The following is a 91,538-nucleotide window of genomic DNA, read 5'->3' on the forward strand; positions in this document are numbered from 1 at the left end:
GGGCACGATCGTCTGCGCCGCCATGGGACGCGCCACGACGACGCCGCCGGCACGGCGGCGCGTGGCCCGCCGCACGGCGGGGAACTCGCGCAGCCGCTCGGCGCGCGCCGGGAGTCCGCCGTCGCCGCCGCGCGCGCCGCGGCCCCGACGCAGTCCCCACGCCAGGCCCGCGCCGATCGCCACCACGGCCGCCACGGCGATGGCGATGAGGGGCCAGATGCTCGTCAGTGCCATGCGTTCACCACCTCGCGGGCCGCGGCTGCGCCGGCGTGCGGATCGATGACGGGACCGCGGGCGAACAGGCTCGGGTAGTAGTGGCGCTTGACCGCGTCGACGAGCGCGGGGTGCACGCCGTGGGCCTCGAGCTCGTCGAGCGACATGACCGGCGCGGCGATGCCGGTGTACTCGTTCACGAACGCGCGGGTCAGACCGCTCAGCTCGTGGTTGGCCCGGCGGGGGGTGAGCGCGCCGTCGGCGTACGCGCGCTCGACCTCGTCGATCCGGCGCAGGTAGTCGCCGCGCAGGGCATCGAGTGCCTGCGCGGTGGGGCGGCCGTCGTCGGCCGGCGGCGCCTTCACGGGGCGCTCGCGCGTGAGGAACAGGATGAGCCACACGGCCAGCACGATGACGACGAGGATCGCGGCGGCCAGCAGCAGCCAGCCGCCGCCGTACTGCACGGGCGGGTAGAGCTCGTCGGCGGGCGCGGCCAGTCGCGCCGCCGCCTCAGCGCGCGCCGACATGGGCGGCCCTCCTGTGCAGCAGCGCGATGAGCCGCGGCACGACGTCGTCGTGCGTCGACACGTCGGCGTGGCTGATCTCGAGCGCGTTCAGCGTCTCGGCGCGGCGGGCGTCCTCGGCCTCGCGCTCGGCCGCGAGCTCGCGCCGCACCTCCTCGTCGCCGTGCAGGAACTCCGGCACCCGCCACCCGCTGTCGACGTCGCGCCGGGCGTCGCGCGAGGCCCGCTCGAGCACCGGATCGGCGTCGCGCACCGTGATCCACAGCACGTCGTGCTGCACGCGCAGGCGCCGCAGCGCCGCCTCGTGCTCGTCGGTGAGCGGCGCCTCGTCCGTGACGACGGCGATGATCATGCGGCGCTGCACGGTGCGGGCGATCGTGCGCAGCAGCGCCGCGCGGTCGCTCGGGGCCGAGGCCGGGGTGCACGCCGCGTCGATCGTGCGCAGCGCGTGCTCGAGCGCGCCCTCGGACCGGCGCGGCGGCGTGCGGCGCACGTCGGCGGCGTCGCCGTAGAGCACGCTGACGTCGTCGCCGTGGCGCACGCTCAGCAGCCCCAGCGCGCCGACGGTCATGATCGCCAGCTCCTTCTTCGAGGTCTCGTCCGGCGCCACCGCCGCCATCCGCCGTCCCGTGTCGACGGCGAACAGGATCGTGTGCATGCGCGTGGCGCGCGAGCGCTTCACGAGCAGCGTCGACAGCCGCGCCGTGGCGCGCCAGTCGATGTCGCGGATGTCGTCGCCGTGCTCGTAGCGCCGCAGGTCCTCGAAGTCCAGGCTGCGCCCGTGCAGCAGCGAGGCGTACGCACCGTCGAGCGCGTGCACCGACTTGCGCCGCGAGTGGATGAAGAGCCGGCCCTTCACCCGGGTGAGCAGGGTGGCCATGGGCTTACGGGGTCGGCACCGACTGGAAGATCGCGTCGATGAGGTCCTCGCTGCGGATGCCGTCGGCCTCGCCCTCGAAGGTGAGCAGCACGCGGTGGCGCAGCACGAGGTGGCGCAGCGCGCGCACGTCCTCCGGCAGCACGTGCGTGCGGCCGTTGATGAGCGCGAGCGCGCGCGAGCACTGCAGGAACGCGATGCTCGCGCGCGGGCTCGCGCCGTACTTGATGTAGCGCGCCCGCTCCTCGCCGATGTACGGGGCGGGGTTCCGCGTGACGTAGCCGAGGCCCACGATGTAGTTGCGGATCGCGTCGGAGACGTGGATGCGGCGCGCGACATCCTGCATGAGCAGCACGTCCTCGAGCGTGGCGGTGCTGTCGAGGTGACGATCCGGATCGAGCACACCCGTGTCGATGCGGCGCAGCACCTCGAACTCCTCGGCGGGGCTCGGGTAGTCGACGATCTCCTTCATGAGGAAGCGGTCCAGCTGCGCCTCGGGCAGCTCGTAGGTGCCCTCCTGCTCGATGGGGTTCTGCGTCGCGATGACGAGGAACGGCTTGGGCAGGTGGTGCACCTCGCCGCCGATCGTCGTCTGGCGCTCCTGCATCGCCTCGAGCATGGCGCTCTGCGTCTTGGCGCTCGAGCGGTTGATCTCGTCCAGCAGCACGAAGTTGGCGTGCACCGGGCCCAGCACCGTGCGGAACGTGCCCGTCGAGGCGTCGTACACCTGGTTGCCCGTGATGTCGCTCGGCAGCAGGTCGGGCGTGCACTGGATGCGCTTGAACTCCGCCGCGACGGTGTCGGCGAGCGTGCTGGCCGCCGTCGTCTTGGCCAGGCCCGGCACCGACTCGAGCAGGATGTGGCCGTTGGCGATGAGCGCGACGAGCAGGCTCGTGCGCAGCCGCTCCTGACCGACCATGCGCAGCGAGTACGACGCGGCGATGTGGTCGAGGACCTCGCGGGCGCGGGCCAGTTCCTGCTCGGTCGGTGCGGCGCTCGTCGCGGGCATCGGCTCCCCTTACCTGTGTGCGGGACGCAAGTCGCGTGGTGCCGCGTCGAGGCGGCCCTCGGTCAGCCTACGTGCGCCGCGGCGACCCGGGCGTGGGGGAGTTCTGCCCGGTCAGCCGTCGACGGCCGCGCGGTCCGGGTCGCGCCGGCGCCTCAGCGCTCGAGCAGCGGGTCGCGCCGGCGCCCGAGCGCGACGACCGCCCACGCCACGAGGGCGAACGCCGCCGCGATCCCGACGATGTACAGCGCGACCCCGCCGTACCCGCCCTGCACGTGCGGGTTGAGGAACGGGTACGGGTACCACCACGGCTCGCCCGTGCCCGGGTTGGTGATGAGGCCCGCGCGGACGAGGGTGTAGACGGCCCACGCGATCGGGTACATCACGATGATCCCGACCGTGCCCCACGGCAGGCCGCGCCGGCGCGGGGCGAACAGCGCGTCGAGCAGCAGGAGCAGCGGCCCCACCACGTGAAGCACCTCGTTCGACCACGGCACGGTCTGGCCCTGGGGCAACTCGATGCCGCGCAGCAGGAGGTTGTAGACGAGGCCGGTGATGATCATGAACGTCGTGACGGCGGCCAGCGCGACCGCCAGCCAGGCCGGATCGCGCTCCTCGCGCGACGTCCAGCCGCGCACGGCGGCGACGACGAGCACGACGGCCGCGAGCACGTTCGATTCGATCGTGAAGAAGCTGAGGAAGTTCGCCGTCACCGTGGGCAGGTGGAAGTCGTTCGCCACGGCGTTCTGCAGGGTGCGGTCGAGCTGGGCGATCACCGCCGCCGCGATGAGGGCCGCGGCGGCGAGCCGCAGGATGCCCCACACGGCGGTCCGGACCCGGGTGCGCGCCGCCGGCGCGTGCGTCGTCATGCGAGTCACAGTAGCGGTGTGCGGGGCGAAGCCGGACCCGGAGGTGTCGGCGGCCGCACGTAAGCTCGATCCGTGATCACGGGTGAACTCAAGAGCAGGATCGATCGGGTCTGGGACGCGTTCTGGTCGGGCGGCATCTCGAACCCGCTCGAGGTGATCGAGCAGATCACCTATCTGCTGTTCCTCCGCCGCCTCGACGACCAGCAGACCGACGCCGAACACGAGTTGCGGCTGACCGGCTCGACGTCGCGCCCGATGCCGTTCGGTGAGGGCCAGGAGCATCTGCGCTGGTCGCGGCTGCGGGCGAATGGCGACAGCGCAGCGGTGTACGAAGTCATGTCGGAGGAGGTGTTTCCGTTCCTGCGCGGTCTCGGATCGGAGATCGCGGGGGTGGAGACCACCTACGGCGCTCACATGCGCGACGCGCGCTTCACGATCCCGAGCGCGGCGTTGCTCGGCAAGGTCATGGACCAGCTCGACGAGATCCCGATGAAGGATCGCGACACGAACGGCGACCTCTACGAATACCTGCTGTCGAAGATCGCCTCGGCCGGCGTCAACGGGCAATTCCGCACCCCGCGGCACATCATCCAGTTGATGGTCGACATGATGGCCCCGAAGCCCGGCATGGAGATCGTCGATCCCGCCTGCGGCACCGCCGGTTTCCTGATGGCCGCCGCGGAGTACATCCGCGCGGAGCACCCCGATGTGCTCGTCGACCAGGTGCAGTCGAAGCACTTCCACCACTCGGCGTTCCACGGCTTCGACTTCGACTCCACGATGCTGCGGATCGGCTCGATGAACATGCTGATGCACGGCGTGAACGCACCCGACATCCGCTACCGCGACTCGCTCGCGGAGGGATCGGCGGATGACGCGGAGTCGTACGACATGGTGCTCGCCAACCCCCCGTTCGCCGGTTCTCTGGACTACGAGGCGACGAGCAAGGAGCTGCAGCGCGTCGTCAAAACCAAAAAGACCGAGCTGCTGTTCCTCGCGCTCTTCCTGCGCCTGCTGAAGACGGGCGGTCGCGCCGCGGTGATCGTGCCCGACGGCGTGCTGTTCGGATCGAGCAAGGCCCACAAGGACATGCGCCGCATGCTCGTCGACGAGCACAAGCTCGACGCCGTCGTGAAGCTGCCGTCGGGCGTCTTCAGGCCGTACGCCGGGGTGTCGACGGCGATCCTGTTCTTCACGAAGACGGGGGCCGGCGGCACCGACGACGTCTGGTTCTACGACGTGCGCAGCGACGGCTTCTCGCTTGACGACAAGCGCACGAAGCTCGAGACGTCGGATCTGCCCGACGTGCTCACCCGCTGGCGGAACCGTGCGGGGGAGAAGGAGCGCGCCCGCACGGAGCAGTCGTTCCTCGTGCCCGCCGACGAGATCCGCGGGCAGGGTTACGACCTGTCCATCAACCGCTACAAGGAGGTCGAGTACGAGGAGGTCGAGCACCGCCCGGTGGCCGACATCCTCGCCGACGTCGAGCGCCTCAACGCGGAGATCGCGGACGGCGTGCAGGAACTGCGGGGGTTGCTGGCGTGACGTGGCAGCGCGTTCGGCTTCTGGAGGTCGCACCCCTCGTGAAGGACCGCGTGACCCCTTGGGTTGGGGTACGTAGATATATCGCGACTGGCGATGCCGATGATGAGGGGAATCTCGGCGGTGTCGCCATCACATACGAAGAGCGACCGTCACGCGCGGACTTGGTGGGTGCCCCCGGCGACATCGCGTTTGCGCGTATGGCTGCGACCGCAAAAGTCTTCGTGATGGATGAGCGTGCGTCGAGGGCCGTGTTCTCAACCGGATTCGCCATTCTTCGTCCGCGGCCTGAGCGCGCCAATGTGCACTTCCTGAAGCACTGGTTGCGCTCGTCGGAAACTCAATTGACGATGGACAGCTTGAGTGCGGGCGCGACACAACGGGCATTAACTAATGCAGGGCTCGGCGCGCTGGAGATGCCGCTCCCGCCCGTTTCTGAACAACAGCGGATCGCGGCGATCCTTGACGCGGCCGATGCGATCCGCGCGAAGCGCCGCGCCCAGCTCGCCCACCTCGACGCCCTCCCCCAGGCTCTCTTTCATGAGATGTTCGCCGGGCGGTCCGACGCGGTTGTCCCGTTGGGTGAGGTGGTTCCGTCCATCGACAGTGGTGTCAGCCCCGTCGCGGAACCTCGCGCAGCGGTAGGAGATGAGTGGGGCGTCCTCAAGCTAGGCGCGGTGACCTACGGGAAATTCCGACCGTGGGAGAACAAGGCTTTCCTCGGCGATGCAAGTTTCCTTCGCAGGCACGAGGTGAAGGACGGCGATGTCCTCATGACTCGCAAGAACACGCCCGAGTTGGTGGGTGCCGTTGTGTTTGTGAGGGACGTTCCGCCGCGGTTGGCGATCCCAGACCTCGTGTTCCGCCTCAACATAGATCATGAACGTCTCGACGGTGCGTACGTTCAGGCTCTCCTGATGTCCCGACGGATGCGGCGCCGAGTACGCGGGCTCGCCGGCGGATCGGCTGCATCGATGTCAAATATCTCGAAGTCCCGTTTGTCCGCGCTTTGGATCCCCGTCCCGCCCCTCGCCCTGCAGCAGGAGTTCGCCGCCAAGGTCGAGGCGATCCACGCCGAGCGCGCTCGCGTCGCTCGTGCGCTCGAGGCCGACGACGAGCTCTTTGCCGCCCTCCAGCACCGCGCCTTCCGCGGGGAGCTGTGATGGCTGATGTCTATGTCTATGCCGACGAGACCGGCAACCTGGACTACGCGCCGCAGGGCAAGTCGGGCGCGACGCCGTACTTCGGCTTCGGCACCGCCACGTATCGCGACGGTCATGGCGAGGCGCTTCAGGGCGGGCTCCAACTGCGCGTCGAGCTGGAGCACCGCATAGGAGCGAATGAGCGATCGCTTGCTGACGGATTCCATGCGATCAAGGACTCGAAGACGACCAAGGCGGAGGTGTTCGCGGAGATCCAGCGTCAGGCTCCACGCATCGACGCCACGCTGTTGCTGAAGGAGAACGCCTACCCGCGCATCCGCTCTGAGGGCGAGATGCGGCTGTACAAGTTGGCCTGGTTCATGCACCTGAAGTACCTCGTGCCGCAGGTGACGAAGCCGGGGGATCGTCTGATCGTGATCGTTGCGACACTCGGCACGGCCCGGCGGCTCACCGAAGCGAGGGCAGCGCTACGCGACGTCTGCTCCCAGGTGGCCGTGAACTACACGCTGTGCGTCTGGAACGCCGAGACGGCCTGGGGCCTTCAGGTGGCTGATTACGCACTCTGGGCGGTGCAACGTCGCGCGATGGCGAAGAGCGGTACCTGGTGGGATGACTACATCAGGCCGACGACGAACTCCGTGTTCTTCCCGTGGGGTCAGTTGTCCGAGACGCCGTCCATCTGGCGGTGAGAACGAGGGCGGCCAGCTATCCCGGAGGAAGACATCCCCTGGACGTCTTGTCGCTGGCCACCACTGACGTAAGCGTCTCACGATCCTCGGACATTCCCAAGAGCACCGATTGACGGGCTCGGGCCTGACATTCCGAGTGCCCGGCCAAACCGCCATCCGGGCACTCCAACTGGGCGCCGAGGCGCGCCAGGGGTTGGTCGATGGTACCGGCGGCCGTGTGATGTCGCACGGCGCCGATACGCTGATCCTGACTTCTGTGTGATCGGGGGATCGGTGAGCAACTTCGGGTTCATCCGCGACGAGTGGCCGGAGCTGTATGAGGCGTGTCAGCGGGCGGAGTCGTACGTTCTCTCCGACGCGCAGGCGGCGGGCAAGTACGCGCGCAGCGCGGTGGAGGCGCTCGTCGAGTACCTGTTCGTCGAGGTCTTCGGTCTGCTCGAGCCGTACCGGAGCGATCTCAACGCGCGGATGAACGACAACCAGTTCAAGCTGCGCACGTCCGTCGTGAACGCGAAGATGAACATCATCCGCCGAGTCGGCAATGACGCCGTCCACGAGAAGCGCAAGCTCTCGTCGCGGGAGGCGCTCGAGCTGCTGCGGCACCTCTTCGACGTCGTGGTCTGGACCGTCAAGCACTACTCGACGTTCCCCGAGGCGGCGCCGCTCGGATCGCAGTTCGATGTCGATATCGTGAAGCGGCGCGCACCCCTCACGGCCGAGCAGCAGATCGCGCTCGCGAAGCGGATCAAGGCGGATCAGGAGGCCGCGGAGCGGGCGCTCGCGGAGCGCGACGCGACTCTCGCGGAGCGCGACGCCGAGATCGCGCGGCTGCGGCAGCAGATCGCGGCGGCGCAGGCGGCGGACGCGACTGCGGACACTCACGACTACCGCGAGGACGACACTCGTCGTCAGCTCATCGACCTCCTCCTCCACGAGGCCGGATGGCCGCTCGATCAGCCCCGCGACCGCGAGTACAGGGTCGAGGGCATGCCGGTCATCCCCGGCGTCAACGAGTCGGGCGTCGGGTACGTCGACTACGTGCTGTGGGGCGCCGACGGGCTCCCGCTCGCGCTCGTCGAGGCGAAGCGCACGATCAAAGATCCGGCTGCCGGCGGCCCGCAGGCGAAGCTCTATGCGGACCGGCTGGAGGCGGTCACGGGGCGGCGACCCGTCATCTTCCTGTCCAACGGCGATCGGCACCAGATCTGGGACGACGCCGCCGGCTATCCGCCGCGCGCCGTCGCCGGTTTCTACACGCGCGACGAGCTGGAGCTGATGATCGAACGCCGCGCGCTCCGTCGGCCGCTCACGGCCGCGCCTGTCGACACGGCCATCGCTGGGCGTCCGTACCAGCTCCGCGCGATCGCGAAGGTCGGGGAGCATTTCGATGCGCTCCAGCGCAGGGCACTGCTGGTCATGGCGACCGGCACCGGGAAGACGCGCACCACTGTCGCGCTCGTCAAGCAGCTCATGGCGCAGGGCTGGGTCAAGCGCGTGCTGTTCCTCGCCGACCGGACCGCGCTCGTCAGTCAGGCCGGGCGGGCGTTCTCCGAGCACCTTCCCGACGTCGCCACCGTGAATCTCACGTCTGACAGGGTCACCAAGGGCCGCGTCTACCTCTCCACCTATCCGACGATGATGAATCTCGTCGACGGCGACCGGGGCCCGCGCGGCGAACGGCGGTTCGGGCCGGGGTTCTTCGATCTCATCGTCATCGACGAGGCGCATCGCTCGGTGTACCAGAAGTACGGCGCGCTGTTCGACTGGTTCGACGGGCTGCTGCTCGGTCTGACCGCCACGCCCGTGGACGACATCGCGCGGAGCACGTACCGGCTGTTCGGCCTCGAGCCCGGCGTGCCGACAGACTCGTACCCGCTCGATGAGGCGATCGCGGACGGTTACCTCGTCGGGCCGGAGGGCTACTCATATGACCTCGGCTTCCACCGCCGTGGCGTGCGCTACGACGACCTCTCCGAGGAGGAGCGGGAGGAGTGGGACACCCTGGATTGGGACGAGGAGAGCGACCACGACGACCCGCCGATCGAGGTTGAGGCGGCCCGGGTCTTCCGCACGCTCTTCAACGCCGACACGGTCGACAAGGCGCTTGCCGAGCTCATGACCCATGGCCACCGGGTGGCAGGAGGTGACCGACTCGGCAAGACGATCGTCTTCGCGAAGAATCAGCGCCACTCGGATTTCATCAAGGAGCGGTTCGATGCGCAGTACCCCCACCTCGGTGGGGACTTCGCGCAGGTGATCACACACGCGTCCTCGTACGCGCAGCGCCTCATCGACGACTTCTCACAGCCGGCAAAGGCCCCGCACATCGCGATCAGCGTCGACATGCTCGACACCGGCATCGACGTGCCCGAGGTGCTCAATCTCGTGCTGTTCAAGGAGGTGCACTCGAAGACCAAATTCTGGCAGATGATCGGGCGCGGAACGCGACTGGCACCGGGGGTGTTCGGCGACACGGGCGACCCATCGACCGACGACAAGTCGGGCTTCCGGGTCTTCGACTTCTGCGGCAACCTCGACTTCTTCCGGATGGAGCCCGCCGATCGCGCTGCTTCGGTGCCGGCATCACTGGGCAGCCGACTCTTCGCGACGCGCGCGGCGCTCGTCAGCAGGATCGCCCCGGGTACGGACGACGCGGAGGCCCGCGCCTCTGCCGCCGCGTGGCTGAGCGAGTTCGTCGCCGGGATTCCCGCGGAGTCGTTCGTTGCGCGCCCGCACCGGGAGCTCATCGAGCGATACCGGGACATCGCGGCGTGGCAGGCGCCGATCGGCGCGGTCGAGGCGGGAGACGTCGCCGCCGCGCTGGGCGGCATGCCGACGGCGGTGGCCGACGACGACGAGCAGGCGAAGAGGTTCGACCTGCTCCTGCTGCGCCGCGAGCTGGCGCAACTCGAGGGGGACGAGGCGACCGCGCGTCGCATGCGCGACAACGTGCAGCAGGTGGCGAGGCTGCTGCTCGAGAAGCTCGCGGTCCCGCAGGTCGCGGACCAGGCAGAACTTCTCGAGGCGCTCACGAGCGACGAGTGGTGGGAGGGCGTCACGCTGGCGATGCTCGAGCACGCGCGACGCGCGATCCGAGGCCTCGTCCAGTTCCTCGACAGGAAGAAGCGCAAGGTCGTGGTCGTGGACTGGGCAGACGATCTGGGCGAGCGGCGCGGCGTCGACCTCCCGATCGTCGCCGTCGGGGTCGACCAGGCTCGCTTCCGCGAGAAGGTCACGGCGTACATCCGCGCGCACCGCGATCACCTCGCCATCCAGAGACTGCGCCGCAATCTGCCGCTGACCGAGACGGATCTCGGCGAACTCGAGCGCATCCTCATCGAGCAGGGGGAGGGCACGCCGGAGGCTCTTGCCAGGGTGACGGGTGATCGAGGACTCGGCATCTTCGTCCGCTCGCTGGTCGGTCTCGACCGCTCGGCGGCCGAAGCCGCGTTCGCCGCCCGACTGGCATTCGGTGGCCTGACATCGGGCCAGATGGAGTTCCTGCGCATGGTGGTGGACGAGCTCACCAGCCGAGGCGAGATGGACCCGAGGCGCCTCTTCGACAGCCCCTACACGGATCGCGAGTCCACGCGCATCGACGTCGTCTTCCCCGACGAGGAACACCAGCGGATTGTCGTGGACGTTCTCCGCGAGATCGAGGCGTCCGCCACGCCCGCCGCCTGACGCGCGCGGGGGCGTCGCCGGGGCGCTCGGTAGGATCGACGGGTAGCGCACCCGATCAGAGGGGGAACCCGTGCCAGGCATCGTCATCGTGGGCGTCCAGTGGGGCGACGAAGGCAAGGGCAAGGCCACCGACCTGCTCGGCGACCGCACCGACTGGGTCGTGAAGTTCAACGGCGGCAACAACGCCGGCCACACGGTGGTGGTCGGCGACGAGAAGTACGCGCTGCACCTGCTGCCCTCCGGCATCCTGTCGCCCGGCGTCAACGCCGTCATCGGCAACGGCGTCGTGATCGACCCCGAGGTGCTCTTCGCCGAGCTCGACGCGCTCTCGGCGCGCGGCGTGGACGTGTCGAAGCTGCGCGTGAGCGCGAACGCGCACCTCATCACGCACTACCACCGCACGCTCGACAAGGTGACCGAGCGCTTCCTCGGCAAGAAGCAGATCGGCACGACGGGCCGCGGCATCGGTCCCGCGTACGCCGACAAGATCAGCCGCGTGGGCATCCGCGTGCAGGACCTGTTCGACGAGTCGATCCTGCGCCAGAAGGTGGAGGGCGCGCTCGACCAGAAGAACCACCTGCTCGTGAAGGTGTTCAACCGCCGCGCCATCACCGTCGACGAGATCGTCGACGACCTCCTCTCGTACGCCGATCGCCTCGCGCCCCTCGTGGCCGACACCGGCTACCTGCTCGACGAGGCCCTGAAGCGCGGCGAGGTCGTCGTGTTCGAGGGCGGCCAGGCCACCATGCTCGACGTCGACCACGGCACCTACCCGTACGTCACGTCGTCGTCGGCGACGGCGGGTGGCGCGTCCACGGGATCGGGCGTCGGCCCGAACCGCCTCGACCGGATCGTCGGCATCGTCAAGGCCTACACGACGCGCGTCGGCTCCGGGCCGTTCCCGACCGAGCTGTTCGACGAGCAGGGCGACTGGCTGCGGGCGAAGGGCTTCGAGTTCGGCACGACGACGGGCCGCCCGCGCCGCGTCGGCTGGTACGACGCGCCCATCACGCGCTACGCGACCCGGATCAACGGCATCACCGACCTCGTGCTCACCAAGCTCGACGTGCTCACGGGCCTCGAGCAGATCCCCGTCTGCGTGGCGTACGACGTGGAGGGGCGCCGGTTCGACGAGGTGCCGGTGAACCAGACCGACTTCCACCACGCCCAGCCGATCCTCGAGCACTTCCCCGGCTGGAGCGAGGACATCTCGGGCTGCCGCACGTTCGAGGACCTGCCGCAGACGGCGCAGGACTACGTGCTGGCGCTCGAGCGCATGAGCGGCACGCGTATCTCGGTCATCGGCGTCGGCCCCTCGCGCGACCAGGTGATCGTCCGCCACGACCTCGTCGACTGAGCCTCACTGGCCGCGGGCCTCATCGGTTGCTGAACGGAGCGGCCGCTGGCCGCGGAGATGAGGCGACCACCGCAAGCCCGCCGGCCGGGTTGCGCTGGTCGCGTCCTCTCCGGCGCGCTGCACGCCTGCGTTCAGCAACCGAGGGTTGTCGAGGTGTCGAAGGCGCGGCTGCGGCGGGGCAGGATGGGCGCATGAGGTTCTTCATCGGCGGGCGCGGATCGGACATGGGCGGCGACGGCGCCGGGATCGGCGTCGTGACGGCGGGCGACGCCGACGCGCCGCTGGCATCCGGGCCGCTGGCGCATCGCGGCGATGCGGTCGAGACGCCGTCGCCCACGTGGCTCGCGCCGCACCCGTCGGCGCCCGTGCTGTACGCCGCGCTCGAGGGCGCGCAGCAGGTCGCCGCGTTCCGGCGCACGGGCGAGGCGACGCTGATCCCGCTGGGCGAGCCCGCCGCGGCGGGCGAGGCCGTCTGTCACGTGGCCGCCGCGCCCGACGGCTCGCGCCTGATCGCCTCGTGCTGGGGCGACGGCCGCGTCGTGCACATCCCCCTCACCGCCGACGGCCGCCTGGGCGAGCCCGCCCTCGCCCCCGAGGCCCACGACCCGTACTCCGCCGAACCCGCGCCCGATCCGCGAGCCCGCATCGGATCGGGCGCGGGCTCGGCGAACGAGGGCGGGTTCGGCGACGACACGGCCCTGCCCGACTGGGCGGGGGCCGTTGATCTCGGGGCGCTCGTGGGCGGCGGGGCAGACCCGGGGCGGATCGCGGCGATGCTGGCCGGCACGGACGACGGATCGGATCCGGCCGCCGAACTGCGGGCGCTGCTCGGCGGGAAGGCCGACCCGTTCGACGATCCCGCCGTGCGCGATCTGCTGGACCGCGCGCGCCGATCCGGCGGCGCCGAAGGCGATGACGGCCAGGACGAAGCGCTCGCCGACGCCCTGCGCGGCGCGGCGCCCGCGCCGGCCGAGCCGCGGCCGTCGCGCGCGCACGCGGCGCTGTTCCTGCCCGACGGGCGCGTCGCGACGACCGATCTGGGCTTCGATCTCGTGCGGTTCTGGCGCGTGGGCGCGACCGGCCTCGTGCCGGATCACGAGGTCGTGCTGCCGTTCGGCACGGGGCCGCGGCACATGGTGCTGCACCCCAGCGGCTTCCTCTACGTGGTGACAGAGCTCTCGTGCGAGGTGTTCGTGCTCGCGCGCGGGGCCGACGGCCGGTGGGCGCTGCGCGCCGGCGCGCAGACCGGAGCCGCCGAGGGCGACACGGCCGCCGAGCTCGCGCCCTCGCGCGACGGGGCGTTCCTGTACGCGGGCCTGCGCGGCAGCGACACGATCTCGGTGCTGCGTGTGGCGGGGGACGGCGACCGCCTCGAGCCGGTCGCGCTCGCCGAGTCGGGCGTCGCCACGCCGCGCCACCACGCGATCGTGCGCGACACCCTGCTCGTCGCGGGCCAGGGGTCGAGCGAGATCGTCTCGCTGCCGCTCGACGAGCGCACCGGCTTCCCCGGGCGCGTGCGCCACCGCCTGGACTACCCGACGCCGACGCGGATCCTGCCTCTCGGGCGCTGATCCGCCCGCCGGCTGATCCGCCCGCGGGCCGATCCCGGCCCTACGACGGCCCCATGCGCAGGGCGCCGTCCATGCGGATCGTCTCGCCGTTGAGGTAGTCGTGCTCCACGATCGCCTGCACGAGCCGGGCGAACTCGTCCGGCCGCGCGAGCCGGCGGGGGAACGGGATCGCCTCGGCGAGCGAGGCGCCCACCTCGGGCCCGAGCGAGGCGAGCAGGGGCGTGTCGACGATGCCGGGCGCGATCGTGTTCACCCGGATGCCGTGCGCGGCCAGATCGCGGGCGGCCGGCAGCGTCAGCCCCACGACGCCGCCCTTCGACGCGGCGTACGCCGCCTGGCCGATCTGCCCCTCGAAGGCGGCGACCGAGGCCGTGTTGACGATGACGCCGCGCTGCCCGTCGCCGTCGGGCTCGGCGCGCGCGATCCGCTCGGCGCCCAGGCGCAGCACGTTGAACGTGCCCACGAGGTTGACCTCGACGGTGCGGCGGAACAGCTCGAGGTCGTGCGGCCCGCGCGAGGACAGGACCTTGCGGGCCGGCGCGATCCCCGCGCAGTTCACGACGACGCGCAGCGGCGGATCGCCCTCGCCCAGCGCGTCGAGCGCCGCCGACACCTGAGCCGGATCAGTCACGTCGCCGCCGACGTACCGGATCGCGTCGCCCCAGGTGCGGCCCTCGACCGCCTCGGGCAGGTCGAGCGCGACGACGAGCGCACCCGCGTCGGCGAGCCGCTCGGCGGTCGCGGCGCCGAGTCCCGAGGCGCCGCCCGTGACGAGGGCGGCGGTGTGGGTGAGCTCCATGGTTCCTCCTGCGTCGCTGCGGGGGTGGACGCGGGCACCGGCGTCCTGTGACCATTCGAAGGGATCGACGCGCCGATGTCGAGGGCGACGCGGGCGCAAGAAGGAGTGGACATGCAGAACGCGGTGATCGTGGACGCGGTACGGACCCCGTCGGCCAAGGGCAAGCCGGGCGGCGCGCTCGCCGAGGTGCATCCCGTGGACCTCGCGGCGCACGTGCTCGCCGTGCTTCTGGAACGCAGCGGCCTCGAGTCGGCGCAGGTCGACGACGTGATCATGGGCTGCGTCAGCCAGCTGCGCGACCAGGGCTCCAACATCGCGCGGCAGGCGGTGCTCGCCGCGGGGTTCGACGAGTCGGTGCCGGCGGTGACCATCGACCGGCAGTGCGGATCGAGCCAGCAGGCCGTCTCGTTCGCGGCGCAGGGCGTGATGGCCGGCGCGTACGACGTCGTCATCGCCGCCGGCGTCGAGTCGATGAGCCGGGTGCCGCTGGGGTCGTCGGCCGAGGGATCCGTGCGGGCGGAGGGGATCGCGCGGCGCTACCCGGACGGCCTGGTCGGCCAGGGGGTCTCGGCCGAGCTCGTCGCGCGCAGGTGGGACCTTTCTCGCGAGCGGCTCGATGCGTACGCCGCCGAATCGCACCGCCGCGCCGCGGCGGCGTGGGAGGCCGGGCTCTTCGACTCGCAGGTCGTGCCCGTGCCGGTCGGGGCCGGCGCGTTCGACCGCGACGAGACGATCCGCCCCTCGACCACGGCCGAGGCCCTCGCGGCGCTGCCGCCGGCGTTCCGCACGTCCGAGCTGGAGGCGCGCTTCCCCGAGGTGACGTGGGACGTCACGGCGGGCAACTCATCGCCGCTCACCGACGCCGCCTCCGCCGTGCTCATCATGAGCGAGGAGCGGGCCGAGCGGCTGGGGCTGCGGCCGCGCGCGCGGTTCCACGCCTTCAGTGCGGTCGGCGACGATCCGCTGCTCATGCTCACCGCGCCGATCCCGGCCACCCGGCGCGTGCTCGAGCGCGCGCGGCTGGCGCTCGACGACATCGACGTGTACGAGGTGAACGAGGCCTTCGCGTCCGTGCCGCTCGCGTGGGCCGCCGAGCTCGGCGCCGACCCGGAGCGACTCAACCCGTGGGGCGGCGCGATCGCGCTCGGGCACGCGGTGGGGGCGTCGGGCACGCGCCTGCTCGGCACGATGCTCGCGCACCTCGAGCATACGGGCGGCCGCTACGGGCTGCAGACGATGTGCGAGGGCGGCGGCATGGCGAACGCGACGATCATCGAGCGGCTCTGATCCGGCTCGGTAGGCTCGCGGTATGAGCACGCCCGAGGACCCGTACGCAGCGCTGCTGCGCCTGCGCGCCAGCATCGACAACATCGACGCGGCGCTGGTCTATCTGCTCGCGGAGCGCTTCCGCGCCACGCAGCAGGTGGGGCAGCTGAAGGCGCAGCACGACATGCCGGCCTCCGATCCGGATCGCGAGGCGCGGCAGGTGTCCCGCCTGCGCGAGCTGGCCGAGGCGGCGCACCTCGACCCCGAGTTCGCCGAGAAGTGGTTCAAGTTCGTCGTGGCCGAGGTGATCCGGCATCACGTCGCGGCGGGCGCCGAGGAGAACGAGCGGCCGTGACCGCGCCCGCCGATCCCGCCGCCGAGCAAGGAGCAGCATGACCGTCATCCATCCCGTCCGCACCTACCGCAGCGACGAGCCGCTGCCCCGCGAGCAGCAGCTCGCGTGGAAGATCGCCGAGGTCGCCGCCGATCCGGTCGAGGTCGACGACGACGTGGCGGAGATGATCGTCAACCGCATCATCGACAACGCCGCCGTCGCCGCGGCCTCGCTCACGCGCGGGCCCATCAACGCGGCGCGCGCGCAGGCGCTGGATCACCCCGTCTCGCGCGGCGGGGCGGGATCGACGCTGTTCGGCTGCGCGTTCGACCGGCTCACGAGCCCCGAGTGGGCGGCGTGGGCGAACGGCGTGGCGGTGCGCGAGCTCGACTACCACGACACGTTCCTCGCGGCCGAGTACTCGCACCCGGGCGACAACATCCCGCCGATCCTCGCCGTCGCCCAGCACGCCGGATCGGACGGCCGCGCGGTGCTGCGCGGCATCGCCACGGGCTACGAGATCCAGATGGACCTCGTGCGCGCCATCAGCCTGCACAAGCACAAGATCGACCACGTCGCGCACCTGGGCCCGTCGGCCGCCGCGGGCATCGGGACGATGCTCGGCCTCGACCCGGCCGTCGTCTTCCAGGCCGTGTCGCAGGCGCTGCACACCACCACCGCCACACGCCAGAGCCGCAAGGGCGAGATCAGCACGTGGAAGGCGCACGCTCCCGCCTTCGCCGGCAAGATGGCGGTCGAGGCCGTCGACCGGGCGATGCGCGGCCAGACGAGCCCCTCGCCGATCTACGAGGGCGAGGACGGCGTGATCGCGTGGCTCCTCGACGGTCCGGATGCCCGCTACGAGGTGCCGCTGCCCGCTCCCGGCGAGCCGAAGCGCGCGATCCTCGACTCCTACACGAAGGAGCACTCGGCCGAGTACCAGGCGCAGGCGTGGATCGACCTGGCCCGTCGCCTCGGCGCCGAGCGCCCCGAGATCCGCGACCCGCGCAACGTCGAGAGCATCGTGCTGCACACGAGCCACCACACGCACGTCGTCATCGGATCGGGATCGGGCGACCCGCAGAAGTACGACCCGACCGCGTCGCGCGAGACGCTGGACCACTCGATCCCGTACATCTTCACGGTGGCGCTGCAGGATGGCGGCTGGCACCACGTCGACTCGTACGCGCCCGTGCGCGCGGCGCGGCCCGACACCGTCGAGCTGTGGCGCAAGGTGACCACGGCGCTCGACGACGAGTGGACGCGCCGCTACCACTCGGAGGACCCGGACGAGAAGGCGTTCGGCGGGCGGGTGGAGATCCGCCTGGCCGACGGATCCACGGTCACGGACGAGATCGCCGTGGCCGACGCCCATCCGCTCGGCGCCCGGCCGTTCGCCCGTGCCGACTACATCCGCAAGTTCCGCCTGCTGGCCGAGCCCGCGCTCGAGCCGGACGAGATCGACCGCTTCCTCGACCTCGCCCAGCGCCTGCCCGAGCTCACGGCCGACGAGGTGCGGCGCCTCACGATCGTGGCGCGCCCCGGCCTGCTCGAGCAGGCGCCGAGCCCGAGGGGACTGTTCTGATGCTGTACGCCCAGACCCCGGCGCACGAGAAGCGGCGCCTGTTCCGCGAGCGGCTGGACTCGGGCGAGCTGCTGCGGTTCCCCGGCGCGTTCAACCCGCTGTCGGCCCGGCTGATCGAGCGCAAGGGCTTCGACGGCGTGTACATCTCGGGCGCGGTGCTGTCGGCCGACCTCGGGCTGCCCGACATCGGCCTCACCACGCTCACCGAGGTGGCCGGCCGCGCGCAGCAGATCGCGCGGATGACCGAGCTGCCCGCGATCGTCGATGCCGACACCGGCTTCGGCGAGCCGATGAACGTCGCCCGCACCGTGCAGACGCTCGAGGACGCGGGCCTGGCCGGCTGCCACATCGAGGACCAGGTCAACCCCAAGCGCTGCGGGCACCTCGACGGCAAGGAGGTCGTCGACGAGCACACGGCGCTGCAGCGCATCCGGGCCGCCGCAGACGCGCGGCGCGACCCGAACTTCCTGATCATGGCCCGCACCGACATCCGCGCGATCGAGGGCCTGGACGCCGCCGTGGAGCGCGCGAAGAAGCTCGTCGACGCGGGCGCGGACGCGATCTTCCCCGAGGCGATGGCCGACCTGGCCGAGTTCGAGGCCGTCGCCAAGGCCGTGGACGTGCCGATCCTGGCCAACATGACCGAGTTCGGCAAGAGCGACCTGTTCAGCGTCGACCAGCTGCGCGACGCGGGCGTGCGGATCGTGATCTGGCCCGTCTCGCTGCTGCGGATGGCGATGGGCGCGGCGGAGCGGGCGCTCGATACCCTGAACGACGAGGGCCGGCTCACGTCTCGCCTCGGCGAGATGCAGCACCGCGCCGACCTGTACGACCTGCTCGACTACGCGGGCTACAACACCTTCGATTCGGGCATCTTCGACTTCGAGATCACCAGGTGATCCGACGGATCTGCAAGGGAGCGAGATCGTGACGGACGAGATCAGGAAGGGCCTCGCCGGGGTCGTCGTCGACACCACCGCGGTGTCGAAGGTCAACCCGGAGACGAACAGCCTGCTGTACCGCGGCTATCCGGTGCAGCAGCTGGCCGCGACGCAGCCGTTCGAGGCGGTCGCGCACCTGCTGTGGCATGGCGAGCTGCCCACGGGCGAAGAGCTGGCCGCGCTGCGCGCCGAGGAGCGCAGGCATCGCGCGCTCGCCCCCGAGGTGCGGGCCGCGATCGACCTGCTGCCGCTCGAGGCGCACCCGATGGACGAGGCGCGCACGGCCGTGAGCGTGATCGGCGCGCGCGACACCGCGGGATCCGGGTCGGTGATGGACGCGCTCGGCACGCCCGAGGAGAACCTCGCGCGCAGCGTGCGGCTGTTCGCCGCGCTGCCGGCCATCGTCGCGTACGGCCAGCGCCGCCGCCGCGGGCAGGAGCTCATCGCGCCGCGCGACGACCTCGACTACGCCGCGAACTTCCTCTGGATGACGTTCGGCGAGGAGGCGCATCCGGTCGTCGTCGACGCCTTCAACCGCTCGATGATCCTGTACGCCGAGCACTCGTTCAACGCCTCGACCTTCACCGCCCGCGTCGTGACCTCGACGCTGAGCGACCTGTACTCGGCCGTCGTGGGGGCGATCGGGGCGCTGAAGGGCCCCCTGCACGGCGGCGCGAACGAGGCGGTGCTGCACATCTTCGACGAGATCGGATCGGCCGAGAACGTCGTGCCGTGGCTCGAGAAGGCGCTCGCCGAGAAGCGCAAGATCATGGGCTTCGGGCACCGGGTGTACAAGCGCGGCGACTCGCGCGTGCCCACGATGCAGGTGGCACTCGAGAGCCTGGCCGCGCACTACGACCGGCCCGACGTGCTCGAGCTCTACCGCACGCTCGAGCGCGAGTTCGTCGAGCGCAAGGGCATCTACCCGAACCTCGACTACCCGTCGGGCCCGGCCTACAGCCTCATGGGATTCGACACCCTCACCTTCACGCCGCTGTTCATCGCGGCGCGCGTGACGGGGTGGACGGCGCACATCATGGAGCAGCAGGCGTCCAACGCCCTCATCCGCCCGCTCTCGGAGTACAACGGCCCGGACGAGCGGCACGTGCAGGGCTACGAGCCGACCGAGGCCGAGCGCGAGGCGCTGCAGCGCGAGGCCGAGTCCGGCTGAGCCGCGCGCAATCGCACAGATCCCGCACCGCCTCCCAGGGTCCGGTCGAATCCCTGGGAGGAAGCGCGAGATCTGTGCGCGACGGCGCGGCCGCCGGAGGTGCCGGCTACACCGTCGCCTTGCGGAGCGTGGCGTAGGCGCCCACCGACAGCACCGCCGTGAGGAGCAGGCCCCACAGCGTCAGCACGAGCGGACCCGTCTGGGCGAACCACGTGATGACGGGCTCCCACGACTCGGTGCGCGTGATCACGAAGATCGCGACCACGAGGGCGAGGCCGAGCACGACGAGCACGCTCGTGAGCACGAGGGTTCCGAAGCGCTTCCAGATGGTGCCGATCCAGAAGCCCACGACGTACAGCAGCAGCGTGATGGTGAAGTAGATGAGCCAGGCGGACGCCCACCCGGGCTCGAAGAACCACTCCAGATAGGCGATGCGCCCGTTCAGGCCGTACCCGTTCGTCGCGGCCTCGATGGCCGCCAGGGCCAGGAAGATCGTGGCCATCATCGCCGCGCCGATCGCGCCGACGATGACCGTTCCGACGAAGAACTCCCGCCGGGTGATGCTCATCGCCTGGGAGAAGGGGAAGCTCAGGGTCATCGCCTGGATGCCGATGGCGAGGAAGTACCACAGAGGTGCGTTGGCGCCCCCGGCCACCTTGACCTCGCCGCCGGGCACCATGCCGAAGATGAGCAGCGAGATCGCGATGGCGGCGCCGAGGATCAGCAGCGGCACCCACACGAACGACTGGGCGTTGATCAGCTGCAGGCGCACGACGTTCAGGGTGCGGCCCGCGAGGCTGCGGCGGGCGGGGGCGGTGGCGGTGGTCATCGCAGTGCTCCTTCGGTGCTGGTGTGTTCGATGCCGGCCGTGGCGCTCGCAGCCTCATGCTGGGTGAGGCGCACGATCAGCTGCTGGAGCGGCACGGGCGCGAAGTCGAGGCCCGCCGCGGCGACCTCCCGGCGCTCGGCATCCGTGAGCTCCCCGAGGAAGGTGACCGAGGCGACGCGTCCCAGCGACTCGCGGTGCAGCACCTCGCGGCCGCGCACGAAGCGCTCCGTCTGCTCGGCGTCGCCCACGATGTTCGTGGCCTGCCTGCGGGCCTCGTCGACCGACTGGTCCATGAGGATCCGGCCGCGGTCGATCACCAGCACCCGCTCGATGAGGTTGGAGATCTCGTCGATGAGGTGGCTCGAGAGGATGATCGTGCGCGGGTGCTCCGCGTAGTCCTGCAGCAGGCGGTCGTAGAAGATCTGGCGCGCCACCGCGTCGAGGCCGAGGTACGGCTCGTCGAAGAACGTGATCTCGGCGCGCGAGGCGAGCCCGATGATCACGCCCACGGCCGAGAGCTGGCCGCGCGAGAGCTTCTTGGTGATGGTCTTCAGCGGCAGCTGGAAGTCGTCGATGAGCTCGTCGGCCAGCCCCTGATCCCAGTTCGGGAAGAACAGCCGCGCGGAGGCGAAGGCCGTCTTGGCGTTCGCCTCGTCCGGGTACTTCTGGCTCTCGCGCACGAAGCACATGCGGTTGAGCACGCGCGCGTTCTCGTAGGGGTTCTCGCCGAAGACCCTGACGGACCCGCTCGTGGCGAAGTTCTGCGCGGTCAGGATCGACATCGCCGTGGTCTTGCCGGCGCCGTTGCGGCCGAGGAAGCCGTAGATCGCATCGCGCTGGATGGTGAAGCTCACATCGTCGAGCGCGAGCTTGTCCTTGTAGCGCTTGGTGAGGTTCTGCACCTCGATGACGGGGTCCATCATGGTCCTTCCGTGTCAGGGGGTGGGCTGGTTCGCGTGCTCGCTGATGAGCGCGCGGACGTCGTCGGGGGCGAGGCCGATGCGGCGGGCCTCGTTGAGCAGCGGCAGCACGTAGGCGTCGGCGAAGGCGGCACGCCGCTCGGCGAGCAGCAGCTCGCGGGCGCCCTCGGCGACGAACATGCCGATGCCGCGGCGCTTGTACAGCACGCCCTTCTCGACGAGCATGTTCACTCCCTTCGCCGCCGTGGCCGGGTTGATGCGATGGAACGCGGCGAGCTCGTTCGTCGACGGCGCCTGCGTCTCCTCGGGCAGGGTGCCGTCCACGATCTCGTCCTCCACCCGCTCGGCGATCTGGAGGAAAAGGGGCTTGCCGTCGTCTGGCACCGCGTCTCCCGTCGGTTTGTCGGTTAGTTACTCGACTAATGAACCATGGAACCGAGGGGATGTCAACGGGTCCCGGAAGCGAGCCGCGGCGGGCGGAGTAGGGTGGCGAAGGTGGGCAGCAGAATCCCGTCGATCGCCGAGGTTGCGGGCGACGCCGGTCGATTCACGGACTACAGCGTCCCCGACGCCGGCATCCGCGCCCTCTACACGCAGGAGAGCATCTGGCAGGCGTGGCTCGACGTCGAGGCGGCGCTGGCCCAGGCGGAGGCCGAGCTGGGCGTCGTCCCGGCGGACGCGGCGGCGCGGATCACCGAGGTCGCGCGGCTCGAGAACCTCGATCTCGCCCGCGTCGTCGAGGGCATGCGCATCCAGGGGCATCCGCTCGTGCCGCTCATCGAGGAGCTCGTGCGCGTGGCCGGCGAGCCGGCGGGCGGCTGGGTGCACTGGGGCGCGACGAGCCAGAACATCACGCAGTCGGGCAACGCGATCCTCATCAAGCGCGCGCATCGGATCATCGATCAGCTGCTGCTGGACTGCCTGGAGGCGATGGCCGATCTCGCGGAGCGCTCGGCGACCATGATCATGCCGGGTCGCACGCACGGCCAGCACGCCGTGCCCATCACGTTCGGCCTCAAGGTGGCCACGTGGATCGACGACTTCCTGCGCGGCCACGACCGCATCCGCCGGGGCGTGCAGCCGTGCCTGCGGGTGATGATGGCCGGCGCCGTCGGCAGCTTCGGGTCGCTCGGGTCCATCGGCCCGAAGGTGCAGCAGCGCGTGGCCGAGAAGCTGCGGCTCGAGCCCATGCCCGTGCCCTCGCGGGCGCTGCTGTCGCCGCAGTCGGCGTACATCTCCGACCTCGCGCTCGTCGCGGCCTCGGCCGGCCGCGTCGCGATCGAGATCGAGACGGGCATGCAGACGGAGTTCGGCGAGGTGTCCGAGCCCGTGCCCGAGGGATCGGTGGGCAGCTCGACCATGCCGCACAAGCGCAACCCCAAGCTGTGCGCCGACGTGCTCGACCTGTCGGCGCAGCTGCGCGCGCTGGCCCCCGAGGCCGTGGGCGCGGTGATCCACCCGCACGAGGCCGACGGCGGGGCGACCGCCAAGCTCGAGACCACCATGGCGAACGCCCTCATCGCGATGGGCGACATGCTCATGCGCCTGAAGATCGTGCTGCGGGGCCTCGACCTGTTCCCCGACCGGATGCGCCGCAACCTGGAGCTCAGCGGCAACATGATCGGCTCCGAGGCGGTCATGCTCGCGCTGGGCGAGGAGATCGGACGGGACGAGGCGCACCGGATCGTGTACGAGATCGCGATGCAGGCGATTCGCACCGACGAGGACGACTTCGAGGAGCTGCTCATCGACGACGAGCGCGTGGCCGGCGCGCTCTCGGCCCCGCAGATCCGCGACCTGCTCGATCCGGCCAAGCACGTCGGCCTCTCGCCGCAGATAGCCCGCGACGCCGCCCACCGCGCCCGCGAGGCCGTCGCCGGACGCTGAGCTCAGGCGCCCTCGGCCAGCCGGCGGATGACGTCGCCGGCCGGGCCCTCGGGCGCCGCGCGGAAGCCCGTGCCCGCCCACAGGTGCACGAGGTCGGGGTCGCCGGCCCGGACGGCCGCCTGCCGCAGCTCGCGCGTGAGGCGGTGCACGGCGGGGTAGGCGACGGGGGCGAGCGCGCTGTAGGCGTCGGTGAACCGGTTGCGCAGGGATCGCGCCGGGCGCCCGGTGAACGCGCGAGTGACCACCGTCTCGGTGAAGCGGGGATCGGCCAGTGCCGCGCGGTGCACCTCGGTCGTCCCCGCCTCGTCGGTGCGCAGCAGCAGGGTGCCGACCGCGACCGCTTCGGCGCCGGCCTCGAGCAGCCGCCGCACGGTATCGGGGCCGTCGACGCCCCCGGCGGCGACGATCGGAAGGCTGACCGCGGTGCGCACGTGCGCGACGACTTCGGCCGTCGGGACGTGCCCCGGCATCCGCTCGGGCTGATGCGTGGCGCTGTGGCCGCCGGCGTCGGGCCCCTGCACCACCAACCCGTCGACCCCGGCGTCGCGTGCGGTCAGCGCCTCCTGCGTCGTCGTGACGCTCGCGAGCACGCGAGACCCGGCGCGCTGCAGCGCGGCGATGTCGTCGGCGGAGGGCAGGCCGAACGTCAGCGACACGACGGGCACCGGATCCTCGGTGAGCAGGGCGAGCTTCTCGGCCCAGGAATCGTCATCGGTCCTCGGCGCGGCATCGAGGGTGAGGTCGTACCGCTCGGCCTCGGGACGCAGTGCCTCGGCGTATGCGGCCAGGGCGGCCGGGTCGGGCTCCTGTGCGGACGGCACGAACAGGTTCACGCCGAACGGACCGCCGTGGGCGCGCAGGCGCGAGAGCTGCTCGCCGAGGTCGGCCGGCGACGTGTAGCCGCCCGCGAGGAACGGGAACCCGCCGGCATCGCTGACGGCCATCGCCAGTTCGACGGTCGTCGGGCCTCCGGCCATGGGCGCGGCTGCGACGGGCAGACGGGATTCGAGCAGGGTAGAGGGCATCCATCGCTCCTTCCGGTGATCACACGCCACGCTACGTTGCGCATGGTCGCCGGTACACAGGCCTGGGGCGTGGGAGGACCGCCGAGCCGCGCTGGCCGGCCCTACGCGGGATAGACGAGGCGGAACCGTTCGCACACGACGGGCATCCGCTCGTCGAAGCCGCGGTCGTGTCGGGCGTTCTCGGTGAAGAAGCGCCGGTGGATGGCCCGCCACGAGGCCAGGCTGCGGTCGTCCTCGCCCTCGGCGCGGGCGTGCTCGGCCGTGACCTCGTCGAACGGCACCGTCTCGACGCTGACGGTCTGGATGACGGCGCGCGGCACGCCGGAACCGTCGAGGATCACGTCGAGCTCGCTGACACGCGTCACGTCCTCGCCCGCCGCGTCGTAGTCCCACAGCGAACCGGATGTGCCGGTCTTCAGGCCCGCGAGCACGAGCGCGAGCAGCCCGTCGGCGTGCTCGGGCGTGGCGCCGAACCCCCACACCCGATCGGCGTTCGGCGGCTCCGCGGGCAGTTCGGGGACCGCGCTGCGCGCCTCACGCCAGAACCGCGCGACGGACTGCGGCGAGGGCATCGGGATCACCCGTGAAGTCTAGGCCGAGTCCGATGTCGGACGCCGTCCCGGCCGGCGCGGGCGCCGAGAGGTCGCCCGACAAGCGGCCGGCGACGATGGCTCGGGTGGCCGCGGCGGCGAGGACGGTGGGCGCGAGGGCAGCGCGCGGACGATACGCTCTTCGGGTGCGCCACCGTCGAGGTCGCGCCGTTCCCCGCCGCGATTCATCCGCGGCACGTGGCACCCGATGCTGATGGAGAGCCCCATGCCGCAGCTGCACCCTCACCTCGTGCCGATCTTCGACGAGATCGTTCGGCGCAATCCAGGCGAACCCGAGTTCCGCCAGGCGGCCCAGGAGGTGCTCGAGAGTCTCGGGCCCGTGGTCGAAAGGCACCCGAAATACGCCGATGCCGAGGTGATCCGGCGACTGTGCGAGCCGGAGCGGCAGATCATCTTCCGGGTGCCGTGGGTGGACGACGCCCGTCGCACCCAGGTCAACCGCGGGTTCCGCGTCGAGTTCAACTCGGCCCTTGGCCCCTATAAGGGCGGCCTGCGGTTCCACCCGTCCGTCAACCTCGGCATCGTGAAGTTCCTCGGCTTCGAGCAGATCTTCAAGAACTCGCTCACCGGCATGCCGATCGGGGGCGGCAAGGGCGGTAGTGACTTCGACCCCAAGGGGAAGTCCGACGACGAGGTGATGCGCTTCTGTCAGTCCTTCATGACCGAGTTGTACCGCCACATCGGTGAGCACACCGATGTCCCGGCGGGCGACATCGGTGTCGGCGGTCGCGAGATCGGCTACCTCTTCGGTCAGTACAAGCGGATCACCAATCGCTACGAGTCGGGCGTGCTCACCGGAAAGGGCATCACGTGGGGCGGCTCCCTCGTGCGCACTGAGTCGACCGGCTATGGAACGGTCTTCTTCGCCGAGGAGATCCTTCGCACCTCGGGCGATTCGTTCGAGGGCAAGCGCGTGGTCGTCTCCGGCGCGGGCAATGTCGCCACGTACGCGATCGAGAAGGTGCACCAGCTCGGCGGCACCGTCGTGGCGTGCTCCGACTCGAGCGGCTACGTCGTCGACGAGGCCGGGATCGACCTGGACGTGCTCAGGGAGGTCAAGGACATCCGCCGCGCTCGCATCGGCGAGTACGCGGACGCGCGCACGGGTGCGGTCTTCGTGGCGGACGGCTCCATCTGGGACGTCGCCGCCGATGTGGCGATCCCGTCGGCCACACAGAACGAGCTGGATGAGCGCGGCGCCGAAGCGCTCATCCGCGGCGGCGTCAAAGTGGTGGCCGAGGGTGCCAACATGCCCACGACGCCGCAGGCGATCCGCGTGCTGCGCGAGGCCGGGGTGACCTTCGCCCCGGGCAAGGCCGCCAACGCCGGCGGTGTGGCGACGAGCGCCCTGGAGATGCAGCAGAACGCCTCGCGCGACGCGTGGACTTTCGAGCACACCGAAGAGCGCCTGCAGGACACCATGCGGTTGATCCACGACCGCTGCCTCGAGACCGCCGACGAGTACGGCGCGCCCGGTGACTACGTGGTGGGAGCCAACATCGCGGGATTCACGAAGGTCGCCGACGCGATGCTCGCCCTCGGCGTGATCTGATCCCGCCGCGGTCGCGTCGGACGGGCGTGCGACCGGCCGCGTGCGGTCGGAGCGGCACCGCGCTGGGCGGGAACCGCCCCTCCGGCGCCGCGCTCAGTAGTCGCGACCGGCGCCCGCCGATGCGGTGACGGGGAAGATGCGCGGGGCGGGGAACCCGGCCGCCGCGAACGCGTCGGTCACGGCGCGCGCGACGCGCTCCTCCGATCCCGTCTCGACGAGCGCGATCGCCGCGCCGCCGAAGCCGCCGCCCGTCATCCGCGCGCCGATCGCGCCGGCGGAGACGGCCGTGTCGACGGCGGTGTCGAGCTCGGCGACCGAGATCTCGAAGTCGTCGCGCATCGAGGCGTGCGAGGCCAGCAGCAGCTCGCCGATCGCGCGGGGACCGCGCTCGCGCAGCGTGCGGACCGTGTCGATCACGCGCTGGTTCTCGGTGACGATGTGGCGCACGCGGCGGTAGGTGACCTCGTCGAGCACCTCGCGCGCGCGGGGCAGGTCGTCCACCGTCACGTCGCGCAGCGCCGGCACCCCGAGCAGCCGCGCGCCGCGCTCGCAGGCCTCGCGCCGGTCGCGGTAGCCGCCCGTGGAGTGGGCGTGCGCCACCTGCGTGTCGATGACGAGCAGCTTCAGCCCCTCGCCGGCGAAGCCCAGCTCGACCGTCTCGAACTCGAGCGAGCGGCAGTCCAGGAAGGTGGCGGCGTCGGGGCGGCCGAGCATCGACGAGACCTGATCCATGATCCCGGTCGGCGCTCCGACGGCCTCGTTCTCGGCCGTGCGCCCGATCTGCGCGAGCTGGATGCCCTCGAGGCCCAGCTGCCACAGCTCGTCCAGCGCGAACGCCGTCGCGCCCTCGATCGCGGCGGACGACGACAGCCCGGCGCCGACGGGCACGTCGCTGGCGAACGCGATGTCGAGGCCGACCGCCGTGTGCGGGGCGCGCGCCGCCGCGTCGAGCGCGGCCCACGCCACGCCGAGCGGGTACGCTGCCCATTCCGGCACGGCACCGCGATGGACGGCGGCGCCCGCCTCTCCCGCGAACACCGCGGCCAGCTCCGCGATCGGCACCTCGACGGGGTGGTCGGGATCGAACGTGGACGCGACGCGGATGATGCCGTCGGTGCGCGGCGCGACCGCCGCGTAGGTGCGGCGGTCGATCGCGAACGGCAGCACGAAGCCCTCGTTGTAGTCGGTGTGCTCGCCGATCAGGTTCACGCGTCCCGCGGACGACCAGACGCCGGCCGCGGGCGCGTCGCTCAGCGCGGCGAGGAGGGCGCGGGCCTCGTCGAGCGCGCTCACGCGATCTCCCCCACCTCGGCCACGGCCGCGCGCAGGCGCTCGGCGGACTGCTCGGGCGGGATGTCGCCGATCCACGCGCCCATCGCGGCCTCCGATCCGGCGAGGAACTTCAGCTTGTCGGCCGCGCGGCGCGGCGAGGTGAGCTGCAGGTGCAGGCGGGCGCTGTCGCGCGCGACCCGCACGGGCGCCTGGTGCCAGGCGGCGATGTAGGGGGTCCCACCCGCGAACGCGGCCGTCGGCGGGGTGCTGTACAGGCGGTCCACGCCGCGCAGCAGGCGCAGGTACACGCGGGCGAGCTCGTCGCGCTCGGCGCCCGTGAGCTCGGCGAAGTCGGCGGCGTGGCGACGCGGAGCGAGGTGCACCTCGACGGGCCAGCGCGCCGCGAAGGGCACGTACGCGAGCCAGTGCTCGGCCTCGAGCACGACGCGCGGGCCCGCCTGCTCGAAGTCCAGGATGCGCGCGAACAGGTCGCGGCCCTCCCGCTCGATCGACTGCAGCAGCAGCTGCGTGCGCGGCGTGATGTACGGGTAGGCGTAGATCTGGCCGTGCGGGTGATGCAGGGTGACGCCGATCGCCTCGCCGCGGTTCTCGAAAGGGAACACCTGCTGCACGCCCGGCAGCGCCGAGAGCGCCTCGGTGCGATCGGCCCACGCCTCGATCACGGTGCGGGCGCGCGTGACGGGCTGGGTGCCGAACGATCCCTCGCGCTCGGGGCTGAAGCACACGACCTCGCAGCGGCCGACCGAGGTGAACGTGCGGCCGAGACCGGGGGCGTCCAGATCGCCCGGCGGGTTCTCGCCGGCCGGGGCCTCGCCCACGGCCTCCGCGAGGGCGGGACCGAACGAGGGCGAGCGGTTCTCGAACACGACGACGTCGTACACGTCGGGCACCTCCGACGGGTTCGTCGGGGTCTGCGGGGCGAGCGGATCGAGGTCGGCGGGCGGCAGGTGCGCGCGGTTCTGGCGCGCCGCGGCCACCGAGATCCAGTCGCCCGTGAGCACGTCGCGCCGCATCGTCGCCGTGGCGGGGCGCGGATCGAGCGTGCGCTCGTCGACGCGACGCTCGGCGGGCAGCGTCGTGCCGGCGTCGTCGAAGTAGATGAGCTCGCGACCGTCGGGCATGCGCGTGGCGCGCTTGACGACGCCCGCACCGAGCGGGATGGGGGTGGGTGTCACGACGGTGGGAGTCACGACGCGATCCTATCGAGGCGCGGTGGCCCGCCCGCGCGGTCAGCCCTCGATCTCGGGCGCGACCTTCCGCTCCAGCACCTCGATCGCGTCGTCGGAGACGGCGATGAGCCCGTCGAGCTCCTCGCGCACGCGCTTGTATGCCACCTGGCGCTCGGCGGCGGTGGCGGATCGGTCGACCGCCGTCTGCAGCAACTGACGGGCGCGATCGAGGCGCCGCCGCTCGGCATCGGTGAAGCCCGTGTCGCGCACGCGGCGGGCGTGCTGCTCGGCGATGTCGAAGGCCACTTCGAAGTCGTGCACGGCGTCGCGGTACGCCGCGAACGTCTCGGCGTCGACACGCGCGTCGGCGGTGGTCGGCCGGAGCCCGTCGGCGACCTTCTTGGCGCGCAGGAAGGCGGCGGTCAGCTCCTCGCGGCCGTCGCTCATGGTGGGGAAGGCGATGAGCTTGGCCACGTCGAGCTCGTAGTCCAGCCAGCGCTTCGTCACCTCGTCGTGGGTGCTCATGAGGCGCTCGAGGCGCGCGGCGCGGCCCTCGGCGTCCGCGCGCTCGACGGCCTCGACGTCGTGCTCCTGGCCCGCCGGGATCGCCGGCAGCGCCGTGCCCTTCTCGATCGCCTTCGCGCGCGCCTTCGCCTCGATCAGCTCGAGCTTGCGGCGGTGATCCCGCTCCGCCTGCTTGTCGAACCAGCCGGTCGCCGATCCGAGCACGCCGACGGCCGCTCCCCCGACGGGGAAGACCAGCCACCAGTACCCCGCGACGAACTCCCAGAATCCCACGCCGCCACTCTAGGGCCACCGGGCCGGGGGACCTCGTTCCGCGAACCCGTGCTCGTCAGCCGAGCCCGCGCCGGATCGGGCGCGGGCTCGCGGATCGAGCGCGGGCTCGCGGTCTCCGCCGTCGACCGAGCTCAGCCGAACAGCAGGGCGAAGGCCGAGGCGCCGCCGCCGGTCACGAGCAGGGCGACGATCACGACCCAGGCGACCGTGCGCACGCGCCGGTTGCGGCGGTCGAGCGAGACCGACGGCTCGTCGTCGTCCGGCTCGAGCTCGGAGTGGTTGATGAGGGTCACACGGGCTCCGCGACGGTCTCGCCGAAGTAGCGGGGCAGCGTCGAGGTCGACAGCGCGCGCAGCTCGGCGACCGAGAGGGTGAAGTGGTCCTGGATCTCGAGATCCGGCACGGTGTCGGTCACGCCGATGCGCAGCACGGGATAGTCGCGGCCGGCGCACAGCCCGCGGAACTTCACGTCGTCCTCGCGCGGCACCGAGACGAGCACGCGGCCCGTGGACTCGGAGAACAGCGCGGCGGCGGCGTCGACGCCGTCGCGCTCCATGAGCTCCGTCAGCCAGACGCGGGCGCCCACGCCGAAGCGCATCACGCACTCGGCGAGGGCCTGCGCGAGGCCGCCCTCCGAGAGGTCGTGCGCGCTCGAGATGAGCCACTCGTCGTTCGCCGCGCTCAGCAGCCCGGCCAGGCGCTTCTCGGCGGCCAGGTCGACCGCCGGCGGGCGGCCGCCGAGGTGGCCGTGCACGACGTCGGCCCACGCCGATCCGCTCAGCTCGGTGGCGGTCACGCCCAGCAGGTAGATGTTCTGACCCGGGTCCTGCCAGCCGCTCGGCACGCGGCGCGAGACGTCGTCGATCACGCCGAGCACGCCGACCACGGGAGTGGGGTGGATCGGGGTGTCCCCGGTCTGGTTGTAGAACGACACGTTGCCGCCCGTCACGGGCACGCCCAGCTCGAGGCACGCGTCCGACAGGCCCTCGACGGCCTGCGAGAACTGCCACATGACCTCGGGGTTCTCGGGGGAGCCGAAGTTGAGGCAGTCCGTCACCGCGGCGGGCTTCGCGCCCGTGACGGCGACGTTGCGGTACGCCTCGGCCAGGGCCAGCTGCGCGCCCCGGTACGGGTCGAGCTGGCAGTAGCGGCCGTTCGCATCGGTCGCGATCGCGAAGCCCAGGCCCGACTCCTCGTCGACGCGGATCATGCCGGCGTCGTCGGGGAACGACAGCGCCGTGTTGCCGAGCACGTAGTAGTCGTACTGGTTCGTGATCCAGCTGGTGTCGGCGAGGTTCGGCGAGGCAACCAGCTTCGCGAACTGCTCCTTGAGCTCGGCCGGGTCGGTCGATCGCGGCAGCGCCGACGCACTGTCCTCGCGCAGGGCATCGATCCACGTCGGATATGCGACCGGACGCTCGTACACGGGGCCGTCGACGGCGACGGTCGAGGGGTCGACGTCGACGATGACCTCGCCGTTCCACGTGATGACGAGGCGGCCGTCGCCCGTCACCTCGCCGAGCACGCTCGTCTCGACGTCCCACTTGCGCACGACGGCGAGGAACGCGTCGAGCTTCTCGGGCGCGACGATCGCCATCATGCGCTCCTGCGACTCGCTCATGAGGATCTCCTCGGCGGTGAGCGAGGGATCGCGCAGCAGCACGTTGGTGAGCTCGACGTTCATGCCCGATCCGCCGTTGGCGGCCAGCTCGCTCGTGGCGCACGAGATGCCCGCGGCGCCGAGGTCCTGGATCGCCTCGACGAGGTCGTTCCGGTACAGCTCCAGGCAGCACTCGATGAGCACCTTCTCGGCGAACGGGTCGCCCACCTGCACCGCGGGGCGCTTGGTGGGGCCGCCGTCGCTGAACGAGTCGGAGGCGAGGATCGACGCGCCGCCGATCCCGTCGCCGCCCGTGCGGGCGCCGAACAGCACCACCTTGTTGCCGGCGCCGGTGGCGTTGGCGAGGCGGATGTCCTCGTGGCGCATCACGCCGACGGCGAGGGCGTTGACGAGCGGGTTGGCCTGGTAGACCGCGTCGAACACGGTCTCGCCGCCGATGTTGGGCAGGCCCAGGCAGTTGCCGTAGCTCGAGATGCCCGAGACCACGCCGTGCACCACGCGCGCGGTGTCGGGGTGGTCGATCGCGCCGAAGCGCAGCTGGTCCATGACGGCCACGGGGCGCGCGCCCATCGAGATGATGTCGCGCACGATGCCGCCCACGCCGGTCGCGGCGCCCTGGAACGGCTCGATGTAGCTGGGGTGGTTGTGGCTCTCGACCTTGAAGGTCACGGCCCAGCCCTCGCCCACGTCGACGACGCCGGCGTTCTGGCCCATGCCGACCATGAGCTTCTCGTTCATCTCCTCGGAGACCTTCTTGCCGAACTGGCGCAGGTAGATCTTGCTCGACTTGTAGGAGCAGTGCTCCGACCACATCACGGAGTACATCGCGAGCTCGCCGCTGGTGGGGCGGCGTCCGAGGATCTCGCGGATCTTCGCGTACTCGTCCGGCTTGAGTCCGAGAGCCTCGAACGGCTGCTCCTTCTCCGGGGTGGCTGCGGCGTTGGCCACGGTGTCGACGACGTGTTCGGTGCTCACGCGGAGGGGCTCCAGACTCGCGGATGGCGGGATCACCCTCGATTCTAGTTCGGCGAGCCGGGCGTCAAGGGCCGTCCGCTCCGCGTGCGGATGCGGTATCCAGGAGGGGTGAGCGAGCATGCGACCGCGATCGTGGTGATGGGGGTGTCGGGCGTCGGCAAGACGACCGTTGCCCGCGCGCTCGCCGCGCGCCTCGGCGGGGTGTTCGTCGAGGCGGACGATCTGCACGCCCCCGAGGCGCGGAAGCGCATGGCTGCGGGCGAGCCGCTGACAGACGAGGAGCGGATGCCCTGGCTGCGCCGGGTGGGCGATCGGGTCACGGAGGTGGTGGCCGGCGGCGGGCTGCCCGTCGTCGCCTGCTCGGCGCTGCGCCGCCGCTACCGCGAGGCGCTGGTCGAGACGGCGGGCGGCATCGCGTTCGTGCAGCTGTCGGCCGACGCCGATCGCGTCGCGGACCGCCTGGCCGAGCGCACCGGCCACTTCATGCCGCCGTCGCTGCTGGACACCCAGCTGGCGACGCTCGAGCCGCTGGAAAGCGACGAGCGCGGCGCCGTGGTCTCGGCCGCGGGCTCCGTCGACGAGGTCGTGGCGGCCGCCGAGGCGGCCGCACTCCAGCTCCTCGGCGGCCGCGGCCCTGATCCCGCCCCATATGACGAATAAGCACTGGTCCGGAGGCTGGATGGGTGCTTATTCGTCATACGAGCGGAGGGCGCGCCCGGCATAGGATCGGCGGGGCGACGGAAGGGATGCGCATGCGGATCGGGATGATCGGGCTCGGAGCGCTCGGCGGGATCTACCTGGACCGGATCGCGCGCGGGCTTCCCGAGGCGGACGTCTTCGTCGTCGCCGACGGCGAGCGAGCGGATCGCCTCGAGCGAGACGGCATCGTGATCAACGGCCGCGACGTGCGGTTCCCGGTGGTGCGGCCCGGGTCGCCCGCGGCGCCCGCCGACCTGCTCCTCATCGCGACGAAGGCGAACGGCCTGGAGCCCGCCATCGCGCTCGCCCGGCCCGTGGTGGCGGCCGGCACGGTGATCCTCAGCCTCATCAACGGCATCCACAGCGAGGACGCGCTGGCGTCGGCCTTCCCGCAGGCCGACGTGCTGCTGTCGATGACCGCCGGCAGCGACGTCGTGCGCCGCGGCAACGACATCACCTACGAGAACTTCGGGCGGATCGCGTTCGGGCGCGAGACGAACGCCCCGGCGGACGACGTCGTCGCCGCGCTCGACGCGCTGCTGACGCAGGCGGACCTGCCGCACGAGGTGCCGGCGGACATGCGCCGCTCGCTGTGGTGGAAGTTCATGGGCAACGTCGGCATCAACCCGGCCTCCGCCCTGCTCGATGCCGAGTACGGCGCCTTCAACCGCGAGGGATCGCACGCGCGCGAGGTCATGCTCGCCGCCCAGCGCGAGCTGATCCGGATCGCGGCGGCGAAGGGCGTCGACCTCGGCGATGGCGACCTCGACGAGTGGCTGCGGGTCGTGGCCACCCTCGCGCCGCACGGCGAGACGTCGATGCTCCAGGACATCCGCGCGGGACGCCGCACCGAGATCGACATCTTCAGCGGCGTGGTCGTCGGCCTCGGGCGCGAGCTCGGCATCCCCACGCCCGTCAACGAGGTGCTGCTGCACGGGGTGAAGGCGCGCGAGCAGATCGTCGGCGCCGCCTAGGCAAGCAGCCCCAGATCGCGTGCGAAGCGGCGCACGCGATCGGCCTGGCCTGCGGCGCCTCCGCGACGGCGAAGTGGCCGCCGTCCTCGAGACGTTCGAACACGCGCAGATCGCGGTAGAAGCGGCGCGCGAACGACTCCGGATAGTCGGCCTCGTGCCGCTGGATGAACACCGCGGCCGGCACCGTGGCGGGTGGCGTCGGGGCGGGCCCGCCCTCGACGTAGGGGCGGAACGACGTGCCGATCGTCTGCGTGACCCAGTAGATGGTGGCCTCGGTGAGGATCCGATCGCGAGACAGGAGCCGCTCGACCTCTCGCGGATCGTCCGGCTTCTGACCGGGGCGGCCGCCCGCGGGGACGTCGCTCCACTCGACGAGCTTCTCGGTGAGCCAGGCGAGCAGGCCCGCGGGGGAGTCGTTGAGGCCCGCGGCGAGCGTGTCGGGGCGTGTGCCCTGGATGTGCGCATAGCCGGACTCGGGTCCGAGGTCGGCGGCGAGGCGATCGAGGAAGGACCGCTCGTCGGGTGCCGTCAGCTGCGCACGCTCGGCGTCGTCGGGGAAATGCGCGTGCGTGGCGATCACCCCGGCGACCCGGTCGGGGTGGCGGGAGGCGATCAGGTCGTTGACGTTGGCCGACACGTCCTCGCCATAGGTGAGGTAGGAGTCGTACCCGAGCACCTCGGTCATGAGCGTGTGCATCGTGGCGGCGAGGCGGTCGTCGGTCACCGGGCCGTCCCGGTAGGGCGACGAGAACGCGAAGCCCGGCAGGCTCGGCACCACGACGTCGAGGTCGGGCAGGAGATCGGCGAAGTCGAGCTGCAGCGCGAAGGTGTGGGGCCAGCCGTGCATCACGAGCAGCGCAGCGGCTCCGGGCGTGCGGCTGCGGAGGTGAACGAAGTGGACGTCCGCATCGCCGACGGTCGCCACGAACTGCGGGTGGTCGTTCAGCCAGTCCTCGCGCTCGCGCCAGCCCCACGCGGCCCAGGAGTCGACGAGCTCCCGGAGGTAGTCCGACGTCATGCCGGACGCCGGCCGTCTCGGCGAGTCGGGCAGGAACCGCGTGGCCGCGAGCCGCGCCCGGAGGTCGTCGAGGACCGCGTCGGGCACGTCGATCCGGAACGGGCGTGCGGGGCTTGTCTCCATTCCTGCACGCTACGCCGGGCCGCCGACATCCGACGACCGCGTCCCGATCGACGTTCCGGTCCCGGGTCGACGGCTGACAACTCGGGCGCTCCGGCCTACACTGAGGGCACCCAGACGCTCCCTCGACGACGATCGGAGCTGCCATGGACTCACCGTGGGCGTCCGCCGCCGACGCGAGTGCGCGTCTGCTCGTCGAGCGCGCCCACGAGGAGCTCATCGCCGGCAACGCCGACGATCCACGGCTCGCTCATGTCCGGCCGCTCGTGCGGCAGTCGTGGCGGCGGTCGCTGCAGAACCTCGTCGGCCCGGAGGACCTGCCACCGCTGGACCTGCACGACGATGAGCTCGAGGAGTACCGGCGCGCACACCCGCTCGCGGGCGCGATGTCGATGATCCGCGGACTGCTGCTGCCCGGCGAGCATGCCGAGGCCGGGGTCGTCGTCGCCGTCGGGGACGCGGCGGGGCGGCTGCTGTGGGTCGAGGGCGATCGGCGCATTCGCGCGCTCACCGGCGAGATGGGATTCGTCGAGGGCGCCAACTGGTCGGAGGACCGCGTCGGGACGGCGGCGCCCGGAACCGCGCTCGCGCTCGGCGCCTCCGTGCAGGTGCGGGGAGCGGAGCACTTCAACCGGCTGGTGCAGCCGTGGTCGTGCACCGCGGCGCCCGTTCACGACCCCGAGACCCGAGCGCTGCTCGGCGTGATCGATGTCACCGGTCGCGACAGCGCCGCGCATCCGCAGGCGCAGCTGCTCGTCGACGCCACGGTGCGGGCGGTGGAGGCCGAGCTCCTCGTCGCTCGCATGCGCGCGCGGGCGGAGGCACCGCGCCGTATCATCAGCTCCGGTCCCCGCCGCGGCGCCTCACGCCCGGCGCGCCCGACGCTTGCGGTCCTTGGCCGGGACCGCGCCCTGCTCGAGGGCGCCGGCTCACCCAGCGAGCTCAGCGAGCGCCACGGTGAGATCCTGCTGATGCTCGCCACCCACCGCCAGGGGCTCGGGGCCGAGCGACTGGCCGAGCTCGTCTACGGCGACCCGAGTGCGGTCGGCACCCTGCGCCCCGAGATCGTGCGGCTGCGCAAGGTGCTCGCGCGGCACGACCTCCCCCTCGAATCGCGGCCGTATCGCCTGGGCGGCTCGCTCGAGACCGACGCGCAGCACGTGCTGTCCCTGCTGGGCCGGGGCGCCCACCGGGTCGCCCTCGCAGCCTGGCGGGGTGACGTGCTGCCGTCTTCGGAGGCTCCCGGGATCGAGGAGCTTCGCGAGACCGTCCGCGGCGCACTGCGCGAGGCGATGCTCGACGACGCCGGCCTGGACGCGCTGCTGGCCTACATCGATACGGACGCCGGACGCGACGACGTCGAGGCGCTGCGGCTGTGCCTCGGGATGCTCCCGCCCCGATCCCCGCGACGTGCGGCGATCGTCGCGCAACTGGAACTCGCCGGCTGAGCTCGCTGCGGGTCGCCGCGGGGGAGAAAGCCCGCCCCCGCAACCCGATGCAACGTGCCGCGGCGTAGCGTCCGAGGAAAGCGCGGCGAGCGGCCGCGCCCATCGACAGTCAAGGGAGACCAGCGATGACCATTGTGGAAGAGGGCGTCTCGAGCGTCTACGCGGCGCCGGGCACCAAGGGCTCGGTGGCCGAGTATCGCTCGCGCTACGGGCACTACATCGGCGGCGAGTGGGTGGAACCCGCGAAGGGCCAGTACTTCGAGAACATCACGCCCGTCACCGGCAAGCCGTTCTGCGAGGTGGGACGCGGCACGGCCGAGGACGTCGACCGCGCCGTCGACGCCGCGTGGAAGGCGTTCGCCACGTGGAAGAAGAGCACACCGGCGGCGCGCGCCCTCATGCTCAACCGGATCGCCGACCGCATGGAGCAGAACCTCGAGCGCCTGGCCGTCGCCGAGACGTGGGAGAACGGCAAGCCGGTGCGCGAGACGCTCGCCGCCGACATCCCGCTCGCGATCGATCACTTCCGCTACTTCGCGGGGGTGCTCCGGGCGCAGGAGGGCTCGCTCAGCCAGCTCGACGAGGACACCGTGGCGTACCACTTCCACGAGCCCCTCGGCGTGGTCGGCCAGATCATCCCGTGGAACTTCCCGATCCTCATGGCGGTGTGGAAGCTCGCCCCGGCGCTCGCCGCGGGCAACTGCGTCGTGCTCAAGCCGGCCGAGCAGACCCCGGCGTCGATCCTGCTGCTCATGGAGATCGTGGGCGACCTGATCCCCGCCGGCGTGGTCAACATCGTCAACGGGTTCGGAATCGAGGCCGGCGCTCCGCTCGCCTCGCACCCGAAGATCCGCAAGATCGCCTTCACGGGGGAGACGACCACGGGCCGCCTCATCATGCAGTACGCGTCGCAGAACCTCATCCCCGTCACGCTCGAGCTGGGCGGCAAGAGCCCCAACATCTTCTTCGAGGACATCGCCGATCGGGACGACGCGTTCTACGACAAGGCGAAGGAGGGCTTCACGATGTTCGCCCTCAATCAGGGAGAGGTGTGCACCTGCCCGTCGCGCTCGCTGATCCAGCGGTCCATCTACGACTCCTTCCTTGGCGACGCGCTCGAGCGCGTGAAGGCGATCAAGCAGGGCAACCCGCTCGACCCGGAGACGATGATCGGCGCACAGGCGTCCAACGACCAGTTCGAGAAGATCACCTCCTATCTCGACATCGGCCGTCAGGAGGGGGCCAAGGTGCTGGCGGGCGGCGAGCCGGTCGACCTCGGCGGCGAGCTGAGCGGCGGGTACTACATCGCACCGACCGTGTTCGAGGGTTCCAACTCGATGCGCATCTTCCAGGAGGAGATCTTCGGGCCGGTGGTCTCGGTGACGTCGTTCGACACCTATGACGACGCGATCTCGATCGCAAACGACACGCTCTACGGGCTGGGGGCCGGCGTCTGGAGCCGCAGCGCGGACATCTGCTACCGCGCCGGCCGTGCGATCGAGGCGGGCCGGGTGTGGACGAACACCTATCACCAGTACCCCGCGCACGCGGCGTTCGGCGGGTACAAGCAGTCGGGCATCGGTCGCGAGAACCACCTGAAGATGCTCGAGCACTACCAGCAGACGAAGAACCTCCTCGTCTCCTATGCCGAGGGTGCGCAGGGATTCTTCTGATGGAGCACGATGTGAGCCGGGTGGCGGTCTCGGGTGAGGCCGCCGCCCTGCTCCGCACCCTGACGGCGCAGCACGGCCCGCTGATGTTCCACCAGTCGGGTGGCTGTTGCGACGGATCCTCGCCGATGTGCTACCCGGTCGGGATGTTCCGCACCGGCCCCGGGGACGTCCTCCTCGGCACGATCGACGCGGGTCTCGACGATCCGATCGAGGTCTACATGTCGGCGCCGCAGTTCGAGTACTGGAAGCACACCCATCTCACGATCGACGTCGTCCCCGGCCGCGGCGCGGGATTCAGCGTCGAGGCGCCGACCGGAATGCGCTTTCTCATCCGCTCGCGGCTGCTCACCGAGGACGAGGCCCGCGCGCTCGGCATGGTGTGAGCTCACCCGGGGAACGTGACGCCCGTGAGCTCCTCGGTGAGCTGCCACAGACGCGCGGCGTCGTCGGCGGACCGCAAGGCACGGTACAGCGACTGCTCGGCGGGTGCGCCGCCGAGGTGGCCCGGTCCCTTCGGGCCGTACAGTCGCCCGGGCTCCGCGTCCGGTGACGCCGCCGCGTACAGCGCGGGCAACGCAGCGCTTTCCGGGGTTCCGAAGAACAGGCCCCGAGCCGACCCCCAGCGGATCACCCGCACACCGAGGGTGTCCCCGGAGCGGCCGATCTCGGGACGCGCGGCCAGCAGGCTGGTCGGCGCCACCCCGGGGTGCGACAGGGTGCTCGTGATCCCCCATCCGCGCGCGGCGCTGCGGCGCTGCAGCTCGAGCCCGAACAGCCCGACGGAGATCTTCGACTGGCGGTAGGCGCGCATGCCGTCGTATGACCGCTCCCCGTTCGGGTCGCCCCAGTCGATCCCGCCGCGTGCGGCGGCCACGCTCACCTGCGATGTCACCGCGCTCTGCCGGCGCGCAACAGCGGCATCAGATGGGCGACGAGGGCGGCGTGCCCGAGGTGGTTGGTGCCGAGCTGGAGCTCGAAGCCGTCGGATGTGGTCTGGCGCGTCGGCGGGGTCATGACCCCCGCGTTGGCGATGAGCAGGTGGATCGGCCGTCCGTCGCGGACGAGCGCGTCGCCGAGATCGGCGACGGACGCGAGCGACGAGAGGTCGAGTGGCGGCAGCTCGATGACGGCGCCGGGCGTCGCCGCCCGGATGCTCTCGGCCGCGGCCGCTCCCTTGGCGGGATTGCGCACCGGAAGCACGAGATCGGCGCCGGCACGGGCCAGTCGAGTGGCGATGCGCAGTCCGATGCCGTCGCTGCCGCCGGTCACGACGGCGCGTCGGCCGGCGAGGGACGGGAGAGGGAGGTCGATGGGCGTGCGAGGCATGGGTCTCCTTTGGTCGGCTCCCACTGTGGCGCGATGCCGAACGGCGGATCCAGGACCTGGCATGTCGTGGCTGGCCGGACCCGCGGGTGCCAGGATCGAGGCGTGGTGATCGACAGGGCGGGGCTGGGCGACTTCCTCCGGCGGCGCCGTGCGGCGCTGCAGCCGGAGGACGTGGGTCTTCCCCGGGGCCGACGTCGCCGCACGGAGGGCCTGCGCCGCGAGGAGGTTGCCGCGCTGTGCCACATGTCGGCCGACTACTATGCCCGCCTCGAGCGCGGTGACGGACCGCTGCCGTCGGAGCAGATGCTCGCGGCGATCGCGCAGGGCCTGCACCTGACGGTGGATGAGCGCGACCACGTGTTCCGCCTGGCCGGGCATCCGCTGCCGCCGCGCGGTGGCGGCAGCGAGCACATCGGACCCGGCCTGTTGCGGGTGCTGGACCGGCTCGAGGACACCCCGGCCGAGATCGTGACGGAGCTGGGGGAGACCCTGCGCCAGACGCCCCTGGGGATCGCGCTGACGGGCGACCTGACGCGCTTCGAGGGGCCGGAACGGAGCATCGGCTTCCGATGGTTCACCGATCCCGACATGCGTGAGCTCTACCCCCGCGAGGACCACGGTTTCCTCTCGCGGCTGTGGGCATCGGGACTGCGCGAAGTGCGGGGGCGCCGGGGTCCCAGGTCCCGTGCGGCGGCACTTGCCGACCTGCTGCTGGCCCGGAGCGAGGAGTTCCGTGAGGTGTGGCAGCTGCAGGAGGTGGGCTTGCGCCCGGCGGAGACGAAGCGCTTCCTTCACCCCGAGGTCGGCCTGCTCGACGTGACCTGTCAGAACCTGATCGACCCCGCCACGTCGCAGTCGCTGCTCGTCTACACGGCGGTGCCGGGCACCGAGAGTCACGAGAAGCTCGCGCTGCTCTCGACGCTCGCGCCCCGCTCCGCGCGCTGACCGGCCTCAGGCGGCGGCGCCCCGCGGGCTGTCAGGCGGGGGCGCTTGAGCCAGGTGGGGGCCGGGGGCTCGCGCAGTCCGGGGAGCGACGGCGACCAGATGCCCGCGAATCGCGTGCGCATGCAGACGGGGCGGCTCCATCGGAGCCGCCCCGTCTGTGCCGCGTCAGACGGTGATCGCGGGTGCGTCGCTGCCGTGCTGGATCTCGATCTTGCGGGGCTTGGCCTTCTCGCTGATCGGGATGAGCACGCTGAGCACGCCGTTCTCGTACCGGGCCGAGATCGCCTCGGTGTCGATGCCCTGGCCGAGATTCAGCTGACGCAGGAAGGTGCCCGAGGCACGCTCGCGGGTGATCCACGAGACGCCCTCGTCGCTGCGCACGGTCCGCTCGGCGCGGATCGTGAGCACCTGACCGTCGACGTCGATGTCCACGCTGCCGGGATCGATCCCCGGCAGGTCGGCGCTGAGAACGTAGTGATCGCCGTCGCGGTACAGGTCCATCGGCATCAGCCGCGGCCCCTGACGGTCGAGCATCTGCTGGGCGACGCGGTCCAGCTCGCGGAACGGATCGAAGAACATCGCCATGGTGATCGTCCTCCTTCTGTCTGGCGCTGTTCACCTCACAGAATCGAGTCGGATCGACTCACTTCGATTATTAGCACTCTCGGGGTGAGAGTGCCAACTTCACAGCGATCTCGAAGCTGCGCGGCTCAGCGGCCGAAGATGCCGATCACGTTGAGGGCGAACCACGCGATCGCGAGGAGCGCGACCACGACACTCGCCCACGACCATCCCTTCTTCAGGCGTCGCCCGGGCTCGGCCACGCCGGGTGCCGGCGCCGGCGGCGCGACGACGGCCTCGTCGCCGAAGGGCAGGGCCCCTCCGGGCGCGACGACGGCGGCCGGGGCGGCGCCCGCCGTGAGCCGCTCGTCCCGCCACCGACCCCACTGAGCGAGCTTGTCCATGAGGGCCGCGACCACCGAGAACAGCCATGCCCAGGTGCGCGGATCGAGCGTCGAGACGTTCCGTCGGGTGTAGAGGAAGAGCCAGTCGTCGACGATCTCGACGTCGAGCTGCCCGGCGTGGTCGATGAACCGCGCCATGATGTCGGGCGTGAACAGGTACAGCGCGTCGCGCTCGTAGCCCTGCGGGCAGTACAGCGCGAAGTGGCGGTCGAAGTCGCCCTCCAGGCTCAGGCGCTGATCGCGGTCGAAGGTCGTGGGCAGGTTGGAGCCGAACACGCTGTTGTTGCCGAGCGCGTCGAGCACGATGTGCGGCAGCGGGGCGTCGAGGTGGATCGCCACGTAGCCCCAGCGGTGCGTGGTGCGGTTCTTGCCCGATCCGGTCGTGTAACGGTAGTTGCCGAACTCGACGAAGCGCGGGTGCTCGCCGCGCACCCGGCCGGTGGCCTGGCGCGAGTTGCCGCGGTTGAAGATCATGCCGGGAAGGCGCGGATCCTCGGCTCGGGGCAGGTAGCGCATTCCGTTGGCGCGGGCGAAGTGGTCGAGCCGGTATGCGGCCTCGGGGGAGCCGATCGCGCCGCGCACGACGGCGACGATCATGATGATCGGCACGGCGAGGAACAGCAGCGGCACGAGCACGAACGCCGGCGACGGCCGGTCCCCGGAGAAGGCGCCCCCGATCAGCGGCAGCATCGCCAGCCCGACGACGAGGAAGACCGACGCGAACGCGATCATGCCGGCGACGAGGCAGCCCTGGCCCGTGCCGACGCCGTTCGCGCGCTGCTGCGCCCGCCACGCCTTCACGGCGGCGCGGTCCACGGGATCGACGAGCGGCCGCGCGTCGAAGCGATAGGCGGAGGGCGACGGCTGGCTCACCCTGCCACCGTACGACAGCCGGCCCGCGCGCCGCGGGCGGATCCGCGCCTTCTGCGTCGGCGCCCGGGGTGGCACGATCGGGGCATGCTGACGCTGAGCGGGCAGGAGGCGCGGCGCATCGCGGTGCGCGCGCAGTTCCTCGACGCGTACCGGCCGCAGTCGCTGCTCGAGGTCATGGATCAGCTCGCGGGCGTGCAGATCGATCCGACCACCGCGGTCGCGCGCAGCCAGGAGCTCGTGCTGTGGTCGCGCCTCGGCGACGCCTTCGCGCCGGCCGACCTCACCCACGCACTCGAGGTGGAGCGCACGGTGGCCGAGCACGTCACGCTGCTGCGCCCGATGGCCGACATGGGCGTCGTGCTCGCGGTCGCGGACGAGTGGGTGAATCCCGCGACGAGCGCCTGGGTCGAGGCGAACGCGGCGTTCCGCGACCGGATCGTGGCGCGGCTGCGTGCGGACGGCGCGCAGACCGCGGCCACGCTGCCGAACGACCCCGAGGTGCCGTACGCCTCCACCGGATGGGACGACGAGCGCAACACCGGGCGGATGCTCGAGGTGCTGTGCCTGCGCGGTGAGGTGGCGGTGTCGGGGCGCGAAGGCCGGCGGCGGCTGTGGGATCTCGCCGAGCGCGTGTACCCGGCCGACCTGCACGTGCAGTCGCCGGACGAGGCCCGCGCGATCCGCGACGAGCGCCGCCTGCTGTCGCTCGGCATCGCCCGCGAGAAGCCGCTGCGTTCCCCGGCGGAGCCCTCGCCGCTCGGCCCGATCGGGCTCGAGGCCGTGGTCGAGGGCGTCGAGGGCACGTGGCGCGTGCATCCGGACGTGCTCGGCGCCGAGTGGGCGGGGGATCGGGCGGCGCTGCTGTCGCCGTTCGATCGGATGGTCTACGACCGCGACCGGGCGCGCGACCTGTTCGGCTTCGAGTACGTGCTCGAGATGTACAAGCCCGCCGCCCAGCGGCGCTGGGGCTACTTCGCGCTGCCGATCCTCTTGGGCGACCGCCTCATCGGCAAGCTCGACGCGAAGGCCGACCGCAAGAAGGGCGTGCTCACGGTGAACGCGATCCACGAGGACGTGCCGTTGTCGCCGGCCGACGCCGACGCCGTCGACGCCGAGCTCGAGGCGCTCGCCGACTGGCTGGGTCTCGAGCTGCGGCGCTGACTCAGGCGCGATCGATCAGGGTGTCGGCGAGGCGGTCGATCTCGGCCGCGGTCATCCCGTGCGCGATCAGGTAGTCGGTGATCGAACCGTGGCGGGCGTCGATCCGCGCGAGCGTCGCCTCGAGCACGGCGGCGGGGCTCGCGGTGACGAGCCCCACGATCTCGGGGGTCGGATCGATGCCCCTGGCGCGGATGGCGGCGAGCATCTGGTCGGCCCACTCGCCGCGCAGGTTGGCCTCGGTCAGCGCGTAGTCGGCGACCACGTCCTCGCGGGCCACGCCCACCGCCGACAGCGCGAGCGCGATGACGAGCCCCGTGCGATCCTTCCCCGCCGTGCAGTGCACGAGCACCGCCTCGTGCGGTGCCGTGCCCGCGATCACGCGCACCGCGGCCGCCAGCGCCTCGCCCCGCTCGTCGACGATGTGCTCGTAGACCCGCGCGATGCCGGAGGCCGCGGCCGAGACGGGCGCCGCCCCCGCGAAGACGGGCAGATGATGCACGGTGATCGGCAGCTCGGCGAGGGCGCTGGGTGCGGCCTCCAGCTCCATCGCGCTGCGGAGGTCGACGACGTGGGCGATGCCGAGCCCCACCAGGTGCTGCCGCGTCACCTCGTCGATGCGGTGCAGGGCGTCCGAGCGGAACAGCTTGCCCCAGCGCACCGTGCCCGCGGCGGTGTCGTACCCGCCGGCATCTCGGAAGTTGTACAGCCCGGGCAGGCGGTGGTGGCGCTGCGGGGAGGGGGCGATCTCGTCCATGCTCTGCTGTCTATCACGCCGGAGCCCGCCGGGTCAGGCCGCGTCGGCCGCCCACGTGTCGGGGGTGCCGATGCGGGTGAGCGGGCGGAAGAGCGACAGGGCGATCGCGACGGCGACGAGCGTGAGCGCCAGCACGAGGAGCGCGGTGGCCAGGCCGACGCCCGCGAGCAGGCCGGAGCCGACCAGCGGTGCGAGGGGGAACGAGGCGGCGCCCGAGAGCGCGGCGACCGACGAGAAGCGGCCCTGCATCTGCTCGGGGGTGATGACGGCGGCGTACGAGAAGATCGACGCGTTCAGCGCCGGCGCGAGAAGGTAGGCGACGGTGTAGCAGGCGAGGATCGCGCCGTAGGTGGGGAAGATCGCCATGGCGAGGAACGACAGCGACATCACGGCCATGCACGCGGGCACGATCGTGCCCGTGCGCACCCGCTTCACGAGCACCGGCGCGAGGAACGATCCCGCCAGCAGCGAGGCGCCGATCATCGTGCTGAGCAGGCCGATGAGGAACGGATCGGTGCCGCGCTCGGCCAGGTCGAGCGTCACGGCGATCGTCGAGCCGTTGCTCGCGGTGTTCAGCACGATCGCGAGCGCGATCATGACCACGAACAGGGGCTGCGAGCCGACGTAGCGCAGGCCCTCGGCGAGCGCCTTGAGCGGGTGCGTGCTGCGCGCCTCGGCGAGGTCGCCGTTCAGCGGCCGGCGGATGAGGATGGCGCCGACCGCGGCGACGAGGTGAGCTCGCGCGCGACCGGCGCGACCGCGTGTGGAAGCCGCTCTCGACCGACGGGTACCGGCTGAGCAAGGACTCCCCGGAGGCGCGGCTCGTGACCGAACCCGTGCTGCGCTGGCTGCGCGCCGTGCTGGGAGGTGAGCCGGAGGCCTTCATCGGCGAGCCGGACGAGACGGTTCGCATCGGCAGCATCAGTCAGGCGCCGCTGACCAAAGCGGAGGCGGAGGAGCTGTCCGCCGAGCTGCAGGAGCTCGGCGCCCGCTGGGGGGAACGGCTCCGCAACGCCCGCGACGCCGATCCCGACACCCCGCGCCCGCTCTACCAGATGGTCTTCGCCCTCGGTCCGATGCTGCGCACCTCGCGCCCCGAGGCCGACCCCGCGGGTTCGCGGGAAAAGCCCTGATCGGATAGACTGCAAAGGTTGTGCGGCCTCACGCCGCGCGATGTGCAACACACCCTCCTGCCGTCGAGAGATGCTCGGCGGCCGATCTAGTCCGAAGGAGGTGGGTCAATGACGCACCAGTACGAACTCATGGTGATCCTTCAGCCGGAGATCGACGAGCGCCAGGTTCCCACGATTCTCGACAAGTTCCTGAAGGTCATCACGGATGCTGATGGCACGATCGACAAGGTCGATGTCTGGGGCAAGCGCCGCTTCGCCTACGAGATCCAGAAGAAGAACGAGGGCATCTACGCCGTCGTCAACTTCACCGCCACGAGCGAGGCCACCGTCGAGCTCGACCGCCAGCTCAAGCTGAACGAGCAGATCATGCGCACCAAGGTGCTGCGTGCCGAAGAGGCGATCGCCATGATCGCGTCCGAGGCCAAGCGCGCCGAGGCCAAGGCTGCTCGCAAGACGGCGGCGAAGGCCTAAGCACCATGGCCGGCGAAACCGTCATCACCGTGGTGGGGAACCTCACGGCGGACCCGGAGCTTCGTTACACGAACAACGGCGTCCCCGTGGCGAACTTCACGATCGCCTCGACGCCGCGCACGTTCGATCGCGCTTCGGGCGAGTGGAAGGACGGCGAAGCCCTCTTCCTCCGTGCGAGCGTGTGGCGTGACTTCGCCGAGCACGTGGCCGGATCGCTGACCAAGGGCATGCGCGTCATCGCGCAGGGCCGCCTGAGCCAGCGCTCCTACCAGGACCGCGAGGGCAACCAGCGCACCGCGATCGAGCTGGAGGTCGACGAGATCGGCCCCTCGCTCCGCTTCGCGACCGCGCAGGTCACCCGCGTGGCACGTGGATCCGGCGGCGGTCAGCAGTTCGGCGGCGGGCAGCAGCAGCCCCGCCAGCAGGTGTCGGAGGAGCCGTGGGCGACTCCGGGATCGGCCGGAGCCGACGCATGGAGCACCCCGGGATCCTTCGGCGACGACACCCCGTTCTGAGCCGGAACCCCATCCAGATCTCTCTTTCTCACTAAGGACCCAACATGGCTGGAAAGTCGAGCGGCGACCGCCGCAAGCCGCGGAAGGGCGCGAAGAACGCCGCTCCCGCGAAGTCGATCCGGGTCGGCGTCATCGATTACAAGGATGTCGCCACCCTTCGCAAGTTCATCTCGGAGCGCGGCAAGATCCGCGCCCGTCGCATCACCGGCGTCTCGGTGCAGGAGCAGCGTCTGATCGCCAAGGCGATCAAGAACGCTCGCGAGATGGCTCTCCTGCCCTACGCGGGCGCGGGCCGGTAAGGAGCACCCATGTCGAAGCTGATTCTCACGAACGAGGTCGACGGCCTGGGCAGCGCCGGAGACGTGGTCGAGGTCAAGGACGGGTACGCCCGCAACTACCTCATCCCGCAGGGATTCGCCGTGGCGTGGACGCGCGGTGGCGAGAAGCAGGTGGCGTCGATCCGCGCCGCCCGCGAGGCCCGCGCGATCGCGACCCACGAGGAGGCCGTCGCCCTCAAGGGCAAGCTGGCCGAGGGCAAGGTCAAGCTCGCCGTCAAGGCGGGCGCCGAGGGGCGCCTGTTCGGCTCGGTCAAGCCGGCGGACATCGCCGCCGCCGTGTCCGAGGCCGGCCTGGGCGACCTCGACAAGCGCAAGATCACCATCCCGTCGCCGATCAAGTCGGTCGGCGAGCACGAGGCTCTCGTCCGTCTGCACGACGACGTGACCGCCGTGATCAACATCCAGGTGGTCGCGCTCAAGAAGTGACGCCCTGAGCGCACGCCGAGACGGCGCGGGTCCTTCGGGATCCGCGCCGTCTCGCGCTGTATGTGGATGAAGATGCGACGAGCGACGACCTTCATGTGCAGGTTGAAGTGCAGTTCTCTCCACAGACTGTGGAATCGGAAAAGCTCTGATTACGCGCAGTTTCTGCGCACGATGATGCGGGCGTGTCCAAATCTGTCCACAGGCGGCGTCCACACCGTGCACGGCGTTTTGCCCAGGATCGTCCACAGAGTTATCCACAGGGTGAATTGCGGGCGGGGTGAACGACTCCTAGCGTGAACCGGCAGGCCCGACTCGACGTCCATCGCGATGTCGGAGGTCCGTGGTTCCATCCCGATGAACGATCAAGCCAGCAGAGGAAGTGGTGCGCGCGTGTCGATCGCTGACATCTCGGAGGAGCGACTCGGTAGCTCCCGGGATCAGGAGCGCACGCCGCCGAACGACCTGCTGGCGGAGCAGAGCACCCTGGGCGGGATGCTGCTGTCGAAGGACGCCGTCGCCGACGTCATCGAGACGCTGCGAGGGCCGGACTTCTACATCCCGAAGCACGAGCTGATCTTCGAGGCGATCCTCTCGCTGTACTCGCACGGCGAGCCCACCGACGTGGTCGCCGTCACCGACGAGCTGCTCAAGACGGGTGACCTGCAGCGAGCCGGCGGTGCCGACTACCTGCACACCCTCACCTCGATCGTGCCGACGGCGGCCAACGCCGGCTACTACGCCGAGATCGTCGCCGACAAGGCGCTGCTGCGCCGCCTCGTCGAGGCCGGCACTCGTATCGTGCAGATGGGGTACCAGGGCCAGGGTGACGCGACCGACCTCGTCAACGCGTCGCAGGCGGAGATCTACAGCGTCACGGGCACCGAGACCACCGAGGACTACGTGCCGCTCAACGTCGCGGTCGACGCGGCGATCGAGGAGATCGAGGCCGCCCGCGGGCGCGACGGCCAGATGACCGGCATCCCGACCGGGTTCACCGAGCTCGACACGCTCACCAACGGCCTGCACGGCGGACAGATGATCGTCGTCGCCGCCCGTCCCGCCATGGGCAAGGCGCTCGCACTGGACACCCCACTGCCGACGCCGAGTGGATGGACGACCATGGGCGAGGTGCAGGTCGGCGACGAGCTCTACGACGCGGCCGGGCGCCCCACTCGCGTCGTGGCGGCGACCGAGGTGATGTACGGTCGTCCGACCTACGAGGTCGTCTTCTCGGACGGCTCGACGATCATCGCCGATGCCGAGCACCAGTGGGTGACCGAGACGCGCGCGAGTCGTCGGGGCACCGGCGGTACCGGGATCGTGACGACCGAGCAGATGCTCGCGACGCTGACGGTCGGCGCCGAGGCTCGCGCCAATCACTCGATCCGCAACGCGCAGCCGCTCCAGGCTCCCGAGGCCGACCTGCCGATCGCACCCTACGCGCTCGGCGCGTGGCTGGGTGACGGCCACAGCGACGGCGCCCGGCTGACGAGCGAGACGGCCGAGATCCCGGCGCTGATCGCGCGCCAGGGCGTGCGCGTCGAGGCGCGCGGGCAGATGCTCTACGCGCTGAAGCTCCTTGAGCGTGAGCCGCTGGTGCGCGACTGCGAGGTGTGCGGCGCGGAGTTCATCGCCCGGCACCCGCACGTGCGCACGTGCGGTCGGACGTGCGGCCCGAAGAACAAGGGCGCGCACCCTGAGCGCATGTCGTGCCCGGATTGCGGGAAGCCGTTCTCGGGGGAGTCGTGGCAGTGCGCCGCGTGCTACCGCGATCACGGCTCGTTCACCGCACTGCTGCGGGGACTCGGCGTGCTCGGCGACAAGCACATTCCCTCCGCGTACCTTCGCGCATCGGAGGCGCAGCGCCGCGAGCTGCTCGCGGGACTGATGGACACCGACGGCTCGGTCGTCCGCGGCGTCGGGTCCTGCCAGTTCGCGGTGACGAGCAAGAAGCTGGCCGACTCGGTCTACGAGCTGATCGTGGGGCTCGGGTATCGCTGCGGCCGCACCACCAAGCGGGTGCGCGGTCGCAGCGAGGCATCATCGACGGCGTACATCCTGAACTTCTCGACGACCGACGACGTCTTCTGGCTCGAGCGCAAGCGCGCGCTCCACGCCCAGGAGCGCCCGTCGAACGCCACGCGCATCGGCCGCCGGTACGTGACGGCTGTGCGACCGATCGAGAGCGTGCCCGTGCGGTGCGTGCAGGTTGACAACGACGAGCACCTGTACCTCGCCGGCGAGTCGATGATCCCCACCCACAACTCGACGCTGGCGCTCGATTTCGCCCGTGCAGCGGCAATCAAGCACCAGAAGCCGGCCGTGTTCTTCTCGCTCGAGATGGGCAAGGCCGAGATCGCCATGCGCCTGCTCAGCGCGGAGGGCGCGATCCCGCTGCAGAACCTGCGCAAGGGCATGCTCGACTCGCGCGACTGGACCACGGTCGCGCAGACGCAGGGGCGCATCCACGACGCCCCGCTGTACATCGACGACAGCCCGAACATGACGCTCGTCGAGATCCGCGCCAAGTGCCGGCGGCTGAAGCAGCGCGTGGGCCTGAGCATGGTGATCATCGACTACCTGCAGCTGATGACGAGCGGCAAGCGCGTCGAGTCACGACAGCAGGAGGTCTCGGAGTTCTCGCGCGCGCTCAAGCTCCTCGCCAAGGAGCTCCAGGTACCCGTCATCGCGCTGTCGCAGCTGAACCGTGGCCCCGAGCAGCGCACCGACAAGCGCCCGCAGGTCAGCGACCTCCGCGAGTCGGGATCGATCGAGCAGGACGCCGACATGGTCATCCTGCTGCACCGAGACTCGGTCTACGACAAGGACACCCGCCCCGGCGAGGCGGATCTCATCGTGGCCAAGCACCGAAACGGACCGACGGCGACGATTGAGGTCGCCTTCCAGGGACACTTCTCCCGCTTCACCGACATGGCCCCCTCGGGCTTCGGCGGAGACGAATAAGCGGTTACCCGACCGGCGGCGCCCCTCCCGATCCCGGGAGGGGCGCCGTGTCACTTCCGTCCACCGCTTCCCGTGCTCGGGAAATGTCGCACCCCACCACTACCCTGGCTTCATCCGGGTATCGCACAGTCCACCCCACGGTGGCTTGCGAGCGACGATGCTGGCCGATTCGCAAGCGGCCGTCCCACGAAGGCGACGTCACCTCATGCACAAGATTGCCCTCGGGGCCATCATCGCGGCCGCTGCCGTGGTCGTCGTTGGATGCGCGCCCACCGCGCCGACGGAGCCCGCTCCCGCGCCCAGCACGCCGACTATCGAACCGGCGGTGCCTAACACACCGAGCCCCGAGCCGACCGAGGATCAGGCTTCAGGTGATGGCACGTCGCCGCGCGGCAACCTGGTCAAGCGGGTCGGCGAGGTGTTCGGGTTCGGCGACTCGATCGACGCCCTTGACGCGTCCTTCGTCGTCACCTCGATCACTGTCGATCCCGGGTGCACGGGTGAGTTCGCCGAGAGCCCCGAGAACGGTCACTTCGTCAAGATCGACCTCGAGGGTGAGACGACCTCCGCGTTCGCGGATCAGATGTACTTCAACGGAACATGGAAGGTGATCGCCGAGAACGGCACCACCTTCAACGGAGACCCGAACTCGATGGCGGCCTGGTCGTGCCTGACCGACGCAGAGATGATTCCGTCCGTGGTCGGCCCCGGCGAGCGAGTGGCGGGGAGCATGGTGCTCGACGTGCCGACCGCGACCGGCGTGATCGTGTTGGACATGACGGGACAAGGCGGTTGGGAGTGGGAGTACCCGCAGCCCTGAACGTCAACGCGCTGTCGCCCTCGGTAGCGGCGTCACCATCAAACAGATCGCCGCCGACTTCGGTATCAGCGAAGCGACGTTGCAGAACTGGCTCCGTCAAGCCGACGTCGAAGACGGTAACCGTCCCGGCCAGACCGCCGCGGACGCCGCCGAGGCGCGGGAGTTGAAGAAGCGGATCCGGTTGCTCGAGCAGGAGAACGAGGTCCTCCGCCGTGCGGCGGCGTATCTGTCGCAGGCGAACCTGCGGCTTGGTGGCTCCCCAAAATGACGTACCCGCTCGTATCTGAGCTCGCCGACGCGGGGATCCCCGTGACGGTGTCGTGCCGGGTCCTGAAGCTCGCCCGCCAGCCCTACTACCGGTGGCGCAACGACCCCGTCCGGGACGCGGACGTGCTCCGCGCATATCGGATCAACGCGCTGCATGACGCGCACCACGACGACCCGATGTTCGGCTACCGATACCTCGCCGACGAAGCCCGCCGGGCGGGGTGGCGGATGAGCCGGCGGACGGCGTGGAAGCTGTGCTCGCAGGCCGGGATTCTCTCGTCCGCGCAACGCCGGCGACGCGGGAAGGGGAAGAAGGCCGGGCCGCCCGTGTTCGACGACCACGTCCAGCGGGTGTTCCGCGCCGATGCACCGAACCGGCTCTGGCTCACGGACATCACGGAGCACTGGACGAGCGAAGGCAAGCTCTACTGCTGCGCGATCAAGGACGTGTTCTCCAACCGCATCGTCGGCTACTCGATCAGCGACCGGATGACCGCGAAGCTCGCCGTAGACGCCGTCCGAAATGCTGTCGCGCGCCGCGGTGAGGTCGCCGGCTGCATCACGCCGATAGGGGCAGCCAGTTTCGCAGCCGCGCGATGGTCCGCGAGTTACGCCGTCACCACATGGTCGGATCGATGGGACGAGTCGGCGCCGCCGGCGACAACGCGGCCATGGAGAGCTTCTGGTCACTGCTGCAAACGAACGTTCTCAACCAGCAGCGGTGGGCGACCCGGCAGGAGCTGCGACTCGCCATCGTCGTTTGGATCGAGCGGAAGTATCACCGCCAGCGCGCCCAGGACACCCTCGGCGGCTTGACGCCCATCGGGTTCGAAGCCAAGCTAGCCGAGCCGCTCACACTCGCGGCCTAAACCGAACCTGTCACCAGTTCGCTCACGCCCATCCGTCCGATCCTGTGCCTTCGATGCAGGGAGGAGAGTGGTTGGTGACTGTTCAGAAAGAAGGAGTCATGCAGAACCTCACCGTTCTCGGCACGGGTGTGCTGGGATCGCAGATCATCTTCCAGGCCGCGTACTTCGGCAAGACCGTCGTCGCGTACGACATCAGCGATGAGATCCTCGCCAAGCTGCCCGAGCGCTGGGAGTACCTCAAGCCGCTGTACCTGCGCGACCTGCCCGACGCGACGCCGGAGAAGCTCGACGCCGCCGTGGCGCGCATCCGGGCGACGAGCGACCTGGCCGATGCCGTGTCGGACGCCGACATCATCATCGAGGCCGTGCCCGAGCGCCTCGACATCAAGCGCGACACGTGGGCGAAGGTCTCGGCCGTCGCTCCCGAGAAGACGATCTTCTGCACCAACTCGTCCACGCTGCTGCCGAGCGACATCGTCAGCGCGACGGATCGCCCGTCGAAGTTCCTCGCCCTGCACTTCGCCAACGAGGTGTGGAAGAACAACACCGGCGAGGTCATGGCGCAGTCCCAGACCGACCCCGCCGTGTTCGAGCAGGTGGCCCAGTTCGCCGAGGAGATCGGCATGGTCGCGATCCGGGTCAAGAAGGAGCAGCCGGGCTACGTGCTCAACTCGCTCCTCGTCCCCCTGCTCGGAGCCGCCGCCGCCCTCTGGGTGAAGGGGGTCGCCGACATCGAGACGATCGACCTCACCTGGCGCAAGGCGACCGGCGCTCCCCTGGGCCCGTTCCAGATCTTCGACGTGGTGGGCATGGTCACGCCCTACAACCTCAACAAGGACAGCGCCGACCCGGTCCAGCGCGAGTTCGCCGAGCGCATCAAGAAGGACTACATCGACACCGGCCGCCTCGGCCGCGGCGTCGGCAAGGGCTTCTACGACTACGCCTGACGCACCGCTCGACGGCGCCCTGGATCCCTGCGATCCGGGGCGCCGTCGCGTATAGCCCGGCAGGCATACGATCGTCAACCCTCCCTCGCCGATTCCGGTTCCGCCGTCGCGATCGGGATGCTGGTCAGAGCACCATCCACTGGCCGAAAGGCAGGACAGACGATGACGTTGACCGCAGATCCCACCCCCGCTCGACGCAGTGCCGGCGCCTACGCGCCGATGTCCTCCGGCCACCCCGCGCTGGGCCGTGCCCCGGAGGCGACGATCGTCCCCGTCGGCCTGGACTGCTACCAGATCGTGCTCGACGGCACCGTCAAGGGCTACGTCTGCGCCATCGGCGACGGCTGGGAGTGCTTCGCCGGCACGCACCTCGGCGAGGCCCGCCCGACCGGCTCCCGGCACAGCATCACCGCCGCGATCCGGGATCTGTGCCGCGAGTGAGCGTCCCCCGGGAACGGCGAAAGGCCCGGACCGAGGTTCCGGGCCTTTCGCACACGGTAGCGGAGGCGGGAGTCGCGCGGCGCGGGCGGCGCGCTCCAGCCGCGCCAGTCGGAGTCGCCGACGAACCCGTGGCCGCGATCGTAGGCGACGCGTGCCTCCTCCGTGCCGACGAGCTCCCACGCGCGCTGCACGTCGATGAACTCCGCGGCCTCGCCCCCGGCGTCGGGGTGGGTCTGGCGCAGGCGCAGGCGGAAGGCCCGGCGGAGCGCGTCGACGTCGGCGGAGGGGTCGACGCCGAGCACCTCATACGCCGACCTCGAGAGCGGGCTGTCGAACATGGGCTCCTCGATCGGGGGACGTCCAGCCTATGTGCCCGCCCGTCGCGTCAGGTGCTGCGGTCGGCCTCCTCGGGGAGCCGATCGACCGGCACGACGACCACGTCCTGCATCTTCCAGTCCAGCTGCGCGACGCCGTCCGACGCGTCGCGCAGCTGCCGGAGCGTCACCCGGCCCCGGCGCGGCACAACGAAGGCCTCCACGTGGAACACCTGGCCCTGGTCGCGCATCCGCACCGCCGCCCGCGTCACCCACGGCAGCGACCGCAGGTAGCCGACCGTCTCGGCGATGAGCGGATGGGGCTCGCCGTCGTCGTGCGTGCGGGCGCGCCGATCCATGAGGTCGGTGATCGCGGCGCGCGTGTTGCGCAGCCCGTCCCAGATGATGCCGAGCGAGATGAACAGGGCGGCCGCGCCGTCCAGCCACCAGATTCCGGCGCCCACGCCCAGCACTCCGACGATCGACGCGGCGTTCGTGTGCCAGTCGGCCCGCGCCATGTCGGCGTCGGCGTAGAGCAGCTTGTTGTGCAGCACGGGGGCGAGCTTCGCCTTGGCGCGGCCGTAGAACAGCGGCCCGATCACGATGAGCGCCATGACGCCCACCATGAGCCAGCCGAGCCACACGGTCTCGCCGAACAGCCGGACCGTGCCGATCGTGGGATGCTCGGCGGCGATGAGGCCGACGACCGCCTCGACGGCGAGGTTCGCGCCGACGGCGAGCAGAGCCACACCGGCCACGAGGTGGCCGACCCCCATCGCGCGATGCCGGCCGTAGGGATGCGCCTTCGACGGGCGCCGGCGCACGAACAGCAGCGCGACGAGGAAGGCGAGCTGCGGCAGCAGCGAGAGCATGTCCTCGATCCAGGCGGTCTTCATCGCCTGCGAGTTGCCGACGACGAACGCGACGAGCGTGATCGTCACGAGCGTGTAGCCGATCGTGAACAGCTCCCAGCGCACGGCGCTGCGCAGCGCGGCCCGCTCGCGCTCCGGCAGATCGGTGCGCCCGAATCGGGTCACGATCCGACCTCCTCGTCGAGGAAGGCCTCGAGCTCGGCGAGCATGGCGTTCTCGCCCAGGGGCACGAGCACGGCGATGGGCCGCCCGTCCGCGCCCGGGATGCCGGGGTAGCCGCGCGTGAGGCCGACCCGATCCGACCACGGCGTCGCATCGGTGAAGCCGCCGACCGCGAGGTCGAGCCGCCCCTCCTCGAGGCCGGTCACGAGGCTCTCCTCGCTCGCCACCGTCCACTCGGTGTCCGCGTCGATCCGATCGGCGAACTCCTCGACGAGGTCCACGAGGGGCCCCTCCGGCTCGCCGCCGCGCACCTCGACGAGCCTCGGATCCGCGGACGCTCCCGCCCGCAGCGTGCCGCCGCTCACGCGGTCGAGCGTGCCGTCCGGATCGGAGGGGATGCTGAGCCCGCAGGCGGGGAGGGAGAGGGCCGCCGCGAGCAGCGCCGCAACCCGGAGCCACGGCCTCCGCCGGCGCGGTCGGTGCGCGACGCGTCGGTTCTGCATGCCCCGAGCCTTGCCGCGCGGGCGCCGGGACGCAATGCCTTGCGAGGGCCTGGCACGCCGTTGTAGCCGGGCGCCGCCCCGGCCCCTGCCGAATCGTTCTCCCAGGTGGCCGGAATAGGATGATCCGGTGACTATGACGGCCCGGCACGTGCAGTTGCTGCGCGCCCTGTTCGCGGCGATCGCCGCCGTGATGATCACGTTCTCGCCGGATCACTCCGCCGAGGTCGGCCTGGCGGTGTTCAGCGGCTTCGCCGTGACGACCGCCGCCGTGCTGGGGCTCGCGGTGTGGCTCGTGCAGCCGCAGGGCCAGCGCGGCCGGTTCGTGCTGCTCGCGACCGTCTACCTCGTCGCCGGCGTCGTGAGCGGGCTGCCGCAGCTGCGTAGCACCACGATGCTGTTCGCCGTGCTCATCGCCTGGGGTCTGCTCGCGGGCCTCGTGGAGGTCGTCATCGGGCTCGTGGAGCGCCGCGCCGGCCGCGAGACGGCCCGCGACACGATCGTCGCCGGCGTGCTCGGCCTCGTCCTGGCGCTCGCCGTGCTCCTCGTGCCCGCCGGCTACCGACTCGACTACTTCATCGAGGACGCGGGCCGCTCGTTCACCCTCACCGGCACGATCATCGCCGTGGGCCTGCTCGGCGGCTACGCCGCCATCCTCGCCGTCTGGTTCGGGATCGCCGGCCTCTCGCCGCGCGCCGCGAGCGCATTGCAGACGACCTCCGCGGACGCCGACCCGGCCACCCCGATCCCCTCCGCCCCGACCCCGAAGGACCCGCAGTGACCGACAAGAGCCGACGCCGCGACCTCATGCGCCCCGTGCAGCTGGTGGGGATCGCGTTCGTCGCCGCGGCGTTCGCCGGCCTCGTCACCGCGATGGCGATGGGAGCCTGGCAGGCGATCCCCGGCGAGGACGTGCTGCGGGCATGGGCGGTCGCGGGGATCGTCGCGGGCGTGTCGTTCATCGCCGTGCTGCTGATCCTCTCGCTGCTGCTGCTGGCGATCGATCCCGCCGACGTGGAGCGGCCGGTCGACGGGCCCGTTCTGCTGCGCCGTGAGCCGAAGGATCGGGCCGCCGACGAGGGCACTCGCGGCGAAGACGGATCCTGATCCCCAACGGTCCCCACATCTCCCCTAGAATGCCCATGGATCGCGCGGCCAGTATCCTGCGCGGGGGACAGGGGCTTTCATGGCACATGACACTGGGGCTATCGAGGAATCGACGATTCCCTCGGGGATGAGCTCGACCAAGAAGCTGCGCGTGGAGTTCGCGGGCGAATGGCACGAGCTGGCGCCCGATCAGCAGTTCACGATCGGTCGCGAGGGCGACCTCGAGGTGGACGACAACCAGTACCTGCACCGCATCTTCCTGGAGATCTCGTTCTACGACGGGCTCTGGTGGCTCGCGAACGTGGGATCGCGCCTGTCGGCGACGGTCTCGAGCGCGGGCGGTGCGGTGCAGTCGTGGCTCTCGCCCGGCGCGCGCATGCCGATCGTCTTCGCCGAGAGCGTCGTGGTCTTCACGGCCGGGCCCACGACCTACGAGCTCAACCTGCACGCCGACGAGGCTCCCTTCGCGGTCTCGTCGTCGATCCAGAACCAGGTCAGCGGTGAGACCACCGTGATGCCGGTGAGCTTCACCCCGCTGCAGAAGCTGCTCATCGTCGCGCTGGCCGAGCCGATGCTGCGCCGCGACGGCGTGAGCATGAGCGAGCTGCCGTCGAGCACGGCCGCCGCACAGCGCCTCGGCTGGACGATGAGCAAGTTCAACCGCAAGCTCGACAACGTCTGCGACAAGCTCGACCGCATGGGCGTGCAGGGGCTGCGCGGCGGCCCCGGCAAGCTGGCGACGAACCGCCGCGCGCGCCTGGTCGAGTACGCGGTGTCGTCGAACCTCGTCACCCGCGACGACCTCGGGCTGCTCGAGGACGAGGCGCTGCGCGCGCAGGACTGAGCCTCGAGAACCGCCGCGGTCAGCGGGCGGTGAAGCGGGAGAGGTAGTCGTCGGGCTCGGGACCGTCGTCGCCGTAGCGCTGCGCGATGTCGGCGCGCAGCTCGGCGGTGAAGGCGCCGTTGCCGAGCGTGTTCTCGGTGAGCGCGAGCGCCTGCTCCGCCGCCGCCTTCTGCGCCGCGCGGATGGTGCTTGTGAGGAGTTCGCCGAGCGCCTGCGGGGCGAGATCCATCGCGGCGCCGCCGAGCTCGACGGCCGATACGGCGCCCTTCGCCGTCGCGACGACCGTCACCTCGCCGCGCGGAGAGCTGGCGCGCGAGGTGGTGTCTTCGATCTCCCGCGACAGGCGGTGGATGGCCTCCTGCCGGCGCCGGGCCTGGTCCATCTGCTGCTGCACGCGCTCGCGCGCCGCCGCGAGGCCGCTGAGTGGGTCGGTCATGAGTTCTCCAGGATCTCGGCGAAGCCGGCGAGCGGGTCCGTCATGCTCACTCCCACCCCGCGCGCGCGGCAACGAGATCGTCCCACATGATCTTGATGAGGATGGAGGTGTCGTCGTCGGCGAGCGGGAGGCCCAGCTGCTCGGCGAGCCCGCCCAGGTCGATGTACCCCTCGTGCACGCCCGGCCGGCGGCCGTCGCGCACGCCCAGCGAGATCCGCTCGAATCCCGACCCGGCGTTGTCGGCGATGACGGTGAGCATGGCGCGCAGCTGCGCCTCGGTCATCGAGTCGTCGTCGATGTCGACCCCGACGGACAGGTACTGCGCGAAGCCCTCGTACCCCGTGGATGTCTCGACCGCGGTCACGCGATCGTCGGCCTCCTCCAGCGCGGCCGGGAGCCGATCCGCACTTCCCGCGGCGCATCCGACGAGCGTCGCCGCCAGTGCGGCAGCCCCCGCGATCGCCGCTGCGATTCGATAGCCTCTGCGCACGTCACTCGTTCCAACGGTGCTGCTGGTGGTCGACGACCTCACCCGATACGAGTCCCAGGAACTCCTGGTACGACGGGTCGTCCTGCATCTGAGTCTCCCACGCGGCCACGCTCTGCGCATAGTTGTCGTTCTTGTGGATCTCCATCACGTCGACCGGATTGGACGTCGGGTTCGGCAGCGTGATCGTGTGGTGGTTCGGGTGGGGGGACGAGCCGTTCGCTCCGATGACCGTGTCCAGATGGGGGACGGGATCCGTCGCGTGCTGGAAGGAGTAGACGGGGATGTCGGGATCGAGGTCGAAGGTGCCGGTCGGGGAGCCGTTCGTCACGACGCCGACCGTGGAATACGGCGAGTTCTCGGCCAGGTTGGCCGCCATGATGCCGCCCTGGCTGAAGCCCGTCCACACGACCTCGGCGCCGTCGGGCACGCCGGCGTCCTGCATCGCCTGGTACACCGCGCGCTCGTACTGCGTGCGCAGCAGCTCATTGTCCATGGTCATCAGCGCGACGTTGGAGTTGAGGTCGTTCGTGGCCCCTGCGTCCGTCGGGATGTTCCAGTCCTGCGTCGACGGCAGCGACACGACCCAGCGGTACTCGTCGCCGACCCGGATCTTCTTGACGTCGACGACCGACTGCTCCGAGCCGCCCATGCCGTCGGTGTAGGTGTTCTGCTGGACGAGATCGGCGAGGGACCCGAGCCGATCGACCTCCTGCGCCTTGAGGTAGTAGTCGTACTGTTCCATCGTGAGGTCATCGGGGTGGACCTCGGTGACGCGCGCGTCGTTCTGCAGAAGCGTCGAGGCGCCGCCGCCCAGGGCCCAACCGGCAGCCCCGCCACCGAGGCCTCCGGCGATGGCGCCGGGGATGCCGCCGAGGCCGAAGCCGCCGACGGCGCCGAGCGTCGGCCCCAGCGAGGCGCCGATGTACGGCGCCGCTTCGGCGGCGATCTCGCGCAGGACCTTCAGCGCCTCGAGCAGCAGCGGCCACAGCGCCTGGATCAGCGCGATGAGCTGCGTGAAGGCGTCGAACATCCGCTGGATGAGCGCCCCGCACATCTCGATGAAGTACCAGGCGCGGTCCATGAGCTTCTGGAGCTTCTCGACCCGGTCGAACGGGTCGAGGGAGTGCAGGCTCAGCTCGAAGCCGAACAGGTCTCCGACGAGACCCGCCAGCTCCGAGAGCGCCCCGACGACCGCGTCGTGGACCATCGTGACGATCTGCGACGCGAGCTCGAGCGCCTCGGCGATGGCCGAGGTGCTCTCGGACGTCAGCTCCAGGCGCGACCGGAGCTCGTCGAACCGCTTCCTCATCGCGCGTGCCGTGCGGCCCTCGAGCACGTCGAGGCGGTTGTCTGCCGCGTGGAGGTCCTGTTCCACGGCGTCGATGATGTTCGCTGCGCGGCGCCAGTCGTCGGCGAACGCCCGCACCTGGCCCTCGTCGCCGACCAGATCGTCGAGCCACTCGTTCAGCGGAGCCACGTACTCGAGGGCGAACCCCACGATCGTCGCGGCGACACCGCCGGGGCTGCTGAAGTCCGTTCGGAACGCGGCCGTCCCGCCCTGCGCCCACGACCCGTTCCGGATCGCGGTGGCCGCGGCCGCCGTCACTGGAGGGCCTTCTGTCCGGCGAGGTCGGCCTCGGCGGCCGTGTAGCGCGCGCCGGAATCGGCATCGACGTCCTCGAACGCCTGGCGAGCGGCGTCGACGTCGCTCGCGAGCGTCACGCAGGCCGCCGACCCCGTCGAGATCAGCGCCTCGACGAGCTCGGACAGCGGGGGCAGCGCGCTGCCGAACGGGAGGTTCATGAGCCCGAAGGCCGAGGTGGAGACGTCCGCCTGCCGTGCACGCGATGCCGCGTCCTCCAGGTCGCCCGCCGCAGAGGAGAGCGTTGCCGAGGCGCGACGCATGACGCCGAAGTCGATATCCACGAGACCGGTCATCTTGTTCCCTCCAGATCCGTCCGCATCGATGCTAGGGGCGGACGGACCGGGAGCGGGATGGGGAGGACTGCCCTCGTCAGAGGTAGGTGCGGGTGACCTGCTCGGCGAGGCCCGTGTAGGTCGCGGGGGTGAGGGCGAGCAGGCGCTGCTTGGCCTCGTCGCCGATGTCGAGGCCCCTCACGAACTCCGCGAGGTCCGCGGGCCCGACGCGGCGACCGCGCGTGAGCTCCTTGAGCAGCGCGTACGGATCGGTGATCTGCGAGCGCCCGGCGACCACCTCGGCGCGCACGACCGTCTGGATCGCCTCGCCGAGCACCTCCCAGTTGGTGTCGAGGTCGGCCAGCAGCACGTCGCGCGAGAGCGAGATCTCGCCGAGGCCGCGCAACAGGTTGTCGAGCGCGAGCAGGGAGTGTCCGAACGCGACGCCGATGTTGCGCTGCGTCGTGGAGTCGGTGAGGTCGCGCTGCAGCCGCGACGTGACGAGTGTCTGCGCGAGCGTGGTGAACAGGCCGCCCGCGATCTCGAGGTTCGCCTCGGCGTTCTCGAAGCGGATCGGGTTGATCTTGTGCGGCATCGTCGACGATCCGGTCGCGCCGGCCACGGGGATCTGGGCGAAGTAGCCGAGCGAGATGTACGTCCAGATGTCCTGCGCGAGGTTGTGCAGGATGCCGCCGGCGTGCTTGGCGGCGTCGTAGAGCTCGACCTGCCAGTCGTGCGATTCGATCTGCGTCGTGACGGGGTTGAACGTCAGGCCCAGGCGCTCGACGAACTCGCGCGCGATGTTGGGCCATGCCACCTCGGGCGCGGCGGCGAGGTGCGCCGACCAGGTGCCGGTCGCGCCCGAGAACTTGCCGAGGTACTCGGTCTGCTCGAGGCGGCGGATCACGCGCTCGAGTCGCCAGACGAACACCCCGAGCTCCTTGCCCATGGTGGTGGGCGTGGCGGGCTGGCCGTGCGTGCGCGAGAGCATCGCGGCGTCGGCGTGCTCGAGGGCCAGGCCGCGCAGCCGCGCGGCGACCTCCTTGAGCTTCGGCAGCCACACGCGCGTGACGGCGCGCTTGACCGTGAGGGCGTAGGCGAGCGAGTTGATGTCCTCGCTCGTGCAGCCGAAGTGGGTCAACTCGGCGATGTCGTCCAGCCCCAGCTGCGACAGCCGGTCGCGCACGAGGTACTCGACGGCCTTCACGTCGTGGCGGGTGACCGACTCCTTCTCGGCGAGCCAGTCGATCGCGTCCTGGCCGAACGTCAGGTACAGCGCGCGCAGCTGCTGCTTCGTCTCCAGCGGCAGCGGGCGGGTGCCGAACAGCGCGTGGTCGGTGAGGGACAGGATCCACTCCACCTCGACCTCGACGCGGGCGCGGTTCAGGCCGGCCTCGGAGAGGTAGTCGGCGAGCGGCGACACCGCGGCGCGGTAGCGGCCGTCGAGCGGGCTCAGGGGCTGGGGCGGGAAATCGCTCACGGGAGTCCTCAGGATCGCGGACGAAGGGCGGGCTCCAGCTGACGAAACAGCGCCCGACCGGATCGTTCGATCATACCGAGCACCTCGTCGAAGGCCGCGTCGTCGTCGTAGTACGGATCGGGCACGTCCCGGCCCTCCGCCTCCGGATCGAACGACAGCAGCAGCGCGATCTTGTCTCGGTCCTCGTCGGTGCGCGCCCAGCTGGTCAGGATCCGCTCGTGCGTGCGATCCAGCGCCACGACCAGGTCGTTGTCGCGGAAGTCGCTCGCGGCGAACTGCCTGGCCCGGTGCAGCGACCCGTCGTAGCCCCGTCGCCGCAGCGCCTCGATCGTGCGGGCGTCGGCGCGCTCGCCGACGTGCCAGTCGCCGGTGCCCGCGCTCGCGGAGACGACCCGGTCGCCGAGGCCCGCGGCGGTCGCCAGGTGCCGGAACACGACCTCCGCCATGGGCGACCGGCAGATGTTGCCGGTGCACACGAAGACGACGCGGAAGGCATCCGAGGGCATGCGGCCATTCTGGCGGTGCGACCCCCGTCGTCCCAAGGCCGGCCGCGCATCGGGCGCGGCGTCCGCTCGCTCACAGCGTGCGAAGGCGCGGGAGCCGTCCACATCCGCCGCTCGCGCGCCCCGCCGGCGGCCGCCATCGCGGATCGTGGAGCCATGACGAGCGCGACGCAGATCGACGAGGTGGTGGAGGCGATGTGCGCGTCGCTGCGGCGGGCCTCCGACGACCTGACCACGGCGGCGATGATCATCCGCGCCGCGCGACGCAGCGCGATGTGGGAATCGCCGGCCGGCGACGCCGCGCAGGCCGAGCTGGAGGAGCGGGCGGGCGCCGCCTTGGACGCGGCCGTGGCGTGCGACAAGGTGGCGGCCGGGCTGCGCGCCGCGGTGGGATAGGAGGCGCGATGACCCTCGAGATCCGTGCGGGAGGAGCGATCGCCGTCGACCCCGGCGAGCTGCGCGAGCTGGCGGCACGCGTGGACGAGGCGCGCGGCTGGGTCGACTCCGCGGCCGCCGAGGCCGACGACGCGGCCTGGAGGATGCGGGAGCTCGCCCTGCTGAGCCCGACGTACTGGGATGTCCCCGCGCTGCAGGACCGGATCTCCCGGGTCGGCCCCGACCTCGACGACCTCGCGAGCCGCATCCGCACGGTGGCCGACGCCTACGAGCTGGTGGAGCTGCGCGTGCTCGCGGAGCTGATGCGGCAGTGGCCGGGGGAGGGGCCGGCGGCGGAGCGCGAGCTCCGCGGGATCGAGGAGCGGATCGCGGCGATGGAGTCGGCGGATCCCGCCGCGCTGGCGCAGGCCGACGCGCTGCTGGCGCAGTGGCGCGCCGAGGTCGGCGTGGAGTTCGAGCGGCAGTGGAGGTCCGCACCGCCGCCGCCGGGGTACGCCATCCCGTTGGAGCCGATTCTCCACGGGCTGCGGGGGACGCTCCTGTCTGTGCTGATGCTGCTGCCGATGTTCCTGCGCATGCACGTGCCCGCGCTCGGGCTGGGCGTCGTGCCGGCCGGCGCACGCCTGACCGGTGCGGCGGAGCCGGTGCGGGTGCGGGTGACGAGCGTGGGCGCCGCGGTCGCCCCCACCGGGCTCGAGGAGGTGGCGCGGCGGATCCCGTCCGGCGGCGACGCCCGGGTGCGGGTGGAGAGGTACACGATGCCGGACGGGTCGCGCCAGTTCGCGGTGTACCTCGCCGGCACGCATGGCGGCGACGACGACGCGTGGGACTGGCGCTCCAACGTCGAGCTGTACGGCGGCGAGCGCTCGGCCTCGTTCCAGGCCACACAGGAGGCGCTCGAGCGTGCGGGGGCGCAGCCCGGCGATGTGCTGCACATCGCCGGCTTCAGCCAGGGCGCGATGATCGGCGCGCGGCTGGCGGTGGAGGGCGGCTACGAGGTGGCCACGAACATCGGCTTCGGCTCGCCGGTCGACGCGCAGACCGAGCCGGGCACCCTCGCGGTCGCGGTGCGCCACACCGACGATCCGGTCGCCCTGCTGGCGAGCGGCGGCATGGCGGCGGGGGCCGGATCGCCCGACAGCCTCGTCGTGGAGCGCCTGTTCGATCCGTCGATCGGGAGCGAGGAGTACACGGTGCCGGCGCACCGGCTCGACGCCTACGCCGAGACCGCCGCCATGGTCGACGCGAGCGACGATCCCCGCGTCGGGGCCGTGCGCGAGGCGCTCGCCGCGCTCGACGGAGCGGTCGACGTCGACGTCACCGAGTACAGCGCGACCCGGATCGAGGAGGAATGAGCCGTGGCGGCGTCAGCGGCCCTTCTTCGCCTGGGGCCGCAGCACGATCCCGAACACCCAGTTGATGATGCTCAGCAGGATGCCGGCGAGCACCGCCGGCCAGAAGTCGCCCGTCGACAGGCCCCAGCCCCAGAAGCTCGTGATCCAGGCGGTGATCATGAGCAGCACGCCGTTGAGCAGCAGCGAGATGAGCCCCAGCGTGAGCACGAACAGCGGGAACGCGACGATCTTGATGATCGTGCCGATCACGGTGTTCACGAGGCCGAACAGCGCGCCCAGCAGCGCGAGCGTGAGCACCAGCTGCAGGTCGTCGGCCGGCGGGAACGCCGTGACGGTGATCTGCAGGAACGGGATCAGGGTGAGCACCCAGATGCCGAAGCCGTTCACGATCGAGCGGATGAGGAAGCGCATGGCCCCAGTCTGGCATCGCGCGCCGTGTGGCGGGAGCCGCGGCTCCCGCACGCGCCGGCAGGCGCCGCTGACGGCAGGCGCCGCGCCGTCAGCCGATCAGCGCGTTCACGATCATCGGCACCCCGAATCCGACAGCCAGGCCGAGGACCGCCGCGGCGCCGATCCATCCGAGCTCGCGGCCGATGGGACCGTGGGGCAGCGACGTCCGCCAGCGAGGATCGGCCGCGATCTGCCCGAGCGTGGCGGCGTCGACCCGGCCGTCCAGCACGGCGACGTCGGTGTCGGGGGAGGCGAGGCGCACGGCGGCGAGGGCGCGATTGGGCAGGCGCGGCTGCCACGACGCGGGCACGAGCGCGAGCACCCGGCGCGGGCCCTGCGCGGCCAGCGCGTGCAGCACCACGATGCGGGCCGTGGGCTCCACGGGGGTGGGGTAGCCGGCCAGGAATCCGGGCACGCCCGCGGCCGACCTGCTGCGCACGACCCGCGCGGGAGCGAACTCGCCCTCGACGCCCCGCGCGACGTAGGCGCCGGACGCGTCGGCCAGCTCCCGCAGCAGGCGCCGGTTCGCGCGGAAGAAGAGGGGCAGGCCGATCGCCAGGCTCGCCAGCGCGAGGAGGCACGCGACGAGCACGAGCGGCAGGACGATCCGGTAGTCGGCGCCGGCCAGGCCGGCGAACTGCGAGCCGAGGACGAGCCAGACGGCGAGCTGGGCGCCGGCGTTGAGCCGGGTCGCGGCGTCGTTCAAGCGGTTGAAGTACTGGAGGAACGGTAGCGCCCAGGGGCGCGGCCGCCGGCGGACAGATCTGGGCGGATCTGCCCACCGCGGGCGCCGCCATAGGATCGTCGGGTGACCAGCGAGCCCGTCCTCCCCCGCATCCGGCCCGAGATCGCGGCGCTGCCGCCCTACAAGCAAGGGCGGGCCGCCGGAGCGGGCGGGTTCAAGCTCTCGAGCAACGAGAACCCGTTCGAGCCGCTGCCCGGGGTGGTCGAGGCCGTGCGGGCCGAGGCGACGCTCAACCGCTACCCCGACGCGACCGCGGCGCGCCTGCGGGAGGCGCTGGGGGCGAAGCACGGGGTGGACCCCGGGCAGGTTCTCGTGGGCGCCGGCAGCGTCTCGCTGCTGGCGGCGTTCATCCAGGCCGCCGCCTCGTCCGGCGACGAGGTGCTCTACGCGTGGCGCTCGTTCGAGGCCTACCCGGGCCTCGTGCTCGTGGCGGGGGCGACCGGCGTGGAGGTGCCGAACCGCGCCGACGGCGGGCACGACCTCGACGCCATGGCAGCCGCCGTGACCGAGCGCACGCGCTGCATCCTGCTGTGCACGCCCAACAACCCGACCGGTCCCGTCATCACGAGCGCGCAGTTCGCGGACTTCGTCGCGCGCGTGCCGAGCGAGGTGCTGATCCTGCTCGACGAGGCGTACGCCGAGTTCGTCACCGACGACGCGGCCGTCGACGGTCTGGGGGAGCGGGTGTTCGAGCGGCACCCGAACGTCGTCGTGCTGCGCACGTTCTCGAAGGCGTACGGACTCGCGGCGCTGCGCGTCGGCTACGCGATCGGGCACCCGCGCGTGCTCGACGCGGCGCGCGCGACCCTCATCCCGCTCTCCGTCACGGCGCAGGCCGAGGCGGCGGCCGTCGCCAGCCTGCGGCACGAGGCCGAGATCGCCGAGCGCGTCGCCGTGATCGCGGAGCGGCGAGACCGGCTCGTCTCCGGCCTGCGCGCCGCCGGCTGGGACGTGCCCGACTCGCAGGCGAACTTCGTGTGGCTGCCGACCGCCGACCCCGCCGTGGCGCGCGCGTTCGACGACGCCGGGCTCATCGTGCGGCCCTTCCCGGAGGGCGTGCGCATCTCGGTCGGCGAGGAGGAGTCGCTCGCGCCGGTCCTCGACGTGGCACGCTCCCTGCGCTGACGCGCTCGGGCACCCGGCGCGTTCGGCAGCGGACGCCTCAGCGGCGCCGCAGGCCGGGGAAGTGCTCCTCGCGGTACTCGGCCGAGAAGTCGGTGTCGGGGTGCTCCTCGCGCGCCCGCAGCTCGACGCGGCGGATCTTGCCCGAGATCGTCTTCGGCAGCTCGAAGAACTCCACGCGGCGCACCCGCAGGTAGGGCGCGAGGTTCTCGCGGCAGTGGCGCAGGATGCTCTCGGCCACCTCCGCGCTCGGCTCGCGCCCCGGCGCGAGGGCGATGTACGCCTTCGGCACGGCGAGGCGCACAGGGTCGGGCGCCGGAACGACGGCCGCCTCGGAGACCGCGGGGTGCGCGATGAGCACCGACTCGAGCTCGAACGGGCTGATCTTGTAGTCGCTGGCCTTGAAGACGTCGTCGGTGCGGCCGATGTAGGTGATGTAGCCGTCCTCGTCCCGCGCCGCCACGTCGCCCGTGCGGTAGTAGCCGTCGCGCGTCGCCGCCGCCGTGCGATCGGGGTCGCCCCAGTAGCCGGTCATGAGCGACAGCACCGGTCGCGACAGGTCGAGGCCGAGCTCGCCCTCGCCGACGCCCTCGACGGGCTGGCCCGTCTCGCTGTCGAGCAGCACGACGGGGTAGCCCGGCAGGGGGCGGCCCATCGATCCGGGCTTGAGCGGCGACCCGGGAGTGTTGCCGATCTGCGCCGTGGTCTCGGTCTGCCCGAAGCCGTCGCGGATCGTCAGCCCCCACGCCCGCTCCACGCGCGAGATGACCTCGGGGTTCAGGGGCTCGCCCGCCGAGAGCAGCTCGCGCAGCGCCGGCGGGCGCTCGCCGAGGTCGGCGCCGATGAGCATGCGCCACACGGTGGGCGGGCCGCAGAACGTGTTCACCTCGCGGCGGCGCAGCTCGGCCAGCAGGGCCGCGGCGTCGAAGCGCGCGTAGTTGTAGACGAAGATCGTCGCCTCGGCGATCCACGGGGCGAAGAAGCTGCTCCAGGCGTGCTTGCCCCAGCCGGGCGACGAGATGTTCAGGTGCGTGTCGCCGGGGCGCACGCCGATCCAGTACATCGTCGACAGGTGGCCGACGGGATACGACACCTGCGAGTGCTCGACGAGCTTGGGCTTCGACGTCGTGCCCGACGTGAAGTAGCGCAGCAGCGGATCGGTCGTCCTCGTGCGCGGGTGCGGCAGCGGCGCCCACGGCCGCTCGGCGGCCTCGTGCAGATCGGTCCAGCCGTCGGCCGTGCCCACGCTGAAGCGCGCGAACCCGCTCAGATCCTCGAACTTGCCCGTGTCGGCGGCGTTGCAGATGACGGCGCGCACGTCGCCGCGCGTCACGCGGTCGGCGAGGTCGCCGGCACCGATCGCGACGGTGGTGGGCAGGATGACGGCGCCGAGCTTCATGAGCGCGAGCATCGACTCCCACATCTCCACCTGGTTGCCGAGCATGAGCATCACGGGGTCGCCCGCGCGCACGCCCTGCTCCGCGAGCCAGGCGGCGAGCACGTCCGAGTCGCGCGAGAGCTCGGCGAAGGAGCGCTCGAGCGACGATCCGTCCTCCTCCACGATGACGAGCGCGGGGGTGTCGTTGCCCTCGGCGATGCGGTCGAACCAGTCGACCGCCCAGTTGAACTCGTCGCCCAGGTCGGGCCAGCGGAACTCGCTGGCGGCGGCGTGATCGCCCGCCAGGCTGAGCAGGTGGTCGCGCGCGGCGCGGTAGATCTCGGTGACGCCCATTCGACGACCCTATTCCCGCCGGGCATTCGCGGCGCCGCATACGACTGTGGGATCCCGCCATCGGATTCGCGAAGGCGTTGTCGGGAGTGCCGCACCGCCGATCCGCCGGGGCGGCCCTAGCGTGGAACGGTGACTTCGGCGTGGAATGAGACGGACGACGGCCTGGTGCGCATTCTCGGCGCTGACGGCGCGATCGCGCCCACCGAGGCGGCGGAGCGCTACCTGCCGGTGATCGATGCGCTCGACGACGGCACGCTCGAGACGTTCTACCGCGACATGGCGGTGGTCCGCGCATTCGACCGGCAGGCCACGCTGCTGCAGCGGCAGGGACAGCTCGCGCTGTGGCCGCCCTCGCAGGGGCAGGAGGCCGCGCAGGTGGGGTCGGCCCGCGCCGCGCGCCCGCAGGACCACATCTTCCCTTCGTACCGCGAGCACGTCGTGTGCACGATCCGCGGCGTCGATCCCGTCGACATCATCAAGCTCATGCGCGGCGTCAGCCACGGCGGCTGGGACCCCACCGACCCGAAGAACGGCCGCACCCGCCTCTACACGCTCGTGCTCGGCTCGCAGACGCTGCACGCCACGGGCTTCGCGATGGGCCTGAGCTTCGACGGCAAGGCGGGCACGGGCGACGCCGAGACCGACGAGGCCGTGATGGTCTACTACGGCGACGGCGCCTCGAGCCAGGGCGACGTGCACGAGGCCATGGTGTTCGCCAACAGCTACCGCGCGCCGCAGGTCTTCTTCCTCCAGAACAACCAGTGGGCCATCTCGGTGCCCGTGTCGACGCAGTCGCCCGTGCCGCTGGCGGATCGCGCCCGCGGGTACGGCATGGAGAGCATCCGGATCGACGGCAACGACGTGCTCGCCGGCTACGCCGTGACGAAGCTCGCGCTCGACGAGGCGCGCTCCGGAGCGGGGCCGCGCGCGATCGAGGCGGTCACGTACCGGATGGGTGCGCACACGACGAGCGACGATCCGACGAAGTACCGCACGAGCGACGAGGAGCAGCGCTGGGCGCAGCGCGATCCGATCGAGCGGATGCGCACCTACCTGCGCTCGCGCGGCGCCTCGGACGCGTTCTTCGCGGGCGTGGACGCCGACGCGGCCGCCTATGCGGAGGACGTGCGCGTGCGGACGCTGCAGCTGGAGGGCCCGGCCCCGGAGTCGATGTTCGCCCACGTGTACTCCGAGCCGCACCCGCTCATGCGGGAGCAGGCCGCGTGGCTGGCCGAGTACGAGGCGTCGTTCGAGGAGGCAGGCGAGTGACCGTCGAGGTGATGACGTTCGGCAAGGCGCTGAACGCCGGCCTGCGCAAGGCCATGGCCGACAGCGACCGCGTGCTCATGATGGGCGAGGACATCGGCCGCCTCGGCGGCGTGTTCCGTGTGACGGAGGGCCTGCTGGCGTCGTTCGGCGACCGCCGCGTGCTCGACACGCCGCTGGCCGAGTCCGGCATCGTCGGCACCGCGATCGGTCTGGCGATGGGCGGGTTCCGCCCCGTGGTCGAGATCCAGTTCGACGGGTTCGTCTTCCCCGCCTTCGACCAGATCACCACGCAGCTGGCCAAGCTCACCAATCGGCACGAGGGCGCGCTGTCGCTGCCCGTCGTCATCCGCATCCCGTACGGCGGGCACATCGGCGCCGTGGAGCACCACCAGGAGAGCCCGGAGGCGTACTTCGCCCACACGCCGGGCCTGCGGGTCGTGAGCCCGTCGACGCCGAACGACGCGTACTGGATGATCCAGGACGCGATCGCGTCGAACGATCCGGTGATCTTCATGGAGCCCAAGTCGCGGTACTGGCACAAGGGCGAGGTGGATCTGGGCGAGCGCGCCATGCCGCTGCACGGCAGCCGCGTGGTGCGCAAGGGCACCGACGTGACGCTCGTGGGCCACGGCGCCATGGTGACCACGCTGCTGCAGGCGGCCGTGCTCGCTGAGGCCGAGGGCACGAGCTGCGAGGTGATCGACCTGCGCTCGCTCTCGCCGGTCGACTACGGCCCCCTGCTCGACTCGGTGCGCGCCACGGGCCGCATGGTCGTGGCGCAGGAGGCGCAGGGCTTCGCGAGCGTGGGCAGCGAGATCGCCGCGACCGTGACCGAGCGGGCGTTCTACTCGCTCGAGGCGCCCGTGCTGCGCGTCTCGGGCTTCGACGTGCCCTTCCCCCCGGCCAAGCTGGAGGGGTCGTACCTGCCCGACGCGGACCGCGTGCTCGAGGCCGTCGACCGCGCGCTGGCCTACTAGGAGGATCCCGATGCAGACCTACAACCTGCCCGACGTCGGCGAGGGACTGACCGAGGCCGAGATCGTGCAGTGGCACGTGAAGCCGGGCGACGCCGTGGCGGTGAACGACGTGGTCGCCGAGATCGAGACGGCCAAGTCGCTCGTGGAGCTGCCCTCGCCGTTCGCCGGAACGGTGTCGGAGCTGCTCGTGGCGGAGGGCGAGACCGTCGCCGTCGGCACGCCGATCCTGGCCGTGTCGGGCGAGTCGGACGTGCCCGCGGCCGAGGCACCGCAGGCGCCGGCCGCCGAGTCTTCCACCGGGGCGTCGGACGCCGGCGGCTCGGTGCTCGTCGGCTACGGCACGGGCGGCGAGGTGCAGACCCGCCGGCGCAAGGCCCCGCGCGAGAAGACCGTCGCGGCCGCCGTGGGCGTGGTCGCCAAGCCGCCGATCCGCAAGCTCGCGCGCGACCTCGGCATCGAGCTGTCGGACGTGACCGCAACGGGAGCCGCCGGCGAGGTGACGCGCGACGACGTGCTGCGGCACGCCGAGCAGGCCAAGGTGTTCCGCAACCTCGAGACGCCGCAGTGGCCCGAGGAGCGCGAGCGACGCATCCCCGCCCCGCCGCGGGCGACGCCCCCGCGCCCCGCCGACGACCGCTACGAGGCGATCCCCGTCAAGGGCGTGCGCAAGGCGACCGCCAACGCGATCGTCGGATCCGCGTACACGGCCCCGCACGTCTCGGTGTGGACCGACGTCAACGCCAGCCGCACCATGGAGTTCGTGCAGCGGCTCAAGCAGCAGCCGCAGTTCGCCGACGTGCGCATCTCGCCGCTGCTCGTCTTCGCCAAGGCGCTGATGTGGGCCGTGCAGCGCACGCCCGAGATCAACTCGGCGTGGATCGAGACCGAGGACGGCGCCGAGATCCAGGTGCGCGGCTACGTGAACCTGGGCATCGCGGCCGCGACTCCGCGCGGCCTGCTCGTGCCCAACATCAAGGACGCGCACGCGATGTCGACGCGCGAGCTCGCCGTCGCGCTGCAGAACCTCACGCAGACCGCGCGCGAGGGCAAGACCCGCCCCGAGGACCAGCAGGGCGGCACCATCACGATCACGAACATCGGCGTGTTCGGGATGGACGCCGGCACACCGATCATCAACCCGGGCGAGGCGGGCATCGTCGCGATGGGCGCGATCCGGCAGAAGCCGTGGGTGGTCGACGGCGAGGTGCGCCCGGCCTGGGTGACGACGGTGTCGGGATCGTTCGACCACCGCATCGTCGACGGCGACAAGATCAGCCGCTTCCTCGCCGACATCGCGGCCGTGCTCGAGGAGCCCGCGCTGCTGCTCGACTGAGCCGGATCGCGACCGGCGCCGGTCAGGAGCGGTCAGAAATCGCCGTCCTGAGCCTGCAGACACTTGATCCCGAGCCTGCGCCACATCTCGACCACCGAGTTGCGATCGTCGATCGCGGCGATCACGTGGAACCGGCTGCGCAGACGGGTGTCGAAGATCTCGAACTTCACTCGCGCGTCGCTGCGGCGGTCGCCGGTCGCGCGCATGTGCAGCTCGTCGAACGGCACCTCGTTGTCCGCCAGCCACGCGCGCGACTCCGCCTCGCAGCTGTCGTCTCGCCCCGTGAGGACGACGATCTTCACGCTGGGGGCCAGGAGGCTCACGAGCCGCTTCACGGCCGGGTCGACGCGATCCTCGCCCACCCGATGGAACTCATACGGTCCGCGCCGATCCATGTGCGCCAGCGTGCCGTCGAAGTCGACGATGACCGCCTCGGGCAGCCGCGGATCGGGCTCGTAGCGTTCGACGACGATCCGGTCGAGGGGCTCGGCGGCGAACTCGGGGGTGGTGGAGCTCACGACTGACCCTTCGTCTCGTCCGCGACCAGACGGGTCCTGCCGGCCTCGCGGGTAACGCGATATGGAACGCCGAGCTCCGGCACCATGACGACCGACTCGCCCGACACCGAGAAGCGCTCCGGGTTCTTGCTGTGCACCGGCCAGATCACGTCGGCGCCGATCTGCTCCGCGTAGTAGCGGACCTGGTTCGGGTAGCCGTGGCCGAAGAAGTTCTGCTGGAAGGTCGCGAAGTACCGGAAGCCGGCGAGGTCGACGATGCGGCGCAGATTCGCGAAGGCCGGATCGAAGGCGCCGATCGGCACGCCGTCAGCGTGGACGTAGAGGCCGTCCGCGTCGATGAGGTCGAAGAGCTGAGCGGAGTTCCGGTAGCTCACCTGCGCGAGGTACGCCGTCGGATTCGCCACGATGTCGGCCCAGTCGACCACCTCGGCCGCGTCGAGCAGCTCCCGCATCCACGCCGGGCGGTTCTCGTCGAGGTACCGCGCGAAATCGGGCACGGCGACGACCGGCGCCCGGCCGGTGAAGCGCCACATCAGATAGCCGGTCTCCGGCTCGAGCACGAGTCGTCGCCCGCAGGAGCGCGCGAGAGCGTCGAACTGCTCGATCTGATCCGCCTCCCGTTCGTAGAAGTTCACGACCGCCGCGCCCCGATGGGCCGGCAGCACCTGGCGGTACGCGTCGAACGCTTGCTCCGACGAGAGCATGCCGTCCGGCAGCTCGGGCGACGAGGCGATCTCGACCTCCGTCGTGCCGTAGACCATCCTGAGCGTGTCGTCCATGAGCGACGTCACGTCGATCAGCTGGAGGTCGACGTCCATCGCCGAGACCCGCTTCATCTCGTCCCACGTCAGCTCCGGCTCGCTGCTGTGGAGGGAGAGGTCGCCCGTGTAGTGGATCGTGCAGTCGGGGGCGCTGATCACGAAGCTGAAGTCCTGGTATGCCCCCGTGCTCGTGCGGATGGGCAGCACTTCGATCGCGCCCACTCGGATCCGCTCCTCCGGCTCGAACACCCGATAAGCCGTGTGGTGCGGGTGCACGCCCTGCCCGATGTCCTGCAGCGCGCGCTCGATGCGCAGCGCCGGCTCCGAGATGTACACCGGAACCGTGTTGTCCACGAATCCCATCGCCGACATGTGGTCGAGGTGCAGGTGCGACACCAGCACGGCCGTGTTGTGGCGGCCCTCGCGCGGCGGGTACAGGTCGGGCACGGCCGGCGCGGCGCCGGTGAGACGGGCGTCCTTCATCCACGCCGCGTGGCGACGTTCGACGACGCCGTCGTAGACGTCGAGGTCGGGGGTGTAGCCGGTGCCGATCTCGCAGATCACGCGATCGGTCCCGTGGACGATCTCGGCGACGACGCCGCCGACCGTGCCGATGCCGCCGTGGAGGGTGATTCGGGTGCTCGTCATGAGGCTGCTCCTTCTCTCGAGATGCGGATGCCGGGGAGTTCCGGCGCGGTCACTGCTTCATGCCCTGGGTCGAGACGCCGTTGATGATCTGCCGGCGCAGCATCAGGAACACGATCACCATCGGGACGATCACCACGGCACTCGCCGCCATCAGCCGCTCGTAGCGCACACCGCCCTCGGTGATGAAGTTGTACAGGCCGATGGTCAGGGTGCGCTTCTCGGTCGTGTTGGTCACGAGCAGCGGCCACAGGAATGCGTTCCAGCTCGCGATCGCTGAGAGCACCGAGACGGTCACGAGGGAGGGCCGGTTCATGGGCACCACCACCCGCCAGAGGAACGCCCAGCTCGACGCGCCGTCGATCCGAGACGCGACGCGCAGGGTGGCCGGCACCTTGCGGAACGCGTTGGTCAGGATCAGCGTCGACAGGATGCTGGTGGTGAACGGCAGGATCTGCGCCACGAGGGTGTCGACGAGCCCCCACTGCACGACGGTGTCGTAGTTGACGATCACGAGCACCTCGAACGGCACCATCATGAAGGCGACGGCGAGCGCCAGGAGGGCGGTCTTGCCCGCGAAGTCGAAGAACGCGAGGGCGTACGCCGCGAGGACCGACGTGAGCAGCGACAGCAGCACGACGGACGCCGCGACGATGAACGTGTTCAGGAAGTACTGGTCGAAGCGCCCGGTCTCGAGGGCGAATGCGAAGTTGCCGAAGCGGAGCTCCGCCGGCAGCAGCTGCGGCGGCACGGTGGCGATCTCGGTCGGCGACTTGAAGGCAGACAGCAGCATCCAGATGAACGGGAACAGCATGATCGCGGACGCGGCGATGAGCGCCGCGTGCGACACGATGCGGTTGAGTGCCGACTCCCTCATGAGCGCCTCCTTCGTGCGCGCTGCAGGACCGCCTGCAGGAGCGTGAGCACGAGCACCGCGGCGAAGAGCAGGAGGGATGCCGCGGCCGCACGGCCCAGATCCCATTCGGCCGAGAGCTGCTCGTAGATGTAGTAGACGACGGTGTAGAGCGAGAACCCCGCACCCGGGCTGCCGTTGAAGAGTGGGAACAGCTCGCTGAACACCTTCGAGCTGTCGATGAGGTTCAGCACGGCGACGAGGCCGATCGTCGATCCCATCAGGGGCACCGTGATCCGGAAGAACCTCTGCACGACGGTCGCGCCGTCGATCCGGGCCGCCGTGTAGTACTGCTCGCCGATGGACTGCAGCGCGGCGACGAAGATGAGGATGGTGAATGGCAGGGCGCTCCAGACGCCGAAGATCACCAGCGCCGGCATGTTCCAGCGGGGATCGTTGAGCCAGTTCACCGGATCGAGTCCGATCGTCGACAGCAGGAAGTTCAGCAGCCCGTAGTCGGCGTTGTAGATGTACTTCCACACCATGCCGATGGCGACGGACGACGTGACCAGCGGAAGGAAGAGGGCTGTCTGGTAGAAGGGCCGGAGGAAGCGGATCCTCGCCAGCAGCGACGCGATCGCCAGACCGAGCGAGATCGTGACGGGCACGACGATCACCGTGTACAGGGCGGTGTTCCGCGCCGCGTTCCCGAAGTCCGGATCCCGCAGGACCGCCTCGAAGTTCGAGAGCCCGAACTGCGAGAACTCCCGGGTCAGGATGTTGTAGTCCTCCTGGAACGCCACGATCAGCAGGTAGACGATGGGGTACACCGTGAAGATCGCGGTCCCGACGAGGAACGGCAGCAGGTACGCCGTTGCGCGGGGCCATGACCGACGGTTTGCGGTCATCGGATGCGCCGACCCGACTCGGCGTCGAAGACGTACACTCCGTCGGCGTCGAAGCCGATCGGAACCTCGGTGCCCACGAGCGACCGGTCGACCTCGCGCCGCGAGACGAGCGCGCTGAGGCGCGCGTCGCCGAGGCGCACGTCCGCGTACACATCGCGGCCGACGTACTGGAGGTCCTCGACCCGCGCGCGTGCCCGCGGGGCGGTCGACGCGAGCGTGACCGTCTCGGATCGGACGCCGACGATCGCCGCATCCACCGTGAGGCCGGCGGGGGCGATGCCCTGCACGATCGTGCCGTCGGCGAGCGTCAGATCGCCGTCGTCGATGCGCCCCCGCAGCTGGTTGATGGGAGGGTTCCCGAGGAACGTCGCGGCGAACAGCTCCGCCGGGTCGTCATACAGCTCCTGCGGATCGGCGAAGTGCACTAGCCGCCCTCGGTTCATCAGCATGGTGCGATCCGAGATGCTCATCGCCTCGTCCTGATCGTGGGTGACGAACACGGTCGTCACCTTGGCCTCGCGCTGGATGCGCTGCAGCTCGATGCGCATCTCGAGGCGCAGCCGGGCGTCGAGATTGCTCAGCGGCTCGTCGAGCAGCAGCAGGCTCGGGTTCTTCACGAGCGCCCTGGCGATGGCGACCCGCTGCTGCTGGCCGCCGGACAGCTCGGCGGGGCGCCGATCCAGGTAGGGGCCCACCTGCACCAGGTCGGCGGCCTCGCGCACACGCCGTCGTCGTTCGGCCCTCGGCACCCGCTCGATCGCGAGGGGGAACTCGATGTTCTTGGCCACGGTGAGGTGGGGATAGAGGGCGTAGTTCTGGAAGACGAACCCGACGCCTCGCTTCTCCGCCGGGACCTTCGTGACGTCGACGCCGTCGAAGAGGATCGTGCCGGCCGTCGGCGCGATGATGCCGCCGAGCATGTTGAGCGTGGTGGTCTTTCCGCATCCCGATGGTCCGAGGATGCAGATGAACTCGCCGTCCTCGATGGTCGCGGAGACCCCCTCGACCGCTGGGGCGCTCCCGAAGGTGCGCCCCAGCTCGCGGATCTCAATCCGCATCGACGAGCTCCACGACGATCGCTTCGTCGAGCACGCGCCCGTCCGGCGCCTCCTCGAACTCCAGGCCGAGCAGCCGAGCGAGCGTCGGTGCGAGGTCGATCAGGCTCGCCTGGGCGATCTGGGCCCCCTTCCGCACGCCCGGGCCATGCAGCAGCGAGAGCGTCGGCACCGTGACCGGGAGGCCGCCGTGGTTGCCCCGCAGCCCCGAGTAGCCCTCGTCGGCCGCGTCGACATACGCGCTCTCGGCGCGCCACGAGGTCTCGAACGCGAGTCCGTCCTCACCGCAGACGACGTAGTCGAACGGGCCGACGAGCCCGTGCTCCTGCGCCGCCTGCTCCTTGGTGAACAGGTGCGCCAGCCCGTACGAGCCCGCCTCGACCAGCTCGCGGAGCCACGTCTCAACGGCGTCGCGCGTCTCGCTGTCGTCGGGGTCGCGCAGCTGGATCCAGGCGGACTGCCCGGCCGAGTGGGCGTACGCCTTCCAGTCGACGATCGCGCCGTCGCCGTCGAGCTCAAGGAACCCCGCGTCGCGCAGCAGGGCGTTGAGGTACAGCACGCCGGAGACGTCCTGGATCCCGTGGTCGCCGGCGATCGCGATCACCGTCTGGTCGAGGTCGCCCCAGCGGCTCAGCGCGCCGATGAGCACACCGAGCTGCTGGTCGTGCCGACGCAGCTCCTCCTCCGCCTGCGGGGAGTTCCGGCCGTGACGGTGCCGAGCGCTGTCGAGGTCGCACAGCTTCACGAGCAGCACGTCCGGCTGCCCGAAGTCGCGGATCAGATCGGGTGTGACGGCCATCGTGAACGCATCGAGCGAGCGGTTCTCGCCCATCAGGTGGTAGCCGTAGCGCCAGAAGTACTCGTCGAGGTGCGCGTCCGTCGCGTGTCCGCGCACGTACGGCTCCGGCTCCCAGCCCGTGTAGCGATACGGCACGATCATCGGCAGCACGGCGTCGAGCGGTGCGCCGCCGGTGATGGGCCAGCTGATCGCCCCGGTGGTGAGTCCCGCCTTGGCGGCGATGTCGAGCAGCGTCTCGACCTGGATCAGCGAGTACTGGTTGAACCAGGCACGGTCGACCTCACCCGCCTTGACGTCCTCGTTGTTGTGGATGCCGTGCCGGCCCGGGTTGCAGCCGGTGATGATCGAGGTGTGGTTGGGGTAGGTGAGGCTCGGGAACACGGGCAGCGTCTCGCGCATCACCGTGCCCTCGGCGATCAGCCGGCCGAAGTTCGGGAGCCGGGTGAGCAGCTCGTAGTCGTCGGCCGACAGGGCGTCGACGCAGAGGATCAGCGCCTTCGGTCGCCGCCCCGCCTCGGGGGTGGTCTGGGTCATGACGGACGCGCTCATTCGGCCATCGCCCCGTTCGTCTCGGTCTCTGCGGCCTCGAGCGCGGTCGCGATGTCGCTCTCGCCCAGCAGGATCTGCTGCGCCGCGCGATCGAGCGAGCTGCGCGCCGTCTCGCTGCCGGTGACCGCGGGGATGTAACCCACGTTCTCGAGGCTCTCTGCGAGCGCCCCCATCACTGGGTTCTCCTCCATGAACTGCACGAACTCGGGGGTCTGCTGCGCCTCGAGCGAGGCGGGAACCGATCCGTAGTCGATCGACGACTGGGCGGCGACCTCCGGGGTCATGGTGAGCCACTTGTAGTAGGTGTAGGCCACGAGGTTCTCCTCGGGCGTCGTGTCGAACACCATGCCGAAGCCGCCCCACGAGTTCACGTAGGGGGTGCCGCCCTCCTGCGGCACCGGCGCCACGCCCACCTCGAACTTGTCTCCGACGGCGTCGGCGACGAACTCGAATCCCGCGCTCGATCCGATGTACGAGTACACCGCCTCGGCGCCGAACGGGTTGGAGAAGTACTGGTCCTCGCCCACGAGCCGGTACACGCCGTCCTCGTACAGCGACTGCAGGTCCTCGAAGACCGCGGTGGTCGTGTCGGAGTTGATCGTCGAGGTCATCGACTCCGGATCGACGAGCGAGCCGCCGCGCTGCATCACCTGCAGCAGCACCCCGTCGACGACGGAGTCGAATCCGAACGCCGGCTTGCCGGTCTCCTCGGTGATGGCGCGGCTGTTCTCGGCGAGCTCGGTCCAGGTCTGCGGTACGTCCAGCCCGAGCTGGTCGTACATGGTCTCGTTGTAGAAGAGGACCTCGCCGGTGCGCGCCTGCGGGAAGAGGTAGAGTCGGTCGTCCCACTGCGACGCCTCCGCGTACACGCCGGGCATGATCTTGTCTTCGAAGTCGGGGATCCCGATCTCCTCGTCCTCGACGTAGGGCGTGAAGTCCACGAGGAAGCCGTCGTCGACGTACGACGACGCGATGTTCGGGTAGCCGCTGATCATGTTCGGGCCCGTGCCGTTGCGGACGGCCTGCTGCACCTTCGAGTCGAAGTCGGTGAGCGGCTGCGCCTGCGCCTCGATCCGCATGTTCTCGTGCTCGGCGTTGAACTGCGCGATCTGCGCCTCGAGCGCCTCTTGGTGGTGCCCGGTGAGGGTGTGCCACATGGTGACGGTCGTCTCCTCCGTCACCTCGGTGACGAGCTCCGCGCCGTCGTCGCCGGTCTCATCGGCGGGGCCGGCACCGCAGGCCGTCAGGGTCAGGACCAGTGCAAGTGCACCGGTGAGAAGGACAGGCTTCCTCGGCATGGCTGCGACTCCAGGTTCATCTCGTGAGGTGCCCGCGCGGCGCAGGTCGCGAGATCGCGTGAGCCAGCTCCGGGCGCAGGTGGGGCCTGCGAGATAGACCGTAAGTTGTCTAGATGAATCGAGCGCGGCGTTGGGCTGAACGTCCTCTGAACGTCCCGCCGGCCCGTCCTCCCGTGTGGGTCGTGCGCGGCTACCGGTCGCGCGTCGGGCGGTCGAGGTAGTTGACCGTGTACGCCACCCGATCCCCGCGCATGCGCCGCACGACGTAGTACACGGGTGAGCCGTGCTCGTCGTGCGAGACGCCGTCGCGGATGAGCAGCGGCGCACCGACGGTCACTCCCAGCTGGGAGGCGATGGCCGGATCGGCGGCATCGGCCCGGAATCGCCGCCACGAGTAGTACGCGATGACGTCGAACTCCGACTGCAGCCGCATCCCCATCGTCTCGCCGTCGTCCCAGCCGTCGGCGATCCCCGGGAACCGGTCGCCGTCGATCCAGTAGTCGCACACGGCGTAGAGAGTCTCGTCGGACTCGAGCAGCGTCGCGATCCGGAAGAGCCGCGAGGCAGGCACCGACAGCAGCGCGGCGGCCTGCGCATCGGCGTCCGGGGTGACCGACAGCAGCCGCTCGCGCACGTGGCCGACGGCGGGGTGAGCGGTCGCGCGCAGGCTCCCGTGGTCGACATCGTCGTCCGACGCCATCGACACCTCGAGCAGCGGCACGGGGTTGGCGACGTACGTGCCGCTGCCCTGCCGGGTGTCGACGAGCCCGATGATGCGCAGCTGCGTGATCGCCTGACGGACGGTGAGCCGATTGACGTCGAACTCCGCGGCGAGCGCCGCCTCGGTGGGGATGCGCTCGCCCGGAACCCACTCTCCGCCCTGTATCCGATCCCTCAGCGCCTCGGCGACCTGCTGGTAGCGGTACGCCGGCTCGCGGGAATCGGGCATCGTGCTCCTCCGTCTGCGGATCGATCGGTTCCGGAGCGTGCGATGGGGGAGCCCCGCTTCGGCAGGCGCGTCTCGCGCGCGCCGGTCGAAGCTTCCACGGTGTCCGCTCGCTTTGTCAAGCGTGGGGATCGGGATCGCGACCGGCGCCAGCGTCCGGGGCCGGTCGATCCGGTGTCCGTGGCCTTCCGTAGGCTCGACGCGTGACCTCCCTCGTCCTCGCCGCCGCGCACGTGACGGGCCTGTTCCTGCCGGAGGACGCCGAGGCGGGACGGATGCTGGTCGATCGGCTGCCCGTCCGCGTCCTGCGCGCGGAGGTGGGGCGCACGTCCTCGCGCGCGCTGGTGGGCGTGGGGGCGATCGCCGTCGAGGTGGAGGCGGAGCTCGCCCCCGACGGCACCGGCCGGATCGTGCCGTGGTGCGCGCACGACGGCGAGGCGTGGTGCGCGCATGCCGCGGCCGCCCTTTACGCGCTGGTGGAACGCGACGAGCCGTTCGGCGTCGGGCCGGGGCTGACCGCTGCGGGGCGCGCGGCTGCCCGCGCCGCCACGTCGATCCCGCCGTGGGAGCGGACCCTCCGCGGGGCGCTCGAGGGGCCGGCGGACGACGACGAACCCGAGGTCGCCCTGCTGTTCGCCGTCCGCCGGCGCGAGCACGGCGATCCTCCCGGCGAGGGCGTCGCGATCCGTCCCGCCGTGCGCGGCACGTCGCGCACCTGGATCCGCACGGGCACGTCGTGGGCCGATGTCGCGGACGGGCGGATCGCGGGCGACGCGGGACGCGCGCTGGCCGACCTCGAGGCGCTGCACGCGTCGCGCGAGAACTTCCGCGCCGTGGAGGATCGGCTGCGTCCGGCGAACGGGCGTCGCTCCTTCTCGGGCGGCTGGGGCAGCCCCGAGTGGATCCGCCTCGACGTCGTGCCGTCGCGCGCGCTGTGGCCGCTGCTCGAGGAGGCGCGCGCCGCCGGCGTCGCCTTCGTCGCGGACGATCGAGCGCAGACGCCCGTCGTGCTCGACCGCGAGCCGCTGTCCGCCTCTCTCGACCTGCGCTCCGCCCGGGGCAGGCTGTCGGTCGAACCCGTGTTCGGCGCGGGGGACGGAACGGTGCTCCCGATCGGGGCGCCGACCGCCGCCGTCGCGCGCATCGTCGAGGGGCGCGTGACGGCGCTCGCGCCGCTGGACCGGCCGGTGCCGGAGGACTTCCACCGGCTCGCCCGCGGCGGCCGCGTGTCCGTGCCGAACGACGACGTCGAGGCGTTCCTGCGTGACTACGTCCCCCGCCTGCGCCGGCTCGCACCCCTCGTCTCGAGCGACGGATCCTTCCCCGTCCCCGAGCCGCCCCGCCCCCTCCTCGTGCTCGCGATCCGGCACTCCGCAGACGCCACGCGGCTGTACTGGGAGTGGGAGTATCCCGGCGACGCCGCCCGCCGGCGCGACGCGGAGCGCGAGCTGCTCGACACGGTCGTGGCGGCGGCCGGGAGCTTCGCGTCGCTGCTCGGTGTGCGCGGCCGCGACGAGCCGTTCGTCTCGCGCGATCTCTCCCCGGACGAGGCGGTCGAGTTCCTCGGGCACGTGCTCCCCGCGCTGCGCGGGATCGACGGGGTGCGGATCGAGGCGCACGACGAGCTGCCCGAGTACCGGTTCGCGACGGAGGACCCGCAGGTGCGGGTGGGCGCCGATCCGAGCGGCACCGACTGGTTCGAACTGAACATCGTCGTGACGATCCAGGGCGAGCCCGTGGGCACGAGCGCGCTGCTCACCGCGCTGTCGCGCGGGCAGACGTACCTCCGCCTGATGAGCGGCACCGTCTTCCCGCTCACCAGCCCCGCATTCGCGCGGTTGCGCGACATCCTCGCCGAGGCGAAGTCGCTCGCCGACGAGACGAGCGAGACCGTGCGGATCAGCCGCCACCAGGTGGATCTGTGGGAGGAGCTCGGCGCGCTCGGCATCGTCGACGCGCAGCGCAGCGAGTGGTTCGACGCGCTGCGCGGGCTCGGAGACGCGCAGCTCGGGCCGCGCGAGCCGCCGCCCTCGTTCCGGGCGAGCCTGCGCGGCTACCAGCGCGACGGTCTCGCGTGGCTGGACTTCCTGCGCCGGCACCGTCTGGGCGGCATCCTCGCCGACGACATGGGCCTCGGCAAGACGGTGCAGGCGCTCGCCGCGCTCGACCAGGCGCGCATCGACGAGCCCGAGGCGCGATTCCTCGTCGTCACGCCGACGAGCGTCGTCGGGCACTGGGTATCGGAGGCCGCACGGTTCGCACCCGAGCTGCGGGCGGTCGCCGTCACCGAGACGACGGCGAAGCGCGGATCGGTCGTCGCCGACGCCGTGGGAGACGCCCGGCTCGTCGTCACGAGCTACGCCATCTTCCGGCTCGACGTGGAGCACTTCCAGTCGCTCGGGTTCCGCGTCGCGATGTTCGACGAGGCGCAGCAGATCAAGAACCCCGCGTCGCGCGGGTACGCCTGCGCCCGCCTGCTCGAGGCGCCCACCAAGATCGCGATCACGGGCACGCCCCTCGAGAACAGCCTGGTCGAGCTGTACGCGCTCGCCACGCTCGTCGCCCCCGGGCTGTTCGGCACGCCGGCGCGCTTCCGCGAGGAGTATCAGCGCACGATCGAGCGCGAGAACGACCAGGCGCGTCTCTCGCGGCTGCGCTCCCGCCTGCGGCCCTTCCTTCTGCGCCGCACTAGGACGTGTTGCTAAATCCATTGCAGAGCGGCGGAGAGGCAGATCCCTGCCGCGTATGACCGGGCGGTCTTGTCGTAGCGGGAAGCGAGTCCGCGCCACTGCTTCACGAAGTTGAAGCACCGCTCGACGACGTTGCGGCCCTTGTAGCGCTCCCGTTGGTCATCGCCGAAGTCGATCGGACGGCCCGGCCGCTTGCGACGGTGCGCGATCTGGTCGTCGCGTTCGGGGATCGTGGCCTTGATGCCGCGCTCGCGCAGCCAGGCCCGGTTCTTCTTCGACGGGTAGCCCTTGTCCGCGAGCACCCGGTCCGGTCTCGTGCGCGCGGGCCCTCGGCCGGGGATGTGGATCTCGTCGAGTACGCAGGTGAACATGCTCGTGTCTGCGACCTGCCCGCCAGTGAGGACGAACGCCAGCGCCCGGGCCTTCCCGTCGCAGACGAGATGGATCTTCGTCGTCAAACCACCCCGTGACCGGCCGATCGCGTGGTCAGGAGGCTCTGGCCCGGACTTCTTGTCGTTCGACGGATCCCCCTGTGACCCGGGGCAAGGTCGCGCCATGCTGATGGACACGCGCGATCGAGGAATCCACCGACACGACCCAGTCGATCTCGCCAGCGAGCGACGCCCGCCTCTGCACGTGGGTGAGCAGGTCCTCCCAGACGCCGTCGCTCGCCCACCGGCGGAAGTTCTTGTAGATCGTGTTCCAGCTCCCGAACCGATCGGGGAGGTCTCGCCACGCCGATCCCGTGCGGAACCGCCACGCGGTCGCCTCGACCACTGTGCGCCGATCCACCGGAGGACGGCCCCGTGTCCTCGCCGGCGGGAACACGTCCCGGATCAGCTCCCAGACCTCGTCCGTGACGACATCTCGCGACACGACTCAAGAATCACCCAAAGGCTCCACACCCACATTTAGCAACACGGCCTAAGGAGAAGGTCGCGCCCGAGCTGCCGCCCAAGACCGAGCAGGTGCTCGAGGTGGTGCTGCATCCCGAGCACCGCAAGGCGTACGAGAAGCGGTTCCGCCGCGAGCAGCAGAAGCTGCTCGGGCTCCTCGACGACGTGGATCGCAACCGCGTGCAGATCCTCGCCGCCCTCACCACCCTGCGCCGCCATGCGCTCGATTCCTCGTTCGCCGGCACGAGCGGTCCGTCGGCCAAGCTCGAGGCGCTGGGCGGGCTGATCGACGAGGTGGTGGCGGAGGGGCACCGCGTGCTCGTGTTCAGTCAGTTCACCGAGTTCCTCGGTCTCGCGGCGACCGTCGCCGAGGATCGCGGGGTGCCGTACGCGTACCTGGACGGATCGACGACGCAGCGGCGGCGGGCGGCGATGATCGACCGCTTCGTCGCGGGCGATGTGCCCGTCTTCTTCATCTCCCTGAAGGCCGGCGGGGTCGGCCTCAACCTGACCGCCGCGGACTACTGCATCCTGCTCGATCCGTGGTGGAACCCGGCGGCCGAGGCGCAGGCGGTGGACCGCGCGCACCGCATCGGGCAGGACCGCCCCGGTCATGGTGTATCGGCTGATCGCGGCCGGGACCATCGAGCAGAAGGTCGTCGAGCTGCAGGAGAAGAAGCGACGCCTGTTCCAGGACGTCCTCGGGTCCGACGACGTGTCGGGCGCCACGGCACTCACGGGCGAGGACTTCCGCGCCCTCCTCGCCTGACCCCGCGATCCGCTGCGATTTTGAGAACCGTTATCGTTCTGCGTATGATCGCCGCATGACCCGTCGTTCGCTGCCCCTCCTCTCCCTCGTCGCCGTCTCCGGAATCGCGCTCGCCGGCTGCGCGAGCGACGCGGAAGGCGACGCCGCAGGCGGTGCCGACGCCGTCTCGATCGTCGCGTCGACGAGCGTCTACGCCGACCTCGCGTCCGCCGTCGTCGGCGACGCCGCGGAGGTGAGCGCCATCATCGACTCGCCCACCCAGGATCCGCACGAGTACGAGGCGACCGCCCGCGACCAGCTCGCCGTCGAGGACGCCGACCTCGTGATCCTGAACGGCGGCGGATACGACCACTACATGGAGGATCTCGTCGCCGCGGCCGGCATCGAGCACGTCATCGTCGCCGTCGAGCACAACCACGACTACCCGGGCGCCGAGTCCGCCGAACACGATCACGAGGCCGAGAGCGACGCCGAGCACGCCGAGGAGGAGCACACGGGGGAGGAGCACTCGGAGGAGGAGCACTCCGGTGACGAGCACGTCGACGAGGAGCACGGCGAGCACGAGCACAACCACATCGAGGGCTTCAACGAGCACGTCTGGTACGACCCGCACACGATCGAGCACGTGGTCGAGGCCATCGCCGAGGAGGCGGCGGCGCTGCTGCCGGACGCCGCCGAGACGATCCAGGCCAACGCCGACGACCTGAAGTCGCAGATCGCCGGCCTCGAGACGAGCCTCGACGAGATCGCCGCCGAGCACTGGGGCGAGACCGTCTTCTTCACGGAGCCGGTCGGCGGATACCTCGTGGCGGCCGCGGGGCTCGAGGACGTCACGGCCGACGGCTTCGCCGAGGCCGTGGAGGAGGGGCAGGACGTCGCGCCGGCCACGCTGCTGGCGGCGACCACCTCGATCGAGGGCGGCGAGGTCGACGTGATCGTGGCCAACACCCAGACCGGCGGCCCCGAGACCCAGGCGGTGCTCGACACCGCCGAGGCGGCGGGTGTGCCCGTGGTCGAGTACAGCGAGACCCTGCCCGACGGCGAGACCTACGTCACGTGGATGCAGGCCAACATCGACGCCCTCGCCGACGCCCTCGCCTGATCCCGACCCGACCCGATCCGCCGGCCGCCGATCCGGCCTGCGCCGATTCGACACGCCGATCCGGCCCGCCGGCCCCGCCGACGCGACCCGATCCGCGCGCCGCGCCGACGCGATCCGTTCCGCGCGGCGCGCCCATCTCGGCCCCACGAGAACCGTTATCACAATCACGGATAAGCTGAGGGGATGACCGCTCCCGTGCTCGAGATCCAGGGCGCCGCACTGCGCCTGCGCGGCAGGGAGCTGTGGTCCGGCCTCGACCTGCGGGTCGATCCCGGGGAGTTCCTGGCGGTGCTCGGCCCGAGCGGATCGGGCAAGACCACGCTGATGCGGGCGATCCTGGGCCTGCGCGAGCTGAGCGAAGGCGGCATCCGCGTGGCGGGGGAGCCCGTGCGGCGCGGCAATCCGCGCGTGGGGTACATCCCCCAGCAGCTGCCGTTCCCGGCCGACACGAGCCTGCGCGCCCGCGACCTCGTCGCCCTCGGCGTGAACGGCGCCCGCTTCGGCCTGCCGATCCCGCCGCGCGGCGCCCGCGCCCGCGTCGACGCGCTGCTGGAGGCCGTGGGCGCCACCGCGTACGCCGACCACCCGGTCGGGCGCCTCAGCGGCGGCGAGCAGCAGCGGCTGCGCGTGGGCCAGGCGCTGGCCGACGACCCCGCCCTGCTGCTGTGCGACGAGCCGCTCTCGAGCCTCGACCTGGCCAACCAGCAGGCGATCACCGAGATCATCGACCGGCAGCGCGCGAGCGGCACGGCCGTGCTCTTCGTCACGCACGACGTGAACCCGATCCTGGATCGCGTGGATCGCATCCTCTACATCGCGGGCGGGCGCTTCACGCTCGGCACCCCGGAGGAGGTGCTGCAGACCCACGTGCTCTCCGATCTGTACGGCGCGCCCGTGCACGTGCTGCGCGCGGGCGACCGGCTCGTCGTCGTCGGCATCCCCGACGCCGATCCGCACCACGCGCACGAGCACGAGCACGACCACGAGGCCCACGCATGATCCGCCCCGCCCTCGAGTGGAGCGACGTGTTCTCGTTCCAGGACTACGGCGCGCTGCTGCAGCTCGTGTCGAACTCGCTCGTCGCCGGCGCGGTGCTCGGCATCGTGGGCGGCCTGATCGGCATCTTCATCATGCAGCGCGACATGGCCTTCGCCGTGCACGGCGTGAGCGAGCTGTCGTTCGCCGGCGCGGCGGCCGCGCTGCTGTTCGGCGGCTCGGTCGTCGCGGGATCGCTGCTCGGCGCCATCGCGGCGGCGCTGCTCATCGGGCTGCTCGGGGCCAGGGCGCGCGACCGCAACTCGATCGTCGGCGTGCTGATGCCGTTCGGGCTGGGCCTGGGCATCCTCTTCCTCTCGCTCTACGAGGGGCGCAGCGCCAACCGGTTCAGCCTGCTCACGGGGCAGATCATCTCGGTCACGACCCCCGACCTCGGCTGGCTCATCGGCATCTCGGCGGCGGTGCTCGTGGTGCTCGTGCTCGTGTGGAACCCGCTGCGCTTCGACTCGCTCGATCCCGATTCCGCCGCCGCGCGGGGCGTGCCGAGCACCGCGATCAGCATGCTGTTCATGCTCCTCATGGGCCTCGTCGTCGCCGTGGCCGTGCACATCATCGGCGCGCTGCTCGTCATGGCGCTGCTCGTCACGCCGGCCGCCGCGGCGATGAAGGTCGTGCACGGCCCGCTCTCGGTGCCGCTGCTGTCGGCGCTGTTCGGGTTCGTATCGGCCGTCGGCGGCATCCTGCTCGCCATCGCGGGCACCCTGCCGGTGAGCCCGTACATCACGACCATCTCGTTCCTCATCTACGCCGTGTGCCGGCTGATCGCGTGGCGGCGGGACCGGGCCCAGCGCTCCCATGCCCAGGCGGCGTCGAGGAGCGCGGCATAGGATCGGGATCATGGCGCAGCGGAACACATGGCAGCGCGAGCGGGTGCGCGACGCGCTGGGCGAGGCCGCCGGCTTCGTGAGCGCGCAGACCCTGCATCAGTCACTGCGCGAGGCCGAGACGGGCATCGGCCTGGCCACGGTCTACCGCGCCCTCGCGGGCCTGACGGCCGCGGGCGAGGCGGACTCCCTGCAGAGCCCCGACGGCGAGGCGCTCTACCGCGCATGCCGCAGCACCGGCCACCACCACCACCTCATCTGCCGCTCGTGCGGCCGCGCCGTCGAGATCGAGGCGCACGCCGTGGAGCAGTGGGCGCGCGACACCGCCGCCGCGCACGGCTTCACCGAGGCCGAGCACGTCGTCGACATCTTCGGGCTGTGCGAGGAATGCTCGGCCAAGAAGGCCGCGGCCGGGGCGTGACCCGAGCCGGCCGTCGTCCGGAGCCGCGCACCCGCCGCACAACGAAGGCAGATCGAGCACGATGACCACGATTCAGGCGCCCGTTCGCCGTCGCGCGCGCGTTCTTCCTTCTTTGTGCATCGGCCTCGTCGTCGTGGCGGCGCTGTTCGCGTTCGACGCCTTCGCGCCCGCGCTGTTCGAGGCCGAGCTGCCCTCGCGCGCGCAGGATGGGCTCACCCTCGCGCTGAGCGTGCTCATCGAGGCGCTGCCCTTCGTGACGCTCGGCGTCGTCCTCTCCATCGCGGTGCAGGTGTGGCTGCCCGACGGCGTGATCGAGCGGATCCTGCCGCGCGCGGGCTGGGCGCGCCGGGCCGTGCTGTCGCTGCTGGGCATGTTCATCCCCGTGTGCGAGTGCGGGAACGTTCCCTTCGCGCGCGGCCTGCTCATGCGCGGCGTCGGACCGAGCGACGCCCTGGCGCTCCTCGTGGCGGCGCCGATCGTCAACCCGATCGTCATCCTCACCACCCACCAGGCCTTCGGCTGGAGCGACGGCATCCTCGTGGCGCGGCTGCTCGGCGGCTACGCCATCGCCAACCTCGTCGCCTGGCTGTACAGCCGCCACCCCGACCCGCAGCGCATGCTCACGGAGCGGTTCGCGCAGACGTGCGAGGTCGTCGCGAACGAGCCCGGATCGCGCGCGCGGCGCAGCATCGCGCAGCTGGTGGTCGAGCTGCGCGCGGTGATGCCGGCCCTCGTCATCGGATCGGCCCTCGCCGGCGCCGTGCAGGTGCTCGTGCCGCGCAACGCGCTCGTCGCGATCGGCTCCAACCCCGTGCTGTCGATCGTCGCGATGATGCTGCTGGCCGTGACCGTGGCGATCTGCTCGAACGTCGACGCATTCTTCGCGCTCTCGTTCGCCTCGACGTTCTCGCCCGGGTCGCTCGTGGCCTTCCTGCTCGTCGGGCCGATCGTCGACGTCAAGATGCTCGCGCTGATGCGCACGACGTTCACGTGGCGCGTGCTCTCGGGGATCGTCGTCGTCGTCGTCCTGTCGGCATTCGCGATCGGGATCGGGGTGAACCTCCTTGCGTAGCCGCCTCGGATCCCTCGGCACGCGCTGGCTCGGCGTGGGCCTCGCGGCGGTGCTCGCCGTCGTCACGATCGGCCTCGCGTGGACCGACCGCCTGGCCCTGTACATCAACCCTGCCCAGACGTGGTTCGCCGTCGGGATGGCGGTGATCGTGCTGATCGGCGCCGTCGCGTCGTTCGCGCTGCCCCTGGGCGCCGAGGCCGACCACGGGCACGACCACGGCGACGACGACCACGCGCACGGCGAGCGGTCGCCGCGCGTCGCGCTCGCCGTCGGCGCGGTGGGCGGCGTGCTCGCGACGGGCGTGGCGGCCGGCGCCATCCTGCTGCCGCCTGCGTCGCTGTCGGTCGACCTGGCGATGGAGCGCGACACCGGCACGGCGCCGCTGTTCGCGGGCGCCGACGACGTCGTGCTCGCGGCCGGCTCGGACACGAGCGGCTTCGGGGTGGGCGACTGGGCGGCGGTGTTCGCGCGCGCGACGAGCCCCGACGCGTTCGACGGCGCCGAGGTGACCCTCACGGGCTTCGTCACGCCCGCGGGCGAGGGGGAGGACGGCATCCGCCTGGGACGCCTCGTCATCACCCACTGCGTCATCGACGCGCAGCCCGCCTCGCTCCCCGTCGCGCCCGTCGAGGGCGAGTTCCCCGTGGGCGGATGGATCGAGGTCGAGGGCGTCGTCTCCGCCACCGCCGAGGGGGAGCTGGTCGTGGAGCCGGCATCGGTGACCGAGGTGCCCGAGCCCGAGGATCCGTATGAGTACTGACCGCATCCCGCGCCGCGCCGCACGCCTGCGGTCCGCGCGGCGCCACTTCGCCGCGGCCTTCGCCGCCGTCGTCGCGGCGCTCGCCGTGCTCGCCGGCGCGGGCGCCGCCGTGAGCCTGTCGCAGGGGCCGCGCGTGAGCGACGCGCAGGTCGATCCGGCCGCCGCCATCGAGGTGGCCGGCGCCCGGGCGATCCTCACCGCCAATCAGGCGCTCGCCCCGATCGATCCCGCCCAGGTGGTCGTGGAACCGGAGGCGGCGCACACCGTCGAGGCGGCCGGCCGTGCCGTGGGCGTGCGCTTCACGGCGCCGCTCGACGCCGACACCGAGTACCGCGTCTCCGTCGAGGGGGTGCGCGGGGTCGGCGGCGGGCCCGCGGCCACGCTCGAGACCACCTTCCGCACGCCGCCCGCCGAGGTGCTCATCCTGGAGCGCAGCGAGGACGGGGACGACACCATCTACCGCGCCGGCCTGGACGGCGAGCGCGTGGCGGTGGTGAGCCACCCCGAGATCGACGACTTCCGTGCCACGAGCGACGCCATCGTCGTGTCGGTGCGGGAGGGCGGTCGCGCGCGGCTGATCGTGACGGATCGGGACGGCGGGGACCCGCGCGACGTCGCGCTGCCGGGCGATGGGATCATCGCGAGCCTGCAGGTGTCCGAGCGGGGCGGCACCATCGGATACACCTACACCGACCTCGACGCCGCCACCGGCATGCAGTCGGTGCTGCACTTGTCGTCGCTGCGCGATCCGGGGGCGGATGCCGTGCCCGTCGAGGTGGGCGACGAGGCTCCGAGCGTGGACCGCTGGCGGTTCGTGCCCGACTCGTCGGCGCTGCTCATGATCGACTTCGACGGCGAGCTCATCCTCGTCGAGCCGGACGGCGCCGATCCGGCCTTCCTCGGCACGGCCGTGACGATCGACGCCGTCACGCGCGGCACCTACACGGCGGTGGTGGAGCGGATCGACGCCGGGCTCGTCACCCTCGACCTGGCCACGGGCGAGGAGACGCCGATCACCGAGGCCGATCCCGAGCCGGGCACGCTCGGCTTCATCGCGCCCCTCCCCGACGGCGACTCGGTGCGCCGCTACGCCGTGCTCGGTGACGACGGCCTGCCGGCCGCGGCCTCGATCGCGCACGTGACCGCCGAGGGGCAGGCGCGCGAGCTGCTGCACGTGGCGGCGCCCGACGTCGTGCAGCAGGTGTGCGTCTCGCCGAGCGGCCAGTACGTCGCCGTGCTCGTCGCCCCCGACCTCATCGACAACCCGTACGATATGGCCGCCCAGCCGATGCCCCGCACGCTCGAGACGCGGATCGTCGAGGTCGACTCCGGCGAGCAGGTGGGCGCGCTGCGCGGCTTCGACATCTCGTGGTGCCAGGTGGGGCCCTGGTGAGCGGGCTGCGGCCTGCCACCCGCGACGACCTGCTGCCGCTCGCGGTGGAGGTGGCGCCCCGTCTGCTCGGCGCCGTGCTCACCACGGTGGTCGACGCGGGGTCGGGCCCCGAGACGGTGGCGGTGCGCATCACCGAGGTGGAGGCGTACCACGGCGCCGGATCGGGTGACGTGCCGGATCCCGGATCGCACGCGCGCATGGGGCGCACGGCGCGCAACGCGACGATGTGGGGCGAGCCCGGGCATCTCTACGTGTACCTCAGCCACGGCATCCACTCGTGCGTCAACGTCGTGTGCGGGCCCGCCGGCCGCGGCGACGGCTGCCTGCTGCGCGCCGGTGAGATCGTGCGCGGCGCCGACATCGCCCGCCGCCGCCGGCACGTGCGAGGCGTGGCCAGGACCGATCGCGACCTCGCCCGCGGCCCCGGCCGTCTCGGCGACGCCGTCGGCCTGCGCCACCCCCTGCACGATGGCATCGACGCGGTCGCCGGTGGCGAGCTCGGAGGGGCGGTGGCCCGCCTCGAGCTGCCCGTCACGCCGCTGGCGGAGTACGCCACCGGGCCGCGCGTGGGCGTTGCCGGCATCGCCGGCACGTCTGCCTACCCCTGGCGCTTCTGGATCCCGGACGACCCCACGGTCTCCCCCTTCCGCCCCGGCCGAGGAGCTGTGTGAGGCGGTCGACCCGTTACTTTCTTCGTGACCGTCTGGCGGAGGATGCTAGGCGGTGACGGCCTGCCGGGCCCGGCATGATTGCTGCCCCCTGTCTTTGATGATCCGGGGGGTGTTGTCACCGGGCCTGGTT

88 protein-coding genes and 4 pseudogenes are annotated in these 91,538 nt (G+C 71.2%); 49 read left to right on the forward strand and 43 right to left on the reverse strand.

Translation table 11 applies throughout. The annotated features are described in order from the left end of the window. The 5 genes and pseudogenes from ACYVJ0_RS09590 to ACYVJ0_RS09610 form a co-directional block, all read right to left on the reverse strand. Nucleotides 1-234: pseudogene (locus ACYVJ0_RS09590) on the reverse strand (hypothetical protein); the annotation flags it as partial. After that, complete coding sequence (locus tag ACYVJ0_RS09595) at nucleotides 225-740, reverse strand: hypothetical protein (RefSeq protein ID WP_460817523.1); 516 nt, start codon at nucleotides 738-740, stop codon at nucleotides 225-227. The gene ACYVJ0_RS09595 and the pseudogene ACYVJ0_RS09590, both read right to left, overlap by 10 nt. Next, the gene (locus tag ACYVJ0_RS09600; protein ID WP_460817524.1) at nucleotides 724-1,617 is read right to left on the reverse strand and encodes a DUF58 domain-containing protein; all 894 of its coding nucleotides are present in this window, start codon (nucleotides 1,615-1,617) and stop codon (nucleotides 724-726) included. The genes ACYVJ0_RS09595 and ACYVJ0_RS09600 overlap by 17 nt, the downstream gene beginning before the upstream one ends. Nucleotides 1,618-1,621: 4 nt before the next feature. Continuing rightward, nucleotides 1,622-2,623 carry an AAA family ATPase gene (locus tag ACYVJ0_RS09605; protein ID WP_460817526.1) on the reverse strand — a complete coding sequence of 334 codons (1,002 nt, stop codon included), beginning with the start codon at nucleotides 2,621-2,623 and terminating at the stop codon, nucleotides 1,622-1,624. Between the two features lie 152 nt (nucleotides 2,624-2,775). After that, the gene (locus tag ACYVJ0_RS09610; protein ID WP_460817528.1) at nucleotides 2,776-3,489 is read right to left on the reverse strand and encodes a Pr6Pr family membrane protein; all 714 of its coding nucleotides are present in this window, start codon (nucleotides 3,487-3,489) and stop codon (nucleotides 2,776-2,778) included. Between the two features lie 72 nt (nucleotides 3,490-3,561). Between ACYVJ0_RS09610 and ACYVJ0_RS09615 the strand changes: the two genes are divergently transcribed. From ACYVJ0_RS09615 to ACYVJ0_RS09640, 6 genes are all read left to right on the forward strand, one after another. Beyond that, entirely contained in the window at nucleotides 3,562-5,034 is a 1,473-nt protein-coding gene (locus ACYVJ0_RS09615; RefSeq protein WP_460817530.1) for a type I restriction-modification system subunit M, read from the forward strand. Next, complete coding sequence (locus ACYVJ0_RS09620; protein WP_460817532.1) at nucleotides 5,031-6,194, forward strand: restriction endonuclease subunit S; 1,164 nt, start codon at nucleotides 5,031-5,033, stop codon at nucleotides 6,192-6,194. Before ACYVJ0_RS09615 ends, ACYVJ0_RS09620 begins: the two co-directional genes overlap by 4 nt. Then, nucleotides 6,194-6,883 (forward strand): DUF3800 domain-containing protein, encoded by a 690-nt coding sequence (locus tag ACYVJ0_RS09625; protein WP_460817534.1) that lies wholly within the window; start codon nucleotides 6,194-6,196, stop codon nucleotides 6,881-6,883. Before ACYVJ0_RS09620 ends, ACYVJ0_RS09625 begins: the two co-directional genes overlap by 1 nt. 273 nt (nucleotides 6,884-7,156) lie before the next feature. Continuing rightward, on the forward strand, nucleotides 7,157-10,567 hold the full coding sequence (locus ACYVJ0_RS09630) for a DEAD/DEAH box helicase family protein (RefSeq protein ID WP_460817535.1): 3,411 nt from the start codon (nucleotides 7,157-7,159) through the stop codon (nucleotides 10,565-10,567). A 70-nt stretch (nucleotides 10,568-10,637) separates the two neighbouring features. After that, complete coding sequence (locus tag ACYVJ0_RS09635; protein WP_460817537.1) at nucleotides 10,638-11,924, forward strand: adenylosuccinate synthase; 1,287 nt, start codon at nucleotides 10,638-10,640, stop codon at nucleotides 11,922-11,924. Between the two features lie 191 nt (nucleotides 11,925-12,115). Next, nucleotides 12,116-13,495 (forward strand): lactonase family protein, encoded by a 1,380-nt coding sequence (locus tag ACYVJ0_RS09640; RefSeq protein ID WP_460817539.1) that lies wholly within the window; start codon nucleotides 12,116-12,118, stop codon nucleotides 13,493-13,495. A 40-nt stretch (nucleotides 13,496-13,535) separates the two neighbouring features. Here ACYVJ0_RS09640 and ACYVJ0_RS09645 read toward each other — a convergent pair whose 3' ends face one another. Beyond that, the gene (locus ACYVJ0_RS09645; RefSeq protein ID WP_460817540.1) at nucleotides 13,536-14,294 is read right to left on the reverse strand and encodes an SDR family NAD(P)-dependent oxidoreductase; all 759 of its coding nucleotides are present in this window, start codon (nucleotides 14,292-14,294) and stop codon (nucleotides 13,536-13,538) included. Nucleotides 14,295-14,405: 111 nt separating this feature from the next. Between ACYVJ0_RS09645 and ACYVJ0_RS09650 the strand changes: the two genes are divergently transcribed. Genes ACYVJ0_RS09650 through ACYVJ0_RS09670 form a run of 5 tightly spaced genes read left to right on the forward strand, consistent with a single transcriptional unit; the run spans nucleotide 14,406 to nucleotide 19,591 of the window. Then, the gene (locus ACYVJ0_RS09650; protein ID WP_460817542.1) at nucleotides 14,406-15,581 is read left to right on the forward strand and encodes a thiolase family protein; all 1,176 of its coding nucleotides are present in this window, start codon (nucleotides 14,406-14,408) and stop codon (nucleotides 15,579-15,581) included. A gap of 22 nt (nucleotides 15,582-15,603) precedes the next feature. After that, nucleotides 15,604-15,915 (forward strand): chorismate mutase, encoded by a 312-nt coding sequence (locus ACYVJ0_RS09655; RefSeq protein ID WP_449853044.1) that lies wholly within the window; start codon nucleotides 15,604-15,606, stop codon nucleotides 15,913-15,915. Between the two features lie 37 nt (nucleotides 15,916-15,952). After that, entirely contained in the window at nucleotides 15,953-17,479 is a 1,527-nt protein-coding gene (locus ACYVJ0_RS09660) for an MmgE/PrpD family protein (RefSeq protein ID WP_460817544.1), read from the forward strand. Beyond that, entirely contained in the window at nucleotides 17,479-18,378 is a 900-nt protein-coding gene (prpB, locus tag ACYVJ0_RS09665; protein WP_449853046.1) for a methylisocitrate lyase, read from the forward strand. Before ACYVJ0_RS09660 ends, prpB begins: the two co-directional genes overlap by 1 nt. A 28-nt stretch (nucleotides 18,379-18,406) precedes the next feature. Then, on the forward strand, nucleotides 18,407-19,591 hold the full coding sequence (locus ACYVJ0_RS09670; RefSeq protein ID WP_460817545.1) for a bifunctional 2-methylcitrate synthase/citrate synthase: 1,185 nt from the start codon (nucleotides 18,407-18,409) through the stop codon (nucleotides 19,589-19,591). 106 nt (nucleotides 19,592-19,697) lie between these two features. On the opposite strand, the gene ACYVJ0_RS09675 is transcribed toward ACYVJ0_RS09670, so the two are convergent. Genes ACYVJ0_RS09675 through ACYVJ0_RS09685 form a run of 3 tightly spaced genes read right to left on the reverse strand, consistent with a single transcriptional unit; the run spans nucleotide 19,698 to nucleotide 21,724 of the window. Then, entirely contained in the window at nucleotides 19,698-20,420 is a 723-nt protein-coding gene (locus ACYVJ0_RS09675; protein WP_460817547.1) for a hypothetical protein, read from the reverse strand. Beyond that, the gene (locus tag ACYVJ0_RS09680; protein ID WP_449853125.1) at nucleotides 20,417-21,340 is read right to left on the reverse strand and encodes an ABC transporter ATP-binding protein; all 924 of its coding nucleotides are present in this window, start codon (nucleotides 21,338-21,340) and stop codon (nucleotides 20,417-20,419) included. Before ACYVJ0_RS09680 ends, ACYVJ0_RS09675 begins: the two co-directional genes overlap by 4 nt. Before the next feature lie 15 nt (nucleotides 21,341-21,355). Further along, entirely contained in the window at nucleotides 21,356-21,724 is a 369-nt protein-coding gene (locus ACYVJ0_RS09685; RefSeq protein WP_449853049.1) for a GntR family transcriptional regulator, read from the reverse strand. Between the two features lie 111 nt (nucleotides 21,725-21,835). Between ACYVJ0_RS09685 and ACYVJ0_RS09690 the strand changes: the two genes are divergently transcribed. Then, nucleotides 21,836-23,227 (forward strand): class-II fumarase/aspartase family protein, encoded by a 1,392-nt coding sequence (locus ACYVJ0_RS09690; protein ID WP_460817549.1) that lies wholly within the window; start codon nucleotides 21,836-21,838, stop codon nucleotides 23,225-23,227. A 2-nt stretch (nucleotides 23,228-23,229) separates the two neighbouring features. Here the strand turns inward: ACYVJ0_RS09690 and ACYVJ0_RS09695 are convergent, their stop codons facing one another. Beyond that, nucleotides 23,230-24,252: an NAD(P)H-dependent flavin oxidoreductase gene (locus tag ACYVJ0_RS09695; protein ID WP_460817550.1), complete on the reverse strand. Its 1,023-nt coding sequence runs from the start codon at nucleotides 24,250-24,252 to the stop codon at nucleotides 23,230-23,232. A gap of 101 nt (nucleotides 24,253-24,353) precedes the next feature. Beyond that, nucleotides 24,354-24,824: an ASCH domain-containing protein gene (locus ACYVJ0_RS09700; RefSeq protein ID WP_449853126.1), complete on the reverse strand. Its 471-nt coding sequence runs from the start codon at nucleotides 24,822-24,824 to the stop codon at nucleotides 24,354-24,356. 232 nt (nucleotides 24,825-25,056) lie between these two features. On the opposite strand from ACYVJ0_RS09700, the gene gdhA reads away from it, so the two are divergent. Then, complete coding sequence (gdhA, locus tag ACYVJ0_RS09705) at nucleotides 25,057-26,415, forward strand: NADP-specific glutamate dehydrogenase (RefSeq protein ID WP_460817552.1); 1,359 nt, start codon at nucleotides 25,057-25,059, stop codon at nucleotides 26,413-26,415. Nucleotides 26,416-26,508: 93 nt separating this feature from the next. Here the strand turns inward: gdhA and galK are convergent, their stop codons facing one another. The 5 genes from galK to purL all read right to left on the reverse strand — a co-directional run bounded on the left by galK (nucleotide 26,509) and on the right by purL (nucleotide 32,271). Further along, nucleotides 26,509-27,708, reverse strand: coding sequence for a galactokinase (gene galK / locus ACYVJ0_RS09710; RefSeq protein ID WP_460817553.1), 1,200 nt, complete (start codon nucleotides 27,706-27,708; stop codon nucleotides 26,509-26,511). After that, nucleotides 27,705-28,829 (reverse strand): galactose-1-phosphate uridylyltransferase, encoded by a 1,125-nt coding sequence (galT, locus tag ACYVJ0_RS09715; RefSeq protein WP_460817609.1) that lies wholly within the window; start codon nucleotides 28,827-28,829, stop codon nucleotides 27,705-27,707. The genes galK and galT overlap by 4 nt, the downstream gene beginning before the upstream one ends. A gap of 108 nt (nucleotides 28,830-28,937) precedes the next feature. Beyond that, the gene (locus tag ACYVJ0_RS09720; RefSeq protein WP_460817555.1) at nucleotides 28,938-29,675 is read right to left on the reverse strand and encodes a hypothetical protein; all 738 of its coding nucleotides are present in this window, start codon (nucleotides 29,673-29,675) and stop codon (nucleotides 28,938-28,940) included. A 131-nt stretch (nucleotides 29,676-29,806) separates the two neighbouring features. Then, nucleotides 29,807-29,968, reverse strand: a complete 162-nt coding sequence (locus ACYVJ0_RS09725; protein WP_158231537.1) for a hypothetical protein — start codon at nucleotides 29,966-29,968, stop codon at nucleotides 29,807-29,809. Continuing rightward, nucleotides 29,965-32,271: a phosphoribosylformylglycinamidine synthase subunit PurL gene (purL, locus tag ACYVJ0_RS09730; protein ID WP_460817557.1), complete on the reverse strand. Its 2,307-nt coding sequence runs from the start codon at nucleotides 32,269-32,271 to the stop codon at nucleotides 29,965-29,967. The genes ACYVJ0_RS09725 and purL overlap by 4 nt, the downstream gene beginning before the upstream one ends. A gap of 108 nt (nucleotides 32,272-32,379) precedes the next feature. Between purL and ACYVJ0_RS09735 the strand changes: the two genes are divergently transcribed. Beyond that, complete coding sequence (locus ACYVJ0_RS09735) at nucleotides 32,380-32,931, forward strand: gluconokinase (RefSeq protein WP_449853056.1); 552 nt, start codon at nucleotides 32,380-32,382, stop codon at nucleotides 32,929-32,931. A 92-nt stretch (nucleotides 32,932-33,023) separates the two neighbouring features. Then, nucleotides 33,024-33,944, forward strand: coding sequence for a ketopantoate reductase family protein (locus ACYVJ0_RS09740; RefSeq protein WP_460817559.1), 921 nt, complete (start codon nucleotides 33,024-33,026; stop codon nucleotides 33,942-33,944). Here ACYVJ0_RS09740 and ACYVJ0_RS09745 read toward each other — a convergent pair. Beyond that, the gene (locus ACYVJ0_RS09745) at nucleotides 33,886-35,085 is read right to left on the reverse strand and encodes an epoxide hydrolase family protein (RefSeq protein ID WP_460817560.1); all 1,200 of its coding nucleotides are present in this window, start codon (nucleotides 35,083-35,085) and stop codon (nucleotides 33,886-33,888) included. The two genes, ACYVJ0_RS09740 and ACYVJ0_RS09745, sit on opposite strands and share 59 nt — an antisense overlap. A gap of 143 nt (nucleotides 35,086-35,228) precedes the next feature. Here ACYVJ0_RS09745 and ACYVJ0_RS09750 point away from each other — a divergent pair, with 143 nt between their 5' ends. The 3 genes from ACYVJ0_RS09750 to ACYVJ0_RS09760 all read left to right on the forward strand — a co-directional run bounded on the left by ACYVJ0_RS09750 (nucleotide 35,229) and on the right by ACYVJ0_RS09760 (nucleotide 38,586). After that, a complete protein-coding gene (locus ACYVJ0_RS09750) occupies nucleotides 35,229-36,530 on the forward strand; it encodes a GAF domain-containing protein (protein ID WP_449853059.1) in 1,302 nt (433 codons plus the stop codon). Nucleotides 36,531-36,655: 125 nt separating this feature from the next. Continuing rightward, nucleotides 36,656-38,203: an acetaldehyde dehydrogenase ExaC gene (gene exaC, locus ACYVJ0_RS09755; protein ID WP_449853060.1), complete on the forward strand. Its 1,548-nt coding sequence runs from the start codon at nucleotides 36,656-36,658 to the stop codon at nucleotides 38,201-38,203. Continuing rightward, nucleotides 38,203-38,586: a DUF779 domain-containing protein gene (locus tag ACYVJ0_RS09760; protein ID WP_449853061.1), complete on the forward strand. Its 384-nt coding sequence runs from the start codon at nucleotides 38,203-38,205 to the stop codon at nucleotides 38,584-38,586. Before exaC ends, ACYVJ0_RS09760 begins: the two co-directional genes overlap by 1 nt. Nucleotides 38,587-38,588: 2 nt before the next feature. Here ACYVJ0_RS09760 and ACYVJ0_RS09765 read toward each other — a convergent pair. After that, nucleotides 38,589-39,529 (reverse strand): annotated as a pseudogene (locus tag ACYVJ0_RS09765) (SDR family oxidoreductase). 105 nt (nucleotides 39,530-39,634) lie between these two features. Here ACYVJ0_RS09765 and ACYVJ0_RS09770 point away from each other — a divergent pair. Beyond that, nucleotides 39,635-40,474 carry a helix-turn-helix transcriptional regulator gene (locus tag ACYVJ0_RS09770; RefSeq protein ID WP_449853128.1) on the forward strand — a complete coding sequence of 280 codons (840 nt, stop codon included), beginning with the start codon at nucleotides 39,635-39,637 and terminating at the stop codon, nucleotides 40,472-40,474. A gap of 165 nt (nucleotides 40,475-40,639) precedes the next feature. On the opposite strand, the gene ACYVJ0_RS09775 is transcribed toward ACYVJ0_RS09770, so the two are convergent. Together ACYVJ0_RS09775 and ACYVJ0_RS09780 are read right to left on the reverse strand one after the other, a co-directional pair. Then, nucleotides 40,640-41,059 (reverse strand): Hsp20/alpha crystallin family protein, encoded by a 420-nt coding sequence (locus ACYVJ0_RS09775; protein ID WP_460817562.1) that lies wholly within the window; start codon nucleotides 41,057-41,059, stop codon nucleotides 40,640-40,642. A gap of 125 nt (nucleotides 41,060-41,184) precedes the next feature. Beyond that, on the reverse strand, nucleotides 41,185-42,312 hold the full coding sequence (locus tag ACYVJ0_RS09780) for a hypothetical protein (RefSeq protein WP_460817563.1): 1,128 nt from the start codon (nucleotides 42,310-42,312) through the stop codon (nucleotides 41,185-41,187). A gap of 84 nt (nucleotides 42,313-42,396) precedes the next feature. Here ACYVJ0_RS09780 and ACYVJ0_RS09785 point away from each other — a divergent pair, with 84 nt between their 5' ends. Next, complete coding sequence (locus ACYVJ0_RS09785; protein ID WP_460817565.1) at nucleotides 42,397-43,473, forward strand: DNA glycosylase AlkZ-like family protein; 1,077 nt, start codon at nucleotides 42,397-42,399, stop codon at nucleotides 43,471-43,473. Between the two features lies 1 nt (nucleotide 43,474). Here ACYVJ0_RS09785 and ACYVJ0_RS09790 read toward each other — a convergent pair whose 3' ends face one another. Both ACYVJ0_RS09790 and ACYVJ0_RS09795 read right to left on the reverse strand, forming a co-directional pair. Beyond that, nucleotides 43,475-44,227, reverse strand: a complete 753-nt coding sequence (locus ACYVJ0_RS09790; RefSeq protein ID WP_449853065.1) for a tyrosine-protein phosphatase — start codon at nucleotides 44,225-44,227, stop codon at nucleotides 43,475-43,477. A gap of 33 nt (nucleotides 44,228-44,260) precedes the next feature. Continuing rightward, entirely contained in the window at nucleotides 44,261-44,824 is a 564-nt protein-coding gene (locus tag ACYVJ0_RS09795; RefSeq protein WP_449853129.1) for an MFS transporter, read from the reverse strand. A 227-nt stretch (nucleotides 44,825-45,051) separates the two neighbouring features. Here ACYVJ0_RS09795 and ACYVJ0_RS09800 point away from each other — a divergent pair, with 227 nt between their 5' ends. The 10 genes and pseudogenes from ACYVJ0_RS09800 to ACYVJ0_RS09845 all read left to right on the forward strand — a co-directional run bounded on the left by ACYVJ0_RS09800 (nucleotide 45,052) and on the right by ACYVJ0_RS09845 (nucleotide 53,418). Continuing rightward, entirely contained in the window at nucleotides 45,052-45,360 is a 309-nt protein-coding gene (locus ACYVJ0_RS09800; RefSeq protein WP_460817567.1) for a hypothetical protein, read from the forward strand. A gap of 108 nt (nucleotides 45,361-45,468) precedes the next feature. After that, nucleotides 45,469-45,831 carry a 30S ribosomal protein S6 gene (rpsF, locus tag ACYVJ0_RS09805; protein ID WP_449853067.1) on the forward strand — a complete coding sequence of 121 codons (363 nt, stop codon included), beginning with the start codon at nucleotides 45,469-45,471 and terminating at the stop codon, nucleotides 45,829-45,831. Between the two features lie 5 nt (nucleotides 45,832-45,836). Beyond that, complete coding sequence (locus tag ACYVJ0_RS09810; RefSeq protein WP_449853068.1) at nucleotides 45,837-46,346, forward strand: single-stranded DNA-binding protein; 510 nt, start codon at nucleotides 45,837-45,839, stop codon at nucleotides 46,344-46,346. Nucleotides 46,347-46,390: 44 nt separating this feature from the next. Continuing rightward, nucleotides 46,391-46,645 (forward strand): 30S ribosomal protein S18, encoded by a 255-nt coding sequence (gene rpsR / locus ACYVJ0_RS09815; protein ID WP_040168021.1) that lies wholly within the window; start codon nucleotides 46,391-46,393, stop codon nucleotides 46,643-46,645. A 9-nt stretch (nucleotides 46,646-46,654) separates the two neighbouring features. Next, nucleotides 46,655-47,110 carry a 50S ribosomal protein L9 gene (rplI, locus tag ACYVJ0_RS09820; protein ID WP_449853069.1) on the forward strand — a complete coding sequence of 152 codons (456 nt, stop codon included), beginning with the start codon at nucleotides 46,655-46,657 and terminating at the stop codon, nucleotides 47,108-47,110. A 354-nt stretch (nucleotides 47,111-47,464) separates the two neighbouring features. Beyond that, nucleotides 47,465-50,074 carry a replicative DNA helicase gene (gene dnaB, locus ACYVJ0_RS09825; RefSeq protein ID WP_449853070.1) on the forward strand — a complete coding sequence of 870 codons (2,610 nt, stop codon included), beginning with the start codon at nucleotides 47,465-47,467 and terminating at the stop codon, nucleotides 50,072-50,074. Nucleotides 50,075-50,231: 157 nt separating this feature from the next. Beyond that, nucleotides 50,232-50,894, forward strand: coding sequence for a hypothetical protein (locus ACYVJ0_RS09830; RefSeq protein WP_449853071.1), 663 nt, complete (start codon nucleotides 50,232-50,234; stop codon nucleotides 50,892-50,894). Between the two features lie 10 nt (nucleotides 50,895-50,904). Next, nucleotides 50,905-52,030: pseudogene (locus tag ACYVJ0_RS09835) on the forward strand (IS3 family transposase); the annotation flags it as partial. 98 nt (nucleotides 52,031-52,128) lie between these two features. Further along, a complete protein-coding gene (locus ACYVJ0_RS09840; RefSeq protein ID WP_449853072.1) occupies nucleotides 52,129-52,977 on the forward strand; it encodes a 3-hydroxyacyl-CoA dehydrogenase in 849 nt (282 codons plus the stop codon). 162 nt (nucleotides 52,978-53,139) lie between these two features. Continuing rightward, the gene (locus ACYVJ0_RS09845) at nucleotides 53,140-53,418 is read left to right on the forward strand and encodes a hypothetical protein (protein WP_449853133.1); all 279 of its coding nucleotides are present in this window, start codon (nucleotides 53,140-53,142) and stop codon (nucleotides 53,416-53,418) included. A gap of 53 nt (nucleotides 53,419-53,471) precedes the next feature. Here the strand turns inward: ACYVJ0_RS09845 and ACYVJ0_RS09850 are convergent. The 3 genes and pseudogenes from ACYVJ0_RS09850 to ACYVJ0_RS09860 all read right to left on the reverse strand — a co-directional run. Next, nucleotides 53,472-53,756, reverse strand: a pseudogene (locus ACYVJ0_RS09850) (DnaJ domain-containing protein); the annotation flags it as partial. Nucleotides 53,757-53,803: 47 nt separating this feature from the next. After that, nucleotides 53,804-54,769: a cation diffusion facilitator family transporter gene (locus ACYVJ0_RS09855; protein ID WP_460817569.1), complete on the reverse strand. Its 966-nt coding sequence runs from the start codon at nucleotides 54,767-54,769 to the stop codon at nucleotides 53,804-53,806. After that, a complete protein-coding gene (locus ACYVJ0_RS09860) occupies nucleotides 54,766-55,269 on the reverse strand; it encodes a transporter substrate-binding domain-containing protein (RefSeq protein WP_460817570.1) in 504 nt (167 codons plus the stop codon). The genes ACYVJ0_RS09855 and ACYVJ0_RS09860 overlap by 4 nt, the downstream gene beginning before the upstream one ends. A gap of 133 nt (nucleotides 55,270-55,402) precedes the next feature. On the opposite strand from ACYVJ0_RS09860, the gene ACYVJ0_RS09865 reads away from it, so the two are divergent. From ACYVJ0_RS09865 to ACYVJ0_RS09875, 3 genes are all read left to right on the forward strand, one after another. After that, a complete protein-coding gene (locus ACYVJ0_RS09865; protein WP_460817610.1) occupies nucleotides 55,403-56,047 on the forward strand; it encodes an acyl-CoA synthetase in 645 nt (214 codons plus the stop codon). Then, nucleotides 56,044-56,373 carry an amino acid transporter gene (locus tag ACYVJ0_RS09870; RefSeq protein ID WP_460817572.1) on the forward strand — a complete coding sequence of 110 codons (330 nt, stop codon included), beginning with the start codon at nucleotides 56,044-56,046 and terminating at the stop codon, nucleotides 56,371-56,373. Before ACYVJ0_RS09865 ends, ACYVJ0_RS09870 begins: the two co-directional genes overlap by 4 nt. 127 nt (nucleotides 56,374-56,500) lie before the next feature. After that, a complete protein-coding gene (locus ACYVJ0_RS09875; protein ID WP_449853076.1) occupies nucleotides 56,501-57,217 on the forward strand; it encodes an FHA domain-containing protein in 717 nt (238 codons plus the stop codon). Nucleotides 57,218-57,236: 19 nt separating this feature from the next. Here the strand turns inward: ACYVJ0_RS09875 and ACYVJ0_RS09880 are convergent, their stop codons facing one another. The 6 genes from ACYVJ0_RS09880 to ACYVJ0_RS09905 all read right to left on the reverse strand — a co-directional run bounded on the left by ACYVJ0_RS09880 (nucleotide 57,237) and on the right by ACYVJ0_RS09905 (nucleotide 62,046). Next, entirely contained in the window at nucleotides 57,237-57,653 is a 417-nt protein-coding gene (locus ACYVJ0_RS09880) for a YbaB/EbfC family nucleoid-associated protein (RefSeq protein ID WP_460817574.1), read from the reverse strand. Nucleotides 57,654-57,699: 46 nt separating this feature from the next. After that, nucleotides 57,700-58,017, reverse strand: a complete 318-nt coding sequence (locus tag ACYVJ0_RS09885) for a hypothetical protein (RefSeq protein WP_449853078.1) — start codon at nucleotides 58,015-58,017, stop codon at nucleotides 57,700-57,702. 127 nt (nucleotides 58,018-58,144) lie between these two features. Beyond that, nucleotides 58,145-59,749, reverse strand: a complete 1,605-nt coding sequence (locus ACYVJ0_RS09890) for a WXG100-like domain-containing protein (protein WP_460817576.1) — start codon at nucleotides 59,747-59,749, stop codon at nucleotides 58,145-58,147. Continuing rightward, nucleotides 59,746-60,081, reverse strand: a complete 336-nt coding sequence (locus ACYVJ0_RS09895) for a type VII secretion target (RefSeq protein WP_460817578.1) — start codon at nucleotides 60,079-60,081, stop codon at nucleotides 59,746-59,748. The genes ACYVJ0_RS09890 and ACYVJ0_RS09895 overlap by 4 nt, the downstream gene beginning before the upstream one ends. A gap of 76 nt (nucleotides 60,082-60,157) precedes the next feature. After that, nucleotides 60,158-61,540, reverse strand: coding sequence for an adenylosuccinate lyase (gene purB / locus ACYVJ0_RS09900; protein WP_460817579.1), 1,383 nt, complete (start codon nucleotides 61,538-61,540; stop codon nucleotides 60,158-60,160). An 8-nt stretch (nucleotides 61,541-61,548) separates the two neighbouring features. After that, a complete protein-coding gene (locus ACYVJ0_RS09905; protein ID WP_449853082.1) occupies nucleotides 61,549-62,046 on the reverse strand; it encodes a low molecular weight protein-tyrosine-phosphatase in 498 nt (165 codons plus the stop codon). Between the two features lie 153 nt (nucleotides 62,047-62,199). Here ACYVJ0_RS09905 and ACYVJ0_RS09910 point away from each other — a divergent pair, with 153 nt between their 5' ends. Then, on the forward strand, nucleotides 62,200-62,439 hold the full coding sequence (locus ACYVJ0_RS09910; RefSeq protein WP_449853083.1) for a hypothetical protein: 240 nt from the start codon (nucleotides 62,200-62,202) through the stop codon (nucleotides 62,437-62,439). Between the two features lie 8 nt (nucleotides 62,440-62,447). Continuing rightward, entirely contained in the window at nucleotides 62,448-63,794 is a 1,347-nt protein-coding gene (locus ACYVJ0_RS09915; protein ID WP_449853084.1) for a hypothetical protein, read from the forward strand. 12 nt (nucleotides 63,795-63,806) lie between these two features. On the opposite strand, the gene ACYVJ0_RS09920 is transcribed toward ACYVJ0_RS09915, so the two are convergent. Together ACYVJ0_RS09920 and ACYVJ0_RS09925 are read right to left on the reverse strand one after the other, a co-directional pair. Beyond that, nucleotides 63,807-64,205, reverse strand: a complete 399-nt coding sequence (locus tag ACYVJ0_RS09920) for a phage holin family protein (RefSeq protein WP_449853085.1) — start codon at nucleotides 64,203-64,205, stop codon at nucleotides 63,807-63,809. Between the two features lie 88 nt (nucleotides 64,206-64,293). Then, entirely contained in the window at nucleotides 64,294-64,950 is a 657-nt protein-coding gene (locus tag ACYVJ0_RS09925) for a hypothetical protein (RefSeq protein ID WP_460817582.1), read from the reverse strand. 102 nt (nucleotides 64,951-65,052) lie between these two features. Between ACYVJ0_RS09925 and ACYVJ0_RS09930 the strand changes: the two genes are divergently transcribed. After that, nucleotides 65,053-66,114 carry a histidinol-phosphate transaminase gene (locus ACYVJ0_RS09930; protein WP_460817583.1) on the forward strand — a complete coding sequence of 354 codons (1,062 nt, stop codon included), beginning with the start codon at nucleotides 65,053-65,055 and terminating at the stop codon, nucleotides 66,112-66,114. Nucleotides 66,115-66,151: 37 nt separating this feature from the next. Here the strand turns inward: ACYVJ0_RS09930 and ACYVJ0_RS09935 are convergent, their stop codons facing one another. After that, nucleotides 66,152-67,843 (reverse strand): AMP-binding protein, encoded by a 1,692-nt coding sequence (locus ACYVJ0_RS09935; protein WP_460817585.1) that lies wholly within the window; start codon nucleotides 67,841-67,843, stop codon nucleotides 66,152-66,154. Between the two features lie 129 nt (nucleotides 67,844-67,972). Between ACYVJ0_RS09935 and ACYVJ0_RS09940 the strand changes: the two genes are divergently transcribed. The 3 genes from ACYVJ0_RS09940 to ACYVJ0_RS09950 are packed head-to-tail and all read left to right on the forward strand — an operon-like array spanning nucleotide 67,973 to nucleotide 71,422. Further along, nucleotides 67,973-69,112: a thiamine pyrophosphate-dependent dehydrogenase E1 component subunit alpha gene (locus tag ACYVJ0_RS09940; RefSeq protein WP_449853089.1), complete on the forward strand. Its 1,140-nt coding sequence runs from the start codon at nucleotides 67,973-67,975 to the stop codon at nucleotides 69,110-69,112. An 11-nt stretch (nucleotides 69,113-69,123) separates the two neighbouring features. Continuing rightward, nucleotides 69,124-70,089 (forward strand): alpha-ketoacid dehydrogenase subunit beta, encoded by a 966-nt coding sequence (locus ACYVJ0_RS09945; protein WP_449853131.1) that lies wholly within the window; start codon nucleotides 69,124-69,126, stop codon nucleotides 70,087-70,089. A gap of 10 nt (nucleotides 70,090-70,099) precedes the next feature. After that, entirely contained in the window at nucleotides 70,100-71,422 is a 1,323-nt protein-coding gene (locus ACYVJ0_RS09950; protein WP_460817587.1) for a dihydrolipoamide acetyltransferase family protein, read from the forward strand. A 32-nt stretch (nucleotides 71,423-71,454) separates the two neighbouring features. On the opposite strand, the gene ACYVJ0_RS09955 is transcribed toward ACYVJ0_RS09950, so the two are convergent. From ACYVJ0_RS09955 to ACYVJ0_RS09990, 8 genes are all read right to left on the reverse strand, one after another. Continuing rightward, the gene (locus ACYVJ0_RS09955) at nucleotides 71,455-71,940 is read right to left on the reverse strand and encodes a phosphatase domain-containing protein (protein ID WP_460817589.1); all 486 of its coding nucleotides are present in this window, start codon (nucleotides 71,938-71,940) and stop codon (nucleotides 71,455-71,457) included. Then, the gene (locus tag ACYVJ0_RS09960; RefSeq protein WP_166197512.1) at nucleotides 71,937-73,349 is read right to left on the reverse strand and encodes an MBL fold metallo-hydrolase; all 1,413 of its coding nucleotides are present in this window, start codon (nucleotides 73,347-73,349) and stop codon (nucleotides 71,937-71,939) included. Before ACYVJ0_RS09960 ends, ACYVJ0_RS09955 begins: the two co-directional genes overlap by 4 nt. 49 nt (nucleotides 73,350-73,398) lie before the next feature. Beyond that, on the reverse strand, nucleotides 73,399-74,223 hold the full coding sequence (locus ACYVJ0_RS09965) for a carbohydrate ABC transporter permease (protein WP_460817590.1): 825 nt from the start codon (nucleotides 74,221-74,223) through the stop codon (nucleotides 73,399-73,401). Next, entirely contained in the window at nucleotides 74,220-75,107 is an 888-nt protein-coding gene (locus ACYVJ0_RS09970; protein WP_460817592.1) for a carbohydrate ABC transporter permease, read from the reverse strand. Before ACYVJ0_RS09970 ends, ACYVJ0_RS09965 begins: the two co-directional genes overlap by 4 nt. Then, a complete protein-coding gene (locus ACYVJ0_RS09975) occupies nucleotides 75,104-76,165 on the reverse strand; it encodes an ABC transporter ATP-binding protein (RefSeq protein ID WP_460817594.1) in 1,062 nt (353 codons plus the stop codon). The genes ACYVJ0_RS09970 and ACYVJ0_RS09975 overlap by 4 nt, the downstream gene beginning before the upstream one ends. Beyond that, nucleotides 76,155-77,510 (reverse strand): alkaline phosphatase family protein, encoded by a 1,356-nt coding sequence (locus tag ACYVJ0_RS09980; protein ID WP_460817596.1) that lies wholly within the window; start codon nucleotides 77,508-77,510, stop codon nucleotides 76,155-76,157. Before ACYVJ0_RS09980 ends, ACYVJ0_RS09975 begins: the two co-directional genes overlap by 11 nt. Next, the gene (locus ACYVJ0_RS09985) at nucleotides 77,507-78,808 is read right to left on the reverse strand and encodes an extracellular solute-binding protein (RefSeq protein ID WP_460817597.1); all 1,302 of its coding nucleotides are present in this window, start codon (nucleotides 78,806-78,808) and stop codon (nucleotides 77,507-77,509) included. Before ACYVJ0_RS09985 ends, ACYVJ0_RS09980 begins: the two co-directional genes overlap by 4 nt. A gap of 190 nt (nucleotides 78,809-78,998) precedes the next feature. Then, a complete protein-coding gene (locus ACYVJ0_RS09990) occupies nucleotides 78,999-79,757 on the reverse strand; it encodes a GntR family transcriptional regulator (RefSeq protein ID WP_460817598.1) in 759 nt (252 codons plus the stop codon). 200 nt (nucleotides 79,758-79,957) lie between these two features. On the opposite strand from ACYVJ0_RS09990, the gene ACYVJ0_RS09995 reads away from it, so the two are divergent. After that, nucleotides 79,958-82,459, forward strand: coding sequence for an SNF2-related protein (locus tag ACYVJ0_RS09995; protein WP_460817600.1), 2,502 nt, complete (start codon nucleotides 79,958-79,960; stop codon nucleotides 82,457-82,459). On the opposite strand, the gene ACYVJ0_RS10000 is transcribed toward ACYVJ0_RS09995, so the two are convergent. Continuing rightward, nucleotides 82,456-83,320, reverse strand: a protein-coding gene (locus ACYVJ0_RS10000) for an IS5 family transposase (RefSeq protein WP_460817602.1) whose coding sequence is annotated in 2 segments (ribosomal slippage) — nucleotides 82,456-82,965 and nucleotides 82,967-83,320 — 864 coding nt in all. Because the reading frame shifts where the segments join, the coding sequence is not laid out codon by codon here. The genes ACYVJ0_RS09995 and ACYVJ0_RS10000 overlap by 4 nt on opposite strands. Before the next feature lie 92 nt (nucleotides 83,321-83,412). On the opposite strand from ACYVJ0_RS10000, the gene ACYVJ0_RS10005 reads away from it, so the two are divergent. The 9 genes from ACYVJ0_RS10005 to ACYVJ0_RS10045 all read left to right on the forward strand — a co-directional run bounded on the left by ACYVJ0_RS10005 (nucleotide 83,413) and on the right by ACYVJ0_RS10045 (nucleotide 91,408). Next, on the forward strand, nucleotides 83,413-84,168 hold the full coding sequence (locus ACYVJ0_RS10005; RefSeq protein ID WP_460817603.1) for a DEAD/DEAH box helicase: 756 nt from the start codon (nucleotides 83,413-83,415) through the stop codon (nucleotides 84,166-84,168). Further along, entirely contained in the window at nucleotides 84,165-85,211 is a 1,047-nt protein-coding gene (locus ACYVJ0_RS10010) for a metal ABC transporter solute-binding protein, Zn/Mn family (protein ID WP_460817605.1), read from the forward strand. The genes ACYVJ0_RS10005 and ACYVJ0_RS10010 overlap by 4 nt, the downstream gene beginning before the upstream one ends. A gap of 183 nt (nucleotides 85,212-85,394) precedes the next feature. After that, nucleotides 85,395-86,210 carry a metal ABC transporter ATP-binding protein gene (locus ACYVJ0_RS10015; RefSeq protein ID WP_460817606.1) on the forward strand — a complete coding sequence of 272 codons (816 nt, stop codon included), beginning with the start codon at nucleotides 85,395-85,397 and terminating at the stop codon, nucleotides 86,208-86,210. Further along, nucleotides 86,207-87,094: a metal ABC transporter permease gene (locus tag ACYVJ0_RS10020; protein ID WP_449853093.1), complete on the forward strand. Its 888-nt coding sequence runs from the start codon at nucleotides 86,207-86,209 to the stop codon at nucleotides 87,092-87,094. The genes ACYVJ0_RS10015 and ACYVJ0_RS10020 overlap by 4 nt, the downstream gene beginning before the upstream one ends. 10 nt (nucleotides 87,095-87,104) lie before the next feature. Next, nucleotides 87,105-87,512 carry a Fur family transcriptional regulator gene (locus tag ACYVJ0_RS10025; protein ID WP_449853094.1) on the forward strand — a complete coding sequence of 136 codons (408 nt, stop codon included), beginning with the start codon at nucleotides 87,105-87,107 and terminating at the stop codon, nucleotides 87,510-87,512. A 61-nt stretch (nucleotides 87,513-87,573) separates the two neighbouring features. Beyond that, nucleotides 87,574-88,584 carry a permease gene (locus tag ACYVJ0_RS10030; protein ID WP_449853095.1) on the forward strand — a complete coding sequence of 337 codons (1,011 nt, stop codon included), beginning with the start codon at nucleotides 87,574-87,576 and terminating at the stop codon, nucleotides 88,582-88,584. After that, nucleotides 88,577-89,344 (forward strand): TIGR03943 family putative permease subunit, encoded by a 768-nt coding sequence (locus ACYVJ0_RS10035; RefSeq protein WP_449853096.1) that lies wholly within the window; start codon nucleotides 88,577-88,579, stop codon nucleotides 89,342-89,344. The genes ACYVJ0_RS10030 and ACYVJ0_RS10035 overlap by 8 nt, the downstream gene beginning before the upstream one ends. Continuing rightward, a complete protein-coding gene (locus ACYVJ0_RS10040) occupies nucleotides 89,334-90,737 on the forward strand; it encodes a hypothetical protein (RefSeq protein ID WP_449853097.1) in 1,404 nt (467 codons plus the stop codon). The genes ACYVJ0_RS10035 and ACYVJ0_RS10040 overlap by 11 nt, the downstream gene beginning before the upstream one ends. Then, entirely contained in the window at nucleotides 90,734-91,408 is a 675-nt protein-coding gene (locus tag ACYVJ0_RS10045; protein ID WP_449853098.1) for a DNA-3-methyladenine glycosylase, read from the forward strand. Before ACYVJ0_RS10040 ends, ACYVJ0_RS10045 begins: the two co-directional genes overlap by 4 nt. Nucleotides 91,409-91,538 lie beyond the last annotated feature (130 nt).

The sequence above is a fragment of the Microbacterium petrolearium genome (assembly GCF_054782875.1).

What these genes read in the sequence shown, in the direction of transcription:
- ACYVJ0_RS09655 (WP_449853044.1), top strand. Translation starts at nt 15,604, where the DNA reads ATGAGCACGCCCGAGGACCCGTACGCAGCGCTGCTGCGCCTGCGCGCC.
- ACYVJ0_RS09960 (WP_166197512.1), bottom strand. Translation starts at nt 73,349, where the DNA reads ATGACGAGCACCCGAATCACCCTCCACGGCGGCATCGGCACGGTCGGC.
- ACYVJ0_RS10020 (WP_449853093.1), top strand. Translation starts at nt 86,207, where the DNA reads ATGATCCGCCCCGCCCTCGAGTGGAGCGACGTGTTCTCGTTCCAGGAC.
- ACYVJ0_RS09985 (WP_460817597.1), bottom strand. Translation starts at nt 78,808, where the DNA reads ATGCCGAGGAAGCCTGTCCTTCTCACCGGTGCACTTGCACTGGTCCTG.
- exaC (WP_449853060.1), top strand. Translation starts at nt 36,656, where the DNA reads ATGACCATTGTGGAAGAGGGCGTCTCGAGCGTCTACGCGGCGCCGGGC.
- ACYVJ0_RS09625 (WP_460817534.1), top strand. Translation starts at nt 6,194, where the DNA reads ATGGCTGATGTCTATGTCTATGCCGACGAGACCGGCAACCTGGACTAC.
- ACYVJ0_RS09650 (WP_460817542.1), top strand. Translation starts at nt 14,406, where the DNA reads ATGCAGAACGCGGTGATCGTGGACGCGGTACGGACCCCGTCGGCCAAG.
- ACYVJ0_RS09790 (WP_449853065.1), bottom strand. Translation starts at nt 44,227, where the DNA reads ATGGACGAGATCGCCCCCTCCCCGCAGCGCCACCACCGCCTGCCCGGG.
- ACYVJ0_RS09970 (WP_460817592.1), bottom strand. Translation starts at nt 75,107, where the DNA reads ATGACCGCAAACCGTCGGTCATGGCCCCGCGCAACGGCGTACCTGCTG.
- ACYVJ0_RS09640 (WP_460817539.1), top strand. Translation starts at nt 12,116, where the DNA reads ATGAGGTTCTTCATCGGCGGGCGCGGATCGGACATGGGCGGCGACGGC.
- ACYVJ0_RS09745 (WP_460817560.1), bottom strand. Translation starts at nt 35,085, where the DNA reads ATGGAGACAAGCCCCGCACGCCCGTTCCGGATCGACGTGCCCGACGCG.
- gdhA (WP_460817552.1), top strand. Translation starts at nt 25,057, where the DNA reads ATGGAGAGCCCCATGCCGCAGCTGCACCCTCACCTCGTGCCGATCTTC.
- ACYVJ0_RS09860 (WP_460817570.1), bottom strand. Translation starts at nt 55,269, where the DNA reads ATGCAGAACCGACGCGTCGCGCACCGACCGCGCCGGCGGAGGCCGTGG.
- ACYVJ0_RS09750 (WP_449853059.1), top strand. Translation starts at nt 35,229, where the DNA reads ATGGACTCACCGTGGGCGTCCGCCGCCGACGCGAGTGCGCGTCTGCTC.
- ACYVJ0_RS09950 (WP_460817587.1), top strand. Translation starts at nt 70,100, where the DNA reads ATGCAGACCTACAACCTGCCCGACGTCGGCGAGGGACTGACCGAGGCC.
- ACYVJ0_RS09610 (WP_460817528.1), bottom strand. Translation starts at nt 3,489, where the DNA reads ATGACGACGCACGCGCCGGCGGCGCGCACCCGGGTCCGGACCGCCGTG.
- ACYVJ0_RS09880 (WP_460817574.1), bottom strand. Translation starts at nt 57,653, where the DNA reads ATGACCGACCCACTCAGCGGCCTCGCGGCGGCGCGCGAGCGCGTGCAG.
- ACYVJ0_RS09980 (WP_460817596.1), bottom strand. Translation starts at nt 77,510, where the DNA reads ATGAGCGCGTCCGTCATGACCCAGACCACCCCCGAGGCGGGGCGGCGA.
- ACYVJ0_RS09660 (WP_460817544.1), top strand. Translation starts at nt 15,953, where the DNA reads ATGACCGTCATCCATCCCGTCCGCACCTACCGCAGCGACGAGCCGCTG.
- ACYVJ0_RS09645 (WP_460817540.1), bottom strand. Translation starts at nt 14,294, where the DNA reads ATGGAGCTCACCCACACCGCCGCCCTCGTCACGGGCGGCGCCTCGGGA.
- ACYVJ0_RS09840 (WP_449853072.1), top strand. Translation starts at nt 52,129, where the DNA reads ATGCAGAACCTCACCGTTCTCGGCACGGGTGTGCTGGGATCGCAGATC.
- rpsR (WP_040168021.1), top strand. Translation starts at nt 46,391, where the DNA reads ATGGCTGGAAAGTCGAGCGGCGACCGCCGCAAGCCGCGGAAGGGCGCG.
- ACYVJ0_RS09595 (WP_460817523.1), bottom strand. Translation starts at nt 740, where the DNA reads ATGTCGGCGCGCGCTGAGGCGGCGGCGCGACTGGCCGCGCCCGCCGAC.
- ACYVJ0_RS09775 (WP_460817562.1), bottom strand. Translation starts at nt 41,059, where the DNA reads ATGGCGATGTTCTTCGATCCGTTCCGCGAGCTGGACCGCGTCGCCCAG.
- prpB (WP_449853046.1), top strand. Translation starts at nt 17,479, where the DNA reads ATGCTGTACGCCCAGACCCCGGCGCACGAGAAGCGGCGCCTGTTCCGC.
- ACYVJ0_RS09935 (WP_460817585.1), bottom strand. Translation starts at nt 67,843, where the DNA reads ATGGGCGTCACCGAGATCTACCGCGCCGCGCGCGACCACCTGCTCAGC.
- ACYVJ0_RS09990 (WP_460817598.1), bottom strand. Translation starts at nt 79,757, where the DNA reads ATGCCCGATTCCCGCGAGCCGGCGTACCGCTACCAGCAGGTCGCCGAG.
- ACYVJ0_RS09600 (WP_460817524.1), bottom strand. Translation starts at nt 1,617, where the DNA reads ATGGCCACCCTGCTCACCCGGGTGAAGGGCCGGCTCTTCATCCACTCG.
- ACYVJ0_RS09740 (WP_460817559.1), top strand. Translation starts at nt 33,024, where the DNA reads ATGCGGATCGGGATGATCGGGCTCGGAGCGCTCGGCGGGATCTACCTG.
- ACYVJ0_RS09975 (WP_460817594.1), bottom strand. Translation starts at nt 76,165, where the DNA reads ATGCGGATTGAGATCCGCGAGCTGGGGCGCACCTTCGGGAGCGCCCCA.
- ACYVJ0_RS09945 (WP_449853131.1), top strand. Translation starts at nt 69,124, where the DNA reads ATGACGTTCGGCAAGGCGCTGAACGCCGGCCTGCGCAAGGCCATGGCC.
- ACYVJ0_RS09905 (WP_449853082.1), bottom strand. Translation starts at nt 62,046, where the DNA reads ATGCCCTCGGATGCCTTCCGCGTCGTCTTCGTGTGCACCGGCAACATC.
- galT (WP_460817609.1), bottom strand. Translation starts at nt 28,829, where the DNA reads ATGCCCGACGGTCGCGAGCTCATCTACTTCGACGACGCCGGCACGACG.
- dnaB (WP_449853070.1), top strand. Translation starts at nt 47,465, where the DNA reads ATGAACGATCAAGCCAGCAGAGGAAGTGGTGCGCGCGTGTCGATCGCT.
- ACYVJ0_RS09700 (WP_449853126.1), bottom strand. Translation starts at nt 24,824, where the DNA reads ATGCCCTCGCCGCAGTCCGTCGCGCGGTTCTGGCGTGAGGCGCGCAGC.
- ACYVJ0_RS09810 (WP_449853068.1), top strand. Translation starts at nt 45,837, where the DNA reads ATGGCCGGCGAAACCGTCATCACCGTGGTGGGGAACCTCACGGCGGAC.
- ACYVJ0_RS09865 (WP_460817610.1), top strand. Translation starts at nt 55,403, where the DNA reads ATGACGGCCCGGCACGTGCAGTTGCTGCGCGCCCTGTTCGCGGCGATC.
- ACYVJ0_RS09845 (WP_449853133.1), top strand. Translation starts at nt 53,140, where the DNA reads ATGACGTTGACCGCAGATCCCACCCCCGCTCGACGCAGTGCCGGCGCC.
- ACYVJ0_RS10025 (WP_449853094.1), top strand. Translation starts at nt 87,105, where the DNA reads ATGGCGCAGCGGAACACATGGCAGCGCGAGCGGGTGCGCGACGCGCTG.
- ACYVJ0_RS09910 (WP_449853083.1), top strand. Translation starts at nt 62,200, where the DNA reads ATGACGAGCGCGACGCAGATCGACGAGGTGGTGGAGGCGATGTGCGCG.
- ACYVJ0_RS10030 (WP_449853095.1), top strand. Translation starts at nt 87,574, where the DNA reads ATGACCACGATTCAGGCGCCCGTTCGCCGTCGCGCGCGCGTTCTTCCT.
- ACYVJ0_RS09915 (WP_449853084.1), top strand. Translation starts at nt 62,448, where the DNA reads ATGACCCTCGAGATCCGTGCGGGAGGAGCGATCGCCGTCGACCCCGGC.
- ACYVJ0_RS09675 (WP_460817547.1), bottom strand. Translation starts at nt 20,420, where the DNA reads ATGACCACCGCCACCGCCCCCGCCCGCCGCAGCCTCGCGGGCCGCACC.
- ACYVJ0_RS10015 (WP_460817606.1), top strand. Translation starts at nt 85,395, where the DNA reads ATGACCGCTCCCGTGCTCGAGATCCAGGGCGCCGCACTGCGCCTGCGC.
- ACYVJ0_RS09760 (WP_449853061.1), top strand. Translation starts at nt 38,203, where the DNA reads ATGGAGCACGATGTGAGCCGGGTGGCGGTCTCGGGTGAGGCCGCCGCC.
- rplI (WP_449853069.1), top strand. Translation starts at nt 46,655, where the DNA reads ATGTCGAAGCTGATTCTCACGAACGAGGTCGACGGCCTGGGCAGCGCC.
- ACYVJ0_RS10040 (WP_449853097.1), top strand. Translation starts at nt 89,334, where the DNA reads ATGAGTACTGACCGCATCCCGCGCCGCGCCGCACGCCTGCGGTCCGCG.
- ACYVJ0_RS09695 (WP_460817550.1), bottom strand. Translation starts at nt 24,252, where the DNA reads ATGCCCTCTACCCTGCTCGAATCCCGTCTGCCCGTCGCAGCCGCGCCC.
- ACYVJ0_RS09965 (WP_460817590.1), bottom strand. Translation starts at nt 74,223, where the DNA reads ATGAGGGAGTCGGCACTCAACCGCATCGTGTCGCACGCGGCGCTCATC.
- ACYVJ0_RS10010 (WP_460817605.1), top strand. Translation starts at nt 84,165, where the DNA reads ATGACCCGTCGTTCGCTGCCCCTCCTCTCCCTCGTCGCCGTCTCCGGA.
- rpsF (WP_449853067.1), top strand. Translation starts at nt 45,469, where the DNA reads ATGACGCACCAGTACGAACTCATGGTGATCCTTCAGCCGGAGATCGAC.
- ACYVJ0_RS09830 (WP_449853071.1), top strand. Translation starts at nt 50,232, where the DNA reads ATGCTGGCCGATTCGCAAGCGGCCGTCCCACGAAGGCGACGTCACCTC.
- ACYVJ0_RS09895 (WP_460817578.1), bottom strand. Translation starts at nt 60,081, where the DNA reads ATGACCGGTCTCGTGGATATCGACTTCGGCGTCATGCGTCGCGCCTCG.
- ACYVJ0_RS09605 (WP_460817526.1), bottom strand. Translation starts at nt 2,623, where the DNA reads ATGCCCGCGACGAGCGCCGCACCGACCGAGCAGGAACTGGCCCGCGCC.
- ACYVJ0_RS09785 (WP_460817565.1), top strand. Translation starts at nt 42,397, where the DNA reads ATGCTGACGCTGAGCGGGCAGGAGGCGCGGCGCATCGCGGTGCGCGCG.
- ACYVJ0_RS09875 (WP_449853076.1), top strand. Translation starts at nt 56,501, where the DNA reads ATGAGCTCGACCAAGAAGCTGCGCGTGGAGTTCGCGGGCGAATGGCAC.
- ACYVJ0_RS09920 (WP_449853085.1), bottom strand. Translation starts at nt 64,205, where the DNA reads ATGCGCTTCCTCATCCGCTCGATCGTGAACGGCTTCGGCATCTGGGTG.
- ACYVJ0_RS09795 (WP_449853129.1), bottom strand. Translation starts at nt 44,824, where the DNA reads ATGATCGCGCTCGCGATCGTGCTGAACACCGCGAGCAACGGCTCGACG.
- ACYVJ0_RS09680 (WP_449853125.1), bottom strand. Translation starts at nt 21,340, where the DNA reads ATGGACCCCGTCATCGAGGTGCAGAACCTCACCAAGCGCTACAAGGAC.